The organism is Streptomyces sp. NBC_01314, assembly GCF_041435215.1.
GTDB lineage: Bacteria > Actinomycetota > Actinomycetes > Streptomycetales > Streptomycetaceae > Streptomyces.
Genome location: NZ_CP108394.1, coordinates 1,781,709 through 1,897,051, shown reverse-complemented (window position 1 = coordinate 1,897,051; position 115,343 = coordinate 1,781,709). Strand labels below are relative to the sequence as shown.

The following is a 115,343-nucleotide window of genomic DNA, read 5'->3' as shown; positions in this document are numbered from 1 at the left end:
GTCGGGCACGCCGGAGCACGTTTGCTGGCGGACCTCGCCGAAGCGACCGGGCTGACGGCGGCGTATTCCACCGTGCTCCGGCCGCTTCGGCCGCGCGGCACCGGCCACGACCCGGGCCGGATCGCCACCGATCTCGCAGTGATGCTCGCCGACGGCGGCGAGGCGATCGCGGATCTGGCCGTTCTGCGGGACCAGCGCGAGGTGTTCGGCCCGGTGGCCTCCACGCCGACGGCTTGGCGGCTGCTGGCCGCCGTCGACGAACGCATACTGGACCGCCTGCGGTCGGCCCGCGCCGCAGCCCGGGAAGTGGCCTGGCTACAGGCCGCCGAGACCCGCACCGCGATACCCGCAGTGAAGGCCGGCGGACGCGAACTGCCCGGCCTGGTCCTGGACCTCGACGCCACGCTGGTCACCTGCCACTCCGAGAAAGACCAGGCCGCACCCACTTACAAAGGCGGCTTCGGGTTCCACCCGTTGCTGTGTTTCCTGGCCAACACCGGCGAGGCGATGTCCGGGCTGCTGCGGCCTGGCAACGCCGGAGCCAACACCGCCGCCGATCACATCACCGTGCTCGACCAGGCCCTCGCGCAGATCCCCGACGCCCATCGGCACGGCACCGACATCCTGGTCCGCACCGACAGCGCGGGCAGTGCGAAGGCGTTCCTCACGCATCTCCGCGCCTTGCGTGACAAAGGCCTTCACCTGCGTTTCTCGGTCGGATACGCGGTCACCGCACCGGTCCGCCGCGCAATCCGCGCCCTGCCCGAACAGGTCTGGCACCCCGCCCTGGACCAGGACGGAACACTGCGTGCCGGCGCCGAGGTCGCCGAGCTGACCGGCATGGTCGACCTGAACGGCTACCCGGCCGGAACCCGCATCATCGTGCGCCGCGAACGCCCGCACCCCGGCGCCCAACTGTCCCTGTTCGACCAGGACGAGGGCCTGCGGCACCAGGTCTTCCTCACCGACACCCCGTACTCCGGCGGCGGCTCGGCCCAGTTCCTGGAGGTCCGCCACCGTGGACACGCCACCGTCGAGGACCACATCCGGTGCGGCAAGACCACCGGCTTCGGACGCTTCCCATCCCGCCTGTTCTCCGTCAACGCCGCCTGGCTCGAGCTCAGCCTCGCGGCCATCGACCTTCTGGCCTGGACCCGCGTCCTGCTGCTGGACGGCGAACTGGCCACCGCCGAACCCAAGAAACTCCGCTACCGGATCCTGCACGTCGCTGCCCGTCTCACCCGCGGCGGCCGTCGCCTCCATCTGCGGATCGCAGCAACCTGGCCCTGGCGACACCAACTCGCCGCCGCCTTCCACCGTCTGGCCGCCCTACCCCGCCCCGCCAACTGACCAGCCACCCCGGCCACCTACGACACGAAAGACCTTGGAGAACCCGACCACCGCGCCGGGTCCCCACCATGCCCACCGCCCGATACCGCCTCGATCAACCCCACAGCGCCACCTCGTCACCCCAAGCGAAACAGCGAGGCTAACTGCTCCTTTCGACTGGCGCCGGATCTCGGGCTGTGCCGGCACAGCCCTCTTCAGTATGCGGGTCCCCTCAGCTTCGGGACTGGCAAGGGAAGGCCGGGCACCGACTTCCAACTGCCCGAGCCGTTCGAGCGCGCGGTCCATCGCTGTACTTTGCTCTCCACACGCTTCCCCGCCGGGGCTCTGCCCCGCAGCTCACAGGGCCAGTCGATTCCAAGTGAGGCCAACGCTTGGGCCCGACCGTCCCGTTGTTGAGGCAGTATCCCGGTATGAACAACTGGAAGCGGTACGCGGTGATCGCCGGTTCGGTGCTTGTCATCGCTGCGATGGTGGTGGTGTGGTTCACCGTGGATCTGAATGCGGCGGGGCAAGTGGCCTCCATCATCGCCGCGTGCGCGGCGGTGATCGCTCTGGCTCGGGAACTTTCGCAGCGTGACGGGCAGCCAGCTGACGCCGTCGCACTGCAAACGGGCACGGCGTCAGCCCGATCGGGGGCGGATGTCAACAGCGGCATCACGGGCCCGGCGGACAGCCTGCATGGCGAGTTCCGGGTGGAGCGCACCGGGGACGCCTACGGCGACGGCGGCAACGTCAACACAGGCATCCGCCTGAGTTGACCCACACCCGACCAGCTGTCTATAGCAGCACCTGAACGGATGTCCATGCGCAGGGACAGGAACATGCTCAAGGTCTCGGACACCGGCAGCGCTCATGCCGAACCCAATGGCTGGGCGAACAGCGGCTACGTCGAAAACGTCACGATCGTAGTCAAGGAAGCCTTCCGACCGCAGTGGCCGCTGCTCGTGGGCTCTGTCCCGGTGCCCGCCTCCCGGTTCGAGCCTCGTGAGGCCTCGTCGAGTCTGCGCGAGTGGATCGACTCCGCCGACGCGACCCCCTCGACAATGGTCCTGTGCGGCATGGGGGGTGTGGGCAAGACGCAGGTGGCGGCCGAGTTCGCCGCGGACATGCTCGCGAAGACTCGCTCTCGGCACGTCGACTCAGCCTCCGTCAACACTGACACACAGCGGTCCGCCCCTGTTACTTCGCCACCGGCGCGGATGGATCTGGTCGTCTGGGTGACCGCCGATCGCATTGAGCACATCGTGGGCACCTACGCCCGTGCCTGGCGTGCCGTCACCGGTCTGAGTGCTTCGGGCGACGTGGATGACGAAGCTGCCCTCTTCCTCTCGTGGCTTGCCACAACGCCCCGAACCTGGCTAGTGGTTCTGGACGATGTGCCGGATGTGGGGGCATTGCGGGACTGGTGGCCGCCGCGCACGGCCAGCGGACGGTGCGTGGTGACCACCCGCAGCAAGGACGCCGCCTGGCACACCGAGCACCGTGCTCGCGTGGACGTCGGCTTGTACTCCCCGGCCACGTCAAGGCGTTACCTGCAAAGAGTCCTTAAGTTGCAGGGACGTGAGCAGGACGTCGCCGATCTTGACCGCCTCGCTGACGATCTCGGCCATCTGCCCCTTGCGCTTGCGCAGGCAGCCGCCTACCTCTGCGAGGATCGCTCTTTGACCGTTGCGCAGTACCGAGCTCTGCTCGCGGACCGCACCCTGCAGCTGGCCGACATTCTGCCTGACGACAGTAGCCTCCCGGACGCGCAGCAGCACACCGTGGCCGCTGCGTGGCACCTGTCGGTACAACGAGCGAACGAGCTCGCTCCCGCGGGCCTCGCGCGTCCGCTGCTCACGATGCTGTGCCTGCTGGACACCCACTCGGTTCCCATGGCGACGATCACTACGCCCGCCCTGGTCCAGTACCTCAATACGCAGCAGCCGAGCGGTCGACAACTGCCAGCCTCAGCCCATCACGCTCGACGGGCGTTACAGGTATTACGCCGACTCAGTCTCGTGAACCCGGCGCCCCGAGGAACGGACGAGCGGGACGATTTCGTCAGCATGCACCAGCTCATCCAGCGCGCTGTACGAGAAAGCGTCCAGCCCTCGGAATTGAACACCGCGGTCCGAGCGGCAGCCGACGCCCTTGAGGAGACGTGGCCGCCGGGCGTGGACTACACGGACACCGCCACCGGCCGCTCCCTGGTGTCCAGCGCGGAGCACCTTGTCGCGCATGACACGGCGGATGCGTTGTGGGATGCACAGGGGCCTCACCGCGTACTTACGCGGCTTGGCTTACAGTTGCAGGCCACCGGGCGCAGGGATCAGGGACTGCTGCACTACAGATCGATGCTGCGCACCGCGCGACGGCTACTGGGCGAAAATGCTCCGGAGACCCTGTTCCTACGCAGCGACATCGCAGGGTTGCAGGCCGAGGACGGCGAGGTGTCAGCGGCGGTGGAGGAGCTCCAAGCTGTGCTGGCCGCTCAACGCGGCCTTCTGGGCGACGAGCACGAGCATGTGCTGACCACTCTGAACAATCTGGCGCACTGGCGCGGCGTTGCATGGGATTATGAGGGGGCAGTCGCTGAGTACGACCGTCTCCTCGACACGCTGCAGCGACTGCCTACTCCGTCAGACGAGGACGTTCTCGTCACTCGGCGCAACCGCGCTCACTACATGACCCAATGCGGACGGGAAGCCGAAGCCCTGCCGGAACTGCGCACTGTCGTCGAGGGCACTATGCGAATCAGCGGCCCGCGTCATCCTCGCACCATGGTCGCCCGCAACGCTCTGGCCAGCTGCTTGGGCCGACTGGGGCACAACGAAGAAGCGATCGAAATCCTTACGCCTTTGCTGGCCGACCAGCTTGCGGTGCACGGAGAGCTCCACAGCGAGTCCCTGATCACCCGCGCAAACCTAGCCCAACAACGCGGCAAAGCGGGCCACCTCGACGAGGCCGTCACAGAACTCACCGAGCTCGTACCACTGTTCATCACTGTGTTCGGCCCCGACCAGGTACGCACGCTCACCTGCCGCTCTGTACTCGCCGAGTGGACCTGGCGAGCAGGCAAGAAGGAGAGCGCCCGCGCCCAGATGGAGAACGTGGCCGACCACGCGACACGACTTCTCGGCCTGTATCACCATGTCACCACAGACATACGCCAGATTCTGGCCTACTGGTCCGCAGACGCCGGAACCGCAGGATGACAGGCCACCCAGCTGTCGTCCGACGGTAGGGAGTTTGGATAGCTGGAACACACCCTGGGGTATTCATCCTCAGAAGGCCCGCCCCTACCCCAAACCACTTGCCGATCAAGGTGTGGATGACCAGCGGGCGGACCCTGTGGTCGGCGGACGGCGCCTACGCTCAACCTCCCGTATTGTCGCCGCATTCCTCGATCGCGCGATCGGCTGGCTGGCCGAATACTGCGCCTTGGGTCGCGACGGCCATGTGCAGGGCGGCGACGACCAGATCGGCGTCATGTCGGGCTCCCATCGCGTAGCCGAGCAGGCGGCGGGAGAACAGGTCGATGACCGTGGCCAGATACAGCTTCCCCTCGCCGGTTTCGATCTCCGTTATGTTCCCGCACCAGACCAGGTCGGGAGCCTCCGCGGTGAAGTCGCGGCGCACGAAGTCCGGACTCGCCGGCCGCTTGCCGGGGCGGGTCAGCCCGCGGCGTCTGTGAACTGTGCGGCCCGCCAGGCCGAGCTCGGCCGTGATCTTCGCGATGGTGTTCACCGAGACGCGCCAGCCCTTGCGGACCAGCATGATCCAGATCTTCGGTGAGCCGTAGGTGCCACCGGAGTCGGTGAACTCCTCCTGGACCGCCTGGACCGCCTGGACCAGCCGCAGGTGACGCGTCTGCCGCCCGGTGGGCTTGCGGGTGCGGTGCTTGTAGAACCACGACTCGCTCACGCCCAGCGCACGGCACGAGACGCGATGCGGGATGTTGTGCACGGTCCTGAAGTCGCTGATCACCCCGACCACTTGGGACGGGTCCGCCCCAGCTACTTCACCCACAGGACCATGCAGCGTTTGAGCACATCACGCTCCATGACCAGTTCCTTGTTGCCCCGTTGAGCTGGGCGTTCTCCCACCGCAGCCGCTCCAGCTCATCGCTCTCACCGGCCGGCGTGGTACCGGCCCGGCGGGCCCGGGAGACCCAGCTGGCCAGAGTGGTCTCGTTGATGCCAAGGTCCTTCGCGACCTCGGCGATCGGCTTGCCGGTCCCCGTCACGATCCGTACAGCCCCCTCACGGAACTCCGGATCGAACTTCCGTCGCTTCTCCGCCATAACTCCCAACTTCCCCTGCAGTTACGGTCTTCACGCTAGGAGGGGAGGGACAGCTCGCCCTCGGCGGAGCTGGGCAACATCCCTGACGACGGCAGGTGGCGGACCGTCGGCAGCACGGCCGGCGACCGCAACCGCCAACCGCCAACCGCCAACCGCCAACCGCCAGGAGCAGCAAGCCGGTGAAGTAACTACATACATTTCGCCGTCGCCAACCACTCTTGGCTCGCCTACAGGGAAGCCCTCAACGACGAGCGCCAGCCACCACCATGCCTTCGGGTGACGCGCGAACACCTCCTTCACCGGGTACACCAAGGTCCGCCCGCTTCTGCTGGCCGTCAGTGTTGCCGCTGCCCGAACCGACGTCCTCCCCGAAGCAACATTCAGGATTTAGGCATCCTGGCGCATCCGGACTGCACTCACGTAGGCATGCTTCACAGTGAGCCACGGGTGAGCGATCCGACGCCCTGTTCACCGTCGCCCGGATCGTTCGAGGGAGTGTCATGAATTAGGTGTGATCCTTCCCGAAGGAGTCATCTGATGAATGCGACGACAGGTCACCTGATTGAGGCCGTAGACCGCGTGTCGCTTGCCGTGGCCGACGGCAGTGTCCAGGGTGCCGACGTGAAGTCGATGCCGGTGTCTGAGAACGGTCTGTCCAGCGAATTGCTGGAGGAGCTGGCCGCGCTCGCGGCCGAGAAGGTCCATGGCGGCGAAGGGCTGCGGCTGATGGGCGAGGGCGGGCTGCTGCCCGAACTGGCCCAGCATCTGATGCAGGCCGCCCTGGAGGCCGAGATGGACGAGCACCTCGCCGCCGAGGCCGGCCGGGTCGGCGGGCGCGGGTCCCGCTCGGGCGGCAACATGCGCAACGGCTACCGGGCCAAGAAGGTCATGACGGAGGTCGGCGCCGTGACGGTGCAGGTCCCCAGAGACAGGCTGGGCACCTTCCGGCCCCGGCTGCTGCCCGTGCACGCCCGCCGCACCGGCGCGCTGGACGACCTGGTGCTCTCACTGACCGCGAAGGGCCTGACCTCCGGCGAGATCGTCTCCCACCTCGCCCAGACGTACGGGATGACGACCACGAAGGAGACCATCTCCACGATCACCGACAAGGCCCTGGAATCGATGGCGGAATGGCGCACCCGCCCGCTCGATCCGGTCTACCCTGTCGTCTTCATCGACGCCGTGCACGTCAAGATCAGGGACGGTCACGTCGCCAACCGGCCGGTCTACGTGGCCGTCGCGGTCACCGCGGACGGCTACCGCGAGATCCTCGGACTGTGGGCCGGCAACGGCGGCGAGGGCGCCAAGTACTGGCAGACCATCCTGACCGAGATCAAGAACAGAGGCGTCCGCGACGTGCTCATGCTGGTCTGCGACGGGCTGAGCGCCCTGCCCGACGCGGTGAACACCGTCTGGCCCCAGACCGTCGTGCAGACCTGCGTGGTCCACCTCATCCGCGCCAGCCTGCGCTACGCATCGCGCCGCGACTGGGCCGAGGTCGCCCGCGACCTCAAGCCCGTCTACACCGCCGTCAACGAGGAAGAGGCCCGGCAACGGCTCGCGGACTTCGACGCCACGTGGGGCAAGCGCTACCCCTCGATCGCCGGCACCTGGCAGCGGGCCTGGAGCGAGTTCGTACCCTTCCTCGGCCTGCCCGACGCCATCCGCCAGGTCGTCTACACCACCAACGCCATCGAGTCCCTCAACGCCCGCTACCGGCGCGCGGCCCAGGCCTGCGGGCACTTCCCCAACGAGCAGGCCGCCCTCAAACGCCTCTACCTCGCCACCCTCGCCCTCGACCCCACCGGCCGCGGCCGCCAGCGCTGGAACAACCGCTGGAAGTCCGCCCTCAACGAGTTCGACGTCCTCTTCGACGGCCGCCTTACCGCCGGACGAGTGTAGGCCGAACAGCCCACCCACCAACTCGTAGGCCAAACAGACGAATCACACCTAATTCCTGATAGACCCTCGTTCGAGGTAAGACCATGGACAACCGGGACCGCCGGAACCAGTGGCAACGGCATGAGCGTCCTTGCTATACCTGCGGAAAGGCTGGCCAGGGGGAAGGCGGGACGGCGTGACACGGCCGTGGAAGATCGTGCTGATCGTGGTCGGGGTGGCCTGCATCGCGGCGACGCCGATGGTGTGGTTGCTGAACGGGTCAGGGGCCGGGGAGCTGGTCGGGGCGTCGTTGCAGGTCGGCACCGGGGTCGCAGCGCTGGTGTGGGCGTGGTTGCAGCCCAGGCAGGGGGACTCGGCCACGGATACTGGCCAGGCGCAGGCGTCCGGTGGTGGGTCGGCGCACACCGGGATCCGCAGGCCCGGTGGGGCGGGCACGGGATCGGCGCGGGTGGAGCGAACAGGTGACGCGACGGCTGACGGGTCCGGCAGCAGTGCCAGTACCGGGATCGACTACAGCTAGCTCGGGGAGCGGGTTAATGGAGGACGAGAACGGGTCCGGCGACGCACGGCCGGGCGCCGAGGTGCGGGACAGCGGCGACGCCCGGGCGACGGACGGCGGCACCGCGATCACCGGTGTCAGCGCGGCGACGGCGGCTGACGGGCCCGGCTTCGTCTCGGTCAGAGCGACGGGGACGGCGTATGCCTCGCACGGTGGGGTGGCAATCACTGGGTACGTGTCGGGCGACGTCCGGGTGACGCTGCCGTCCCTACAGTCCCGCTCGGTGCAGGACTCCGTCCTGCCCGGCGAACGGCGCCCGCGACTGTTCGGGCGCGAGGCGGAGATCTCCGCCGGTCTCGACGTGCTGCGGCACGCGGACGGCGGCGGCCGGGCGGCGGTTGTGGTGACTGGGGCCCCTGGCATCGGGAAGAGCGACGTCGCCCTGCGCATGTGCCGGCTAGCTGCGGAGCACTACCCGGACGGCCAGTTCCACATCAATCTCGCGCTGTCGACCGGCCCCACGGACCTTGTGTCGTCGATACTCCACGCGCTCTTTCCACCCGAGCCTCCCCTGCCGGACCGCCGTGACCAGCAGCTGGCGCTGCTACGGACGGCGCTCGCCGACAAGCGCGTCCTGCTGCTCGTCGACGATATCGTCTCGGAGGAGGCGCTCCTTGAGATCCTCGCCGTCGACGGCCCGTTCGCGCTGGTGGGCACCAGCCGCGTCAAGCTCAGCGGGCTCAGCGGCATGGTCCGCCTCATCGACCTCGGTCCACTGCCGGCCGCGCCCAGCGAGGAGCTCGTACAGGCGGTCGCCGGTCCCGGCCGGCTGACCGGCGAGCAGACGGCCGCGCTGTCCGCGGCGTGCGCCGGTCACCCGCTCGCCCTGCACATCGCCGCGGCGCATCTGGCCCGCCGGCCCCGCGTGAACGCCGACCGCTACCTTTCCGAGATCACCAATCCCGACCGCAGCGTCAAGGCCCTCGTCGCCGGCCAGACCGCGCTGCAGCCTGTGTTCCAGCAGAGCTTCGACGCGCTCGAACGCGATCAGGCACAGGTCTTCTCCGCGCTCGGCGTCCTGCCGCACATGTCGTTCACCGTCGATGTCGTCGCAGCGGGCATCGCGCAGCCGCCGCTGGGTGAGGTCGACGACGACAACCTCGCGGACACGGCCGCGCTCCTCGACTCGCTGGTCGAGCTCAGCCTCATCGAGCAGCTCGACGACGACCGATTCGTGATGCACGAAATTCAGCACCGCTTCGCTCGGCTGACGTCCGCGCCGTGGTCGGGGACGCAACGGGCGAATGTCGTTCGTCACGCCTGTCTCGTCACAGCCGTCCGCGTGCGGTCGGCTACCGATGCGATCGGTTTCCTGGACGAGGAGGCGACCGTCCCTGCCGAGAGCAGTGCCGAAGCGCTGCGGTCGCTGGACGCGGACCGTCCCGGCGCGGTCGCCCTCGTTGAAACGGCCCGGCAGTACGAGGCCTGGGACCAACTACTGCTTCTCGCCTTCGCCCTCACCGAGCATCTGCGGGTTGCTAGCCACTGGAAGGAGCTGGACCGCGTCTACCAGTGCGTACAGGAGGCCGGGGAGCTGGCCGGACACGCCAACTGGACGGCCACCGCGCTGTACAACCGGGCTGTGGTTGCCGGGCACCTCGGCGAGAGCCAGGATGCGGTGGATCTGTACTACCGTTGCGCCGAAACGGCGCGCGCGGCCAACGATGCCGAGCATCTGTTCATGGCGCAGCTCGGCCTGGGGACGCTACTGATCAACCTGGGCCGGCCCCGCGATGCCATAGCGTACCTGCGAAGCGGACTGCACTACTGGCGGACCGTCGGGCATCATCAGGCACTCGCGCTCGCCTTAGGGAACCTGGGCCAGGCGTACATGGCGGTCGGACAGACCCGCCGGGCCGAGAATTACCTGCGCAACAGCCGTGACCTGAGCCGGAGCAGCGGCTTCGGCGAGATGCTCGCCACCCGGTCGATCGCCAGACTGCTGAGCAGTACGGGCCGAGTGGCGGAGGCAGCGGAGGAGTCCGTCCGGGACATCGAACGGGCACGGGCCATCGGCAGCCGGGAGTGGGAGGCGCGGGCGCTGATGGACCTCGCGGCGGTCCCGGCCAGCGCTCGGCCGGAGTCGGCTCCGGCCGAGCCGCTCGAGGCTGCCCTGTCCATCCATCAGGAGACGGGTGACGTGCAGGGCCAGGTCCGGGCGTTGTTCCGGCTCGGTGAGGATGCCGCGCACCATGCTGACCTCGACCGGGCCGCGACGTACCTCGCGGAGTGCGCCGAGCTCGCCATCGGAATCGGCGACCACCAGCATGCGGCGCGCGCCCTGACCTATCTCGCCGCGTACAGCGGCGGCATCGGGCACCACGACACGGCGGAGTCGCAGTTTGAGGTCGCGTCGGACATGGCCCAAGAGTCCGGCAGCCCAGTTCTTCAGGCAGATGTCCTGCAGAAGCGTGCCCAGTTGTTGTGGCACCGGGGGAGGATCACAGACGCCGTCCGCCTGCTGACCGAAGCAGAGCAGTCTCTCGCCGCCACTGACGAGAGTCGGGCACTCGCCCAGGTGCGGGCGGCCCTGGGCGAAGCTTTGGTCGTCTCGGGGCAGTGGCAGGACGGCGCCCGCATGCTGCGGTCTGTGGTCTCCGACTTCAGCGACGCCGCCTCCCCCAGCACCCGGGCCCGGGCGACGCGCGCCCTGGCCGTCCTCCACTCGCGACGCGGCCTGCACACCGAAGCCCTGTCCGCGATCATCAGGGCACTCGACGACTGCGAGCGGCACAACGACGTCGACGGTGTCCTGCACTGCCGGATGGCACTGGGCAACATCCATGCACGAGCAGGGCGGTGGGCCGAAGCCGCCGACCAGTACGAACAGACCGCGCGAGCCGCTGCCGAGCACAAAGATCTCCATGTCCTCCTGACCGCCCGCGCGCAGGCCACGACCTGCATGCTGCATACCGGCAACCGGGACGAAGCCCTCGCCCTGATGACCAAGAACATCCCGCTTGCTGAAAAGCTCGGCATGGACTCCGTGCTGACGTCCCTGCACACCAACCTCGGTACCTGCCACGCCAAGGCCGGTGACCACCACGCCGCGGCCGCGTCCTTCCGCACGGCCCTGCAGATCAGCGAACGTCTCGACGACGGCCCCCTGCGCGCCACCTGCCTGTTCAACCTGGCCCGCGCCGAGAAGGCCCTCCATGCCTCGGATGCCGCGCGTTCCCGCGCCCGGCAGGCCTTCGCACTCCACCAGGCGCTCGGCAACTGGCCGGAGGCGGGCGAGACCCTGGTCTTCCTGGGTGCACTCCACCACGACACGGACCCGGACAGCACCGTGCCCAGCATCGAGGAGCTCGTGGGCGGCGGTCCGGTCGACATGCGCGTCGTCGAATCACTCCGCGCCCGCGCCCTCCGGAACGGTCGCGACGACGCCGTGGTGCCGCCTGCTGCCCCGTCCCGGCTGCGCAGCGTGCGGATCTCCGACTCCGTGCAGCAGGCGCTGGCCGCATTCGACCTCGAGTCGCTCACGCTTCGGTTCGCCACCTCCAGGCAGTACTGCACTATGTGCAATCTGATCATCGACGAGTCCGGCGAGGCCGAACTCCTCTACCTCCGCCACCCGGACGTCCAACACCCGATGCTCCGGCTCGCGCACTCCCACTGCCACCTCTCCGACGTGATCGAACTCACCGGCCCGGCCCCCGATCGCTCCCCGGATCGCTTCGACGCCGAATGCATCCTCTTTGGCGGCGACCGCGCCGGCATCGTCCTCGACTGCCACGGCGGCTGGGGAGCGATCAACGGCAGCCGCCGCATCGAGGACGTCACCCTCCGGCTCTTCCTGGAGTCGGGCCTCACCAACCTGCGCACCCTGTACACCAATAACGGCGGCAAGCCCCTCGACCTCCGCGATCTGCCGCCCGTGCCGGAACGGGACCTTCAGGCCCGCCTGGTCGACCACAAAATCACTCTCAGCAACCCTCACGGCGACCTCCTGCCAGGGCTGCCGCTCAACTTCTTACCTCACTGGTACGAGCGGGCCCACCATGGCTCCCTGATCGTCATCGCCGGCCGAAACCTTCCAGGCATGGTGGCGGACGACCCCACGTACCTCCAGCGCGCCATCCTCCTTGGGCAGGCTGTGGGTGCAACCGTGCCGTTCGCGGTGGTGCGGCCACGCAGGAACGCGCCGTGTCCATGCATGATGCGGCGGGGGCGGAAGTTCAAGCACTGCTGCAGTGGGCGGGAGGGGACGGTGGTGTCGGTGAGCGGGAGGTGATGTGACCGCCCGGCCATGATTAACCTCGCTGTCCGTTGCGATCGGCGACCGCGGCGAGTTTGATGCCGACGTTCACTACGACCGGACGGTCTTTGTCCCGCACCCGCTAGCTGTCCCGCAGCGCCCGCTCCAACAGCGGGACTCCCGCGCCAGGTCACGCACCGGCAGATAGGCGTAGGTAAGGGTGTCGCGCGAGGACAACGTATAGCGATGATCCTCGCCCATGACTTTCTCGAACACTCCCAAGGCTTGACGGATGTACGCCATAGCCGAGAAGTAGAGTCCTTCGTACGCAAGGAAGGGGCCGGAAGCGGGACAAATTCCGGCGATACCGGCTTCGGCGCCGCCCTAGGCTTGGTCGACCGATGCGCCTATGTGGGCCATAAATCTTGCTACGCAGGCCGCGTTTCGGAGGTACGCAGTGCGTGAGGCAGCACGTTTCTCAAAATTGCTGATTGCCAGTTCACGGGACTCGGTGATGAGTTCTGGAGTGAGATGTCGATCGTCGGTGTCTGCGGTGCGTGCAACGCTCTGCACGAGGCACCTGGCTGTCCTGGGACCGGCCTATTCGTTGACGATTCCGGTGACGGCGCTGGAGCCGGGTCCGGCGGCCTCCGCGTCTCCCGTGTGCGCGACCTTCGACGGGCCGGGACGGCTACCGCCGGCGTTCCGAATTCCGGTGATCGCGCTGCTGCCGTCGCGGGCCGTCGCGTTGCCGGTGTCGCCCACGGAGGCAGTGAGGGACTCAAGGAGCGCGCGCAACTCTGCTGCAGTCCCGGACTGTTTGGTCCCTTCGAGGCGGTCCAGCAGAGCCTCGAACCGTCCGGCCCACAGCCCTTCCTGCCGCGCCCGCTCCGCGCTGGCTTCGCCTGACGGCGGGACCGTTAGCCTCGCTGTTTCGCTTGGGGTGACGAGGTGGCGCTGTGGGGTTGATCGAGGCGGTATCGGGCGGTGGGCATGGTGGGGACCCGGCGCGGTGGTCGGGTTCTCCAAGGTCTTTCGTGTCGTAGGTGGCCGGGGTGGCTGGTCAGTTGGCGGGGCGGGGTAGGGCGGCCAGACGGTGGAAGGCGGCGGCGAGTTGGTGTCGCCAGGGCCAGGTTGCTGCGATCCGCAGATGGAGGCGACGGCCGCCGCGGGTGAGACGGGCAGCGACGTGCAGGATCCGGTAGCGGAGTTTCTTGGGTTCGGCGGTGGCCAGTTCGCCGTCCAGCAGCAGGACGCGGGTCCAGGCCAGAAGGTCGATGGCCGCGAGGCTGAGCTCGAGCCAGGCGGCGTTGACGGAGAACAGGCGGGATGGGAAGCGTCCGAAGCCGGTGGTCTTGCCGCACCGGATGTGGTCCTCGACGGTGGCGTGTCCACGGTGGCGGACCTCCAGGAACTGGGCCGAGCCGCCGCCGGAGTACGGGGTGTCGGTGAGGAAGACCTGGTGCCGCAGGCCCTCGTCCTGGTCGAACAGGGACAGTTGGGCGCCGGGGTGCGGGCGTTCGCGGCGCACGATGATGCGGGTTCCGGCCGGGTAGCCGTTCAGGTCGACCATGCCGGTCAGCTCGGCGACCTCGGCGCCGGCACGCAGTGTTCCGTCCTGGTCCAGGGCGGGGTGCCAGACCTGTTCGGGCAGGGCGCGGATTGCGCGGCGGACCGGTGCGGTGACCGCGTATCCGACCGAGAAACGCAGGTGAAGGCCTTTGTCACGCAAGGCGCGGAGATGCGTGAGGAACGCCTTCGCACTGCCCGCGCTGTCGGTGCGGACCAGGATGTCGGTGCCGTGCCGATGGGCGTCGGGGATCTGCGCGAGGGCCTGGTCGAGCACGGTGATGTGATCGGCGGCGGTGTTGGCTCCGGCGTTGCCAGGCCGCAGCAGCCCGGACATCGCCTCGCCGGTGTTGGCCAGGAAACACAGCAACGGGTGGAACCCGAAGCCGCCTTTGTAAGTGGGTGCGGCCTGGTCTTTCTCGGAGTGGCAGGTGACCAGCGTGGCGTCGAGGTCCAGGACCAGGCCGGGCAGTTCGCGTCCGCCGGCCTTCACTGCGGGTATCGCGGTGCGGGTCTCGGCGGCCTGTAGCCAGGCCACTTCCCGGGCTGCGGCGCGGGCCGACCGCAGGCGGTCCAGTATGCGTTCGTCGACGGCGGCCAGCAGCCGCCAAGCCGTCGGCGTGGAGGCCACCGGGCCGAACACCTCGCGCTGGTCCCGCAGAACGGCCAGATCCGCGATCGCCTCGCCGCCGTCGGCGAGCATCACTGCGAGATCGGTGGCGATCCGGCCCGGGTCGTGGCCGGTGCCGCGCGGCCGAAGCGGCCGGAGCACGGTGGAATACGCCGCCGTCAGCCCGGTCGCTTCGGCGAGGTCCGCCAGCAAACGTGCTCCGGCGTGCCCGACCACCCCCGACCCGTCAGTGGACACCACAAGCCGGGGCCGCGAACCGATATCCTTCACGCAGAAAGTGCCTTCCTCTGGCGACGACAGAACCCCTAGACAAGGTCCATCGTCCCAGCTCAGGAAGGCACTTTTGCGTTTCTACCCAACCCTCAGCCGCACCCCAACCGAAACGGCGAGGTTAGGGCTTGCGCGGTGCGATCGAGCCGTACGAGCTCCGCCCTCACGCGTTCGGCGTCACCGCGGCCGACCAACTCCGCGGCACGACGCTGTGTCACGGGCCAGGCCGCGGTACCCACGGCCCGGACCACTGCCCGTCCGCCTTCTGTCGCCAGTGCCGTCAGCTCGTCAAACAGCATGCTCGCCCCCATTCGCGGCCAGACGCCGCAGGGACAACCTCTCACGACTCACCCGTGTACACATTCGGAATTGTCGAAGGTTCCGCGGTGACAGCGGCGAGGAGTGTGTGTGGCATCTCCGAACGGTCCCGCGAGTCCACGGCTTGCCTCGCCCATTGATCGTCCCCAGCACCGGATCCAGGCCTCCCGGCGGAGTCACATAGAGGGTGGGATTTTCAGGACGCAAGGAAGGTGAGCAACTGGACTAATCCGGCCACACTGATTGCGGCCACGGTGAAATCGGCGGCCACCTTGATCGCCCGGAACTTTCGGCGCGCGAGTGCGGTCAGAGCGGCCTCACGTTCTGGTAAATCGGAGCAGTTCACCGGGCGTCGCGGGTCGGATACCGACGAGGGCCTGCTTCCACTGCCTCCGCTGATGAACTCCTCACGTCAAACGAGCCCGTTGTCCTTCGGGATGTTGGGGCGCAGGGCCATCAGCCCCGATACCAGGGCTGCCCCGAGCAGCGTGCCCACCAGTGCCATAGCCGCGCTGAGCATGCGCGACGAGTTGACCGGTGTGGACAGTGCCGTCCCCGCCGTGATCGCAAGTAGTGCACCGGTGACTCCACTCAGTGCTGTTGCTTTCGTATTCGCACGCTGCACCTCGACGAACATCCTGTCTTCGCCACTTGGGGGCGCACCGGTTGTTGCCGAGACGTGCAGTGGGACGTTCTGCGGCTCTGCCTGCTCCCTTTCGTTGCCTTGCGGCTTGGAGTAGAAGTCTGGGCAGGCGGCTGGAGCGCAACTGCCCATCAGGTGGTACTCAGGTTGAACTCGTAGAGCCTGTGGGGTCGTGACGGTTCGTGATCCCTGCGGTACGACGGGATCGTGAGGTATGCGCAGAGGGGCGGGTATACGCCCGTCGAGCAGGAGAAGCGGGAACTGTTGAGGCTGGAGGCGGCCGAGCGGTTCGGGCGCGGTGATGAGGCCACGGTGATCGCGGCCGACCTGCGGGTCACGGAGCGCACGGTGCGGCGGTGGCGCAAGGTGTGGCGCGAGGGCGGGGTCGCGGCGCTGAAGTCGAAGGGGCCCGTGTCGCGGGAGCGGCTGTCGGTGCGGGAGTGGGACCGGCTGGAGGCGGAGCTGAAGCGGGGGCCTCTGGCCCACGGCTTCAGCGATGACCAGCGGTGGACGCTGGGCCGGATCAAGACCCTGATTGGCAGGCTGTTCCACAAGGGCTACACGATCCAGGGGGTGGCCAAACTGCTGAAACGGCACGGCTGGTCCTGCCAGGTCCCGGTGCGCCACGCGATCGAGCGCGACGAGGAAGCCATCGAGATGTGGAAGGACGAGGTGTGGCCGGAGTTAAAAGGACAGCGGCGGACCTGGGCGCCTACATCTGTTTCGAGGACGAGGCGGGCCAGGGGCTGAGGCCGCCGAAAGGCCGTACCTGGGCACCGCGCGGAGCACGCCCGGTGGTGCGGGTGCGGGGCCGGGGGAACGGCCGGGTCAACATCGCCGGCGCCGTCTGCTACCGGCCCGGCAGCCGCCCGCACTTCTTCTACCGGTTGCACGTCTACCACGGCCGCAAGGGTGAGCCGAAGACGTTCGCCTGGCACGAGTACCGTGACCTGATCATCACCGCCCACCAGCAGCTCAACGCCCCCCTGGTGTGGTGCTGGGACAACCTCAACGTCCACCTTGCCAAGGATCTCGCTGCCTTCGCCGAGGAACACGCGGACTGGTTACGGATCTTCCAGATGCCGTCCTACGCACCGGAGTTGAACCCCGCCGAAGGCGTGTGGTCGCTCCTCAAGCGCGCCATCGCCAACTTCGTCGCCCCCGACCTCAGCGGCCTCGTCCGCATCGTCAAACGCAAGCTGAAGAAGATCCAGTTCAGACCCCACCTGATCGACGGCTGCCTCGCCGGGACCGGACTGATCATCGAACCTTGGTGATCGCTCAGGCAGACACTACGAGTTCAACCTGAGTAGCGGTAGTTCGTTAAATCCGGAGATAGAGATCAATACCGTGTCCGGTGGTGACCGCGTCGATTAGGGCCTGGAGGTCGGGGGGTGGGTCCGTGTCCGTCCATGCTTGCCACCATCGGGTGAGGGTGATGGCGGGGGTGAGCCAGGAGCGGACCGAACGTAATGCCTTGGGCCAGCAGGGCAGTTGGGGTGGGTGGGGTTCGGTTGGTCCCCCTCTCTGGCCCCTCGTCGGGGCAGGGGTCCGGCGCGGTGGCATCCAGGGGTCCGGGTGGGGTGAACCACTGGTCCCAGCAGAAGGAGAAGGCGCAGTTGACCAGGGTCTGGTGGCGGCGGATGGCGCGGTCGGAGCGGACTTGGAAGTCGGCCCAGCCGAGTTCGTCCTTGATCTGCTTGTAGCTCTGCTCGATCCAGGGCCGCAGTCCGTAGAGTCGGACGATCTCGGCGAGGTCGGCGGGCGGGTGCGGGCCGGCGGCGTGGTGGGGTGCGTCGGGGTGGGGCAGGTTGGTGGCCAGATACCAGGTGGCCTTCTCCGGCAGGGCGGCCGGGTCGGTGGTGGCCACGACCAGACGGCAGGGCGAGTCGGGACCGTAGCCGCCCAGTCGGGCATCGGCGGCCCACCAAGTCTCGGTGTGCCCGTCGCGGAAGTGACGCTCCACGGGCGTCCAGTCGCCTGGATGTCTGGCATCGCGCCAGGTCAGGGCGTGCGCGGCCTCGATGGGGGTGTGCGGCTGGTCGGCCGGGGCCCAGGTGCCGCGGTGCGGCTTGAGCGCGACCACGTAGGCCAGGCCGGCCTCGCGCAGTGCGAGATACCAGTCGTCGCTGACGGAGTAGGCGCAGTCGGCGACCACCGCCCGGCAGGAAAAGCCCGCCTCCTTCCCGCGGGCCGCGAGGGCGGCGGCCAGCTGCGGTTTCGTGCGGAAGGCCGGGTCGGACCGGCCGCGGGGGAAGTGGTGGGCAGGGGTGTAGGGGTGCGTGTGCAGCGGGTAGTAGACGCGGCCGTCGGTCCATACCGTGGTCACCGTGACGATGCCGTTGTCGGTCTTGCCGTACCGGCCCAGCCACTGCCGGCCCACATTCGCGGTCGCGGTGCCGGCCTTGCGGTCCCCGGAGTCGTCGATCACGATGATCCCGCCGTCGTGCGGAGCGGTCGCCGGTTCCTTGCGCAGCAGTTCAAGCCTCCGGTCGTTGATCTGTTCGGCCTCCCAGGGCGACTCGGACAGGAAGAACTGCAGCCGCTGTACCCCTGGCTTCCCCGCACCGGCCACTGGCTCCGCCCCGGCCAGGCAGGTGATCGTCTTGTTCCGCTCTCGCGGCGCCAGCAGCCCGGTCAGATACTCGCGAAATCCTCGCCGCTGGGCCAGGCTGAAGAAGAGGTCGTCGAACTGGGCCGCGTAGTCCTCCAGCGGCCCCGGCGCAGGCGGACACGGACGGCGGGCAGTCATCTTTAGCCTCCGGCAAGGCAGTTGGCTCCTATGACCGGCCTACGACCAACTCGACCCGTCGTCAACCCACGCCACCGCCGGATTTAACGAACTACCGGTAGTGGTCGCGATCGATCGGTCACAGTCGGGAGCCCGACTTGGTTGAAACCACAGGGCTGCCCGGATCGTGTGCTCCACAGGCGCCGGTGGGGCATCAGTCAGTCGTAGGTCTACTCCGACCGTCTATTGTTCCGGGACCGGATGAAGCCCCGGGCTGCCGGGCGCGTTGAACGACTTCCAGGTCGACGCGGAGAGTGGCTCCGTGCTCGACGGAGCGCGTGCCTGGCGCATCGTCAGGTAAGTCAGCATCTGGTCAGCATCAGTTCCCGAACATCCTGAAAGGCTGTCCGAACAGGCACCTGGTCGGTGGCGTCACAACAGCCTAGTCGGCGCGGAAGCCAAGGCAGGGAGTCGTTTCCCCAGGAGAAGCGATGTTCCTCACAATCGTCGACTTCGACGCGTGCCCCTGTAGAGTGAAGACCGCCCTTGACCTGCACAAAGCTGGCAGGGAGCCGTCTTCCAGGAGTCCAAAGTGCTGCGTACTCTATTCAAGTCCAAGATCCACCGCGCCACCGTCACCCAGGCCGACCTGCACTACGTCGGGTCCGTGACCATCGACGCCGAACTGCTCGACGCCGCCGATCTGCTGCCGGGCGAGCTCGTGCACATCGTCGACGTCACCAACGGCGCCCGTCTGGAGACGTACGTCATCGAGGGCGAGCGTGGTTCGGGGGTCGTCGGGATCAACGGTGCCGCGGCCCACCTCGTCCATCCCGGGGACCTGGTGATCATCATCAGTTACGCTCAGGTCTCCGACGCAGAGGCCCGCGCCCTGGAGCCCAGGGTCGTGCACGTGGACGGCGACAACCGGATCGTGGCCCTGGGTTCGGACGCCTCCGAGCCGGTGCCGGGGTCGGACCAGCGGCGCAGCCCGCAGGCCGTCACCGTCTGAGATCGGGCGTGGCCGCCCGGCGTCCCCGATCCGCACGCGAGGAGTGCCATGAGCGACGTACAGATCCGTGACGACCGGGCGGCCGGCCGACTGGAGGCCTTCGCCGGTGACGAACTGGCCGGTCACATCCAGTACTTCGTCCTCGAAGCCCCACAGCGTGCGCTCGTCCCGGTCCATACGATCGTCGAGCCCGCGCACGAGGGAAAGGGTGTCGCGGGCTCATTGGCCCGGGAGTTGTACGGCATCGCCGCCCGCGAGGGCGTTGTCGTCGCGCCACTCTGCCCGTACGTCGTCAAGTGGGCCGAACGCCATCCCGAGGAGGCCCCGGCCGTCGATCCGGAGCTGCTGCGGGCCGCGAAGGACTGGCTCGTCGCCCACCCTGAGGGCTTCTGAGGGACTCGTCGGCTGGAGCGGTCACGGCGGCTCGGCCGACCGGGTGACTGGCCGTGCGGGTGACGGGTACCCGTGGCAGTGGTCCATGGACCGACGTACCCCATGGCTGGAGGACGCGATGACGTACCCCGACCGGGACCCCGTGCACCCGGGCCCCATCCCGGGCCCGGGCGGCCCTGAGCACCCGGATCCCTTCCCGCCGACCCCGCACCCCGACCCCGTTCCCACCCCCGTCCCCACGCCCACCCCTGTCCCCACCCCCGACCCCGTCCCCACCCCGGAGCCGGACCCGATCCCCAGCCCTCCGGGCCCGGAACCGGTCCCGGGCGAACCGAGGCCGGGCCCGCTGTCGTAGCGGTATCAGAGGCAGAAAAAGGCCCGGCATGGACTTCTCCATGCCGGGCCACATCAACCTGCCCGGGGGTGCGGAGCGCTCCGCACCCCCACCCCCTCAGGCGAGCTCAGGAGATCGCAGGCGACCTCAGGCCTCGATCTCGCCCCGGCCCTGCCCCCACAGCGTGTGGAACGACCCCTCCCGGTCCACCCTCCGGTACGTGTGCGCCCCGAAGAAGTCCCGCTGTCCCTGCGTGAGCGCCGCGGGCAACCGCTCCGCACGCAGCGCGTCGTAGTACGCCAGCGCCGCCGCGAACCCGGGCGTCGGCACACCCTGACGCGTCGCCGCCACCAGCACCTCGCGCCAGTCGTCCTGCGCCGCCGCGATCTCCTGGGCGAACGCGTCGTCGGAGAGCAGGCTCGGCAGGTCGGGCCGGGCGTCGTACGCGGCCCGGATCCGGTCGAGGAAGGCCGCGCGGATGATGCAGCCGCCCCGCCAGATCGACGCCACCTTGCCGAGGTCGATGTTCCAGTCGTACTCGTCGCGGGCCGCGTCGATCTCGTGGAAGCCCTGGGTGTACGACACGATCTTGGAGGCGTACAGCGCCTGCTCGACCCGGTCGGCGAACGCGCCCGCCTCGGCCGCGCTGAGCGGCGTGGCCTTGGGGCCGGCCAGCGAGCGGGAGGCGTCGCGCAGTGCGGCGTGGCCCGACAGGGAGCGCGCGAAGACGGCCTCGGCGATCCCGGAGACCGGGACGCCCAGGTCCAGCGCGATCTGGACGGTCCAGCGGCCGGTGCCCTTCTGCTCCGCCTGGTCGACGACCACGTCCACGAACGGCTTGCCGGTGGCGGCGTCCACGTGCGCCAGCACCTCGGCCGTGATCTCGATCAGATACGAGTCGAGCCGCCCGGTGTTCCAGGTGCGGAAGATCTCCGCGATCTGTGCGGGGGTGTATCCGGCCACATCGCGCAGCAGCTGGTACGCCTCGCCGATCAGCTGCATGTCGGCGTACTCGATGCCGTTGTGGACCATCTTCACGAAGTGCCCGGCGCCGTCCGGCCCCACGTGGGTGACGCACGGCGCGCCGTCGGAGGCCTTCGCGGAGATCTTCTCCAGCATCGGGCCGAGGGAGTCGTAGGACTCGACCGGGCCGCCCGGCATGATGCTCGGGCCGTTGAGCGCGCCCTCCTCGCCGCCGGAGATACCCGCGCCGACGAAGTGGATGCCCTGCTCGCGCAGCGCGGCCTCACGGCGGCGGGTGTCGGCGAAGTGCGCGTTGCCGCCGTCGATGATCATGTCGCCGGGCTCCAGGAGCGGCGCGAACTCCTCGATCACCGCGTCCGTCGGCCCGCCCGCCTTGACCATGACGACCAGGCGCCGGGGCCGCTCCAGCGCCTGCACGAAGTCCTTGGCGGTCTCGGCCGCGATGAAGTCGCCCTCGTGCCCGTGCTCCTTGATCAGCGCCTGGGTCTTCGCCGCGGAGCGGTTGTGGACGGCGACCGTGTAGCCGTTGCGGGCGAAGTTGCGGGCGAGGTTGCTCCCCATGACCGCGAGGCCGGTGACGCCGATCTGGGCTGAAGTGCTCATACGGTTGGCTCCTATGGATCCTGATATCGGTGGTGCCGTTCCTGCCCGCCAGTATTGTCCTTCCGGCCATCCTGACGTGCACCGGCCCCGTCCGCACTGCGCGGCCTGCCGGGCTTGAGTACGGGAAAAGGGCCCTACCTGCCTCAATAGGGCGCGCAACCCGATAGCTTGCGCGCCGTCCTTGCTCACTCGTGCGCCGTCCCTGGTCACCCGCGCGCCGGACGGAGGCACTTACGCGCCGGAGCAGGTCACTTACTCGCCACTCGGGGGACGGGAGCGGCTGGTTTTTCGTCTTGTCATGGCCGGTTCGCGGCACTTACTTTTGCGGCTCATGGCATATGCGAGGGGGCTTCTCCATGGCCGTACGCGGTCGGCACCGCCGGTACCAGCCGAACAGGATCAACCGCGCCTCACTCACCGTCACGGCGGGGGGCGCCGGGATGGCGCTTCCGCTGATCGGCACCGGGGTCGCGGAAGCGGCCGATGTCGAGACCTGGGACAAGGTCGCGGCCTGTGAGTCCACGAACGACTGGAACATCAACAGCGGGAACGGGTACTTCGGCGGTCTCCAGTTCAGCCAGTCCACATGGGAGGCCTTCGGCGGTACGGCCTACGCCGCCCGGGCGGACCTGGCCACCAAGGAACAGCAGATCGCGATCGCCGAGAAGGTCCTCGACGGGCAGGGCCCCGGGGCCTGGCCCTCGTGTTCGGCCCGCGCCGGCCTCACGATCGAGGACGTGAAACCCCAGACCACGCCGCAGTCACAGGCCGGCAAGGTCGAGATGTACACGGTGGTCCAGGGCGACACCCTCTCCGAGATCGCCGACTCCCGTGAGGTCAGGGGCGGTTGGCGCAAGCTCTACGAGACCAACCGCAGGACCATCGGCTCCGACCCGGATGTGATAGTCCCTGGCCAGCGGCTGAGTCTGAACTCGGCGGGTCAGAAGAAAGAGCCGCAGAAAGAGAAGCAGAAAGAGCAGAAGCAGGAAAAGAAGCAAGAAAAGAAGAAGGTCCAGAAGGAGCAGAAGGCCGACAAGCAGCAGACGTCCGAGAAGCGGCAGGAGTCGGCGTCCGTCGTCGCCCCGGTGAGCGCCTCCCTCGGCACGCCCTACCGGGCCTCGGGCTCCTCCTGGTCGAAGGGCTACCACACGGGCGTCGACTTCCCCGTGGCGACCGGCAGCTCCGTGAAGTCCGTGGCCGCCGGGGAGGTCGTCACCTCCGGCTGGGGCGGCTCCTTCGGCTACCAGGTGGTGATCCGGCACGCCGACGGCCGCTACACGCAGTACGCCCATCTGTCGGCGATCTCCGTGAAGGCGGGCCAGCACGTCGGTGCGGGCCAGCGCATCGGCCGCTCCGGCTCCACGGGCAACAGCTCGGGCCCGCATCTGCACTTCGAGGTGCGGACGGGGCCCGGCTTCGGCAGCGACATCGATCCGATCGCCTATCTGCGGGCGGGAGGGGTCCGGATCTGACGCGGTCCGGGAGGCCCGAACCGGGGCGGGAGGCCCGGTCCGGGCCTCCCGCTCAGGATTTCACGCGGTCGCGATGCCGGTCGAGGAGTGCCCTGGGCACATACAGCTCGTCGTCGAACGGCCGCAGCGGCAGGCCGGGCGCAGCGTCGTCCTCGTCCGCCGCACTCCTCCCCAGGAACGGGGCCGGTACGACCACGCGCTTGTCCAGGCCGATCGCGTCGTCGGCGTCCGGGACCTCCGCGGTTCGCCGCGGAAGGCCCGCGAGCAGCTCCTCAAGAGCCAGGGACTCCCGGTCGGCGGCCGTGACCGTGACGTCCACCTCGGTCCGCTCCGCCCGGACCTCGTCGCCGAGGCGCTCCGTGGTCAGCAGGATCAGACCACCCGCCGCGACGACGCCGCAGCCCAGCGCGAGGAGGGTGCCGGCCGTGCCGTAGCGGAACGTCTCGCCGAACATCGTGATGCCGACCGCGGCCGCCACCACCGGGTTCACCACGGTCAGGGTGGCGAGCGGGGCCGCGAGGCCGCCGCCCCGGTAGGCGGCCTGGGACAGCAGCAGACCGGCTGTGGCGAAGGCGCCTATGACCGCGAGGGTGGGCAGGTCGGAGAGCGCGACACCGTCCGTCCAGTCGACGGCGACCGTCTTCGTGAAGACCGAGGACATGCCGAACGCGACACCGGAGGCGACCGCCAGCAGGATGCTGCGCACCGCCGGGTGGCGGTGCGCCGCGCGGCCCGCCACCATCAGCGCCGCGACCGCGCCACCGCTGACCACGGCGACCACCACACGCTGGACGGTGTCGAGCGACTGCACGTCGGCCGCACCGACCAGCGAGAGCAGGCCCGCGAGACCCACCGTCGCCATGATCGCGCCCCGCCAGGCCGTCGCGCCCGCCCTGCGGCCCACGAAGAGCGCCGCCATGGGCAGGGCGAAGACGATGGTCAGCGCGCCCAGCGGCTGCACCAGGCTCAGCGGGCCGTAGGCCAGAGCCACCACGTGCAGCAGCCCGCCGAGGCCGTTCAGCCCGACGGCGGCCCACCACACCGGTCGGCGCAGCGGCGCGTAGGACGGGCCGGGGGACGACACCGCGACACGCTCCTGGACGATCGCCCCGCCCGCGTACGCCACGGCGGAGACGAACGACAACAGCATGGAGAACGCGAGGGCATTCATGAGCTGCTCCTCAGCGAGGCGCGGGGGCTCCGGGCCCGGCGCGGTGAACGCTCGGCTTTCATGGTGACCACGATGCCTCGCGAAAGTGTTCGCGTCGTCGTACCTGAGCACTCAATGAGTCCTACTGCCGTTGGAGTACGACGCGCCCACGGTCATCCCCAAGGTGGGCGACACGGAGTGCAGGCCCCCAGGTGAGCACACCTGCGGGCCCTGGTACTACTCGTCCTCGTGGACGACGACCCCGACCTCACCGCGCTCGCTGCCCTCGGCGGCTTCTTCGTACTACGCACGGGCCGACCGCCGCACGGCCCCCTGCCCACCCTCGCGGAGGCCTACGCGGCACGGGATGCCGATGTGAAAGGGGAGGTTTACGTGGATCCCGTAATTTTCCGTGTCCGGAAGGTCGCGCGGAGTGTACGGGCGCCCGAACCGCGCGTGGCCGCCTCCATCGCCCACCTCGGTCTCGCCGCCCGCATGTGGTCGGTGGCCCTCGGCGCGACCGCCCTGTACGGCCGCGTCCCCGACCTCGATCCGCGCCTCCTGCGCTGGGACGCGGACGCGAGCGCCCCGGACGAGCTGTGGCTGACCGAGGTGCGGAGCCTGCCCGCCGAGCGGATCGGCGAGGTCGTACGGGACGGCCATCTCGTCCCGCTGGCGGCGGCGCTCCGCGCTCAACTGCCCCTATCCGAGCGCCTGCTGTGGGGGAACGCGGCCTCCGCGCTCATGGGCGCCGTGCGCCAGATCGATCGCTGGGCGGCTGCCAACGGCCGTACCGAGGCGGCGGTTCGGGCCCGCGCGCTCGCCGCCGACCTGTTCGCGCACCCCGGCCTGGCGGGCACGCTCGACCCGGTGACACACCGCCGCCGCAGCTGCTGTCTCTATTACCGGCTCCCCGGCGGCGGCCTGTGCGGCGACTGCTGCTTCGACCGGCCGCCAGGCCCGCGACCCCTCGGCGGTCGCCGCCGCATCTGACCTCGGTTCCCGCCGCCTCGACCTCGGGAGCGCCGCCGCGCGAAAATCGTGGTCTTCCCCAACCGACCCTTCTGGGTGACCATGTGGGAACCAGCCGCTGAGACAGGGGGTTCCGGGTGCGAGTCGGCCTGCTGACCCGGGAGTATCCGCCCGACGTCTACGGTGGCGCGGGTGTCCATGTCGAGTTTCTCGCCCATGAGTTGAGGTCCCTCGTCGACCTGGACGTGCACTGCTGGGGCGAGGGGGCGGGCGGCGGTGTCGTACGCCACCGGCCCTGGTCCGCGCTCGACGGCGCCAACGACGCGCTGCGCACCTTCTCCGTGGACCTCTCCATCGCGGCCGGTCTCGAAGGCCGCGAACTGGTCCACTCGCACACCTGGTACGCCAACCTCGCCGGCCACTTCGGCAAGCTGCTGCACGGCATCCCGCATGTGATGACCGCCCACTCGCTGGAGCCGCTGCGCCCCTGGAAGGCCGAACAGCTGGGCGGCGGGTACGCCCTGTCCAGCTGGGCCGAGCGCACCGCCGTGGAGTCCGCCGACGCGGTGATCGCCGTGTCCGGCGCCATGCGTGACGACATCCTCGGCTGTTATCCCGCCCTGGACCCGGCGAAGCTCCACGTCGTGCACAACGGCATCGACACCTCCCTCTACACACCGGACCACGGCACGGACGTCCTCGACCGCATCGGCGTGGACACCGGCCGCCCGTACGTCCTGTTCGTCGGCCGCATCACCCGGCAGAAGGGCGTGCCCCACCTGCTGCGCGCCGTACGGGACATCGACCCGGCGGTGCAGGTGGTGCTCTGCGCGGGCGCGCCGGACACCCCGGAGATAGATCAGGAGTTCCGTGATCTCTTCGCGGAACTCAGCCGCGCGCGCGAGGGCCTGTTCTGGATCCCGCAGATGCTGCCGCGCCCGGATGTGATCCAGCTCCTCACGCACGCCGCCGTGTTCGTCTGTCCGTCGGTGTACGAGCCGCTGGGTATTGTCAACCTGGAGGCCATGGCCTGCGGCACGGCCGTGGTGGCCTCGCGGGTCGGCGGTATCCCGGAGGTCGTGGAGGACGGTGTCACGGGTCTCCTCGTGTCGACGGAGGACGGTTTCGAGGACCGGCTGGCCCGCGCCCTCGACTCGGTGCTCGCCGATCCCGGGGCGGCCGCCCGTATGGGCGAGGCCGGACGGGAGCGCGCGGTGCGGGAGTTCGGCTGGGACGCGGTCGCCCGGCGGACGGTCCGTCTTTACGAGGAAGTCCTCAAACGGGCGTAGTCAAGGATCAGGGTTCGGCACGAGCGGGCGTAGAGGGGCGGCGGGATGCGGCGGGGTGGACCTTCGGTGCTGGGAATCGTATTGGCGGGCGGGGAGGGCAAGAGGCTGATGCCCCTGACCGCCGACCGTGCGAAACCAGCGGTGACTTTCGGTGGAACGTATCGGTTGGTGGATTTCGTCCTTTCCAATCTCGTCAACGCGGACATTCTGCGCATCTGCGTGCTCACGCAGTACAAGTCGCACTCGCTGGACCGGCACATCACCACGACCTGGCGGATGTCGAGTCTGCTGGGCAACTACGTCACGCCGGTGCCGGCACAGCAGCGGCTGGGTCCGCGCTGGTACCTGGGCAGCGCGGACGCGCTCCTGCAGTCCCTGAACCTGGTGCACGACGAACAGCCGGAGTACGTCGCCGTGTTCGGCGCCGACCACGTCTACCGCATGGACCCCCGCCAGATGCTGACGCAGCACATCGAGGGCGGCGCGGGCGTGACGGTGGCCGGCATCCGGGTACCGCGCACGGAGTCGTCGTCCTTCGGCGTGATCACCCCCGGCTCCGACGGCCAGAGTGTGGAACGCTTCCTGGAGAAGCCGTCCGACCCGCCGGGCCTGGCCGACGACCCCGAATCCGTGTTCGCCTCGATGGGTAACTACATCTTCACCACCAAGGCCCTGGTGGAGGCGCTCCAGCGGGACGCCGAGGACGAGGACTCCATCCACGACATGGGCGGCTCGATCCTTCCCCAGCTCACCGACCGGGGCGAGGCGCAGCTGTACGACTTCAGCGCCAACCACGTGCCCGGCGAGACCACCCGCGACCAGGGCTACTGGCGGGACGTCGGCTCGCTCGACGCCTACTACGACGCCCATATGGACCTCATCGCCGAACGCCCCGCCTTCAACCTCTTCAACCGCAGCTGGCCCATCTACACCAGCTCCGGCCAGCTCTCCCCGGCGCGCTTCAACGCGGGCGGCATCGCCAGCGAGTCGATCATCAGTGCGGGCTGCCTGATACGCGGCCAGGTGACGAGGTCCATCCTTTCCCCGGGCGTCGTCGTCGACCCGGGCGCGGTCGTCCAGGGCTCGATCCTGCACGACAACGTCCACATCGGGCGGGGCGCGGTCGTCCGGGGTGCCGTGCTCGACAAGAACGTCCAGGTACCACCGGGTGCCACGATCGGAGTCAACCCCGAGCGGGACGCCGAGCTGTACACGGTCTCCAGGGGCGGAGTGATAGCCCTGGGGAAGGGCCAGCAGGTGCCTTAGTCCGTCAGGGTGACCCCCGTGAACACAGATGTCCCATGCGTCCCGCCTTCATCAGGAGGCGGGACGTAATCTGTTGTTAACTGTGCGTAGCTTGATCGTACTTGACCGTAATCGGCCAACAGCGATTGACTGCTGACTCCCCCTTCGTCGACGCGAGGCAAGCCATTGACTCCTGATCTGCTCGCCCCACTCGACCTGGCGTTCTGGAACATCGAGTCCGCCGAACACCCCATGCATCTGGCCGCCCTCGGCGTCTTCACGGCGGACTCGCCCACCGCGGGAGCCCACGCCGCCGAGCTGCTCGCCACGCGGGCCGCCGGGGTGCCGGGGCTGCGGATGCGGATCCGGGACGTATGGCGCCCGGACGTACGGCTGCCGCTGGCGTTCGGCGGCGCGACCCGGGAGCCCGTCACCGACTTCGAGCCCTTCGACCACGTACGGCTGCACGCGCCGACCGCCGACTTCCACGAGGTGGCCGGGCGGCTGATGGAACGCCCGCTGGAGCGCGGCCGACCGCCCTGGGAGGCGCATGTGCTGCCGGGGGAGGACGGCGCCTCCTTCGCCGTCCTGTTCAAGTTCCACCACGCCCTGGCCGACGGACTCCGGGCGCTGACGCTCGCCGCCGCCGTCATGGACCCCATCGACATGCCCGCGCCCCGGCCGCGCCCCGCGGAGCCGCCGCGCGGCCTCCTCGACGAGGTGCGCAAGCTGCCCGGCCTGCTCCGGGGCACCCTGTCCGACCTCGGCCGCGCCCTCGACATCGGCGCCTCCGTCGCCCGCACCACGCTCGACGCGACACTCGGCGCCCGCTCGTCCGCCGCGCTGACCTCCGAGGCCAGCGGGACCCGCCGTACCGCCGGGGTGCTCGTGGACCTCGACGACGTGCACCGGATCCGCAAGACCGTCGGCGGCACCGTCAACGACGTCCTGATCGCCGTGGTGGCGGGGGCGCTGCGGCGTTGGCTGGACGAGCGGGGGGACGGCAGCGAGGGGGTCGCGCCCCGAGCCCTGATCCCCGTCTCCAGGCGCCGGCCGCGCACGGCGCACCCGCAGGGCAACAGGCTCTCCGGGTACCTGATGAAACTGCCCGTGGACGACCCGGACCCGCTCAGGCGGCTGCGTACGGTGCGCACGGCGATGGACCGCAACAAGGACGCCGGGCCCAACCGGGGCGCCGGTGCGGTCGCCCTCCTCGCGGATCATGTGCTGCCCCTCGGCCACCGGCTCGGCGGGCCCCTCGTCAGCCAGGCCGCCCGCCTCTGGTTCGACATCCTCGTCACCAGCGTCCCCCTCCCCAGCCTCGGCCTCCGGCTCGGCGGCTGCCCGCTCGCGGAGATCTATCCCCTGGCCCCGCTCGCCCACGGCCAGTCCCTCGCGGTCGCCGTCTCGACGTACCGGGGGAGCGTCCACTACGGCCTCGTCGCCGACGCGGAGGCCGTGCCGGATCTGGAGGTGCTGGGCAAGGCGGTGACCCGGGAGGTCGAGGAACTACTGGCGGCGTGTGAGGCGTGACACCCGGGCGGTGAGCGCGGGGTTCCTTGCCCCCGCCGCCCCTATCCGTCCCATCCTCGGGGCTCCGCCCCGGACCCCGTTCGCGCGGTTCCCCGCGCCCCTGAAGGGGCGCGGGGAACCGCGCGACAAGCCACACCCGCCCGCACGCGAACAACCCACCTGAGCGGGGTCCGAGGGGCGGCAGCCCCTGGGGTCGGGACGGGTAGGGGCGGCGGGGGCGAGACCTGGGTTTTGGAGACCGGGGCCGTCGCTACGTACAATTCCGCGTTCGGTGGCGGACGCGGTCGGCGAGCCGCGGGTGATCAGGGAAGCGGCAGCGCGATGACGGTGACAGAGGACGGCCCGGCGACCACGGACGAGGTCGTGCACGGCCCGGGCATCGACCCGGACCGGCTCGCCGTGTGCCTCAGCGTGCTCGACGAGCTGGACAAGCTGGACGTCGACCACCCCGACGCGATCGCGGTGCGCAGGGCGACGGCAGGTGTCTACCGCACGGTGAAGCAGCGCCGCCGCCAGGACCGCCGGGCCGCCAAGACCGCGCACGACAAGGCGGTCACGGAGTCCACGGCCACCGGTTCCGCCCAGCGGATCGACGACGAGACCGAGGGCATCCTGCCGTCGTCCGTGACCGCGGAGGGGAAGATCGCGGGGATACTCCAGCGCCCCCGTTCCTGCTACACCTGCAAGACGCGGTACGTCGAGGTCGACTACTTCTACCACCAGCTCTGCGCCGACTGCGCCCGCCTGAACCGCGGCAAGCGCGACGCCCGCGCCGACCTCACCGGCAAGCGCGCCCTCCTCACCGGCGGACGCGCCAAGATCGGCATGTACATCGCCCTGCGGCTGCTGCGCGACGGCGCGCACACCACGATCACCACGCGTTTCCCGAAGGACGCCATCCGCCGCTTCAAGGCCATGGACGACTCGGCGGACTGGATGCACCGCCTGGAGGTCGTCGGCACCGACCTGCGCGACCCGGCCCAGGTCGTCGCCCTCGCCGACCAGGTCGCCCAGTCGGGCCCCCTCGACATCCTCATCAACAACGCGACCCAGACCGTACGCCGCCTGCCCTCCGCCTACGCCGCCCTGGTCGAGGGGGAGAGCACCCCGCTGCCCGCCGGCGAGCTGCCCGCGTACCACGTCATCGGCGCCTTCAACTCCGGTGCGGTGGACGGCTCGACCGGGCTGACCGCACTGCCCGTGGGCGTCAGCGGCCTCGACGCACAGCAGGTCGCCGATCTCGCCCTGGTCGCGGGCAACGCCAGCGTCGCCCGACACCTCGACGGCACCGCCATCGACGCGGGCGGCCTCGTCCCCGACGTGGTCGACAGCAACACCTGGGTGCAGACCATCGAACAGATCTCCCCGGTGGAGCTCCTCGAGACCCAGCTGTGCAACTACACGGCGCCCTTCATCCTGATCAGCAAGCTCCGCCCGGCCATGGCCGAGGCCGCCAGGAAGGCGACCAGCGGGCGCGCGTACGTCGTGAACGTCTCGGCGATGGAAGGCGTCTTCGGCCGCGGCTACAAGGGCGCGGGCCACCCGAACACGAACGCAGCCAAGGCCGCGATGAACATGGTCACCCGGACCAGCGCCCAGGAGATGTTCCAGGCCGACGGCATCCTCATGACCTCGGTCGACACCGGCTGGATCACCGACGAGCGCCCCCACTTCGACAAGCTGCGCCTCGCCGACGAGGGCTTCCACGCCCCGCTCGACCTCGTCGACGGCGCGGCCCGCGTGTACGACCCCGTCGTGCTCGGCGAGCAGGGTGAGGACCTGTACGGCGTCTTCCTGAAGGACTACGCGCCCGGCAAGTGGTGAGACGACGCCCCGGCCCGGCCGGGCCGGGGCGCCCCCTCGGTCCGGTGCGCCCGGTCCGCCACCAGTTCCAGCACGGTGCGCCAGTCCTCCAGGACCCCGGCGTTCACCCCGGCCGACCGGCCCGCCTCATCCGCCTGGCGTAGCGTCAGCACGTCCTCGACGAGACCGGCGTCCACCCAGCCGCCCGCATGCAGTCGTACGAGGTGGTCGGGGCCGAGGGCGTGCAGGCGTACGAGATGTGCGACCCGGTCGCCGAGCAGCGGCCGGACCGCGTCGGCGGCCAGGTCCCCGTCGTCGGCCGGGTCCGCGTGGCTCGTGTCGTCACCCGGTCGGAGCAACTGCCCGAGGGTATGGACCAGGCCGGCCACCTGGAGCTCCTTGTCGGCGGGCCGTCCCCGGCGCAGCAGCGCGGCGGTCCGCAGCGCGTGTTCGTGCGGATCGGAGCAGGTCCCCGGAGCGCGGGCCGGACCGTCCCGGCGGCGGTCCGGCACCCTGTCGCCGCCCCGGCGGGCATGCAGCAGATCCATCAGCTCATCGACGCTGCGCGGTTCCATCCGCCGGTCCTCCCGAGTCCGCCCGCGAGAAATGCCGTTGCGACACATGAGCAGATCATGGTCGGCTTGCGATCCGGCCAACGGGACCTGAACTACGCGCCGAGGCCAGCGATCCGATGGGTCGTCGGGCTGGTGCGGGGTTCGAGTACTGAGCCGAACGGGTGATGAGAAAAGCTACCGAATGGGTCAAATTGCCCTAGTGTAAGGCCTGCTGGGCGCTGAACGACTCAAGACAGTTACCTCGTGTTTTCAGCCCCATAGAGCGGCCGCCCGCTCATCTGGTTACTCTGTACCGGACGGACAGCCTGAAATGGGTCCCACCCGCACCCACGGTCCGTCCCGGGACAAGCCGGTCACCACGGCCTGCTCTCACATCCAGGTAATCCGGCGCCACCGCGTCCGAACTGACATCGACTCAGACCCGAGCGGACGTCAGGCGCACAGCGGCAGGCTGGGCCGACGTCCCGAGGGTGACCCGACACATAAGGAGTGCGCGGTGACACCAGAGAACGCGAATGGCGATCAACGCCCCAAGGAACGCACCGAGGGCGGCGGCCGGTCGAAGAAGGAACTCGGCAGCCTGGACGTGTGGGCCAGGTCCGCCCCGATCCGACTGGCGGGCTACGAGGACGACCTCGCCGAGCCCCACATCCTGCCCAGCGTGGACTGACCGGCAGGATCTCGCGATCGCCGTCTGCATGGGCGTGCCGGACTCACGCCCATGCAGACCGGAGAAGCCCGTACATCGCGCACACGGCGCCCTGACACGGCTGTGCGGACAAGACCGTGCGGACAAGACCGTGCGGACACGGCTGTTCGGACAGGGGCTGTCACGGGGCGTTGTTCGCGCGCGGCTGGGCCGTGTCGGGGGACTAGCCGATCGGTGCCGTCCGCCGCCACGGGTTCAGTTCCTCCAACCGGCCCGCGACCTCCAGGAGTTCGAGCTCCGAACCCGGGCGGCCCACCAGCTGCACCGCGCAGGGCGCGCCCGACGGCAGCGTGCCGAACGGCACCGACATCGCCGGCCAGCCCGTGAGGTTCCACGGCGGGGTCAGCGGCGAGTAGTTGGTGTTCACCAGCAGATTGCGCAGCCACCCCCGCTCGTGCCAGTTCGCGGCGGTGGGCCCGCGCCGGGCGAGCGCCGGAGTGAGCAGCACGTCGTGCTCGGCGAAGAACGGCTCCAGGCGTCGGCGCAGCCGCTCCCGGCGGTCGCCCGCGCGAACCCCCTTCACGAAGCGCCGCCCCACGGCCGCGTGCACCCGCGTGCGCCGGGTGAGCAGCTTCGGATCGAGGCCCTCGGCGTCCACCGCGGTGCCCGCCGTCCAGTGCGCCAGCGAGGTCGTGCCCAGCCAGACGGGATACGCCGGGTCGGCCGGCCGGACCCGCAGCCCGGCCCCGGCCAGCAGTTCGGCCGCCCGGCGCGCGGCATCGGCGTACGGGCGGGTGACGGTCACCCCTACCAGGGGGCTGCGCACGGACAGGGCGATGCTCGGGGAGGACGGGGCCGTCCCGGACGGCCGTCCGGTGTCCGTGCCCGCCAGTATCCCGAACATCAGCCGGGCGTCCTCGACGGTCGTGGCGAGCGGGCCGTTCTCGGACATGCCGAACCAGTCGCCGTGCCCGATGTCCGCAGGGATCACACCGAAGCCCGGCTTGAGGCCGAGCAGACCGCAGTTGGCGGCCGGTATGCGCAGCGAGCCCATCCCGTCGTTGCCGAGGGCCAGCGGCACCAGTCCGGCGGCCACCGCGGCAGCGCTGCCGCCCGACGAGCCGCCCGTGGTGCGCGAGGTGTCCCACGGGTTGCGGGCGGTGCCGTGCACGCCGTCCGTGGTGCCGAAGACACACAGCTCGGGCACGTTCGTGAGCCCCACGACCACCGCGCCGGCCGCCCGCAGCCGGGCCACCGTCACATGGTCGTCCTCGGCCGGTGTGTCCGGGGTCGCGGCGGACCCGTTCCGGGTGGACTCGCCCCGCACGGCGAGGTTGTCCTTGATCGCCACCGGCACGCCCGCCAGGGGCAGTTCGGCCAGATCGGCCCGGCCGGCCACCACGTCGGCCTCCGCCAGGGCCGCCTCCGCCCGGACCTTGCGGAACGCCCCGAGCCGCCCGTCCAACGTCTCGATCCGCGCCAGATGCTCGGCCACCACCTCGCGCGGTGTGACCCGCTTCTCCCGCACGGCGGCGGATATCTCGGCGGCGGTCCGGCCGACCCAGCTGGTCACGGGAGCTCCCTGGCGGTGTCGTGCGCGTCGGTGTCGTACGCGGCGGAGAGGCGTACTCGTGAGTAGTGATCGAGTACGGGAGCACTGTGCCTTGCGGCACGGCCCCGCGTCGAGAGTCCGCCGTGAAGAAGTCCGTCCGTGGCCCCGCTACGACTTCCGCGCGGTCGACGGGGCCAGCCGCGTCGGCGGCATGAACTCCCGTACGTACGTCCGCTCCCAGCACGCCCCGGTCTCCCGCAGCTCGCGCCAGGTCGTGTAGCGGTAGCGGAAGAGGCGGGCGCGGACGAACCGGGGCGGCTCGTCGGCGGGGAAGGGGGAGCGGCGGAGCAGGCGGAGGGTGTCGCGGTCGTTCTCCAGGAGCCGTTCCATCAGGGCGCCGAACCAGGAGCCGGCGTACGCGGGGGAGAGCGCGGCGAACCACATCAGCCAGTCGAGCCGCAGATGGTACGGGGCGAACTGGCGCGGCCAGTGCCCCGGATCGCCGGGCTTGCCCTTGAACTCGTACTCCCGCCACCGCGAGTCCTCGCGCGGCGTGTCGTCCGCCGTACCCTCGACCACCACCTCGTACCGCACCCGGCTGACGCTGCCGAACGCCCCGTAGGTGTTGACCAGGTGCAGCGGGTCGAAGGAGCGGTTCATCACCTGGCGGCGGGAGATCATGTTGCGGACCGGGTGGTAGCTGAGCCACAGGATCAGCGCGGCGACGGCGAGCACGACGACCGTGTACCAGAGCGGCGCGTCCGGGGTGTCCGGCGCCGTCGTCCCGAGGTCGACCGCGGACAGGGCCAGCACGATCGTGATCCAGTTCAGCCAGGAGAAGTTGCCCGACAGGACCAGCCACAGCTGGGTCAGGATCATCAGTGAGGCGGCGACCGTCGCGACCGGTTGCGGGGCGAAGAGCAGGAACGGGACCACGAGCTGGGTGACGTGGTTGGCGGCCGCCTCGACCCGGTGGAACGGCTTCGGGAGGTGGTGGAAGAACCAGCTGAACGGACCGGGCATGGGCTGGGTCTCGTGGTGGTGGTAGAGACAGGTCAGGTTCCGCCAGCACGCATCGCCGCGCATCTTGATCAGCCCGGCGCCGAATTCGACCCGGAACAGCACCCAGCGCAGCAGGAACAGTACGAGGACCGGCGGCGCCACCTCGTCGTTGCCCAGGAAGACGGCCAGGAAGCCGACCTCCAGGAGCAGGGACTCCCAGCCGAACGAGTACCAGGTCTGGCCGACGTTCACGATCGACAGGTACATCGCCCAGGGCACGAGCCACAGCACCATGCCCGCCCAGAGAGGCAGCAGGGAGTCCAGCCCCGCGACGAGCGCCGCCGACACCGCACAGCCCGCCCAGGCCCACGTCGCGAAGAATCGGTCCGAGTAGTGGCGGTGGAACACGCTCGGCGCCCGCCGGAACGGCACCCGCTCCACGAAACGGGGCACCGGCAGCATCCCGCGCTCCCCGATCAGCGCGCGGAACTGCAGGGCCGCTCCCAGAAAAGCGACCACGTAGACGGCGGCCAGAGCCCGCTGGAAGAGCAGCCGGCCGAGCCAGTAGTCGGGTGCGGTGAACCAGTCCACGCTACCGACGATAGTGAGCGGATCGACGCCGGGTCGATACCGGTCCCCCCACTCGAAAAATCGGGCAAATACTGTCAAAGTGTCCCCATGGTTGATCGGGGAGCGAGCGACTCGGACGTCCCGGACGACTGGCTCGCCCACCCGGATTCGGTCCTTGCGCTCAACCTCATGGGTACCTTCGACTGGGACCTCGACGCCGGCGCGTTCCACATGGACGCCACCGCACACGAGATCTTCGACATGCGCCCGGACGAGTACGACGGCAAACCCGAGAGTCTGGCGCCGCGGGTGCCCCCGATGGAGGGCCGCAGACTCGACACCCTCGTCTCGCAGGCACTCAAGGACGGCAGCGAGAACTACGGCGCCTACTTCCGCATCCGGCTGCGTGACGGCACCCTGCGCTGGACCCACACCCAGGGCTACATCCGCCGCGACGGGACGGGCCGCCCGTACCGCGTCATCGGCATCGTCCGCGACGCCACCCGGGAGCTGCGCGAGATCCGCTCCCGCACCGAGCGGGCCGCGCACGACGAGGCACGCCGCAAGCAGACCAACGTCGTCCAGATCATCACGGCCGCCCTGGCCCACGCCCGGACCGTCCAGGACGTGATCGACGTCCTGGACGACACCGACGGCCTCACCCACCTCGGCGCCGCCAGCCTGGTCATGGGCCTGGTGGAGGCCGGACGGATCAGGATGGTCGCCGCCGGCCCCGAGGACAGCTACGTCCCCGGCACCCGGGTCACCCGCCTCGACGTGAAGTACCCGATGAACGAGGTCGTACGGCATCTCGTACCGCACTTCATCGAGTCGCCCGAGGAGTTCGCCGAGTCGTATCCGCTGCTGTGGCCGCACATCACCGACCTCAAGATCACCTCGGCCGCCTATCTCCCGCTGATCGTGCAGGCCCGCCCGATCGGCGCGATGGGACTGCTCTACAGCGACCGGCGCGGCTTCACGCGGGAGGAGCGCGACGTCCTCGTCGCACTCGGCAGCAGCATCGCCCAGAGCCTGCAGCGGGCGATGTTCTACGAGCAGGAGAAGGACCTCGCCGAGGGCCTCCAGCAGGCCATGCTGCCCCGGTCCATCCCCAGCTTTCCGGGCGCCGACATCGCCGTCCGCTACCGGGCCGCCTCCTTCGGGGGCTCGCTCGGCCGGGACATCGGCGGCGACTGGTACGACCTCATCCCGCTGCCCGGCGGACGTGTCGGCGCGGTCATCGGCGACGTCCAGGGCCATGACACGCACGCGGCGGCCGTCATGGGCCAGCTCCGTATCGTCCTGAAGGCCTACGCCACCGAGGGCCACACCCCGGCCACCGTGATGGCCCGCGCCTCCGCCTTCCTCCACGAACTCGACACCGACCGCTTCGCGACCGCCCTGTACGCGGAGGTCGACCTGGCCACCGGAGTGGTCCAGGTGGTCCGGGCCGGCCACATCGACCCCCTGATCCGGCACACCGACGGCACCTGCCACCGGGTGACCGTGGAAGGAGGGCTGCCGCTCGGGCTGTCCGCCGAGTTCGGCGGCCTGGAGTACCCGGTGACCGCCGTCGAGCTGGACCCCGGCCAGACGCTGCTGCTGTGCACCGACGGCCTCATCGAGGAGCCGGGCGCCGACCTCGACGACGGCATGCGGACCCTGAGGGCGCTGATCGCCACCGGGCCGGACGATGTCGACGATCTCGCCGACCGGCTCATCGACGTGGCGGAGGAACGGGGCGGCGACGACGACGTGGCCCTGCTCCTGCTGCGGCGCCGCAGCAGGAGCGCCGAGCAGCCCGGTGGGCGGCTCCAGCAGCACGTCGGGCCCGGCGACCCGGAGGCGCTCACCGAGGCCCGGCACATGATCGGCGCGGCCGTCCGCACCTGGGGTGCGCGGGACCGGTCCGACGAGATCGAGCTCGTCGCCGACGAGCTGATCACCAACGCGCTCATGCACACGGAGGGCTCCGCGATCGTCACGCTGCGGGCGCTGGCCGGATCCGACCGGCGGCTGCGGGTCGAGGTGGAGGACTCCTCCAGCGCGTTGCCGCGGCGGCGGGAAGCGGGGGAGGCGGGAGTGTCGGGGCGGGGGTTGCTGCTCGTCGACCGGCTGACGGATGTGTGGGGGGTGGAGGCGCGGGGTGGGGGGAAGTGCGTGTGGTGCGAGTTCGTGCTGCCGGGCGCGTGAACCGTTTGTGCGGCCAGGAGTTCGGGAGGTGCGTTCGTGGGCGGCCGCGGGGGGCGTACCTGGTTCCTCGCGTGACCTCGCGCACCCGCGCCCTCCTCCTCACCTCATGGCACCCTTGACGTATGCCTGAATTGCCCGAAGTCGAAGCGCTCCGGGACTTCCTGGTCGGGAGCCTCGTCGGACATGAAGTCGTTCGTGTGCTGCCTGTGGCGATCAGTGTGCTGAAGACGTACGACCCGCCGGTCACCGCGTTCGAGGGGCGGGAGATCACGGGCGTACGGCGGTTCGGGAAGTTTCTCGACATCGAGGCCGACGGTGGTGAGCTGCACCTCGTGACCCATCTGGCCCGTGCCGGGTGGCTGCACTGGAAGGACCGGCTGCCGGAGGGTCCGCCGCGGCCCGGCGGCAAGAGCCCGCTGGCGCTGCGGGTCGCACTGGAGACCGGCGAGGGCTTCGACCTCACCGAGGCGGGGATGCAGAAGCGGCTGGCGGTGTACGTCGTACGGGACCCGGCGGAGGTCCCCGGCGTCGCCCGGCTCGGTCCGGACCCCCTCGCCGACGAGTTCGACGTGACCCGGTTCGCCGGGCTGCTGGCGGGTGAACGGCGGCAGATCAAGGGTGCGCTGCGGGACCAGAGCCTGATCGCGGGGATCGGGAACGCGTACAGCGACGAGATCCTGCACGCCGCGAGGATGTCGCCCTTCAAGCTGGCCGCGTCGCTGAAGCCGGAGGAGACCCGGCATCTCTACGGGGCGCTGCGCACCACGCTCACCGAGGCCGTGGAGCGCTCCCGGGGGCTGGCGGCCGGGCGGCTGAAGGCGGAGAAGAAGAGCGGGCTCCGTGTGCACGGCCGGACCGGAGAACTCTGCCCGGTGTGCGGTGACACCGTCCGAGAGGTCTCCTTCAGCGATTCCTCGCTGCAGTACTGCCCGACCTGCCAGACGGGCGGCAAACCCCTCGCCGACCGACGCCTGTCACGGTTGCTGAAGTAGCGCCGCCGTGAGGTCGCGGGGCCCTCCAAGTGGCCCGGAACCGAGTCCCGCCATGATCCGCAACCATTGAAGGTACGGACCAATCAGGAGGCGGAATCGGTGGCGGAATGGTGGCGGATCCGGCGAACCGATCCGGCGGACCGATTCAGCGCCAGGCCGGGGCCTTGAGGGTCGCCAGAAGCTCGCCCTCCTGGCTGCGCACCTCGAAGTGGCTGATGTCCTCGCGCTGCATCGCGGTGCCGCCCATCATCTCGGAGGCCTTGTCGGCGCCCTCGGGAGACTTCCAGTTGGCGGCCGTCTCCTCGGAGCCGTCCTTGCCGATCACGACGAGCCGACAGGCGTGGGCGCCGTCCGCTTCCTTGACCCTCAGCTCGATGTCGCTGCCCCAGATCCGGTCCTGAACCTTGACCTCGGCCCACACGCCCGTCTTGGCGTCGGTGGCCGCGACGGTGTTCGATGCCTCGCCCGGACCTGCGAGAACGGCCACGGCAGGGCCGCCCACGGCGATGACCACGGAGGCCGCCAGCGCGAACAGCCAGCGCCTGCGCTTCGCCCGGTGGCGGGCGGTCACCTCGTCGAGCAGCCGTCCGAGCATCCGGGGGCCGGGGGCCGCGAAGGGGTGCACGGCGCGCGGTGTCGCGTTGCGGTACAGCATCAGCTGCCGGGCAGCCGGACGGAACTCGGTGACCTGTACCGCGCACTCAGGGCAGCCGCGGACATGGTCCTCGAAGTGGAACGAATCCACCTCGTCCAGCACGCCCAGCGCGTACGCGCCGACGTCGTGATGACGATCTTGGGACCACATGGCAATTCCTCGGGCCGGTGTGCGGTGGGGGTTGCTTCCTGCCCCCACCGGTACGGACCAGACCGGCGAATCACTCAAGCCCCACGACCAATGCCAACCAAAAGATTCGGAGCCCTCCGCCGCGCGGATTGGTCCAGGACCGAAAATCTTGGTTCACCGAGGCCGCGACAGCCGGACGGCCGTCACCTGAACACGGGGTGTCGGCGCTAGAAGAGATGGATCGCCAAGTGCCCCAGCGGCAGACCGAGCCGCCAGGCCGGCGTCCAGACCTTTGGGCCGTCGTCCTCGCCGAGGACCGCGCCGCCACCCGGCACCGCGTCCAGGTCGGGTGCGAGCAGCTCCGTGTCCTCCAGCCAGCGCCATGCCGCGGTGGCCAGCTCCAGGTCCGGTGACGGGCCGCCCGTCTCCAGCGCCTCGGTGGTGAAGTACGCCATGCGCTCGCACACCCAGTCCTGCCACGGCTGGTCGTACGCCGTCAGCGACAGCCAGGTCTCCAGCTGGGTCACGACCCGGATGCCGGAGAGCTCACCGCCCGCGTCCGCGAGGAAGATGGTCAGCGCCAGGGCGTCCCGCCCCGCGCGGAACTCGAAGGACGTCGGCGGCATCAGGTCGCCCGTCCGCAGCAGCTCCTCCGCGATGTACTCGGCATAGAACCACGCCATCGGGACGGACAGTTCGCCGCCGCCGGCGCCGTCCGTGCTCTCTTGACCTCTGTGCAGCATCCCTTCCTGCCTTCCTCCGGTGCGTGCGCGTCGCCCGACCCCGGGCCTGGAGACCAGGCTCCGGCCCCCATCCGGAACACGGATAGAAGACAGCTGATTGCTCAACCGGGGTCCTCAGCAAGGCGCTTTACGGAGGTTTGACTCGGCCATGGGTTTCACCGCAGGTCGGCCGCGTATCCGGGAAGCACCCGGCGCAGGGCGCGCAGCGCGTAGTACGCGCGGGACTTCACCGTACCGGGCGGGATCCCGAGGGCCTCCGCGGCTTCCGCCACACTCGCCCCCTGGAAGTACACCTGCACCAGTACTTCGCGGTGCTCGGGAGTGAGTGTCTTCACAGCTTCCCGCACATCGAGGCTCGCCACCGACCTTTCGGCGTGATCGGCCATCACACGGGCGTTCTCCAGCACCGCGTCCCCCACCTCGGCGGGGCGCGCCTGCCGGGCCCGCCGCGCGTCTATGGCGAGCCGCCGCCCGACGGTGAGCAGCCAGGGGCGTACGGAGTCGAAGTCGTCGGCGCGCAGCGCCTCGGGGTGTTGCCAGGCGCGCACGAAGGTCTCCTGCACCAGGTCCTCGGCGCGATGGCGGTCCCCGTCGGAGAGCCGCAGCAGCAGGGCGAAGAGGGGGCGGCCGTGTTCGCGCTGGAGCTCGGCCAGCTCGTGTTCGGCGGTCGTCCCTCTGGTGATCGTGGTTCCGGCCGTCATGGCCGTATGGGAACGCGGGGCGCTGCGCGTGGACAGGGGCCGGTCACGGGTGTGCGGCGGGCGGTCGAACCTGTCGGCGAACGGTGCGACGAACGGTCTGCCGCCGTGCGGGCCCACAGTGCGCCGGTGCGCCGGTGTGCCTACTTGACTGGTATGTACCTCTGTATGGTGATTCATGCCGACTAGTACTGAAGTTCGACCAGGTTACCCGGATGCGGGTGGCGTTCGGATACGACTTCGGGCCGATGCTCGCGGGTGTGCAACCCGTGGTGTCCGAGGCCGATCTGGCGATCTGTCATGGAGACGGTTGACGGAGCCGGACGGCGGCTGCGGGCGACCACGGCGGCTACCCGGTGTTCACGTCACCGCCGCACGCGACCGCATCCGGGACGTCGTCCTCCGCCGGGGCGCGGCGCAGGACGGGCCGGTCGTGGGACGGTAGCCGCCGTGCGCGCTCCCCAGGGCCGCCCTCGACCCCGCGGGAGCTACGGCACCACCGTCACCGGCCAGCGGCCCGCCTTCACCAGGCGCAGGGCCACCGAGCCGACGATGCGGTGGCCGGCCTGCTGGGAGGCGCCCACCACGACCGCGTCCGCCTTGAGCTTCTCCGCCGCCGTCACCAGGCCGTTGTACGGGTCGCCGCGGAAGGTGTGGAACTCCCAGCGCACCTCGAAGACGCCCTTGACCTGCTCGGCGGCCTCCCGGATCTCCGCGACCAGCTGCTCGGCGATCTCGTCGGTCGTCCCCGCCACGGGCACGCCGAGCGCCGCACCGGCCGCCAGCAGGGGCTGCACGTACACGATCGCGAGCAGCGCGTGCTGGCGGCGGGCCAGGCCGACGGCGTACGACACCGCCCGCAGGGAGGTGTCGGAGCCGTCCAGCCCGACGAGGACGACCTTGGGCCCGTCGGTGCCCCGTTCGAACCGGTGTGCTTGCTGATCGGTCACGTTCGCGAGGCTATCCGAGCACCCGGGCTCCGGCGTGCGCCGGGCGTCCGTCGTGGGCGCCCGGCGCGGACCACTACTCCCTTCAGGTGTTTCCATGCCGCCGCACCGGTGTCGTGGTGGTGCGCCGTCCCCGCCTTGGTCGACTCATGAGTCATGACGAAGGATCAGATGTTCACGCGTCGCCACCTGTTGACGGGCGTCGCCGCCCTCCTGGGCGCGGCCGGCACGGCGGGCACAGCCGCTCTGCTCGTCGGCGACGGAGCCTCCGGTCCGGCACCGACCGGCTCTCCCGGCCCGGCGGCGGGCCCGGGAGACCGCCCGGCGCTCAAGCCCTCCTCCTACCGTCTCCGCCCTCTCACCGGGTACGGGCCGCCCACCCGGCCCCGCACCCTCGTCCCGCCCGCCGTCCGGCGCGAGCCGTTCATGCGGGTGGACGGGCGAGGCCGCAGCATGGTGCTGACCTTCGACGACGGCCCCGACCCCCGCTACACCCCGGACATCCTGCGCACCCTCCGTGGCCACGACGTCCGGGCGATGTTCTTCGTGTGCGGCGAGATGGCGGTCCAGCACCAGGACCTGCTGCGGGAGATGGCCGACGACGGCCATGTCGTCGGCAACCACACCTGGTCCCATCCGCGGCTCACCACCATCTCCCGGGCCAGGGTCCATTCCGAGATGGCCCGCACCAGCGAGATCATCGAGAAGGCGTACGGCGAACCGCCGCTGTGGTTCCGCGCCCCGTTCGGAGCCTGGAACCGGGCCGTGTTCCGGTTCGGAGCCGAACTCGGCATGGAGCCGCTGGGCTGGACCCTGGACACCCTCGACTGGCGGACGCCCGGCGCGCACACCATCACCGAGCGCGTGGAGGACGGAGCGGGCCCCGGCGTCGTCGTGCTCTCCCACGACGCGGGCGGCGACCGCTCGCAGAGCGTACGGGCGCTGCGCGACTACCTGCCCGGCCTGCTGGACTCCGGCTATCGCATCACCGTGCCCCGGCGGAAATACGTCTGACGGGATTCCCGGGATTACGCCCGCCCGGCCGGGGAACGCTCAGCGAACCTCGACCAGGCGGGCGAACACGACGACGTTTCCGTCGTAACCGTTCTGCTTGGAGAACCCGCCTCCGCAGGTGATGACCCGCAATTCGGGAATTCCGCTGTTCCCGTAGACCCGGTCGCCCGGGAAGTTGTTCTTCGCGAAGACCTCGATGCCGTAGATCTCGAACACGGCGGTCTTTCTGTCCGCGCGCAGGATCTCGACCTTGCCGCCCTTCTTCAGCGCTCCGAGCCCGTAGAACACGGCGGGGCCCTGATTGTTGTCGACGTGGCCGACGACGACGGCCGTGCCCTTCTCGCCGGGGGAGACCGCGCCGGTGAACCAGCCCGCGAGGTTCGGATCCCGGGCCGGCGGCGCGTCCACCCAACCCTGTGTGTCCAGCCCGACGGGCATGGCCGGCGCGTCGACCCGGATCGAGGGGATCCGCACCCGGTCGACCATGGCGTACGGCAGCGGGTCGGGGACGTTGCCGAAGGTGCCGTGCGGCGTGCTGCGGCTGTCGGCGGCCGCCGCGGACGCGGGCTGCGGCGGGCCCACGTCGAACTCTCCCGAGCCGTTCCGGATCAGAGCGAGACCGGTCAGCAGAACAAGCGCTATCACGCCCCACGGAGCGCGCTTCTTCCGCCGCTCCTCCCATTCGGCCTCGGCCGGTCCGGACGAAGACATTCGCCATCCCCTCTCGACCCGGCCGTCGCCGTGTCCGTCGCGCATACGGAAAAGCTAAGCGTGCCGCACGGCGAATGCGACGGGGCAGGGTGCGAACGGGTGGCGGTGAGGGGGAGTCCTGCGCCATCCGAGTCGCCGCCCGGAGGAATTTTCTGACGGTCCGTGACCTGCGGCGATATCCGATCATGCGGAGATATCCCGGCGTGTCCCCTCACCAGGACGGACCATCGCCGAAATGCGGCCTCGCGCAGGGCATCTGAGGGTCTTTCTGGGAGGCGTTTTCTCGCCGATCGACCGGGGACGGGACCCGGGGCGTCTTCCGCGGAGGATCACATGCGTACTACTCGTGTCCTGGCGGCCTCGGCCGCCGCGGTCGCTCTGGTCGGCGTCGCCGCGCCGACGGCCGGCGCCTGGGACCAGCCGAGCTCGGTCACGGCCGCCCCCAATGCCATCGCCCCCGGCGGGCAGCTCGTTCTCAGCGTCAGCGGCGGTGACGCGTGCGCGATCGCCGGCAGCACCATCAGCTCGAACGCCTTCCCCACCACCAACCTCACCTCCATGGGCGGCACGACCGCCACCGCCACGGTGCGGGTCAACGCCGCCGCCAGCCCCGGCTCGTACAGCGTCACCACCAAGTGTGAGGGCAAGCGCAAGACGTTCACCGGCGTCTTCACCGTCATCGGCGGTGTCCGCGGCGGTCTCGGCGGCGGCAGCTCCACCGGGGTGACGTCGACCGACATCGCGATCGGCGGCGGACTGGTGACGGCCGCGGTCGTCGGCGGTGGTGTGTTCTGGATGCGCCGCCGCGCGGAGAACAAGATCTGAGTCCGGGAACATTTTGGTACGCCGCCCAGCCCTTCTTGGTACGCCGCACAGCCCTTTGCCCCGGAACCCGTGAGGGTCCGGGGCGAAGGGCTGTGCGGCGGTGCGGCCAGAAACGGCGGTCAGGTGTGGCTGGAGTCCTCGGTGCGGCGGCGCGACCAGCGCCAGGCCGCGACCAGCGAACCCGCGACGAGCGCGGCGCCGAGGCCGATCTCGTGGAGGTCGAAGCCCGCGAGGGTGCCGCCGGCCCCGGCGTGGGAGCCCCGGGTGGGGAGGTGGGTGGGGTGATGCGTGGGGTGGGAGGAAGCGATGGTGAGATCGGTTTGCCCGCTCTCGTTGCCGCACTGGAACGACACCTCGTACACCGTGCCGGGTCTGGCGTCCCAGTCGACGGTCGCCGTGGCCGAGGACTGGCCCCGGGGGATGGTGACGGTGTCGAAGACGCCCGAGGAGACGGTCGTCCTGTGATGGCAGCCGTTGACGCGCAGGATCACCTGACCGCCGGCGGCGATGGTCGAGGGCGCGACGCCGAAGCCGAACGACGTGATGTCGCCGGCCCGTGCCGCGTGCGCGGTGGGAGCGGTGAGCGAGAGGGCGGTCACGCCCAGCAGAGCGGCCGAAGCGACGCGTATCGCGCGCATGGTGAGCCTCCGGGTCTCCGAGGAGCCTGCCGCGGACCGATTCCGCCTGCGCATGAAATGCACCTCGACAACCGAAACGCTAAGAAGGCGCGCCCGGTGGCGCGATCGCAGTCGCGCGAATGGGGCAAGCGTGTGCTCCGCACAGGGGAACGGCATACGTACGGCCGGGGAACGGGCGCTGCGTGGCGCTCGTCCCCCGGCCGCGCGACCGGGCTTGAAGGACCGTCACCCGCCCGCGTTCGGGAACAGGGTCAGGAACGGGTCCGCCGTGGCCGAGAGGCCCCGGCTGTAGGGCGCGTCGAAGTCCCAGACGAGGAACAGCAGGAACGCGATGAGGGCGGAGAACAGACCGGCGAGGATCAGCTCGCGCGGTGTACGCCGGATCTGCAGGGCGAACACCATGCCGACCGTCACGACGGCGCCGATGATCAGGCCGAACCACACCACGCCGGGCATCGTCTCGCCGGAGGCGTCCGCGCGGCTGCCGCGCGCGGCGTCGGCCGTGGAGACCTGGTCGAGCAGTGGCTGGTAGGTCTGCGCCTCGAAGTCGCTGCGCGGCTCGTAGTCGGTGACGTCGTGGCGGACGGTCTCGAAGAGTTCGGTGCCGCGCTCGGTCACCTCGCCCTTCTCGGCCATGACCTTCCACTCGGTGGAGACGACGTGATCGACGTAGGCGTCGATGTCGCCGCGGATACGGTCGCGCACGTCCTCGGGGTACACCCGCACCCGCTCACTGATCTCGTGCAGGGCCTGCGCCTCCGTCTGGACCTGGTCCTGGGCGACGCTGCGGGCCTCCCAGACACCGGCGATGGCCAGGCCCAGCACGATGGCGTACACCACGCCGATCATCATGGTGATGTACTCGATGACGTCCGGGGTCTCGGACGGGTCCTCGTCCGCGGGTGCGGCGTGATGCCGTACTACGGCCACGATGAGGACGACCAGACAGGCCGCCCCCATCGCGAGGGTGAGAACAAGCCATTCCGACAAGAGGTTCCTCCAGGGGTCAGCGCGGACGCAGGGCGGCGGCGGCGAACACCGCGGGCACGGTGACGAGCAGGGCCAGCGAGACGAGGGACGGACCGGAGAGCTTGGCCGCCGAGTGCGACGGCGCCCGGTGCGGCGGATAACTCACCGGGGTCGGCGAGACCTCGGGGCGGGCGCTCGGCTCGCGTTTCGGCTTCGGGGTGGGGGCCGGGCGGGAGACGGGCCGGGGCGCCTCGGTGACGGGCGGCGGCGGTGGTGGCGGTGGCGCGGGCCTCGGGGGCGGGGTGGGGGGCGGCTTCGGAGCGGGCGGGGGGTCCGGAGTCGGATCCGGGGTGGGTGTGGGCTTCGGTGTCGGAGTGGGTGGAGGGTCCGGGGTGGGCGTCGGCTCCGGTGGGCACCACGGCGTAGGGGTCGGCGAGGGGGTCGGTGTGGGCGTGGGGGTCGGCGGCACCGGCTCGCAGGACTCGGTGCCCCCGATCGCCACGGCGACCGCGCCGCCGCCGTCCGGGCCGACGTCGGCGTACGCGCAGGCGTCGGCGACCGCCGTGCCGCTCGGTGCTCCGGTGAGGAGCCAGGTCAGTGCGAGCAGGGCCGACAGCCGTAGGGCGAGAGCGGATCGGGTCCGCTGGGGTCCTTGCACGTCGGAGATCATCCGTGCTCGTGCGCCCGCGCACGCGGGAGCCCGTACGGATTGCTCCAAAAGAGGGAAGAACGGGCCCCGAAGGTTTGACTGCGGGTGCCTCACGCTGACTCTTCGTTCGATGCCTCCGCAGGCTGACGCCGCGAACCGCGCCACAGGCTCCGGAAAGAAATTCGCGCAGCGTTGAACACATCAGCCACTCCAGCCCGTACTTAGGGCCAGCAAGCGGCGCACTAGGGCGCTGCAAACACCCACCGGATATACGGGGAGTTGGAATGAAGACCTCCTGGCGGAGCGCCTCACTCGTGGCGACAGCTGCGGCTGTACTGGTGCTGACGACGGCGTGCGGTCAGGAACAGGGGTCGACGTCCTCACAGAACGTGGGCGCGGCTTCCACCCCGACGCTCGGTGCCGGCACCATCGCGGGCACCGGAACCGGTACGGCCGGCGCCGGCGCGGCCGGTTCCGGTACCTCGGACCAGGCCCAGTCCACCACGGCGGCCTCAGCGGGTCAGCTGACCGTGTGGAACAGCGACGAGTACGGCAAGGTCCTCACGGACAGCGCCGGTCGCACCCTGTACCGCTTCGACAAGGACTCTTTCGAGCCGCCGAAGACGACCTGTGAGGGCGAGTGCGCCACCACCTGGCCGCCGGTGCCCGCCTCTGGCGCCACCGCCGCCGAGGGTGTCGACAAGGCCCTGCTCGGCGAGGTCAGCCGTCCCGACGGCACCAAGCAGCTGACGGTCGCCGGCTGGCCCATGTACTACTTCGCCAAGGACACCAAGGCCGGTGACATCAAGGGCCAGGGCCTCAAGGGCGCATGGTTCGCCTCGGCCCCCAACGGCAAGAAGGCCTCCACCACGGGCGGTTCCGGCGGTGGCACGGGCGGTACGGGCGGCACCGGTGGCGAGGCGGTCGAGCAGGCCGGCCTGACCACCCGCAACGACGCCAAGCTCGGCGAGATCGTCGTCGACAAGAACGGCATGACGGTCTACCGGTTCCTCAAGGACACCCAGTGGCCGATGTCGACCAAGTGCACCGGCGCCTGCCTCGACAAGTGGCCCGTCGTCGCCCCGGTCGACAAGAACGACACCAAGGGCATCCTGCTGAAGGGCTACACGGTCTTCGACCGTCCCGACGGATTCAAGCAGCAGACCATCAACTGCATCCCGCTCTACACCTTCGCCAACGACAAGTCCCCCGGTGACACCAACGGCCAGGGTGTCGGCGGTACCTGGTTCGCCATCAACGGCGACGGAGAGCCGATCGGCGCGCAGAAGTAAGGATCACCTTCCCCAGGGTGGGTCGCCTCGCCACTCAGAAAACCGCACGCGGAAGGGAGTGGACGAGAGAAGAGTGCCGGACGCACCACATCCGCGCGGCCGATCCAGGTCCGCCCCCTCCGCACCGCACGGAGGGGGCGGACCGCTTGGCATGCCCGGACACCGCCGAACAGGGGTGTCCGGGCACGGTGTTGCCGGGGCGGCGGCAACGTTCGGCCCCGAACAGGCATGGTCGGGGCGACGGTTGGGCATGTGCCATCGGCAGTGGACTTGAACGGACGGTCAATTTCCGTTTTCACTCGCTCCTTCGGCGGGCGATCAGTAGCCTCAGCTCGAACACCGGATCGCCTACGCCACACCGACGCGTTGGAGAACACAGATGGAGCGTCCCGCCTGGGCGCCGTGGAGCATCGACATCTCGATGCCGTCCGTGGCGCGCATGCACGACTACTACCTGGGCGGTTCGCGCAACTTCGAGGTCGACCGGGAAGCGGCCCGCAGAGCCATGGAGTTCGTGCCGGGCCTGCCCAAGATCATGCAGGCGAACCGGGCGTTCACGCGCCGCGCCGTGCGCTATGCGGCCGACTCGGGCATCACCCAGTTCCTGGACGTCGGATCCGGGATCCCCACCTTCGGAAACGTGCACGACACCGCCCAGCACGCCAGCCCCGGCGCGCGGGTCGTCCACGTCGACCACGACCCGGTCGCCGTAGCACACAGCCAGGCGATTCTGGAGGGGAACGACGACGCGGACGTGGTCGCGGCCGACCTCCGCAAGCCCCTCGACATCCTCACGAGCCCCCACGTCGAGCGACTGATCGACCTGAACCGGCCGGTCGCCCTGCTTCTGGTTGCCATACTGCACTTCGTGGAGGACACGGACGACCCGTACGGAGCGGTGGCCGAGCTGCGTGACGCGCTCGCGCCCGGCAGCTTACTCATCGTCTCGCATGCCTCATACGAGGGAATTCCGCTCCCCCGGGAGCGGACCGAGGGCGCGGTGGACGTGTACAAGGACATTCGCAATCCGCTGATCATGCGCTCTCGCGGTGAGATCGCGCGGTTCTTCGAGGGGTACGACATGGTGGAACCCGGACTGGTGCCGACGGCGAAGTGGCGGCCCGACACGGCTCCCGAGGACGAGGATCCGTACGCCTTCTCAGGGTTCGCCGGCGTGGGGACCAAGGCGTGAGGGCGGAGCCGGACGGGCCGGAGGACAGACTCCGCCGGTTCGCGACGATCTGGAGCCGCGCGGTCTTCCCCGTCACCTCCACGTCGCTGACCCGCCCCGAGTTCGAGGTACAACTGCTGCCGCTGGCCCGCAGGCTGAGCGAGGCGCTGCGGGCCAGGACGTACGACGCCGAGGCGGGCAAGGCCGTCGGAGCCGCCCTCGTCGAGGCGCACTGCACCGAACCCGAGGCGCTCGGCCAGACCCTGGACTGTGTCGACGCCTATCTGGTGCTCTACTGCGGCGGCGACGGACCCCAGGAGGATCTGCGGGCCCGTGCCGCGCGGCTGCAGTCCGCGATGGCCGCCGGCTTCGCCGAGGCGCTGCGGCAGCGGACGCTGGCCGAGCAGGAGGCGATCGCCCGCGCGGCGCTGGAGGCCCAGGGAGCGGTCGCCCTGGCGCTGCACGCGACCGAGGCCCGGTTCCGCGCGGTGTTCGAGGGCGCCGCCATAGGCATCGGCATCGCCGACCTCGAAGGCAACATCCTCCAGGTCAACGGGGCTCTGCTGCGCATGTTCGGGGTCACCGAGCAGTCGATGCGCGGGCGCCGCGTCCCCCAGTGGAAGCACACCGAGGACGCGCCCCAGGTGTGGCGCCTCTACGAGGAGCTGGTCCGCGGCGACCGCGAGCACTACCACACCGAAAAGGCGTTCCACCGACCTGACGGCACGGTCCTGTGGACCAACCTGACGGTGTCCCTGCTGCGTGACGCCGACGGCCGGCCCCAGTACCAGCTGGCCCTCATGGAGGACACCACCGAGCGTCGGCTGCTCAACCTCCGCCTCCGCTACGAGGCCACCCACGACGCGCTCACCGGACTGCCCAACCGCACCCTGTTCTTCGAGCGCCTGGAGAAGGCCCTCGCGGCGGGCGACGGCCAGCGCTTCGGCCTCTGCTACCTCGACCTCGACGGCTTCAAGACCATCAACGACAGCCTCGGACACGCGGCCGGCGACCGGCTGCTCGTCGAGGTCGCCGACCGGCTGCAGTCCTGCGCGACCGCGCCCGGCGAGATGGTCGCCCGGCTCGGCGGCGACGAGTTCGTGGCGCTGACCACCGGTACCGACACCGAACGCGAGGTCGACGAACTCGCCGACCGCATCATGAACGCGCTGGTCACCCCGGTCCGCATCGAAGGCCGGGAACTGCTGGTCCGCGGCAGCATCGGCATCGTCGAGGGCCCGGCGGGGGAGCGCGGCCCGGCGGAGGTACTGCGCAGCGCCGACATCACGATGTACCGGGCCAAGTCGGCGGGCGGCAACCGCTACGAGATGGCCGACGCCGAGGCCGACGCCCGCGCCATCACCCGGCACGGGCTCACCACCGCGCTGCCCGCCGCGCTGGACCGGGGCGAGTTCTTCATCGAGTACCAGCCGCTGGTCCACCTGGGCGACGGGACTGTGCGCGGCGCCGAGGCCCTGGTCCGCTGGCTGCACCCGCAACACGGCGTCCTCGGCCCCGACCGCTTCATCCCGCTCGCCGAGCGCACCGGCCTGATCGTGCCGCTGGGCCGCTGGGTCCTGGAGCAGTCGGTACGCCAGGCCCGCGCGTGGCAGGAACGGTACGGCGGAACAGGAGCGACGGGTCCGCTGCGCGTCAACGTCAACCTCTCCCCGTGCCAGCTGACCCACCCCGGGCTGGTCCAGGACACGGTGGACATCCTGGAGCGCGCCGGACTCCAACCGGACGCCCTCTGCCTGGAGGTCACCGAGTCCGCCCTGATCGGCGCCGACGACGACCTGCTCAAACCCCTGCGCAGGCTCTCCGAGATGGGCGTCGACATCGCCCTCGACGACTTCGGCACCGGCTACTCCAACCTCGCCAACCTCCGCCGACTGCCGGTCCGGGTCCTGAAGCTGGACCGGTCCTTCACCCAGAGCATGCAGCAGTTCCCCGCCGACCCCGTCGACCTGAAGATCGTCGAGGGCATCGTCTCCCTCGCCCACAGCCTCGACCTCGCGGTCACCGTCGAGGGCGTCGAAACCGGCGCCCAGGCCGAACAGTTGCGGATTCTGGGCTGCGACACGGCCCAGGGCTGGTACTACGCCCGCCCGGGCCCGCCCGAGCGGCTGCACGAACTGGCGCTGGTGGACGCGGCGGGATAGGGGGTTGTCTTCAGCCGCCGGGGCGTGCAGCGCGCCCTTGAGGGGCGCGGGGCCGTATCGATGTGCGGCTCCGCCGCCTGGGCGCGATCAGCCACAGTGAACCCGCAGACCGAAGCGGCGCTCGGGCCAACGGCGCGATCGGGACCGACAAGCACACGCTCACCGTTCGACCAACATCCGCTGCAACTCCCTCGCGGCCCTCGGCGGAGCCACATCGCTGCGGTGGGCCAGGGCGATCGTGCGGTGCAGGCCGGGCCGGGCCAGCGGGGTGACCCGCAGGCCCCGGCCGGAGCGGGTGGCGACCATCCGGGGGACGACGGCGACGCCGAGGCCCGCCCGGACGAAGCCAAGCACCGCGTCCATCTCGCCGCCCTCCACCGCGAAGTCCGGCTCGAACCCGGCGGAGCGGCATGCGGCCACTGTGAGTTCCCGCAGGTCGTAGCCGTGGCGGAACATCACCAGACGCTCGCCCTCCAGGTCGAGGACGCGGACGGTACGACGGCCGTTGCCGGGCCTCGGCGCGTCCGGCGAGGAGACCACGACCAGATCCTCACGCAGCAGCTCCACCGTGGTCAGAGCGGGGGAGGGCGTGGGGAGGGGCAGGACGACCAGGGCCAGGTCGAGAGCGCCCCGGGCCAGCAGGCGGACCAGGTCGTGGGAGCCGCCCTCCTCGATCAGCAGCCGGATGCCGGGGTAGCGGTCGTGGAAGGCGCGCAGCACGTCGGGCAGCAGCCCCGTGCACAGGCTCGGGGTCGCGCCGAGCCGGACCCGGCCCCGGCGCAGCTGGACCAGCTCCTGCACCTCGTGCCGGGCGGTGTCCGTGTCGGCGAGGATGCGCCGGGCCAGCGGCAGCAGCGCCTCACCGGCATCCGTGAGGGTGATGTTGCCGCGTGCCCGCTGGAAGAGGTCCGCCCCCAACTCCCGTTCCAGCGCCTTGATCTGCTGCGAGAGCGACGGCTGCGCCACGTGGACCAGCTCGGCGGCCCGGGTGAAATGTCTGGTCTCCGCCACTGCCACAAAGTACTGGAGCTGCTGGAACTGCATGCCTCCACGATACGAGACGATAGTTTCCGGCTATCGAATCAAGCTGTTTCATGTCTTGGACCGATGGGGTGACGCGGTTCTAGCGTCATGGGCATGGCTCTGGCAACGCGGACGGAACGGGCGGAACAGCGGGAACGGCCGGAACGAAAACCGTCTCTGGCGCGCTCGGTGTGGGACAGCTCCCTCGGCAAGAAGACGGTGATGGCCGTCAGCGGACTGATAATGCTGGCGTACCTGGTCGTCCACATGCTCGGCAACCTCAAGATCTTCTTCGGCTCCGACGAGTTCAACGGCTACGCGCACTGGCTGCGCACCCTCGGCGAGCCCTTCCTGCACCACGAGTGGGCCCTGTGGATCGTCCGCGTGGTCCTCGTCGCCGCGGTCGTCGCCCACGCCACAGCCGCCTACCAGCTCAGCCGCCGCGACATCAAAGCCCGGCCGGACAAGTACGTCCACAGGAAGCGCGGGGCGAGCTACGCGACCCGCACCATGCGCTGGGGCGGCGTCATCCTCGGCCTGTTCATCGTCTGGCACCTCCTCGACCTGACGACCGGCACCGTCCACCCGGGCGGTTTCGAGGCCGGCCACCCGTACCAGAACGTGATCGACACCTTCTCCACCTGGTACGGCAACGCCGTCTACATCGTCGCGGTGCTCGCGCTCGGTCTGCACGTCCGGCACGGCTTCTGGAGCGCCGCCCAGACCCTCGGCGCCGGCAGCCGCACCCGCGACCGCGCCCTGAAGACCACCGCGAACGTCCTCGCCCTGGTGCTGACCCTGGGCTTCGTCTCCGTACCCGTCGCCGTCATGACCGGAGTGGTGAACTGACATGGCTACGTCCTCCGAGTACGCGGACTACGTGACCGGCGACCCCGTCGCCGACGGCAAGGCGCCCGAGGGCCCGGTCGGTGAGCGCTGGGACAGGCGCCGCTTCGAGGCGAAGCTGGTCAACCCCGCCAACCGCCGCAAGCACACCGTCATCGTCGTCGGCACGGGCCTCGCCGGCGGCTCGGCCGGTGCCACGCTCGCCGAACAGGGCTACCACGTCGTCCAGTTCTGCTACCAGGACTCCCCGCGCCGCGCCCACTCGATCGCCGCGCAGGGCGGCATCAACGCCGCGAAGAACTACCGCAACGACGGCGACTCCGTCCACCGGCTGTTCTACGACACCGTCAAGGGCGGCGACTTCCGGGCGCGTGAGTCGAACGTCCACCGGCTCGCGCAGATCTCCGTCGAGATCATCGACCAGTGCGTCGCGCAGGGTGTGCCCTTCGCCCGGGAGTACGGCGGTCTGCTCGACACCCGCTCCTTCGGCGGCGTCCAGGTGTCGCGGACGTTCTACGCCCGGGGTCAGACGGGGCAGCAACTCCTGCTGGGCGCCTATCAGGCGCTGTCGCGACAGATCGCGGCCGGGAACGTGGAGATGCATCCGCGCACCGAGATGCTCGACCTGATCGTGATCGACGGGCGGGCGCGCGGGATCGTGGCGCGTGACCTGATCACCGGGAAGATCGACACCTACTTCGCCGATGCCGTGGTGCTGGCGAGCGGCGGGTACGGGAACGTCTTCTACCTGTCGACCAACGCCATGAACTCGAACGCGACCGCCGTGTGGCGGGCGCATCGGCGGGGCGCCCTGTTCGCGAACCCGTGCTTCACGCAGATCCATCCGACGTGCGTTCCGCGCACCGGCGACCATCAGTCCAAGCTGACACTGATGAGCGAGTCGCTGCGGAACGACGGGCGGATCTGGGTGCCGAAGGCACGGGGCGACCAGCGGCCGGCGAACCAGATCCCCGAGGACGAGCGCGACTACTACCTGGAGCGGATCTACCCGTCCTTCGGCAACCTCGTCCCGCGTGACATCGCCTCCCGCGCCGCGAAGAACGTCTGCGACGAGGGCAGGGGCGTCGGGCCCGGCGGGCAGGGCGTCTACCTGGACTTCGCGGACGCCGTCGCGCGGCTGGGCCGCAAGGCCGTCGAGGCCAGGTACGGCAACCTCTTCGACATGTACCAGCGGATCACCGACGAGGATCCGTACGAGGTGCCGATGCGGATCTACCCGGCCGTCCACTACACCATGGGCGGGCTGTGGGTGGACTACGACCTCCAGACCACCGTCCCCGGGCTGTTCGCGATCGGCGAGGCCAACTTCTCCGACCACGGGGCCAACCGGCTCGGCGCCTCGGCGCTGATGCAGGGCCTCGCCGACGGCTACTTCGTCCTGCCGGCCACCATCAACGACTACCTCGCCCGGCATCCGAAGCAGGACGGGATCGGCCCCGAACACCCCGCCGTCCAGGAGGTGCTGGCCGCAACCGAGGACCGGCTGAACCTGCTGCTCGCCGTGGACGGCGACCGTACGCCCGACTCCTTCCACCGTGAACTCGGTGAGCTGATGTGGGAGTTCTGCGGCATGGCCCGCACCGACAGCGGCCTGCGGAAGGCCCTGGAGCGGATTCCGCAGATCCGCGAGGAGTTCTGGCGCCGGATCAAGGTCCCGGGGACGGGCGAGGAGTTCAACCAGTCCCTGGAGAAGGCCAACCGGATCATCGACTACCTCGAACTCGCCGAGCTGATGTGCCTCGACGCGCTGCACCGCGGCGAGTCGTGCGGCGGTCACTTCCGTGAGGAGTCCCAGACGGCCGACGGCGAGGCGGAGCGCCGCGACGAGGAGTTCTCGTACGCCGCCGCCTGGGAGTTCACCGGCACCGGCGCGGCCCCCGTGCTGCACAAGGAAGACCTTGTCTTCGAGTACGTCCACCCCACCCAGCGGAGCTACGCATGAAGCTCACCCTGCGCGTATGGCGGCAGCGGACCGCCGACGCCGACGGCGCCATGTCCACGTACGAGGTGGACGACATCTCGCCCGACATGTCCTTCCTGGAGATGCTCGACACGCTCAACGAGGAACTCATCCTGCGCGGTGACGACCCGGTGGCCTTCGACCACGACTGCCGCGAGGGGATCTGCGGGGCGTGTTCACTGGTCATCAACGGGGACGCGCACGGGCCGGAGCGGACGACGACCTGTCAGCTGCACATGCGGTCCTTCTCGGACGGAGACACGATCGATGTGGAGCCGTGGAGGGCGTCGGCGTTTCCGGTGATCAAGGACCTGGTCGTGGACCGGACGGCGTTCGACCGGATCATCCAGGCCGGGGGGTACATCACCGCGCCCACGGGAGCCGCGCCGGAGGCGCATGCCACGGCCGTACCGAAGCCGGACGCGGACTTCGCGTTCGAACACGCGGAATGCATCGGATGCGGGGCGTGTGTGGCCGCGTGTCCCAACGGGGCGGCGATGCTGTTCACCTCGGCCAAGATCAACCATCTGAACGTGCTGCCGCAGGGGGCGCCCGAGCGGGAGACGCGGGTGCTGGACATGGTGGAGCAGATGGACGAGGAGGGGTTCGGCGGGTGCACGCTGGCGGGGGAGTGCGCCACGGCCTGCCCCAAGGGGATTCCGTTGGTGTCCATCACCGGCATGAACAAGGAGTGGCTGCGGGCCGCTCGGAAGGCCGGGAAGCGGTAGCGCCGTAGGTGGCCTGTCGTCTCCGGGCTGCGGGTTTGTTGTGGCTGTTCGCGCAGTTCCCCGCGCCCCTTTGGGGCGCGCTGTAGCGGGCCCCTGGTCACATGTGAACGTTCGCCGAACCGTGCGGGCGGGCGGGGCCGGGTGTGGTGCTCATTCCCGGTCCCGCCAAGGTTTCACGGTCAGTGCCTCGTCGATCAGGGCGTGGAGTTCCTCATCCTGGAGGACCGCCCGGTAGTCGGCACGCGGCGAGAGGCGGTGGTCCTGGTCCCGGAGGAGGCGCAGGGCCGCTTCGATGGCGGGGGTGAGTGTGCGGAAGCGGATGAGTGTGCGCAGTGCTTTGCCGAACGGGCCGTACCACTGGCCACCGGCCGCGAACGCCAGGATCTCCTCCTCCAGGGTCGGCAGGGCGGACCCGGGGTCGCCTGTGATCGACCACAGGGCGATCGCCGCCTCCATCCTGATCCAGCCCTGGGGGGCGGTCAGGGCGTGGCGTACCCGGTCCGTGTACGGTGCGGCCTCGGCGCCGAAGGCGGTGAGGTGGCCGACCATGCCGCTGCGGGGCTCCTCACCTTCGGCCGACAGGGTTTCGCCGACGGCCCGCAGCGCCTCTGCCGGGTCGTCGGCGCCGCCGATACGCCAGAGGGCCCAGTACAGCCACGGGTGATTGTTCGGAGGTTCGAGGGACATGCACTCGCGCAGGACGGGCGCGGCGGAGGCGGCGGCCGGGCCCATGGCCGCCAGGGCGTCGACGGCGTCGTGCCGGCGGACGCGGTCGGTCGCGTGGGCCGTGATCTCCGGCAGGGCCGGTAGCGCGTCCGTCTCCCAGGCCTTGAGGGTCGCCAGGAAGTCGGACGTGAGGGCGCCGTGCGCGTCGGGGTCGGTCAGGTCGCGGCGGAGTTCCTCGCGTATCGACGGCAGGAGGGTTTCCGCGTGGGCGCGGAGCGGGGTCAGGACGTCCGCGATCTCGGGGCGGCGGGGTTCGCCGACGGAGTAGCCGCGGCTGTACTGCTCGCGGAACGGTGCGCAGAGCCGGTCGACCAGGCCGGGCAGGGCCCGGGGATCGTCCATCCGGGTCAGCGCCCAGCAGGCGTGTTCGCCGACGGCGCCCTCCAGGAATTCCACCTCGGCCGAGTCGTCGAGCAGAGCGGCCAGTTGATCGGCGTACGCGGTGGCCCGGGAGCCCAGGATGCCGAGGAGGTGGGCCGCCCTGACGCGTACCGAGGGGTCCGGGTGATGCAGCGCACCGCCCGCGAGCGCCAGCACCGCGGGTTCCACGGACCGGCGGGAGACCAGCAGCAGGAGGCAGCGGTCCAGCACGGCCCGCAGCAGATCGGCGTCCTCGCCCGGGCGCACCGCCGAGGACAGCCGGGTCAGGAACATCAGCTGCTGGGCGGGTGTGTCGTCGTACAGGGCGGCCGTCAGGTACGCGACGCCCTCGCGGTCGGAGGGGTACTCGTTGTCCTGTTCGTACCAGACGGTCTCCCAACGCGAGCGCGCGGTGGGGTCGGTGAGCGCCTCCAGCAGCAGGTCCAGCTCGCGGACCGGCACCTCGGTGTCCAGATGCGCGTAGACCTTCACGGCCGCGGCCCGCAGAACGGGGTCGGGGTCCTCCAGCGACGCGTCCAGGACGGCACGGGTCTCGGTGACCGTCGTGGTCTCGGCGCCGGGGGCCGCCGCGAGACGGCCCAGCGCGAACAGCACCGGCAGCCGGACCGAGAGGTCCCGCTCGGTCCGCCAGCGCTCCAGGAGCCGACCGGGGCCGTCCGCCAGCGCGATGGCCGCCCGGCGTACCGCCGGATCGGGGTCGGCGAGCAGGGGCTGTACCGCCCGGTGGGCGTGGCGCCAGGCCTCGGGCCAGTCCGGGTCGACCAGCTCGGGCGTCCTCTCCGGCGCCCGGGACAGGACCGCGAGCAGTTCCGCGAGGGTCGCGCGTGCGCCCGTCCGGGGATCGGCGGCGAGCGCGACGACGAACGGCAGGGCGGCCGTGGCGACCGAGGGGACGCCGTACACCTGTGTCCCCAGGTTGTCGAAGAGCGGCCAGCAGTCGTCCTCGGTCGACTCCGGCCCCTTGCGGAACAACAGGCGCAGCACCCGGCGCACTTCCTTGGGCGAGACCTTCGGATCCACCCACTCCAGCCGGTCCCACGGCACCGCGTCCAGTGCCTCCGCCGACAGCTCCGCCACCCGTACACCCCGTTCGTCGATCAGTCCGTCAAGGAGACGTTCATGGCGGCGGAGACGAGGGTGGCCCGTTGGTGCCAGCCGTTCCAGGTGCGCCGCGAATGAGCGTGCACCGCCGGCCGCAGGCCATCGTCACACACTCTGCACAGACCGTAGCCATCCACGATCCGCGGTGGTCTACTGAGTGTCGTGTCCCCTATGGGCGATCAGCGGGAAACCCTGATAGAGCGTGCCTTCATGGCAGCGGCCGGGTCGGCGGTCGTCCTTGCCTACTGGGTTTTCTGGGACTGGCCGTGGCAGATGTTGCTGTTCCTTGCCGCCGTCTTGGCCCTGACCGGCGTTTGGATCACCGCCGCCTCTAAGGCCGACGCACAGCGCGACGCACAGCGGCGGGAGAACAGCCGCTGGGTCTTGACGGCCTGGGCGGACCGTAACGGGTGGAGTTGCGGAGCCGACTTGGCGGCGTTCACCACCAACAGCGCCGAACCCACCCATGAGGAGCGCCGGGAACTGCTGGCGAGCCCGCTTTTCCGCGGCGAACTGTTCGCCGTGGGCCGCCGGGACGGCGTCGAGGTGGGCATCGTCTGCTCGACCGAGGATGCGGGCGAGATAGGGACCGCGTGGTTGACGGCGGTCTTGGTCCGCCTGCCCGAGGAGCGGCCGTCGGCACGGTTGAGCGCCCGGGAGATACGCGGACTGGGCCTGCCGGTGAGCGTGGAGTCGGTGAAGTCGGTTGGCCGGGAGTTGTGTGTGAGGTACAGGGGCTGGCCGGGAAAGTGGACGCCGTTGGACGAACAGGTCGACGCGGCCGTTCACCTAGCGGGAAGCCTGGGGGACGCCTGACCTGATGGGGCCGGGTCAGAAGCGCGAGCACCCGGCCGCCACGTCGTCACCTCGAGCAAGTACGTCCTCCGCAGGAGTTGGAAGGTGCCCCGCACCGTGGTCACGTGCGGCCGGCTTCCGTCGGACCGCCGGTCCGATCGTGGAGAAGGGTCCGCCAGTAAGCTGACGGACCCTGCCCAGCCGCGAACAACTGGGCCGCCTGCAACCGAATGTGCTCACGAAACGCCTGCCGCTCCGCGGTCAGCCCGCCCCCTTGCGGATACCTCGTACAACCGGCCTACCGCCGAAACCACGACGTCAGTTCCGCCGCCGGGTTCCCACCGATGCCCGTGACGGAGACCGGGGCCGGCCCGCGACCGGGGATCAGCCGAGGCCCGCGAGCCGGGACAGCCTTCGGTAGGAGTCCAGCAGGGCCCCGCGGTCGTACGTGCTCGTCGTGACCAGGACCTCCTGGGCGCCCGTCTCCTTGATCACCGACTCCAGTTCGTGCGCGACCTGTTCCTCGGTGCCGTACACATGACCGGTCAGCCCGGACTCGTAGAAGCCCCGCTCCTTGGCCGTCATCGTCCGCCGCTCGACCTCCTCCGCCGGGGCGAGCGGCGGGAACGTGCCGTGGGTGCGGGAGTACGCCATGGCCCACGCCTCCGGGAGGAGGACGCGGTGGGCGTGTTCCGGGGTGTCGGCGACGGCGATCGTGCCGGAGACGACGACGTACGGCTCCTCGGCCCAGGCGGACGGGCGGAACCCGGCGCGGTAGCGGTCGATGCCCTGCCGCATCCTGTCGCGGTCGCGGAGGTCGCCGATCACCATCGGCAGGCCCGCCCGCGCGGCGATGTCGGCGCCCTCGCCCATCGCGAGCACGAACGGGGGGACGGCCAGGCCCTCCGGGGGGCGCGCGTGCACCCCGGTCGAGGATGTGCCTCGGAACCAGCCGAGCAGCTCGTCGAGCTGCCCCGCGAAGTCGGCGGTGTCGGCGGCGTCCTTGTCCCGGCCCAGTGCGCGGCGTACGCCGTCCGTGAAGCCGACGGAACGGCCGAGCCCCATGTCGATCCGCCCCGGGAACAGCGACTCCAGCACGCCGAACTGCTCGGCCACCACCAGCGGGCGGTGGTTGGGCAGCATCACCCCGCCGGTGCCCACCCGGATGGTGTGCGTGGCCGCGGCGACGGCTGCCGCCAGCACGGTGGGGGCGGAACCGGCTACGCCGGGTACGCCGTGGTGTTCCGAGACCCAGAAGCGGTGGAAGCCGAGGCGCTCCGCGTGCTGGGCCAGTCGCACGGTGTCCCGCAGGGCCTCGGGGGCGTCGTGGCCCTCGCGGACGCGGGAGCGGTCGAGGACGGAGAAGCGGGTGGAGGCGAGTACGGAGGTCACATGGGGTTCAACGTTGTGGGCGCGGGAGGATTCCCGCGCGTTGGCGACAGTCGCCATCGGGGTCCGGGTCGGCTGCGGGCCGCGGGTGCGTCGTGGTTGCTCGCGCAGTTCCCCGCGCCCCTGGAATGCGGGGGCTGCGCCCCCTGCATTCCTTCTTTGCCGCTCACGCGCCGAGCCGCGCCCGGAAGGATCCGGGCGCGGCTCGGTCTGGGTGTTGCTGGGGCTCGGTGTTACTTGCGGCCGATGGTGATGCCCTTCGTGTCCGCGGCCGTCTTGTTCTCGTAGACGACCGTGCCGGTGGACTTCTTCCAGATCTTGATCTTGAAGGTGTCCGGGCCGTCGGTGGCGGTGACGCGGAAGAGGTAGCCGCCCTTGCCGTTGACCGTGCCGTAGCCCTGGTAGACGGCCTTGGAGCCGGTGACCACGAGCCAGTCGGAGCTGGTGGAGCGGAACTTCAGCTTGGCCCCGGCGAAGTCGAGCGAGGCCTTCCCGGACGGCGTGGTGTCGCTCTTGCCGTACTTGGCGGTGAAGGAGAATTCCGCCTTGCCGGTCAGCTTCGGGCCTGCCGGGAACGCCCCGGCGGGTGAGGTGAAGCTGCTGTCACCGGTCGCGGAACCGGCGGTCCGGTCGTAGACGACCAGCTCGGGGATCGTGGTGCTCGCCGAGGCGCCGTCGTCGTCGGTGACGGTGATCACCGGGGCGAAGATGCCGGCCGTGCGGTAGGTGTGCTCGGCCTTGCAACTGCCGGCCGTGACCTTGCCGGCCGTCGGCTTGCCGCCGTCCTTCCAGTCGATCTCGCAGGTGTGCCCGTCGCGGGTGCCCGGGTCGGTGAACTTGACCCTGACCCTGGTGACCTTGCCCGTCTCCGAGGTCTTCCGGCTGGTCACCGAGGTGATCTCCGGGGCCGCGTTGGTGACGGTGACGGTGGCCGAGTCGGTGCTGCGACCGCCCGTCAGGGTGACCTCGTAGGTGCCGTTGTCGGTGCAGGTGATCGTGGTCTTCGCGGACTTGGCGTCGGCGAAGGTGCAGGGTGCGCCCTTCTCGGCCGTCCACTTGGCGGTACCCGCACCCGAGACCGTGCCGTTCAGCCCGATCTTGGCGCCTTCCTTGCCCGTGGCGTCCGCGCCGGCCCGGGCGATGGTGACCGGGTCGATGCTCTCCAGGGTGGGGGCGACCTTCTTCAGCAGGCCGTCGGCGTCGAACTCCAGCTTGTCGATGGTGGTTTCGCGGTGGGTGCCGTCGCCGCCGGGGATGGCGAAGCGGTGGTAGGCGATGTACCAGTCGTCGGTGCCCGGGACGTGGACCACGGAGTGGTGGCCGGGGCCCTTGATGCCGAGCGAGAGGTCCTTCTCCAGGATCACGCCCTGCTTGGTCCAGGGACCGGTGGGCGAGGAGCCGGTGGCGTAGGCGACCTGGTAGTTCTCGTCACGTGTGTCGTTCTCCGACCACATGAAGTAATAGGTGCCCTTGCGCTTGATGACGAAGGTGCCCTCGTTGTAGCCGCTGGGGGTGATGTTGGTGACCTTCGAGGAGTCGAAGGAGACCATGTCGTCGTTGAGCGGGACGACATACGCTCGGCCGTTGCCCCAGTAGAGGTACGTCTTGCCGTCGTCGTCGGTGAAGACCGCCGGGTCGATCATCTGGCCCGCGCGGTCACCGACCTTCAGCAGCGGCTTGCCCAGGGCGTCCTTGAACGGGCCGGTGGGCGAGTCGGAGACCGCGACACCGATGTTCGCGTCGGCGCAGAAGTAGAAGTAGTACTTGCCGTTCTTCTCCTCCATCGCCGGCGCCCAGGCCCTGCTGTCCGCCCAGGAGACGTCCGGACCGAGGTCCAGGATGACGCCGTGGTCGGTCCAGTTGACCAGGTCCTTGGAGCTGTACGCCTTGAACTTCGTGCCGCTCCAGCCCTCGAAGCCGTCGGTGGTCGGGTAGATGTAGAAGGTGTCACCGAAGCGGACGATGTTCGGGTCCGCGTTGAGGCCGGGCAGGACCGGGCTCTTCAGCTCCCGTGCCGACACCGTCCAGGTGCGCTTCTTCCCGTCCGAACCGGTGACCTCGTACTTCACCGGCTTGCTGAAGTTCTGCACGCTGCCGGAGGCGGGGCTGATCGTCGCGCCGTGGGCGAGGGTGAACTCCGGTGCCAGCTTGGTGAGATCCGTGCCCGGCTTCATCGGCAGGGTGATGCGGCTGCCGGCGTCGTCGATGATCGCGTCGGTCTTCTGCGCCGGGTGGGTCACCTTGGCGATGCCCGTGGTGTTGCCGCTGATCTCCAGGACCTCGGCGGCCGTCAGGGCCCGGTTGTAGATCCGGAAGTCGTCGACCTCACCGGCGAAGTACGGGTCGGGGGAGTACATGGACCGGCCGATGTAGCCGCTGTAGTCCTTGTCCGCGTCGTACAGCTCGGACGGCTTGACGACCACGTCGGTGGCACGGGACACCTCGATGCCGTCCACGTAGAGGACAGCCGTCTTGGCGTCGCCGTCGATGGTGACGGTGACGTGCTGCCACTCGTCGACGGTGAGCCGGGCGCCCGACAGCTTCTTCTCCGCGCCCCAACTCGCTGCCGTGATGGCCGAGTAGAGGGAAGAGGAGCCGTTCGACGGGCTGACGAACAGGTACTTGTTGCTGTCCGGGCCGAGGCCGAACAGCCACTGCCAGTTGTCGCCGCCCTTCCACTTCGCGTACGTGGAGACGGTGACGCTGTCGGCGTTCTTCAGCACGCCGCCCGGGATCTTCACGTACGGCGAGCTGGAGCCGCTGTTGCCGCCGGACATCTTGAACGAGCCGCCGTCGACGCCGGTCCCGAAGTCGGGCGTACGGACGTAGGTGCCGTGGTAGCCGTGACCGCTGGAGTCACGGGTGATGCTGCCGCCGGTCTCGTCGAAGCCGTAGTGCAGGAGGAGGTCGGCCGGGACGTCCGGGCCCTCGGCGGAGACCGTGACCTCGGCGGTGACCTCGATCGCCGCGTCGCCCGGCAGGTCGCCCTTCACCGTGAAGGTGCCGGCCTGCGCGTACTGCGAGGCGTTCACGTCCTCCCAGGTGACGGCGACGGGCCGCTTGGCGCCGTCGGCGAACTCCGCGATGACGGTGGCCGGCAGGACCGGGGCGTCACCGATGCGCGTCTCGACCTTCGTGTCCTCGACGCTGGTGACGATCTGGTCCGGCTGGTAGGTCTGCAGCAGCCGGTCGTACTCGGCCTGGGTGACCGGGAGGACGGTGCCGTGCCGGGGCTTGGACGGCAGGTCGTAGTCGGCGGACGGGGTCCAGACACCGGAGGCCAGGTCCGTCGTCTCGAAGGGGATGTAGCCGCGACCGCCGAACTCGTCGAGGAACGCGTACCACTTGTCCTCGGTGTTCGACTTGAACACCAACGGCCCCTCGGCCGCGCTCATCTCCCCCTTGCCGATGCCCTCGGCGACGGCGGTCCAGGAGAGGTCGCGCAGCGAGTCGCTCTTCTCCTCGAAGATGAACTTGCTGTTGGGCGTGGAGGAGGAGTTGTTCCGCTCGTCCTTGGAGAGGCGGAAGTACTCGCCGTCGTGCTGGATGACCGTGGAGTCGATGACCGAGTAGCCGCGGTCGACCCACACCTTGGGCTCGCTGAAGGTGTAGAAGTCACGGGTCGTCGCGTACATCATGCGGTTGTACGTGTCGCCGGAGTGGGCCTCGTTGTCGTACAGCTTCGACGCCCAGAAGACGACGTACTCGCCGAGCTGCTCGTCGTAGTACGCCTCGGGGGCCCAGGTGTTGCCGGCCGAGTCGGGGGAGACCTTGACCAGGCGCTGGTTGGTCCAGTTCACCAGGTCGGTGGACTCCCAGACCATGATGGACTTGCTGCCGGTGCGCTGGGAGGCGTCCCAGTCGCCGTTGCCGTAGATCCTGAGGTCGGTGGCGATCTGGTAGAACTTGTCGCCCTCGGGGGAGCGGATGATGAACGGGTCGCGCAGGCCCTTCTCGCCGAGCGTGGACGTCAGGACGGGCTTGCCGTCGTTCAGCTCCCGCCACTTCAGCGGGTCGTTGCCCTTGCTGAGAGCCGAGTACAGCTGCTCGCCGTCCGAGGTGCCCTCACCGGTGAAGTAGCTGAACATGTAGCCCTTGAGGGCCTGCTTCTTGGGCAGTTCCGGCACCTTCGCGGTGAAGGCGCGGGTGGTCTTCGCGTCGCCCTTGGTGACGGTCGCGGTCAGCTCGACCGTGGTGGCGCCGTCGCCGTGCGCGGGACGGTGGACCTGGCCCTCGGCGGAGACGACGTCCGTGTTCGCGGAGGCCCAGGAGATCTCGGTGCCGAAGTCGCCGTCGGCCGGGAGCGTGAGGTTGCCCCGGGCGTCGTCGAGGTTGTGCACGGTCAGCGCCTCGGCGGCCTGCTTGACGGCCGTCGTGTCGTCGAAGGTGGGGAGGACCGTGACCTCGAAGGTCTTGGTGGCGCTCACCGAACCCTTCTTCAGGGTCGCCGTCAGCGTGGCGTGGCCGTTCGGCTCACCGGCGGCGGGGCGGGTCACCGCGCCGGAGTCCGAGACCACGGTGGTGTTGTCGCTCTTCCAGCTGATCGAAGAGCCCCCGGCCGTGCCGGTCTTCGGCAGGTCCAGGTCGGTGGTCACCGCGCTGGTGTCGCCCAGGGTGAGGGCCGCCTTGTCGGCGGCGAGGCCCTCCTCGGCGATGGGGAGCGAGAGCTGCTCGACCTCGGAGCCGGCGAGGGCGCGGCTGTAGACCCGGAAGTCACGGATCTTGCCCTTGAAGAGCTTGTCGCTGGTGTAGACCGACTTGCCCACGTAGTTGGCGGTCGTGGTGCCCGAGCCTATGGAGCCCGGGGTGGTGGTGACCGACGTGTTGCGGCCGACCTCCACGCCGTCCTCGTACAGCACGGCTGTGCTGCCGGTCTGGGTGTAGGTGAGCTGCTTCCACACCGAGCGGCTCAGGTTGTGCGAGTCGGAGGGCCGGGTGTTCTGCTCGGTCGACCAGTTGCCCGAAGCGATGGCCGTGCGCAGTGAGTTGCCGGTGGCGAAGAGATAGCCGTTGCCCGCGCCGCTGGTGGTGTTTCCGAAGCCGTAGATGAAGTACGGACCGGTCTGCGACTCGTCCATCAGTACGTCCATGGAGACGCTGATCGAGTTCATGCCCTTCATGACGTCGTTCGGCACCTTGATGTAGGTGTCCGAACCGTTGAAGCCGAGGCCCTGGCCGTTGCCCGTCCAGCCGGCGGTGCCGTTCACCGTGCCGTCACGGCCGTTGCCGGAGGCGTCGACGGCCGTGGTGCCGGAGGTGGCGTCGAGCTTGTACCAGAGGGCCAGACCGTCAGTGAGGTCGGCGTCGTCCGCGGCGGCCGAAGTGACGGGCCCGGCGAGGCCCAGGAGAAGTGACGCGGCGGTCAGTCCGGCGAGCGGACCCGCCCAGCGTCTCGCGCGGCCGCGCAGACGTGCAATGTACGTCATATCGAGTTATCCCTGCTGAGAGCACGGCTGATGAAGGGGTGGCGAAGGCAAGGGGAAGGCAAGGAGGAAGGGGGTCGAGAAGGGGCGGGAGCCCTCGCCCCGGGCTTCCCGCTGTTTCGACCGTGTGACGTCGTGTTGCGAGAGTGTCAATCGGCGTGTGGTGAGGCGTCAAGAGCTTTCGAACAATGTCCGGCAGGTCGAACGCAAAGGCCCCGTTCTCCGTGGAGAACGGGGCCTTTGCGCGCTGTGTCTACTTGACGGGGCGTATCAGTTCCCAGGTGTCGACCGCGAAGTCCAGCTTCATGCCGTGCCGTTCGTAGAGGGCGAGGGCGCCGGTGCTGTTGTCCGTGTCGACGCCGAGGCCGATGCGGTCGCGGCCCAGTGCCGCGTAGTGACCGAAGGTGTGGCCGAGCAGCAGGCTGCCGAGGCCGCGGCCGCGGGCCTCGCGCAGGACGCCGAGGGCGGTGATCCAGGCCATGGAGGAACGGTTGTTGCGCGACTGCAGGGCCGCGACGTCACCGAGACCGTCGACGTGCGCGATCCAGATCAGCGACCAGTCGACCCGCTCGGCGTCGATGTCGTCCAGCCACTGCTCGTACGTGCGCGGCTGGAAGTCGAAGTGGTCGGCGAAGGCCGTCTGCAGCAGGGCGTGGGCCCGCCTGCGGTCCGGCTCGGCGGTACAGGTGCGCAGGGTGACACCGGGCGGGGGCGTCGGCAGCGGCTCGGCGGGGGACAGGGGGCGGGCCATGACGTTGTAACGGCGGACCGTGCGCCAGCCGCGCCCGCGCAAAGCGTCCAGGTCCATCGTGGGCGCGATGTTGAGGTGCATGTGCACCACGGCCCGGTCCGCCCCGTTGGCCGCCGCGCGCTCCGTCGCCCGGGCCTCCATCAGGTCGAACAGGTGCAGGGCGCCGAGCGGTTGGTCCGGCAGCGTGTAGTGGTCCATGTCGATGCGCTCGCCGCCGGACTCGTCCCACTGCAGCCCGTACGCCAGCAGCCGGTCCCCGTCGAACAGCAGCCAGGAGTCACGCTCCAGGTCCGCATCCGGATGCCTCAGATCGGCCTGCACCTCGCCCAGCTCGGTCTCGGCGCGGCCGACCTCCAGCACGTCGATCTCGTTGAGCAGCGCGCACACCGCCTCCGCGTCGTCGAGCGTCGCCGGGCGCACGGTCAGGCCGGGCGGCAGCGGGGTGGTGTGCGTCGTCGTCATGGGGCCACTGTCGGGGGACGGGGGTGGGGTCCGCAACGGGATTTCGGGGGCGTGGGTGCGGCGGGGCGGGGTGCGCGGGCACCCGGTGGCCTCGGCCGGGCGGGGGACGGGGGCGCGTACCGACGCTGACAGGGGGCCGCCGCGCTCACCTTCCCCCTACCCTCCCCCCACTGTCGGCTTCGCCCGAGCGGGAGGCGCCCCGATCGCCCCATTGCTCCATCGCCCCAGCGGCACGATGGCCCGCAGCCGTGTGGGCGGAGGAGCTGCGTGGGCGTGTGGGCTGAGCGGGCGTGTGGGCTCCCCAAGGCGTGTGGGCGTGCGGGCTTCCTGGGCGGGGGCGCGCCGGCCTTCCCGGGCAGGGGGCCTCGGAGGGGCGAAGCCCTCTTGAGGGGCGCGGGGAACTGCGCGATCAGCCACGTACCCACGCGCAGCCGTCGAACCACCCCGCACCCCCGAGTCACCGGGCGCCTCTCACACCGCCACCGGCAACCCCCGCGTCCGGAAGACCCGCTGGTCCGCGTCGACCGCGAAGATCTCGCAGCCCTCCCGGGACGCGGCCCACTCGATGCCCTCCGTGCCCATCGCGAAGGCCGCCGTGGCCGTCGCGTCGGCCTCGGTGAGGGAAGGGGCCACGACCGTGAGGCTCAGCAGGCCCGTCGCGGGGCGGCCCGTGCGGCCGTCGAGGATGTGGTCGCCGCGCTCGTAGCGGGCGGAGGTGGCGACCGCCCCGTCCGTGAGGGACAGGACCGTGCACAGGCGGTCGGCCCGCTCGGGGTGCCGTACGCCCACCCGCCACGGACCACCGGTCGCGGCCACGTCACCACCCGCGTTGAGGCACAGTTTCGGCGCGCCGAGGTCCGTCAGCAGCTGGGCGGCCCGCTGCACGGCCCACCCCTTCACCATCGCGCAGGGATCGAGCCCACGCCCCGGCAGCCGTACGTCGAACGCGCCTCCCGTCGCCACCCGGTACTCCTCGCAGAGGGCCAGCACCTCGGCCAGGTCCGGGCTGACCTCGTCCGGTGCCAGCTCACCCCGGTCCAGCCGCGATACCTCGCTGTCGGCGCGGAACGGGCTGAACCGGGCGTCGACCTGGCGCAGCCAGTCGAACGCCGGCTCCGTGGCCTCGGCGGTCAGCGCCCCGTTCCCGCCGTCGTTCCCGCCGTCGTTCCCGACGCCGTTCCCGCCGTCCTCGACGAGCAGCGAGATCGGGAAGCCCATGATGTGTTCGACGCGGCGCACCGGATCAGGCCTTCGCGTCGATCGCGGCCTGGAGGGACTCCCGGTAGCCGTCGCTGGTGATGGTGGCGCCGGAGACCGTGTCGATGTCGGCGCTCTGCGCCGCCAGGGTCTCCTTGATGAGTACCGGGACGGCCGCCTCGGTCTGCGGGTGGTTCGGCTGCTTCAGCATCTCCACGACGGTGATCTTGTCGCCCTCGAAGGTCACCTGGACCTGGACGTCACCCTTGGAGGTGCCGACCGTCGAGCCCGCCACGGTCCGGCTCGCGCTCTCCTGCGACGTTTCCGAGTTCTCCGCGTTCTCCGCGTTCTCCGCGTTCCCCGCGGCGGACTCGGCGGACTCTGCGGCAGAGGAGGAGGCCGACTTGTCGTTCTCGTCGATCGTGGCCTGGAGGGACTCCCGGTAGCCGTCGCTGGTGAGGGTGGCGCCCGAGACCGTGTCGATGTCGGCGCTCTGCGCTTCGAGGGTCTCCTCGATCAGCACCGGGACGGCCGCCTCGGTCTGCGGATGGTCCGGCTGCTGGAGCATCTTGACGGCGGTGATCTTCTCGCCCCGGAAGGTCGCCTGGACCTGGACGGGGCCTTTCTCGGTGTCGACCGTCGTGCCCGTGACGACGTTGGAGCCCGCCGCGCCGGACGCGGAGGCCGACGGCGTCGACTCGGCGGTCGTCGTCGTGGACGTCGTGTCGGTGGAAGGGGCGTATCGCCAGACGGGGACCAGCGCGGCGGCGCTCAGGACCAGGGCGGGTATGACTCGTTTCACAGTGCTTTCCTCGTGTCCCGGTGTCCCTCAGCCGGCCAGGCTGAAGCGTTCGAAGTGGATCTGCGGCTTGGGCACGTCCAGCTCGCGCAGGCTGCCCAGGACCGCGTTCATCATCGGCGGCGGCCCGCACAGGAACACATCCCGGTCGGTGATGTCCGGCACCATGCGCCGCAACTCGCGCGGCGCCAGCAGGTCGGGGTTGGCGGGGCCGGAGACCAGGTGCAGCTCGGCGCCCTTGTCGAAGGCGAGCTGCTGGAGCTCGTTGTAGAGGACGGCGTCCTGCTGCGCGGCCACCCGGTAGATGACCACGGCGTGCCCCTCGATCTCCTCCAGCAGGGCCCGGATGGGGGTGACACCGACGCCACCGGCGATGAGCACGGACTCCGGCCGGGTGCGGTGCATCGCGGTGAAGGCGCCGTACGGGCCCTCGGCGAAGACGCGGGTGCCGACCTTCACGTGCCGCAGGGCGGCGGAGCCCGCGCCGGCCGCCTTCGCGGTCAGCCGCAGCTGCGTGCCGTCGGGCGCGGCCGACAGCGAGAACGGGTTGGCCTGCCACCAGCGGTCCCGGGTCAGGAAGCGCCACAGGAAGAACTGGCCGGCCCGCGCGGGCATCCGGTCCAGGTCACGACCGCTCATGTAGATCGAGACGACGTTGTCGGCCTCGGGGACGACCGCCGTGACGCGGAGCTGGTGGCGCCAGTTGCGCCACAGCGGCAGCACCAGCCGGCCCACGAACACCGAACCCAGGGCCACTCCCCACAGCACGTACCAGTACGCCGTCGCGGTCTCGGACGAGGCGAACGACGTACCCGCCGCGACCTGGTGCGTGAAGGCCAGCACCACCGCGACGTAGGTGTACAGGTGGATGAAGTGCCAGGTCTCGTAGGCCAGCCTGCGCCGGGCGAAACGGGCCGAGACGACACCGATCGCGATGATGATGCCGAGCGCGACGATCGCGCGCAGCACGCCCTCGACGGTCTCGGCGAGGTCGACCAGCTGGCTGAGCGGGTCCATGTCCGAGGACTGGGCGTAGCCGAAGCTGATGAACACGACGTGCGCGACCAGCAGCCACAGCACCGAGAACCCGGTCCAGCGGTGCCAGGAGGTCAGCCGGTCCATGCCGATCCGCCGGTCGAACCACGGCAGTCGGGCCACCAGCAACAGCTGAACGGCCATCAGGAGCGCGCCGAACAGGCCGGTCAGGCGGCCCAGCACGATGAGGGCGTTCGAGGCGAAGCCGGCCTGCACGAAGAAGAAGGTCACCACCGCCACGTTCGCCGCCAGCACCGTGTACAGACCGGTGCGGGCGACCACTTTGGGGCGCGCTCCCGAGCGGCTGACCGCCGCGGGGGGTTGTTGGAGTGTGGTCACGGGGAGAGCTCCTTGATCGGGTGGGGGATACGAGCTTCGCCGTTGAGTGCTGTCGTTTTCCTGTCGGACAACTTTCAAGTTTTTATCGATCTGCTGCCAACCCGTGAGCGGCTATGGCGCGATGCGATCGGTAGCGCACTATGAGGACGTGGAAAAAGTGCGACTTCTCGTAGTGGACGACGACCCGCCGATCGCTGACCTGGTGGCGACCGTCGCCCGCTACGAGGGCTGGGACGCGGTGACGGCGCACTCCGGTGAGGAGGCGCTCAGGCAGGCGGCCGCGTTCCATCCCGACATCGTGGTCCTGGACCTGATGCTGCCGGGCGTGGACGGCTTCGGCGTGCTCGACCGGCTGCGCCAGTCCGGCACGATGGTGCCCGTGGTGTTCCTGACCGCCCGTGACGGCGTCGCCGACCGGGTCGCCGGCCTCACCCGCGGCGGCGACGACTACCTGGTCAAGCCCTTCGCCGTGGAGGAGTTGATGGCCCGGCTGCGCACCGTGCTGCGCCGCAGCGCCGGGCCCGCCTTCCAGCGGTCCGTGCTCCAGGTCGCGGACCTGACGATGGACGAGGACACCCGCGAGGTCCGCCGCGGCGACAGACTCCTCACCCTCACCCCCACCGAGTACGAGGTCCTGCGCTATCTCATGCGCAAGTCCCCGACCGTCCTCACCAAGGCGCAGATCCTCGACCACGTCTGGGAGTACGGCTTCGGGGGCCGCTCCAACGTCGTCGAGCTGGTCGTCAGCCGGCTGCGCCGCAAGCTCGAAGACACCGGTGAACCCCTCATCCACACCGTCCGGGGATTCGGCTACGTGCTGCGACAGGCCACCGAGTGATCGCCCGCCTCAGACAGAGCTACCGCGGTATGCGCCTCGGCACCCGGCTGGCCCTCGGCCTCGGCGCCCTGGCGCTCGTCGTCTTCGCCGTCGTCGGCAACGCCCTGACCATGTACATGCGCGACTACCTCTCCGCGCAGCTCAACGAGCAGCTGAAAATGGCCCAGATCGCCCAGTCCAAGAGCATCGCGGACTACGGCACGCTCCAGGGCAAGAAGTACTACCGCTGGTACTACGCGGTCTACGACACCTCGGGCGGCACCCCGGTGCTCCGCAAGCCCGAGGACCCCGCCGACGTCCCCAAGGACATCGACGACTTCACCCTCGTGGCCAAGGCGCTGACCGTCGAGGGCACCGAGGTCACCCGCACCGAGCACCTCAGGGGCCAGGGCCAGTACCGGCTGCGGGCCTGCGAGGTCGAGCCCGGAGTGGTCCTCGTCAGCGCCGCGCCCATGGACGACATCGACGACACCGTGACCCGGCTGATCACGGTCCAGGTCGTCACCTTCGCCCTCGCCCTGATGGCGCTCGTGGTGTTCGGCCGGGCCATGCTGCGGCGCGGTCTGAAACCGCTGAGCGACATGGCGCACACCGCCCGCGGCATCACCTCGCACGACCTGACGGACTCGGCGCGGCTGCCGGTCCGCCACGACAACCGCGACGGCGGCTTCGAGGTCGAGGAGCTGCGCACCGCCTTCAACACCATGCTGGAGCACATCGACGACGCGCTCGCCGTCCGCACCGAGGCCGAACAGCGGCTGCGCCGCTTCGTCGCCGACGCCTCGCACGAACTGCGCACGCCCCTGATGTCCGTACGCGGCTACGCCGACCTCTTCCAGTACGCCGCCGCCCACAGTCCCGAGGAACGCGACAAGCACCTGGCCCGGCTGCGCGCCGAGGCCGCCCGCATGGGCTACCTGCTGGACGACCTGCTGATGCTCGCCCGCCTCGACGCCGCCGACGTGGAGACCCCGCTGCGGCTGGAGGAGGCCGACCTGGTGCAGCTGGCGCTCCAGGCGGCGGACGCCTTCCGCGCGGGCCACCCCGGCCACCCGCTGACCGTGTCGACCGGCTCCGCCCCCGTACCGCTGCGCCTGGACCCCCTGCGCCTGCGCCAGGTCCTCGACAACCTCCTCACGAACGCCGCCGTGCACACCCCGCGCGGCACGAAGGTCCATCTGGAGGTGTCCTTCGAGTCCGACACCGCCGAGGTGCGGATCACCGACTCCGGCCCCGGCATCCCGGCCGACGACCAGGAGCGTGTCTTCGACCGTTTCTACCGTGTCGACAAGGCCCGCAGCCGCGACCGGGGCGGCAGCGGCCTGGGCCTCGCCGTCGCCCGCTCCCTGGTCCGTGCCCACGGCGGCACCATCATCCTGACCGGCGAACCTGGCACGACGACGTTCACGGTGCGCCTGCCGTTGGGCAGGAGCGGGGCGCCCGAGGGGTAGGGAGTGGGGGCGGCATGGCGGTGGTGGCCGGCCGGTCGACCCGGCCGCGGCACGAGGGGCGGGGGCAGGCGCGGAACGGGGTCGTGCCACCGGTCGCCGCAGCGGATCGGCCACTACGGGCAAGTACATCGGCAACGTCTTCCTGAAGCTCGGCCTGGCGACCAGCGACAGCGGCCACCGCAGGGTGCAGGCCGTGCTGGCCTACCTGAACAACAAGTAGCCCGGCCACGCACGGCGGCACGGCGAGGAGCCCGCCACCGGCGACAACCGGCGGGCGGGCCCCGCGCGCGTCAGACCGTGCCGTCCTGCCCGTCGAAGGTCACGACCACCTTCTCCGCCGCCCCCGGCGTCAGCGCCAGCTCGAAGGCCCGGTCCACCTCGGCGGCGGGCACCCGGTGACTGATGAGCTTGGCGAAGCGCTCGTGGTGCTCGACGATCTCGGGGGTGACCTCGAAGATCTCGGTGGGGTAGCCCTGGGAGGCGATCAGGGTCAACTCGCTGCGGAGCATGCCGCCGAGGTCGATCTCCGAGCCCTTCTTCTGCACGGCGACCATGACGAGCTTCGCGCCCCACTTGGCCGAGCCCACCACGGTGTTGAACACGGCAGGAACACCTGCCGCGTCGATGAAGATGTCCGTGCCGGGCCGGGGCTGGCCGAGCGCGTTGGCGGCCTGGCCGTGCAACTCGGTCAGCCGTGCGGCGACATCCTCCCGGGCGGAGTCGATGACGGCGTCCGCGCCCACGGCCAGTGCCTTCTCCAGCCGGGAGGGGATGACGTCGGCGACGACCACGTGCCGTACACCGCGCAGCTTCAGCCAGATCGCCGCGCCGAGACCGATGGGCCCCGCACCGAAGACGACGACCTTGTCGTCCGGCCCCGCCTCGGAACGGTTGACGCAGTGCCGGGCCACGGCCATGGGCTCGTTGAGGGAGGCGATGTCGAAGGGCACGGTGTCGGGGAAGACGGCCACGCCCTTGCCGACCTCGGCGTTCTCGATCAGCAGGTACTCACTCATCCCGCCGTACCTGCCACCGCAGCCGATGATGCCGGTCGGCGCGTCCTGTGGGTTGACGACCACCCGGTCCCCGACGGCGAGTCCGGTGACCTCGGCGCCGACCTCGACGACCTCACCGGCCGGCTCGTGGCCGAGCGGCACCGGCACCATCTCACCGCCCTGGTGACCACGGGCGGGCATGCCTCCCATGTGCAGGAAGGTGACGTCGGTGCCGCAGATGCCGCAGGCGCGGACGCGGACGAGCACGTCCTTGGGACCGGGCACGGGGCGCTCGACGTCCACGACCTCGACCTTGCCGACACCAGCGGTCCGGACGGACTTCATCGTCGCCATGGGGAGACTCGCTTTCTGGAAGAACCTGGAAGAACTGGGGGAGGGGTGGGCATGCGGAGAGAGGTGTTGCCGGTCGGGCCCGGCCCCGGACGGATTCCGGGAACCATGACCCGACCGGGGTCAGTCGTCGGCCTGGGCCGTCAGACGGCGGCCCAGGCGTCGTCCACCGGCAGGACCACGCCGTTGACGAAGGCGGCGGCGTCGGAGGCGAGGAAGAGGATCGCGTCGGCCTGCTCCTCGGCCGTGCCGAGCCGGCCGATGTTGGCGCGGATCAGCCCGCCGATGACCGCGGGCCCGTGGGCCTGCTGGTCGGCGTCGACCTGGATGTTGGTCATCGTGGGCCCGGGGGCTATCGCGTTGGCCCGGATGCCCTGCTTGCGGTACATCACCGACAGGCTCTTCACCAGGCCGACGACACCGTGCTTCGACGCGGTGTAGGCGGCACCGGCCGCGCTGCCGCGCAGTCCGGCCTCGGAGGCGGTGAAGACGATCGCGCCGCGCTCCGCCTTCAGCATGTGCGGCAGGGCGGCCCGGGTGAGCAGGAACGGCGCGGTCAGGTTGACCCGGATGACCCGCTCCCACTCGGCGTCGGCGACGTCCGCGAGGGCCGACATCCGGTCCATGATCCCTGCGTTGTTCACCAGGGCGTCCAGGCCGCCGAAGGCCTCCACGGCACGCGTGACGACCTCGTCCACGACCGCCTGGTCGCTGAGGTCGCCGACGACCGCGACAGCGGTGCCGCCGGCCGTCTCGATCGCCTTGATGGTCTCCTCGGCGGTCTCCTGGTCGAGGTCGGCGACCAGGACCTTCGCGCCCGCCGCGGCGAACTTCAGGGCCGCGGCCCGGCCGATGCCGGAACCGGCACCCGTGACGACGACACTGCGGCCGTCGAGACCGTTACTGCTCATGAACTGTTCCTCTTTCGTCGGGTGGGCCGGTCGCCGGGCGGAGGATGTCCGCCAGGACCGGCCCACGATCAGTGGTCCGGTGGCTCATGGGTGCGCCCCGAGGGAGTGCAGGACCGCGTCGGCCATGCCGCGCTCACCTCATCGGCGCGGCCTGTCTTCCGTCTGGGTTGGTCCCGTGCGGGGGCGGGGGCGGGCGGTGCGGTGTTCGTTCGGCCGGGGGAGGTGATCGGCTGCCCGGCTCGTCTTGCTTGAGTTAGGCAAGCGTATATGACTTACTTGAGTCAAGCAATCGAGGCGATTGAATTGCTTGAGTTAGGCAACGAGGAGAGTAGGGTGATGTCCATGTCCCCATCGCCGCCGACGGCCGGTCCCACTTCCCCGGAAGTGATCGAGATCGAACGGGCTCTGGCACGGATCACCTATCTGAGTACCAGTGTCCGCCGGCACGAGCGGCTGATGGCCCTCGCCGGAGTACCGCTGGACCGGGCTGCCGTGGCACTGCTCCGACAGGTCGCCGACTCCGAGCCGTTGCGCCCGGGGGAGCTGGCGGGCCGACTCGATGTCGAGGCCTCCCATGTCACCCGCCAGGTACAGCAGTTGGAGAAGTCCGGCTACGTCACCCGCGTCGCCGATCCCGGCAACCGCCGCGCCCTGCGCGTCCGCCTCACCCCCGGCGGCCAACAGGCCATCGACCGCATCCGCGAAGCCGGCGCGGTCGGCATGCGTCTGGCCCTCGCCGACTGGCCCCCCGACCACATCCGCCAACTCGCCACGCTCTTCCAGCGGATGGCCGAGGTGTTCCGCACCCACGCCCTGGACGAGAAACAGGGCCGTGGCGAGCGCCCCCCGGATGCCGCCGGCTGAGGGCGAGGCAGGGCCGAAGGGGCAAGTCCCGGCTTCGGCCGTCCCGTTGGGAGGGGCGCGGAACGGGTGGGGGCGGGGCGCAAGGAGGAGGTCGCCGTCGAGCAGGTGCTCATGGAGCGAACCGGGGGACGAGGAGTGCGGAGGCGCGAGTGGGAGGCGAGGGGCGCGGAGTGCGAATCGCGGCGGACCCGGAGAACCCGAACCCGCCACGACGGCGAGAAGCCGCCCCGGGGCGGAAGGGGCCATGCCGGTGCGTGGCGGCCCGTCGCGCACGGCGGCCCGGAGGACGGTTCCCCGCCCACCCCCGAGCAATAGGCCACCAAACCGACGGGCTCTCCGCACCGGCATGGTCCCGACCCACACCCCGGGCCACGCGCGCCCCAACAGGGGCGCGGGGAACCGCGAGAACAACCACACGCCACACGCATCCGCATCCGCATCCGCCACAACGAAAAGAGCCCTACGCGAATGGCCTTGACCATGTACGGCAGTGCCAGCGAAAAACCGTCGCTCCCCCGGGGTGCGGGCCAGCACGTCCTGGTCGTGGTGCACGATCCGGACACCGCCGAATTACTCTCCACCACGCTGGAGTTGGCGGGATACCGCATTCACACGACGGAGTCGGGAACGGACGCGGTGGCACGCCTCACCGAGCAGCGCTTCGACCTGGTCGTGCTCGACCTGGCACTGCCGGACCTGGAGGACCTGGGGAGGGAGCGCCGCCCCGTGGCCCACCGCCCACCCGTGCTGTTCCTGACGCAGTACGACTCCCTCGGCAAGCTTGTCCCGGAAGTCGGCCTCGGAGAGCAGGACTACGTCACCAAGCCCTTCCGCATCGCCGAGGTCCTGGCCCGCGCCCAGGTCCTGCTGCGCGGCCGAAATCCCGTCCGGCGGGACAGCGAACTGTCGTACGGCGACCTGGTCCTGGACGACCCCGCCTGTCAGGCCCTGCGCGCGGGCCGGGCGTTGAACCTCACCCCGGCGGAGTACCGGCTGCTGCGCTACCTCTTGGTCAACGCCCACAAGGTGCTGTCGAAGGAGCAGATCGGCCGCTACGTGTGGGGCGACTTCCACGGCGACAACGCCATCGAGCAGTTGGTCTCCCGCCTCCGCCGCAAGGTGGACCGCGAGGTCCCCCCGTTGATCCACACCCGCCGGGGCTTCGGCTACTGGCTCGGCAGATCCGGTGACCAGGAATACTGAGCGTAGTTTCCGTGGGCACTCCGAGAAGCAAATATGTCCGGAACGCATCGGAGCGCGTGGCCCCCGTGAGGCTGCCGGAAGGGTGGCGCCAGACTGCTCTGGCGCCACCCGTCTCCGTCTCCGCAGCCCTGGCCCCGGACATTCCATGGACAGCAACTCATGCCCGGTGGAAGCTGGTTGTGGCCGAATCTTCGCCCCACGCGACTGGCCATCACGCCCCGGACTGTGATCCGGGTCACGTCAGCTTTCTGTCAGGTGACTGACCGGCAGCCGTCAGACCGATCTGTTTGCATGTGCTCATCGAGGCCCTCGAAGCATCCCCCGGCGCTCCCCCCGGAGCCCCCACCACCGAGGAGAGACCATGGCCGACACACTGACCGACGCCGCGTCCGGCACGAGCGGACAGTGCCCCGAGTACCCGATGCCCAGGGCGACGGGCTGCCCGCTCGCACCGCCGCCCGCCGCGGCGGAGCTGCGCGGCGGTGACCAGCCGATCACCAAGGTGCGGATCTGGAACGGCAGCACCCCGTGGCTGATCACCCGCCACGCCGACCAGCGGACCCTGCTCACGGACCCGCGCGTCAGCAACGACGACCACGAGCCGGACTTCCCCCATGTCAACGCCCACCGGGCGGCCATCGCCCCGCACACCCCGAAGCTCATCACCAACACGGACGCGCCCGAGCACACCCGGCTGCGCCGCTCGGTCAACGCGCCGTTCCTGGTGAAGCGGATCGAGGCGATGCGCCCGGCCGTGCAGAAGATCGTCGACGACCTGATCGACGCCATGCTGGCCGGCCCCAACCCGGCCGACCTGCTGACCGCTCTGGCCCTGCCCGTTCCGTCGCTGGTCATCGCCGAGCTGCTCGGAGTGCCGTACAGGGACCACGAGTTCTTCCAGGAGAACAGCAACCGTGTCCTCGACAGCTCCCTCTCGCCGGAGGAGGCGGGCCTGGCCGGCCGTGCTCTGGGCCAGTACCTGGACACGCTGTTCCGGGAGAAGCTCGCCGAGCCGGCCGACGACGTGCTGTCGGAGATGGCCGGCCGGGTCAAGAGCGGCGAGATGGCGCACGAAGAGGCCGTCAACATGGGCGTCGCCATGCTGATCGCCGGGCACGAGACCACCGCCACGATGATCAGCCTCGGGACCCTCGCCCTGTTCGAGCACCCCGACCAGCTCGCGGTGTTGCGCGAGACCGACGACCCGAAGGTCATCAACGGCGCCGTCGACGAACTGCTGCGCTACCTCTCCATCGTCCAGACGGGCCTGCGCCGCGTGGCCAAGGACGACATCGAGATCGGCGGCCAGGTCATCCGCAAGGGCGACGGCATCCTCTTCGACCTCCAGACCGCCAACTGGGACCCGAACGCATTCCCCGAGGCCGAGCGACTGGACCTGAGCCGCCCCGCCCGCCAGCACAACGCGTTCGGATACGGCCCCCACCAGTGCCTGGGCCAGAACCTGGCCCGTCTGGAGCTCCAGGTCGTCTACGGCACGCTCTACAAGCGCATCCCCACCCTGAGCCCCGCCGCCCCGGTCGAACAGTTGGCGTTCAACCACACCGGGACCGCGTACGGCGTGAAGTGCCTGCCCGTGACCTGGTGACACCCCCACAAGTACCGAGAACTGAGGAGCAACCCATGCGTGTGGAACTCGACGAGCCCAAGTGTGTGGCCTCCGGCCAGTGTGTGATGGCCTCTCCCGAGGTGTTCGACCAGCGGGACGACGACGGCGTCGCGATCCTGCTGGAGGAGCACCCCGCCGACGACCTCATGGACGGCGTACGGGAGGCCATCGCGGTCTGCCCCGCCGCCGCGATCCGACTGGTGGACCAGTGAGGCGGATCCTCGTCGTGGGCGCCTCGGCCGCCGGACTCGCGGCGGCCGAGACGCTGCGCCGCGAGGGCTACGACGGCACGCTCACCCTCGTCGGCGACGAACCCCACGCCCCGTACGACCGGCCCCCGCTGTCCAAGCAGCTCCTCGCGGCGGAGTGGGACACCGACCGGCTGACCCTGCGCACCCCGGCCCACCTCGACGGGCTCGACCTGGACCTGCGTCTCGGGGTCGCCGCGACCGGTCTCGACCTGAGAGAACGTCAGGTGCGGCTCGCCGACGGCGATTCGGTGCCGTACGACGGGCTGGTCATCGCCACCGGCGTACGGCCGCGGCGGCTGCCCGGTGAGGGCGCGCATGTGCTGCGTACGCTGGGCGACGCCCTGTCACTGCGGGAGCGGCTGACACCGGGGACGCGGCTGGTCGTGGTCGGAGCCGGGTTCCTCGGCGCGGAGGCCGCGGCCGTCGCCTGGCGGCTCGGTGCGAAGGTCACTCTTCTCGAACCGGCGCCGGTGCCGCTGGCGCACGCGGTCGGCGGGCAGGTCGGCGCGGTGCTGTCCCGGGCCCATCTCGAACACGGGGTGGACCTGCGTACCGGCGTCACCGTCACCGAAGTCACCGCGGGCGGGGTGCGGCTCGCGGACGGCGGGACGGTCGAGGCCGACGAGGTGCTGGTCGCCGTCGGTTCGCTGCCCAACACCGAGTGGCTGGCGGACAGCGGCCTTGCTGTCGGCGACGGCGTGCTGTGCGACGAGTACTGCGAGGCTGCCTGGGGGTCCCCCCGGCCGGAGGCTGGGGGAGTATACGCGGCCGGTGATGTCGCCCGCTGGTACAACCCGCTGTTCGGCACCTCGATGCGCGTCGAGCACCGTACGAACGCCGGCGAGCAGGGCATGGCGGTCGCCCGCAACCTGCTCGGGCGCGAGGCGCGCAAGCCGTTCGCGCCGGTGCCGTACTTCTGGTCCGACCAGTACGACATGAAGGTTCAGGCCTACGGCCATCTGCGCGGCCACGACGAGGTCGCCGTCGTCGACGGGGACCTGGCCGAACGCCGGTTCGTGGCTGTCTACCGCACCGGCGACCGGATCACCGGCGCCCTCGCGGTCGGTATGCCGCCCAAGGCGATCCGGCAGTGGCGGCAGGCCATCGCGTCGGGTGCGCTGTGGCACGAGGCGATATCCGACGACACAGCGACTGTGCGGGAGTCGGCCGACCATGATGGAACAGCGACCCGACCGGTCGCGTGACATGGCCACCGCCACCGCCACCCACCGGCGGCATGGGCGTGGCGGTTCGGCCTGACACCACGGCGCGGCACTGCAGCGCACCACCGCACCACCTGCAACTCCGCGCCACCCACAACTCCGCACCAACCACAACTGCACATCTCCACAACAGACGTATCAGGACCGCAGAGAGGACACCGATGTCCACCCCCCACACTCCGCCCGGCCCCATGTCCCCCGACCCGCAGGAGCTGGGCTTCGATCCCGAAGCGCTCCGCGCCCGGTACCGGGCCGAGCGTGAACGCCGGATCCGGCCGGACGGCGGCGCGCAGTACCAGCGCATCGCCGGTGAGTTCGTCTCCTACGACGACGACCCCTACGCCGACCAGGAGTTCACCCGCGAACCGCTGCACGACCGGGTCGAGGCGGTCGTCGTCGGTGGCGGCTTCGGCGGCCTGCTGGCCGCGGCCCGGCTGCGGCAGGCGGGCGTCGAGTCGATCCGGGTGATCGAGAAGGGCGGCGACTTCGGCGGCACCTGGTACTGGAACCGCTATCCCGGCATCCACTGCGACATCGAGTCGTACATCTATCTGCCGCTGCTCGAAGAGCTGGGCTACGTCCCGAAGTGGAAGTACGCGCCGGGCGAGGAGATCCGGCAGCACACCCGGGCCATCGGCCGCCACTTCGACCTCTACCGGGACGCGGCCTTCCGGACCGTCGCCACCGAACTGCGCTGGGACGAGACCGAGTTGGAGTGGACCGTCTCCACCGACCGCGGCGACAGCATCCGCGCCCGCTATGTCGTCGTCTCCAGCGGCACGCTCAGCCAGCCCAAACTCCCCGGCATCCCCGGCATCGAGACCTTCAAGGGCCACACCTTCCACACCAGCCGCTGGGACTACGACTACACCGGCGGCGACGCGAACGGCGGCCTCACCGGGCTCGCCGACAAGCGGGTGGCCGTCATCGGCACCGGCGCCACCGCCATCCAGGTCGTCCCTCACCTCGGGGCCGACGCGGCGCACGTGTACGTCTTCCAGCGCACCCCTTCGACGGTCGACGTACGCGGCAACGGGCCCACCGACCCGGAGTGGGCGAAGACGCTCACCCCCGGCTGGCAGCGGCAGCGTATGGACAACTTCCTCAAGACCGTCACCGGCGTCCGGGCCGGCACGGACCTGGTGAACGACGGCTGGACCAGCAGCGCCCGCCTCCAGGAGAAGCTCATCCCGACCGACGCCTACGCGGACGTACCGGCCGCCGAGCGCGAACGGGCATACGAAATCGCCGACTTCCAGAAGATGAACGAGCTGCGCGACCGCGTGGCGACGATCGTCGAGGACCCGGAGACCGCCGACAAGCTGAAGCCCTGGTACCGCTACATGTGCAAGCGGCCCACCTTCAGCGACCACTACCTGCAGACCTTCAACCGGCCCAACGTCACCCTCGTGGACACGGCCGACACCCACGGCGTCGAGCGGATCACCGACAAGGCCGTCGTGGTCGGCGGGATCGAGTACGAGGTGGACTGCGTCATCTTCGCCACCGGCTTCGAGGTCGGTGTCTCGGGGCTGCTCTCCGGGCGGCTCCCGGCGTACGGCCGGGACGGCGTCGGTCTGCTGGAGACCTGGATGACGGCCGGCCCGAAGACCCTCCACGGCTTCTACAGCCACGGATTCCCCAACCTCTTCCAGCTCGGCCCCATGCAGAACGCCAGCGCCGTCAACTACGTCCACATCCTCGACCAGCAGTCGCTCCACGTCGGCGAGGTCGTCGCCGAGGCCCGCAGGCGCCGCGCCCGGTACGTCGAGCCGACCGCCGAGGCAGAGGCCGCCTGGGTCGCCACGATCCGCGAGAAGGCCGCCGACCTCCACGGGTTCCAGGCGGAGTGCACCCCCGGCTACTACAACAACGAGGGCCGGCCCAGGAAGCGCAGCGAGTCGTACGGCGACGGACCGGTCGCCTTCCACGAACTGCTCCGCCACTGGCGCTCCGACGGCGGCATGGACGACGTGCTCGTCGGCGCCGAGTGAGAAGGGCGGGAGAGGACATGACCGCTGAGACGACCGCCTCGGAAGAGGGCACGGCGGCCCGGTCCAACCGGTACGACGAGACCGGCGAACTCCGTACCAGCAGCACCCGTTGGCAGGCACGGCGCCTCAACCCGCCCAACCCGCTGTGGGGTTCGAACGGGGTCGCGTTCGGCCCCGACGGGCGGCTGTACGTGGCGCAGTTCCTCGCCGGGCAGATCAGCGCCGTCGACCCGGCGTCCGGGGACGTCGACGTCGTCGTCCCGATGGACAGCCCGGTGCAGTCGCCGGACGACCTCGCCTTCGGCGCCGACGGCTCGATGTACATAACCGACCTGGTGCCGGGCCGGGTGTGGCGGCGGAGCCCGGCGGGGGAGTACAGCCTCGTCACCGACGACGTGACCAACCCCAACGGCATCACGTGTATCGGGGACCGGCTCTTCATCAACGAGATGAAGCCCGACGGCCGTCTGATGGAGCTGTTCCCGGACGGCGGCGACCCGGTGGTGCTCACCGCCGGCCTGGCCCTCGGCAACGCGATGCAGCGCGGCCCGGACGGCCACATCTACTACCCGCACATGATCACCGGGCAGGTCTGGCGCATCCCGCCGGACGGCGGGACGCCCGAGGTGGTCGCCGAGGACGTGCACGAGCCGGTCGCGGTCCGCTTCGACCAGGGTGGTGTCCTGCACGTCGTCTCCCGGGGCGTCGAGGGCATCGTCACCCGCATCGACCTGCACGGCGGCGGTACCCGCACGCTCGTCACCAGCGGTCTGAAGGGCCTGGACAACGCGGCGTTCGACGCCGAGAACCGCATGTTCGTCTCCAGCTTCGCCAGCGGCGGCGTCACCGAGCTGCTGCCCGACGGCCGCATCCGCGAGATCGTGCGCCGCGGCCTCGACGGCCCCTACGGCGTGACGATCGACCTCGGCGGTACGGTCTACGCCGCCGACCACTACCGGCTGGCGAGCCCGGCGGCCACCGACGAGGGCGAGCCGGTCGGCGCGTCTTTGGAGGCGGGGCCCGGAGGTGTGCGGACCCACCTCCTGATGCCGTTCGCCCACGGCATCACCTCCGACGGCCAACTGCTGCACTACACCTCGCAGTTCGGCATGGTGCAGACGTACGACACCGTGAGCGGGGCGGTCCGGGAGCGGGCACGGGGGCTGAACCGGCCCATCGGCATCGCGGTCGGAACGGACGGCTCGCTCGTGGTGGCCGAGACGGGCGCGGGCCGGGTCGTGGCCATCGGGGACGAGGACGACTCCGGCTCCGGCTCCGATTCCGACTCCGATTCCGGCTCCGGATCCGGGACCGGATCTGTGACCGTGCTCGCCGACGGCCTCGACCGGCCCACGGACGTGGCCTTCGACGCGGAGGGCCGCCTCTACGTCAGCGAGGAACGGCTCGGGACGGTGCTCCGCATCGAGGCGGACGGCAGGACGGCCCTCGTCGCGGACGGGCTCGGCGCCCCCCAGGGGCTGGCGGTCCTGGGCGAGGAGCTGTTCGTGGTGGAGACCGGGCAGCGCAGGCTTCGCGCGCTCTCCCTCACCACGGGGGAGAGCCGGATCGACGCGGAGGACCTGCCGGTCGGGCCGCCCCCGGGTGTCGTCCCCCGCACCGAACCGGCCCTGTTCGCGGACATCATGCCCGGCATGGCCCGCCGTTTCGCGGGCCTCGCGGCCGCCCCGGACGGGACCCTCCTCCTGTCGGCCAACGGCGAGGGCACCGTGCTGCGGCTGACGCCGAGGGCGGGGGCTCAGTCGGAGCGGTAGAGCTCCGACAGCAGTTCGATGGCGGTCGGGGTGGCGGAATGCGGGTCGTCCCGCCACCAGACGAGCCGCACGGCGATCGGCTCGGCGTCGCGGACCGGCCGGTAGACGACACCGGGCCGCCGGTACTGGTTGGCGGTGGACTCCGGGGTCACCCCGATGGCGCGGCCCGTCGCGATCGTGGTCAGCCACTCGTCGACGTCGCGCGACGTCTCGGTCGCCGGACGGGAGCCGGGCGGCCACAGGTCGGTCGTGGTCGTGCCGGTCCGGCGGTCGACCAGCAGGGTGTGCCCGCTCAGGTCGGCGAGCCGCACCGACCGGCGGCGGGCCAGCGGATCGTCGCTCGCCATCGCGCACAGCCGACGTTCCAGCCCGACGATCGCCGAGTCGAACCGGCGGTCGCCCACCGCCCGCCGGACCACCGCGAGATCGCAGGAGCCCTCCGCCAGCCCGGCCGTCGGCGAGTTGGCCCGCACGAACTGCAGATCCGTCGCCGGATGCGCGCCACGCCAGCGGCGCTGGAACGTCAGCGTGTGCCGGCCGAACACCGACCAGGCGTACCCGATCCGCAGTCGCATCTGGCCCGAGGTCGCGTCCCGCACCAGGTCGTCCACCTCGCCGAGCACCCGCCGCGCGTGCGCCACCACCCGCAGGCCGGTCGGTGTGGGCGTCACCTCGCGGGAGGTCCGCCGCAACAGCCGTACGCCCAGGGTCCGTTCGAGCGAGGCCAGGGTGCGGGACACCGCCGCCTGGGAGACGCCGAGCGCGATGGCCGCGTCGGTGAAGGTGCCCTCCTCGACGATCGCGAGGAGACAGCGCAAATGTCGCAGCTCCACATCCCTGACGGCCGGGTCCGGGTCGTCGCCCCGCTGCTGCCGCGTCCCATCCATGACTCCAGCGTATAGATCGGGACACGGATGCATTTTGGGCATCGGTCGTCCGGGCGCACGATCGACTCATGGACACCGTCGCGGCCTCCGCCCCCGCCTCCTCCGGTACGGTCCCCGCATCCCCCGCCCCCACCCCGGCCTCGGCAACGGTTCAGGCCCCCGCTTCCGGGGCGGGTGGGGAGCGCCTGGCCGGGGTCCTCACCATGCTGGGCTGCGGGGTGTCCAACCAGGTCGGGGCCGCGCTGGGTTCGCTGGCCTTCCCGGTGCTCGGGCCGGCCGGGGTCGTCGCGATCCGGCAGTACGTCGCCGCGATCGTCCTCGTGGCCGTCGGGCGGCCCCGGCTGCGGTCCTTCACCGCGCGGCAGTGGCGGCCCGTGGTGCTGCTGGCGCTGGTGTTCGGGACGATGAACCTGTCGCTGTACACGGCCATCGACCGCATCGGTCTCGGGCTCGCGGTGACCCTGGAGTTCCTCGGCCCGCTCGCCATCGCCCTGGCCGGCTCGCGCCGCCGGGTGGACGCGTGCTGCGCGCTGATCGCCGCCCTCGGCGTGATCACCCTGATGCGTCCGCGGCCCTCCGCCGACTACCTCGGCATGGGCCTCGGTCTCCTCGCCGCCGTCTGCTGGGCGTCGTACATCCTCCTCAACCGCACGGTCGGCCGCCGGATCCCCGGCGCGCAGGGTTCCGCGGCCGCCGCCGGGCTCTCCGCCCTGGCCTTCCTGCCGGTCGGCGTCATCGTGGTCGTCCGCCAGCCGCCCACCGCCGGCGCCGTCGGCTACGCGATCGCCGCCGGGGTCCTCGCCTCGGCCGTGCCGTACCTCGCGGACGTGTTCACCCTGCGCCGCGTGCCGGCCCAGGTCTTCGGGCTCTTCATGAGCGTCAACCCCGTCCTGGCCGCCCTGGCCGGCTGGATCATGCTCGGGCAGGGCCTCGGCCGGGTGGAGTGGGCGGCGATCGGCGCGGTGGTGGCGGCGAACGCGCTGAGCATGTGCGTGCCCCGCCAGTGACGCAGGGGTACGCCGCCAGTGACGCAGGCGTGCCGCGCCACTGACGCACCCGGACCCGGCCGGTCCACCCCGAGCGTCCACCACGGTCCGGAGCACCCCTCAGCCGTGATCCTGCCGGGTGCGCGTCACCCGGGAACAGTGCGAACTCAGTGAGAACAAAATTGTTGACAATTCTGTTGGCCTGGATTTACGTTCGAAAGGCACTCACTCAGGGAGGGCGCAATGCAGGAGGAAGCCCGTCCGGGCACCGGAGAGCAGGCCAAACAGCTTGCGTTGGCGAAGCTGCGGCAGGCGATCCTGCACGGCGAGATGGCACCGGCCCAGCGGCTGGTGGAGAACGAACTCGCCGAGCAGTTCGGTGTGACACGGGCCAGCATCCGCGCGGCACTGATCGATCTTGAGGCCGAAGGGCTGGTCGAGCGGATCCGTAACCGGGGCTCGCGGGTGCGGGTGGTGAGCGTGGAGGAAGCGGTCGCCATCAGCGAGTGCCGCATGGCCCTGGAGGGGCTGTGCGCGGCGAAGGCGGCCACCGTGGCCACCGACGACGAGCTGGCCGAACTGGCCGACATCGGCACGGCGATGACCAAGGCCGTGGCCGACGGCGAGCCGGTGACGTACTCCGAGCTGAACCAGCGACTGCACGCCCGCATCCGGGAGATCTCCGGTCAGCAGGTGGCGGTGGAGCTGCTGGAACGGCTCAACGCCCAGCTGGTGCGCCACCGTTTCCGGCTCGCGCTGCGGCCGGGACGGCCCCAGCACTCCCTGGGCGAACACCTGGCCATGATCGAGACGATCACGGCGAGGGACCCGCGAGCGGCCGAGGAGGCCGTCCGCGCCCACCTCACGAGTGTGATCACCGCGCTGCGTGAATAGCCGCGCCGCGCACGACGCTCCGGCCTGTCCGGTCCGTCCACCACGGCGAGTGAGCCGAAGGGGCGCGCCTGTGCGGGGAGTCGATGGGGCGCCTCCCGCCCGAGCGAAGTCGAGAGTGGGGGAGCGCAAAGGCCCGAAGGGTCGAGCGTGATCGGGCTCCCGACACGGGCTCCGGCGCCCCGAAGGTGAACCGAGTCTCAAAAGGGAGTGAGCCGACACATGACCGACGGCACGGCACCCGCCGCCGCCCCACCACGATCGACACTCGTCATCACCGCGCACGCGGGGGACTTCGTGTGGCGGGCCGGCGGCGCCATGGCCCTGGCGGCCTCGCGCGGCGAGAAGGTCACCGTCGCCTGCCTGACCTTCGGTGAGCGCGGCGAGTCCGCGAAGGCCTGGCGCGAGGGCCGGCAGCTCGACGAGATCAAGGCGATCCGCCGGGCGGAGGCCGAGAAGGCCGCCGCCGTCCTCGGCGCCGGGATCGTCTTCTTCGACGCCGGCGACTACCCGCTGCTCGGCACCCCCGAACTCACCGACCGGCTGGTCGCCGTCTACCGCGCGGCCCAGCCGGACGTCGTCCTCACCCACCCGCTGGAGGACCCCTACAACGGGGACCACCCGGCCGCCGCCCGCATGGCCCTGGACGCCCGGGTGCTCGCGCAGGCCATCGGCTACCCCTCCGAGGGCGAGATCATCGGTGCCCCGCCCGTGTTCTTCTTCGAGCCGCACCAGCCCGAGATGTGCGGCTTCAAGCCCGAGGTCCTCCTCGACATCACCGAGGTCTGGGAGACCAAGCGCAAGGCCATGGAGTGCCTGGGCGCCCAGCGGCACCTGTGGGACTACTACACCGACCTCGCCGTACGCCGTGGCGTCCAGCTCAAGCGCAACGCGGGCCCCAACCTGGGCCTCGCCCACCGGACCATGGCCGAGGCGTACATGCGCCCCTACCCGCAGGTCACGGGGGTGCTGGACTGATGGGCGGCGTGATCGTCACCAACCCGCCGAAGGCGGACGCCGAGGCCGTCGAGGCGATCGGCCGGTACGGCGTCGCCACCGTCCACGAGGCGATGGGCCGCACAGGCCTGCTCGGCACCCGCCTCCGCCCCGTCCAGCAGGACACCCGGATCGTCGGCACCGCCGTCACGGTCCTCTCCTGGCCCGGCGACAACCTCATGATCCACGCCGCCGTCGAGCAGTGCGGCGAGGGTGACATCCTCGTCGTCACCACCACCTCGCCGTCCACCGACGGCATGTTCGGCGAGCTGTTCGCCACCGCGCTCAGGCGGCGGGGCGTACGAGGCCTGGTCATCGACGCGGGCATCCGCGACACCGCCGAACTGCGCGCGATGGACTTCCCCGCCTGGGCCGCCGCCGTCAGTGCACAGGGCACCGTCAAGGCCACCGGCGGTTCCGTCAACGTCCCCGTGGTCATCGGCGGTGAGATCGTCCGCCCCGGTGACGTGATTCTCGCCGACGACGACGGCGTGGTCGTCGTCCCCCGCGAGCGGGCCCGGCGTACGGCCGAGGCCTCCGAGGCCCGCGAGCGGAAGGAGGCCGCCTCCCGTGCAGCCTTCCGAGACGGCCAACTCGGCCTGGACCGCTACGGGTTGAGGGAGACCCTCGTCCGGCTCGGGGTGACCTACCGGTCCTACGAGGAGTACGCGGACGAGGGCGCGGACTCGTGAGGTCGTACGCGACGGACGCCGGCGAGCGCGGCCGAGCCGTGCGGCCGCACAGGGCGCACGGCGGCGAGAAGGCCCGGCCGTGACCGGGTGGTGGTCCGAAGGGATCCGCTGCATGCTCATGCGCGGCGGCACCTCCAAGGGCGCCTACTTCCTCGCCGCGGACCTGCCCGCCGAGCCGGCCGACCGAGACGACCTGCTGCTGCGGGTCATGGGCAGCCCCGACCCGCGCCAGATCGACGGCCTGGGCGGGGCCCACCCCCTGACCAGCAAGGTGGCCGTGGTGTCCGTGTCGGCCGATCCCGAGGCCGACGTCGACTACCTGTTCCTCCAGATCGGCGTCGAAAGTCCGGAGGTGAGCGACCGTCAGAACTGCGGCAACCTGCTCGCCGGAGTCGGTCCGTTCGCCGTCGAACGCGGGCTGGTGAGCGTCGGCGGGCCGGAGACGTCCGTACGGATCCGCATGCTGAACAGCGGTGACCTCGCCGTTGCCACCTTTCCCACCCCCGGCGGCCGGATCGCGGTCACCGGGGTTGCCGGGATCTCGGGTGTGCCGGGGACGGCCGCGCCGGTGATGATCGAGTTCCCGCCGAGCGGCACCCCGCTGCTGCCCACCGGGAACGCCCGTGACGTCATCGCCGGCACCGAGGTCACCTGCGTGGACAACGGCATGCCGACCGTCCTGATCCCCGCCGGCGCGCTGAAGGTCACCGGCCACGAGATCCCCAAGGACCTGGAGGAGGATCTCGCGCTCGCCTACCGGCTGCGCGAGATCAGGCTGGCGGCGGGCCCACTGATGGGCCTCGGCGACGTCGAGCACACCACCGTGCCCAAGCTCAGCCTGCTCGCCCCGCCGCAGCACGACGGCGCGGTCGCCACCCGCACCTTCATCCCGGTGCGCTGTCACACCTCGATCGGCGTACTCGGCGCCGCGAGTGTGGCCGCCGGGCTGCGGGTGAAGGGCGGAGTCGGCGACGGCACGGCCCGACTCCCGCCCGCCGGTGACCGGTTGCGCATCGAACACCCCACCGGCTTCCTCGACATCGAGACCCACGTGGCGTACGGCCCCGACGGGGGCCCCTCGGTGAGCCGCACCGCCGTCGTCCGCACCGCCCGCAAGATCTTCGACGGCTCGGTCTTCCCCCGGCCCGCCGACCCCTCCTTCCTCACCTAAGGAGTCACCGATGGCCCCGCCGCTCGGCGACATCGCCCACCTCGGCCATGTCGAACTGCTCACCCCCGACCTCGACCGCAGCCTCTGGTTCTTCACCGAGATCCTCGGCCTCACCGAGAACGGCCGCTCCGGCGGCTCGGTCTACCTGCGGACCTGGGACGACTACGAACACCACAGCCTCACCCTCACCGCCCACTCCACCAACGGCATCCGCCGCACCGCCCTGCGGGCGTCCAGCGAGGAGGCCCTGGGACGCCGGGTCAAGGAGCTGGAGAACACCGGGCGCGCGGGCCGCTGGGTCGAGGACGAACCCGGCATCGGCCCGCTCTACGTCACCACCGACCCCGACGGCCACGAGGTCGCCCTGTACTGGGAGAGCGAGTGGTACGAGGCACCGGCCGACCTCAGGCCGGGGCTGAAGAACCAGCCCCAGGCCAAACCGGGCCACGGCGTCGGCGTACGCCGCCTCGACCACGTCAACTTCCTCGCCGCCGACGTCGGGGCCAACGCCGCCTTCACCCGCGACGTGCTCGGCGCCCGCGCCACCGAACAGATCGTCCTCGACACGGGCAAGGTCGCCGCCCAGTGGCTGACCTTCACCAACAAGTCGTACGACGTCGTCCACACCGAGGACTGGACCGGCTCGCGCGGCCGTCTGCACCACATCGCGTTCGCCACCGACACCCGCGAGGACATCCTGCGGGCCGCCGATCTCTGCCTCGACCAGGGCGTGTTCATCGAGACCGGGCCGCACAAGCACGCCATCCAGCAGACGTTCTTCCTGTACGTCTACGAGCCGGGCGGCAACCGTGTCGAGCTGTGCAACCCGCTCACCCGGCTCGTCCTCGCCCCCGACTGGCCGCTCGTCACCTGGACCCGGGCGGAGCGCGCCAAGGGCCAGGCGTGGGGTCTGAAGACCATCGAGTCCTTCCACACGCACGGCACACCGCCGGTCGACTGAGGGGACACGCTGCGGACCGGACGCGGCTCGACTGTCGCCAAGATCATTGACAGAATGTCGACCCTCCTGAACGGCTACCCAGCGTCCGGCTACGAGGTCTCCTCCCCGAACGCCCGCCGCACCTGCTCCGCGATCAGCGGGTACACCTCGCGGGCCCTGGCGTCGTCCCTGGTGTCGTAGCCGTGGTCGGCGCCGGTGACGTCGTGGTGGCCGACGAGCGATCCGGCCCTGCGGAGCCGGTCGGCGTAGGCCACGCCCTCGGCCTTGAGGAGGTCGTGCTCGGCGGTGACGACGAAGGCCGGCGCGATGCCCTTCAAGTCGGCGGTGTCCGAGGGATGCGCGGGCGAGGCCAGACGGTCGCCCCGCTGCTTCGGATCCGGGATGTACGCGCTGTCGAAGACGTCCGCCATCCACGGGCGCAGCATCGGCCTGGCGATCGCGGCCCGCTTGTCGCGGGCGGCGGTGGCGAGGTCGAGGGGCGCATAGTGCAGGACCTGGAGGGCGATCGACGGGCCACCCTCCTCCAGCGCCTGGCGGGCCACCGCCGCCGCGAGGCCGCCGCCCGCGCTCTGGCCGCCCACGGAGAGCCGCTCGCCGTCCCAGCCGTGCGCGCCTCCGTGCCCGGCGACCCACCGGACGACCTCGAAGGCCTGCCGGGGCGGCGCGGGGAACGGGTGTTGCGGGGCGACCACGTAGTCCACGTTGAGCACGGCGACACCCGCCTCGGCGGCCAGGCACCGGCACAGCGGGTCGTCCAGCTCGATCTGCGGCATGACGTAGCCGCCGCCGTGGAAGTTGACGTGGACCGGCGGGGGAGGGGCGTTCTCGGTGCCGACGGGCAGATACAGCACGGCGCGGGCGGGGCCGAACGAGGTCGGTATCGTCAACTCGCGGGTGGTGCGGGCGTATTCGGGGAGGCGGGCGAACCAGTGGGCCGTGGAACCCGGCCCACTGGCCCGGCGGCTCGCCACTGCCAGGAGACGCTGCATCGCCTTGGCCGCGAGGGCGGCCACCGCCGGGCGGGCGAGAAGGGACATGGGGGCTCCGTTCGGTCGCGGGGGCTACCCGGGCGATGAACTTACTTGAGTCAGGCAACAAGATGGTAAAGTAGATCCCATGTCCCCCTCACCGCTACCCTCCGACCCCGCTTCCCCGGAAGTGATCGAGATCGAGCGAGCCCTCACTCGCATCACCTACCTCAGCACCCGGGCCCGGGCGCACGAGCGGCTGATGAGTCTGGCCGGGGTGCCGCTGGACCGTGCCGCGGTGGCCCTGCTCCGGCAGATCGCCGACTCCGAGCCGCTGCGCCCGGGGGAGCTGGCCAACCGCCTGGGTGTCGAGGCGTCCCACGTCACCCGTCAGGTCCAGCAGCTTCAGAAGACCGGCCACGTCACCCGTGTACCCGACCCGGACGACCGCCGCGCCCAGCGCATCGAACTGACGGCAGCCGGCAAGCAGGCCATAGGCCGCATCCGCGAAGCCGGTGTCCGCGGTATGCAGATGGCGCTGTCCGAGTGGTCGCCCGAGGAACTCCAGCAGCTCGCGGGACTCTTCCACAGGATGGTCGACGACTTCCTCGCCCACGCGAACGACCTCGTGGAGCAGGAGCAGGAGCAGGAGCAGGAGCCGGTGGGTGCGGCCCGGGTCGACTGAGCCCGGCGTTGTCTGTCCGCCGGTGGGTGGGGGCTGGTCACGCGGTTCCCCGCGCTCCTGAAGGACACGGCCCCTGCGGGCCGACAAGCACGGGACTCAGCCCCTGCCGGCCAGGGGCGAGGGGAAGCGCGGGACCAGCCCCCATCGGACCGCACCCGCCACATCCCCCCACCCCCGAAGCGCCCCGAACCTCACGCCGTATAGCCGAGCTGCTTCCGTATATACGGCGTCATCAGCGTCTTCGCCTTCGCGAGCGTGGACGTGCGGGCGCCGAGCACGGCCGTCTCGCCGCCCGGCACGGGCAGGAGCGTGAGCCCGTCGGCCGGACCGAGGGGCACGATCATAGGGATCCGCCGGATCGGCCGGTACAGGCGCGGCTCCTTGCGGTGCTTGCCCGAACTCCCCAGATAGGCGCGGATGTTGTGGGCGGCGATGTCCGCCTGGGCGAACGCGACGGGGGAGACCTTCAGCTCGCTGACGTCGTTCACGTCACCGACCGCGAACACGTCGCGCCGCCCGTCGACCCGCAGCATCCGGTCGACCTTGACGTGCCCGGCGGCGTTGAGCCAGTCCCCGTGCCCGGCCAGCCGCAGCCAGAGCGTGTTCGGCGTGGTGCCGTTGGCCCAGAAGGAGAGGTCGGCCTCGATGAGGTTGCCCCGCCCGTCCCGGTAGGTGCCGAAGTCGGGCCCGGGGGAGATGAACGAGTCGAGCCGTACCTGCACGTCGTGCGCCTCCAGCCAGGCCAGGGCCCGCCGTCCGGCCCACTTGCTGCCGGTGGAGCTGAGCAGTTCGGGCCCGGCGTGCGCGAGGGTGACCCGCGCGTCCGGCCGGGCCAGCCGGATCTCGGCGGAGAGTTCCACACCGCCCGGCCCGCCGCCGACGACCAGGACGTGCCCGGCGGCCGCCACGCTCTCCTGGTGCGCGGCGAACGTCTTGCCCGCCTCCTCGGTGGTGGTGCCCAGGAAACGGGCAGGCTCCGGATAGTCCGCGCCGGTGGCGATGACCACCACGTCGTACGGCAGCCGCTCACCCGTGGCGAGCTTCACCCGCCGCTCGGCGGTGTCGATGCCGACCGCCTTGTTCACCACGACACGGCCATGGCGCAGCAGCCGGTCGTACGGGATGAAGGGCGTCGTAGTCCATTTTTCGTGCACGCCCGCGCGCAGCGCGGCGATGCGATGGAAGAAGACTTCTTTGCGGTCCACGAGGGTGACCCGTCCGACCTCGTCCAGCTGCTTGGCGAGGCGGATGCCCCCGTATCCGCCGCCGATCACGATTATTTCACCGTCAGGCACGCCGATTCTCCTGTGCTGTGTGGGGGGAGAGATGACGAGCGTAACGTTTGAAACTTAAAGCTACGGGCGGAGTTCGTGGTTGTTGTGTGAAGCGACGACGGACGACACGAGTCATCTGCTGCCTAGGCTGGTGCCGTGACCGACAACGACCGGCCCCTCGCCGTATTCGACCTGGACAACACCCTCGCCGACACCGCGCACCGGCAGCGGTTCCTGGAGCGGAAGCCGCGCGACTGGGACGCGTTCTTCGCCGGCGCCCCGCACGATCCGCCGCTGGCCGAAGGGGTCGCGCTGGCGCGCGAGAGCGCGGAGGAGTGCGAGGTCGTGTATCTGACCGGCCGCCCCGAACGCTGCCGCCCCGACACCGTCGCCTGGCTCGCCGCGCACGGGCTGCCCGAGGGGCGGATCTGGATGCGCCGCGACAACGACCGCAGGCCCGCCCGCCGCACCAAGCTGGAGATACTCCGCCGGCTCGCCAGGACCCGCGAGATCCGCGTCCTCGTGGACGACGACGAGCTGGTCTGCGAGGACGCGGAGCGCGCGGGCTTCACGGTCGTACGGGCACGCTGGGCCGACGGCTCCAGTGTGCTGAAGGTGGCGCAGGAGCGGGAAGGGCGGACCTGAGCGCCCGCCGGAGCCGCTCGGTCAGTCGGTGTCGTCGTCCAGTCGGAAGCCGACCTTGAGGCCGACCTGGTAGTGCGCGATCTGCCCGTCCTCGATGTGCCCGCGGACCTGGGTCACCTCGAACCAGTCCAGGTTGCGCAGGGTCTGTGCGGCGCGGGAGACGCCGTTGCGGATGGCGTGGTCGACGCTCTCGCCCGAACTGCCGACGATCTCGGTGACCCGGTAAACGTGGTCGGTCATGCGGGTTCTCCTTGTCGCGTACTCCGCCGTGGCCGGTGCGCCACACGTCATTCCACGGTGCCTCAGACCATGCCACTTCGCGAGACGTCGGTTTTGATCGCCCCCGCCGCCCCTACCCGTTCCCATCCCCGGGGGCGCTGCCCCTTCGACCCCGAAGGGGTGCGTTGTCGGGTGCGGGTGGGTGGGGCTTCTCGCGCAGTTCCCCGCGCCCCTTCAGGGGCGCGGGGAACTGCGCGAGCAACAACGACGGACTCGCGGGCGGGGTGGGTAGGGGCGGCGGGGCGAAGAACCCGGCTACGCCACTCCACTCAGCGACAGCGCGAAGCGGCTCTCCTCATCCGTCCACCACTGCGTCAACTCAAGCGCGATGGAGGCCAGTTCGGACCACACGCCCTCTTTCCTGAACTCCGCGGACACCTCCGTCCGCAGTTCCTCCCGGCCGCGAAGTCGACCGCGAGGTCGAGCGCCGGGATCTTCACGGTCTGGTCCCTACGGGACCGCAGCCGCATCTCGATCCACTCGCACTCGGCGTTCCAGAGGGCGACATGGTCGAAGGCGTCGGCGTCGAAGTCCGCTCCCAGCTCCCGGTCGACCACGTTCAGCACGTTCTTGTCGAACGCGGCTTATGAGGGGGTGGACATGTCCGCGTGCGTGTGCGGCTTCGCGGCATCAGCGATCATCACGAAGTGGGGGTGCGGACTCGTACGGCGACCTGGCCGTGGGGGAGCGGTCACACGGTGGGCAGTTCTTGGAGCGCGTCACGCCCCAGTACCGCGGACGCGGCGACGACGCCGCCCACGATGGCGCCGCTGACTCCGGCTGCCACGACGTCCTGCCCGCTGAGGAACAGGTTGGGCACCGGCGTTCTGGTGCCCAGGGTACGGTCGGCGAACCGCTGTGGAGTGTGCGCGAGGGACATGAAGTCGCCGTGCCGGCGCCCCAGGAAGTGGTTGAAGCTCAGGGGGGTGGCCAGCTCCAGGTGGTCGATCTTTCCGGTGAGTTGCGGGCAGAAGCGCAGCACCTGCTCCAGGAGTTCGGCGCTCAGGCGTTCCTTGAGCTGCTCGTACTCGGCCCCGCGGTTCATCCAGGCGGTGTCGGCGTAGGGCTCGAACAGGGACCAGGCGGTCAGGCCGCAGATGTCGATGGTGGCCCGGCCCGGATGACGTGTCTCCCATTGCGGGTCCTTCGCCGAGGGGAAGGAGAGGAAGTACAACGGCATGGGGCGGCTTTGCGGATCGGCTTCGTAGGCGGCGACCTGGGCGTCGATGTCGGGGCCGGTGTGTGCCCAGATGTTGCCGGGGTCAAGGCCCAGTGAGGAGGCGGATTCCTTGAGGCCGATGTTCAGGACGACCCAGGTGAGTGAGGGCCCGATGGCCCGGCAACTGTCGGCGAGGCCCGCGGTGTCGGCCTCCTTCGGCAGCAGCCGCGTCATGGTGTTCAGCGCGCCGGCGTTGCTGATCACCACCGGGGCCAGGAACTTCCGGCCGTCGGCCATGGACACCCCGCGGGCCTCGCCGGTTTCCGACAGCAGTACCGAACCCACCTCGGCCGCCACCAGGACCGCGCCGCCCTCCTCACGGATCACGTCGCAGATCGTCTCCGCCAGCCGGCCCGATCCGCCCACCGGGAAGTTGGCGCCGTCGATGTAATGCCGGATCAGCATGGCGTGCATACCGAAGGACGCACGGCCCGGGTCCATGCAGTAGTCGCCGTAGTGCCCGCACAGCACCGCCCTGAGCTCCTCGTCGTCGGTGAGCTCGGAGAGGACCTCCGTCACCGTGCGGTCGGAGAAGCTCCGGAAGGGGCCGCACAGGTCGTCGTAGAGGGCGTCGCCGTCCGGCTGCGGCAGACTGCGCTGCGCGAAGAAGGGGCTCGCGGCCCGGTTCGCCTCGAAGACAAGATCGACGTACCGGTCGATGGCCTCGGCCTCGGCCGGGAAGTACTCCTTCATCCGCTCCTTGAACCGCGTGGCCCCCGAGGGGTACTCGTACGTGCGGTCGCCGATGACGATCTTGTTGTAGACGTCCGGCATACGCTCCCACTCGAGCTTTCCGCCGCTGATGTGGTCGAAGATCCTGCGCAGGCCGGCGTTGGGCCGGTGCACTTCGCCCATGTAGTGCAGACCGGCGTCCCATTCGTAGCCGGCCCGTTTGAAGACCTGGGTGGCACCGCCGGCGGTGCTGTGCTTCTCCAGCACCAGGACACGTTTTCCCGTACGGGCCAGGAACGCGGCCGCAGTCAGCCCTCCGATCCCGGATCCGATGACGATCGCGTCCCAGGAATCCGCGACCGCACTTCGTCGATAGCTCTCACCGGCAGTCACCAGTCATCACTCCTTCGTATCTGACTTCGGTAGACCGAAGTCAGAGTAGGAGGCGATTACGCTGACGGCAAGACGGGCGAGCGGAGAAGACATGACTGAGGCACTCGAGCCACCCGGCACTGCCCACGCGGCACCCCTGCCGTGGGACAGGGATGCCTGGGATCTGGAGCCGGACTCGATCGCACTGGCGCTGCGGGTGCTGACTCCGCAGACAGCGGGCATGATCATGCGTGAGGCGTTTTTCGGCACCCGGCGATTCGACGACTTCCTGACCCGCGTGGGCGTGAGCTCCGGAGTGCTCGCGGCCCGCCTGCGCGACCTGGTCTCGGAAGGTCTTCTGGAGAAGCGCCCCTATCAGGAGCCGGGTTCACGCGTGCGTGAGGAGTACCGGCTCACAGACAAGGGCCGCGGCCTCGTCCCCGCCCTGGTGGCCCTGATCGACTGGGCCGACCACTGGCTCGTCGGGCCCGAGGGGTCCACCGTCACAGTGCGTCACCGTGACTGCGACGCTCCCGTAAGGACGGGGCTGATCTGCGCCGCCGGTCACGAGGTCGGTGCCACCCGGGACCTGGTGGCCGCGCCGGGCCCCGCCGCCAGGCCCGCCGGGGTGGAGGCGGCAGCGTCGGGCAGCGGTTGACCGCTGTTCAGCCGGGAGCCTGTGGTCGGGGTGATGCCAGGCCCGGCCGGCCGCTGCATGCGGTCCGCCGGACCCGGCCGAAATTCGCACGACCGCCAACCCGCCCGGCCCCGCTGCGGGGAAAGCGGCACGCCGTTGTCCCTGATCGAGCGGGGAGGGCTTCCCCGGAAGGACCTCAGCCGCTCGGGGGAGGGAGGGGTTGTCCGGGCGGCCGGCCGCCTTCGCGGGCTACCGCGTCGCGCGCACGTGGGCAACGACGCAACCTGTCCAGTGAGTTGGTTGCGGAGAAACCCCATCGGTACGCCACGTCGGCAAAGTGGTCTGCCGTGCTCCCGGACCGGTGAGTTCCTGGTGCGCCTTGACCGGCCGCCGCTCAGAAACACAGCCCTGAGCGGCGGCCGGCAGCGAACCCAAGCCGGAGTACTAGGCGGCCGGCCGCTGGAACTGCTGGTTGGTGCCGGTGCCGCAGGTCCACTGGATGAGGCGGGCGCCGTTGACGGTGGACGCGTTGTTCACGTCGAGGCACTTGCCGCTGTGCCGGGCCATGAGGCGGTAGTAGCCGTTGCCCTGGTCCTGGAACTGGAACTGCTGGTTGGTGCCGGTGCCACAGCGGTACTGGTTGACGAAGGCGCCGTCGGCGGTGGAGTTGTTCGCGACGTCGAGGCACTTGCCGCTGTGCTGGGCGAGGACGCGGACGTATCCGTCACCCGCGTCCTGCAGCCGCCACTGCTGGTTGAGGCCGGCGATGCAGGTGTACTGGACGGCGACCGCATTGTCGGCGGCCGAGTTGTCGGAGATGTCGAGGCACTTGCCGCTGTGCCGGGCGACCAGGTTGTAGTAGGGGCCGCCGCCCACGCCGCTGACCGTGCCGGCGCTGGTGTCGATGGAGATCTGCGGGTACCACGGCAGGTTCATGGTTGTTTTGGTGGGGAAGGTCAGCGGGAGCCAGACGTACTGCGAGTCGTTGACCGTGCCGTCCATGGAGTTGCCCCAGCGGTCGCCCATGTAGAGGTACGAGGTGCCCGAAGTGCCCTGGACGGGCAGGACGAACGTGGTCTGTGAGCCGTAGCCGGTGGCGTCGCCGATGTCGCTCATGGCGGTCCAGGGCCCGGCGATGCTGGTGGCGGTGGCGTACCTCTGCTGGTTGGGCTTCCAGCCGCTGTTGCCGGAGGTCAGCATGAAGTAGACGCCGTTGCGCTTGAACAGCGCGGGGGCCTCCCGGAAGGTGCCGGCCCAGGGGTTCGCGGTCAGGCTGTCGTAGCCGGTGTAGTCGGCGGTGAGCTTCCAGATCTGCAGGTCGGCGTTGCCGGCGGCCGAGGTGATTTGGTAAGCGGTGCCGTCGTCGTCCTTGAACAGGGTCATGTCGCGGGACGTGGTGCCGGTCGGGGGCCGGAAGCTTCCCTGCCAGGTGTAGGCGCCGTCGATGGTGTCGGAGACGGCGACGGCGGCGCGAGCCTGGTTGTAGTCGCTGCCGTTCTCCTTGTGCATCCACAGGACGTACTTGCCGGTGGTGCTGTTGAAGATGACCTTGGGGCGCTCGATGTTGGCGACGGCCAGTTCGGGGTTGCTGGCCTGGGTCAGGACGTTGTTCCTGAACTCCCACGTCTTCAGATCGGTCGAGCGGTAGGCGGAGACGGCCTTGAAGGTGTTGTCGGCGTTGCGGTTCTCGCCGAACCAGTAGTAGTAGGTGCCGACCTTGATCACCCCGCCGCCGTGGGCGTGCACCACGGCTCCCGTGGTGTCGGTGAACTGCGTCGCGTTGGTGACGGTGACCTGGGCGGCCTGGGCGGGGGATCCGGTGATGAGCAGTGCGGACATACTCACGGCGGCGGCTAGCATGAAGGTGAAGGCGCGTCTGAGCATCAGTTTCCTTCGGGAAGAGGTGAAGGGCCGGCCGGGAGGCGAGGTCCGGTACCGGCGGTGAATAGCGCGGGGCGCATGCCGCACAACGGTCGCGTCCGCAAAGGGCGGGCTGGGCCGGATCGCTCACGTGCGCGATCGGCAGATGGCCGGCCGGACCGTGGCGAGAACGTGACGGACCATGTCGGCACGGTCCGAATTGTTGGATTGTGTGCGGCTCCGTCGGAGGACGCTAGAGGTGCACGTCGCACTTCGTCAATGATCCGGACGGGATCGGCGGGCCGGCCGGCGGGGAAGACGGGTCTGAAAGACGGCACGACCTCCGCGGCCTGGGTGGCCGACCATACATCCTAGGTTTGCGTGCTGACGGCTTTCGGCCAATCGAACGTCATGCCGTGACTAGGTATTTTGCCCCATCCTCTGGACATGTCTGGGTTTCATGCTCGTTAATACATCCGATGTCCATGGCCGGGCGAGGTGCACGCTTCCAGCGGCTCCCCTGCACCCGCCACCTCCGGGTGAACGTCCCTTCGATTCGGCCCGGATGCCGAGCCCCAGCACGGCCGTGCCGTCCTGCGGACCAATGAGGAGAGATCCAGTTGTCAGAACCGATCACTCGACGAAGAGTGCTTGCCGGCATCGCGGCCATGACGGTCGCCGCCGCTATCACTCCGACACTGGCGATACCCGCCCACGCTGCCACCACCGGTGAGCCGTTGCCGCTCCCGCCCCTGCGCATCCCCAAGATCGACATGGGTGTCGAGCAGCAGTCCAACGAGAAGATCCAGTGGATGCAGGATGCCAAGCTCGGCATGTTCATTCACTGGGGTCCCTACTCCGGCCCGGCCAAGGGCGAGTGGTACATGGAGAACGCCGCCGTCACGCCGGAGAACTACAAGAAGTACGTCACCGACGCCACGAGTGAGCAGTTCACCGGCAGCGCCTACGACCCCGCCGACTGGGCCCAACTGGCCAAGGACATGGGCGCGAAGTACACGGTGCTCACGGCCCGCCACCACGACGGCTTCGCCCTGTGGCCGTCCACCCATGCCAACGCCTGGCACGCGGGGCAGGCGCCGCTGCAGACGGACTTCGTCGGCCAGTACGTGACGGCCGTGCGCGATGCCGGGCTGAAGGTGGGTCTGTACTTCTCGCCGCTGAGCTGGCGCTACCCGGGCTACTACGACGTCCGCGGCACCAACTGCCTGACCAACAAGTGGGGCTATGTCACCGATCCCGCACACAAGGAGAACGCGCGGATCATGAAGGACGAGGTGTACCAGCAGGTCAAGGAGCTGCTCACGCAGTACGGCAAGATCGATGACATCTGGTGGGACGGCGGCTGGCTGGGCCAGCAGGGCTCCGACAGGGACGCCGCGTTCTTCTGGGAGCCCGGCCAGTTCCGCGACACCGCCAACGAGTGGCCGGTGGACTCCGCCTCCGGCGACACCGACGCCGCCACCGGCAAGCCGCTGGGCCTGACCGGCCTGGTGCGCAAGCACCAGCCGGACGCGGTCACCACCCTGCGCTCCGGCTGGATCGGCGACTTCGCCAGCGAGGAAGGCCCCTCCGTCCCGACCGGTGCGATCCGCACCGGCAAGGTGGCGGAGAAGTGCTTCACCATCGGCGGAGCCTGGGGCTACAAGGCCGGCACCAGCGTGATGGGCTTCGGCACGGCCATGAACCTCCTGGTCAACTCCTGGGTGCGGAACATCACTTGCCTGGTCAACATCGGCCCGGACCGCACCGGAGCCGTGCCCACCGCCCAGGCGGACCTGGTGCGCAGGATCGGTTCCTTCATGACCACCTGCGGCGAGGCCGTGTACGGCACCACCGGCGGCCCCTGGCAGCCTCTCGACGGCAAGTACGGCTACACGTACAAGGACAGCACCTTCTACGTGCACATGCTGTCCGGTTACAGCGGCACCTCGTTCACCACCCCGTCCATCGGGGACGCGAACGTGACCCGGGTCTTCGACGTGGCCTCGGGCACCGACCTGTCGTACTCCGTCAGCTCGGACGGCAAGGTGACGATCACCGGGATCAACCGCACCCGCATCCCCGAGGACAGCGTGGTCGGCGTGACCCTGGACCGGACGGTGCAGCCGGCCGACATCGCCGTGGGCAAGACCGCCACCGCCAGCAGCGCGGAGACATCCAAGGGCAACACCGCGGCCAAGGCCGTCGACGGCTCCACCGCCACCCGCTGGTGCGCCAACAACGGCAACACCGGGAACTGGCTGAAGGTCGACCTGGGAGCGACCAAGTCCCTCACCGGCGCCCGTATCGCCTGGGAGCTGGACGGCACCAACTACCGGTACCGCGTCGAGGGCTCCGCCGACAACACCACCTGGACCACCCTCGTCGACCGCACCGACACCACCAGCACCAGCCAGGTGCAGACCATGGTGCTCAGTGCCGATGCCCGCTACGTACGGGTGACGGTCACCGGCCTGCCCACCGGGGTATGGGCGTCCATCCGCAGCCTGGAGCTCTACGACCGGCCCTTCACCGCGGACCTGGGCACCTACAAGCTGGTGAACCGCAAGAGCGGCAAGGTGTTGGACGTCAGCGGTGCCTCCAGCGCCGACGGCGCCGGCATCATCCAGTGGCCCTCGACCGGCGGCACCAACCAGCAGTGGAAACTGCTGCCGAACAGCGACGGCTCGTACCGGCTGTCCAACGTCCGCAGCGGCAAACTCCTGGAGTGCCCGAGCGGTTCCGCGCAGGGGACACAGCTCGACCAGTCGGCCGACGCCGGAACCAGCAACCAGTGGTGGAAGCTGGTCGCCGCGACCAGCGGCTACTACCGGCTAGTCAACGTCGGCAACGGGCGGTGCGCCGACGTCAAGGACGCCTCCACGGCGGACGGCGCCCAGGTCATCCAGTGGCCCTCGACCAGTGGGTCCAACCAGGAATGGCAGCTCATCGCCCTGTAGCCGTCCTGTGAACGGCGTCCAGTGAGGGGCCGGTGCCGCACCGCGGCACCGGCCCCTCACCTCGGGGGACCGCTTCCTGTTCCCCCGCCCCACCTCGCGGTCCCGGCCCGGAGTCGGCGCGACCAGGCGCGTACGTCCCCGCACCTGGGGTGGTCACCCTCCCCGCCCGATACGCAATGGAGCCACCGCCATGGGCCTGTCCGATCTTCCGCTCGACCGCAGACAATTCCTGACAACCGCCGCTCTGGCGGCCGGAGCCGTCGCGCTGCCCGGCATGCTGGCCGGCAAGGCGACCGCCGCCGTGCCGCCCCAGGTCACCCTCCCCGACCGGGGCATCTACGACACAGGGACCGCGTCCTCGTGGACCGACGGTTTCGTGACCGGAAACGGTGAGTACGGAGCGATCCTCTACGGGGCGCCCACCCTGGAGAAGATCGTCGTCAACCACCACCGGTTCGTCATGCCCAACGGCACCCGCGACACACTGCCACCGGTGATCGCGGACCGCCTGGAGTCCGTACGGGACAAGGCGCTGGCCGGGGACTACTCCGGGGCGCAGACCAGCTTCGCCTCCGGCTGGAGCCTGCGCTGGACGCAGACCTACCACCCGGGCTACGAACTGCGGCTGAGCACGCCCGGTATGACCACTACGAACGACTACGCCCGGATCACCGACTTCCGCACCGGGGAGGTCACCCACACCTGGACCGACCAGTACGGCACCTGGAAGCGCCACGCCTTCGCCTCCCGCGCCGACCAGGTCATCGTCCATGAACTGCTGCCCGCGAGCGGGCGGACCGTCGACACGACCCTGAGCGTCGCCACAGCACTCGAAGGCGTCCCGACCAGTGTCAGCTTCGCCACGACGGCCACCGTCAGCGGCGCCGACGGCTATCTGAACCTGCGCGGTACCTACCCCTCGGGGCAGGGGGCGTACGGCTACGAGGGCGTCACGCGGGTCGTCGTCACCGGTGCGAACGCCTCGGTCACCGCCAGCGGCTCCACCCTGGTCGTGGCCCGCGCCACCAAGGTGCTGCTGCTGACCAAACTGGGCCGCTACGACACCTCCACCGGCTGGAACTCCCAGCCGCTGCACACCGAACTGGCCGCGCTCAGCGCGGACTACGCCACGCTGCTGTCCCGCCACGGCGCGCTGCACTCGGCGATGTACGACCGTTCCCGCCTTGACCTGAACGTCTCCGCCGCCGACCGTCAACTGTCCACCGGTGAACTGATCAGCCGGCAGAACAGCAACAGGGCCGTCATCGACCTGGCTCTGCTGGAGCGGCTCTACGACTCCGGCCGCTACTTCCTCGTCAGCTCCAGCGGCGTACTGCCACCCCGGCTGACCGGCATCTGGACCGGCACCTGGAACGGTGCCTGGGCGGACGACTTCACCACCGACGCCAACGTCAACTTCCAGGTCGCCGGCGGCAACACCCTCGACCTCACCGACGCCATGCAGGGCTACTTCGACCTGATCCTCGGACAACTCGACGACTGGCGTACCAACGCCAAGAACCTGTACGGAACCCGTGGCATCCACGCGCCCATCCACACCGACGGCGAGCACGGCCACATGCTCCACTTCAGCGGCAGTTTCGCCGGGCAGACATGGATCGGCGGCGCCGACTGGCTGCTCTACCCGCTGCTGGAGTACTACCAGGTCACCGGCGACAGCGACTTCCTGCAGAACAAGCTGGCCCCGGCCCTGATGGAACTGGCCCTGTTCTACGAGGACTTCCTCACCCGCACCGATTCGAACGGCAAGGTCGTCTTCGTGCCGTGCTTCTCCGTTGAGAACAAGCCCGGCAACAGCAACCAGTACCTGTCCATCAACGCCACCGGCGAGATCGCCGCCGGCCGGCACGCCCTCCAGGCCGCCATCGAGGCTGCGAACACCCTGGGCGTCGAGCAGGGCAGCGGACAGGGCGTGGCACGCTGGACGGCGCTGCTGGCCAAGCTTCCCGACTACCGGGTCAACAGCGACGGGGCGCTGGCCGAATGGGCGTGGCCGAGCCTGACCGACCACTACAACAACAACCACGCCCAGCACATGTACGGCGCCTGGCCGCTGCACGAGATCAACCCCGAGGACAAGCCCGACCTGGTCCTGAACGCCCGCAAGGCCCTGGACCTGCGCGGTGACGAGACGCAGGCCGCACATGGTGCCATCCACCGGGCCTTCGCCCGCGCCCGACTCAAGGACGGCCCCGGCGTCTACACCAACATGAAGAAGATCATCGGCAACGACATGCTGTTCAAGTCGCTGATGACCGCACACAACCCCAACCTGACGACGTACAACGCCGACGCCGCCAACGCCCTGCCCGCCATGATCTCCGAGGCGCTGATCTACAGCCGGCCCGGCATCCTCGAACTGCTCCCCGCTCTGCCCGACCAGTTCTCCAAGGGCACCATCAAGGGCGTGCGGGGCCGCAACCGGATCCTGGTCGAGAGCCTGAGCTGGGACACCGCGGCCCGTACCGCCACGGTCGTCCTCACCTCGGCCGTCACCCAGGACATCACCCTGATCTCCCGCCGCGGTATGACCTCGGTGACCACCACCGCGACGGTCGCCACCTCCTCCCTCGGCAGCCACGCCCGGGTCGTGTCACTCACCGCCGACACCAGAACGACCATCACCGTCGGTCTGCTCACCGGCACCTTCCGCCTGGTCAACCGCAGAAGCGGCAAGGTGCTCGACATCAAGGACGCATCGACCGCCGACGGGGCCTCGGTCATCATGTGGCCGTGGACCGGGGGCACCAACCAGCAGTGGCGGTTCCTGCCGAACCACGACGGATCCTTCCGCCTGGTGTGCGCCAAGAGCGGCAAGCTGCTCGAAAGCCCCGGCGGCTCGACCACCCAGGGACAGGCGCTCGGCCAGCGGACGGACACCGCGGAGGCCCACCAGTGGTGGAGACTCGTCCCGGCCGCGACCAGTGGGTACTACCGCCTCGTCAACGTCAGATCCGGGATGTCCGCCGACGCGGAGAACGGCGCCACGGCAGACGGCACCCGGATCATCCAGTGGCCCGCCAACGGCGGTTCCAACCAGGACTGGCAGATCGTCCCTCTGTGAGCCGACTACCGGGGTCAGGCGGCTGCCGCATTCGGGGCCGGCGGGTTTGGAAGAGGGTCCCCAGGCCCAGCAGGGGCGCGCTTCTCGGCGAGGGGCACCAGGTCGTGCGGGCCGTTCTTCTCGACAGGGGCAGCGTGTCACGGGTGCCGTTGGGCAGCACGAACCGGTGGTGGTCGCGGATGATCTCCTCCAGCGTGGGCGCCGCAGATCGCTCCGTACTCGCCGTTGCCGGTGACGAAACCGTCGGTCCACGAGGAGGCGGTCACCGTGTCATAGACGCCCCGGTCGGGGAGAGGCGAGCTGCGGCGGTACCGCGTCGGCCCCCTTGGCGGACAGCACTTCGGGCAGTGCGACGGGCTCCGGCCGTCAGAGCGACGGCGGTGAGGAAACGTCTGCGGTCGAGCGGAAGTCCGGACAGGCCCGTGGTGCTGACTCCAAGAGGAATGACGCGCGTGAGCACCGAGCCTCTGTCCGCTCTGGCGAGAGAAGACCGCACGTTCCTGTCGCCGCCCGGGCTCGCCGCGACGGCGACGTGCGGGCGGAGGCGTACCGGGCCGCCGCGGCGGCCCGGTACGCTTCTGGGCCGGACGGTCCCGCCGACCTCCCGCGCCAGATCGTCCACCGGCTCACTCCGGTGGCGCGGATCGCGGCGGTCAGTTCTTCGGGCACCTCGCGTGTGCCGCCTCGTATTCCTCGACACGGTCGGCGCGGACCCTGGTGTGCAGGGCGATCCTCACGACGGCTCCTTGGGCGGCGGAGGAACGGGCGTGCCGGCGGGTATCAGTCCTTCGGTGCGCAGGTCGTCCCAGACGGCGGCGGGCACGGGCCGCCGCAGCAGCGCGACGGTGTCGTGCACCTCATCGGCGGAGCGGGCTCCTGTCAGTACGCTCGCGACGGCCGGATGGCCGAACGGGAAGCGCAGGGCGGCGGCACGCAGCGGGACCCCGTGGCATTCGGTGACGGCCTTCAGCCGCAGCGCCCGGGCCAGGACGGGTTCCGGGACGGGTGCGTAGTCGTACGTGGCGCCCGGCCGCGGGTCGGTCAGAAGCCCCGAGTTGAAGACCCCGCCGATGAGCACACTCCTGCCCCGGGCGCCGGCCTCGGGCAGTACCTCGGCGAGGCCCTCCTGGCCCAGCAGGGTGTAGCGGCCGGCCAGCAGGACGACGTCGACATCCGTTTCGCGCAGGAAGCGGGCGAGCAGGGGGGTCTGGTTCATGCCGACGCCGATGGCCCCGACGACGCCTTCGGCACGCAGCCGCTCCAGCGCCGGATACGCCTCATCGAGAGCCTGCTCGGCGTGGTCGTCGGGGTCGTGCAGGAGGGCGATGTCGACGCGGTCCAGGCCGAGCCGCTGCAGGCTGGCCTCCAGGGAGCGCCGGACACCGTCGGCACTGAAGTCCCACACCCGGCGATGGGTCGCGGGAACGGCGAAGCCGCCCGCGAGGTCGTCGCCGTCGGTCTTCTGCGGCACCAGCAGCCGGCCGACCTTGGTGGAGACGGTGTACGCGTCCCGGGGGCGGCCGCGCAGCGCGGCACCGAGGCGTCTCTCGGACAGGCCGAGTCCGTAGTGCGGGGCGGTGTCGAAGGTGCGGATGCCCGCGTCCCAGGCGGCGTCCACCGTGGCGGCGGCGGCCTCGTCGGTGACCGGGTGGTACAGGTTGCCGATGCCCGCGGCGCCGAAGGCGAGTTCGGTGACCCGGACACCGCTGGTGCCCAGCGTCGTGGTTCTCATGAGGCTGTCGCCGGGCGGATCCGGAGGCCCTGCATGCCGCCGTCGACGGCGAGTGCGGTGCCGGTGACGCCGGCCGCGGCGGGACTGGCGAGGTACACGATGGCTGCCGCCACCTCGTCGGCGGTGACCAGGCGGCCCAGGGGCTGGCGGGCGTTGAGGGCGGCGCGTTCGGCGTCGGGGTCGTCGGCGGCGTCCAGCAATCGGCCGACCCAGGGGGTGTCGGCGGTGCCGGGGTTGACGCAGTTGACGCGGATGCCCTCGCGGACGTGGTCGGCGGCCATGGCCAGGGTCAGCGACAGCACGGCCCCCTTGGTGGCCGAGTACAGGGCGCGCTGCGGCAGACCGGCGGTGGCGGCGATGGAGCAGGTGTTGACCACGGCCGCGCTCGAGGAGCGGCGCAGATACGGCAGGGCGGCGCGGGTGGTGCGGACGATCCCGAGGACGTTGACGTCCAGGACGCGGTGCCATTGCTCGTCGGGGTTGTCCTCCACGGTGCCGGCCGCGCCGATACCCGCGTTGTTCACCAGGATGTCCAGGCCGCCGAGCTCGGCGGCAGCTGCCTGCACGGCGGTCCGTACCGACATGTCGTCCCTGACGTCGGCCTTGAAACCGAGCAACGGCGGCTGAAGCGCCGACGGGTCGAGGTCGATTACGGCGACCCGTGCGCCTTGCACGGCCAGCATCCGGGCCGTGGCCAGCCCGATACCGGCGGCGCCGCCGGTGACGAGGGCCCTGAGACCTGACGGCCCGGTCATGCGACCCGCTCCTGTCCGGCACGGTCGGCGGCCCAGAACGCACCGCTCGGATAGCGGAACTCGGTGATGGACTCGGCGTGCATGGTCGCGGAGAAGCCAGGTGCGAGGGGCGCCGCGTAGTGGCCGTCGTGGATCACCACGGGGTCGGTGAAGTGCTCGTGGAGGTGGTCGACGTACTCGATGACCCGGTTCTCGGTGGTGCCGGACAGGGCGAGGTAGTCGAACATCGACAGGTGCTGCACGAGCTCGCACAGCCCCACGCCGCCGGCGTGGGGACACACTGGTACGCCGAACTTGGCGGCCAGCAGCAGGATCGCCAGGTTTTCATTCACGCCGCCGACCCGGGCGGCGTCGATCTGCAGGACGTCGATGGCGTCGGCCTGCAGCAGCTGCTTGAAGATGATGCGGTTCTGCACGTGTTCGCCGGTGGCGACCTTCACAGGCGCGACACCCCGGCGCACGGTCGCGTGCCCGAGGATGTCGTCGGGGCTGGTGGGTTCCTCGATCCAGTACGGGGCGAAGGGGGCGAGCGCCTTGGTCCACTCGATCGCCTCGCCGACGTTCCAGCGCTGATTGGCGTCGATGGCGATCCGGATGCCGTCGCCGACGGCGGCTCGGGCGGTGCGCATCCGTCGGACGTCGTCCTGGAGGTCGGCGCCGACCTTCAACTTGATCTGGGTGAAGCCGTCGGCGACGGCCTGCTTGGCCAGCCGGGTGAGCTTGTCGTCGGAGTAGCCGAGCCAGCCCGGCGAGGTGGTGTAGCCGGGGTAGCCGCGTTCCAGCAGCACGGCCTCGCGCTCCGCCAGGCCGGCACGGCCTTCGGTGAGCAGACGGACGGCCTCGTCAGGTGTGAGGGCGTCGGCGATGTAGCGGAAGTCGACCTGGGACGCCAGCCACTCGGGTTCGGCGTGGGCGAGCAGCCGCCACAGCGGCTGCCCGGCGCGCTTGGCCGCCAGGTCCCACACGGCGTTGACCACCGCGCCGATCGCCATGTGCATCACGCCCTTCTCGGGACCGAGCCAGCGCAGCTGGCTGTCCCCGATCAGGTCCCGGTTGAGCGAGCCGGGGTCGGCGCACAGCTCGTCGGCGGAGCGCCCGAGCAGATGCGGGCGCAGGGCGTTGATCGCGGCGACCTGCACGTCGTTGCCGCGCCCGATGGTGAAGGTGAAGCCGTGGCCTTCGAGACCGTCGGCGGCGTCCGTGCGCAGCACCACGTAGGCGGCGGAGTAGTCGGGGTCCGGGTTCATCGCATCGGAGCCGTCCAGCTCACGTGAGGTGGGGAACCGGATGTCGTAGGTGTCGACCGCGACGATTCTGGCGGAGATTGCGGACAAGGGGGGCTGCCTTTCAGGCTTGGGCGAACGTCTGGCGCTGGCCGCCGAGTCCGTCGATGGCGAGTTCGACCGTGTCACCGGCGCGGAGGTAGGGGGTGCCGGGAAGACCGAGGGCCACACCCGCGGGCGTACCGGTGTTGATCACGTCACCGGGCTCCAGAACCATGTACTGACTCAGGTACGACACGATGTGTTCGACCGGGAAGATCATGTCGCGGGTGTGGCCCCGCTGTCGCTTCACACCGTTGACGCTCAGGTGCAGCGAGAGGTCCTGCGGGTCACTGACCTCGTCCGCGGTGACCAGCCACGGGCCGAGCGGGTTGAAGGTCTCGCAGGACTTGCCGAGGTTCCACTGCGAGGAGTACTCCAGCTGGAACTCACGTTCCGAGACGTCATGGCTGACGGCGTAGCCCGCGATCACGGACCGGGCGGCCTCCGGTCCGTCCAGGTATCGCGCACGGCGGCCTATGACGACCGCGAGTTCCACCTCCCAGTCGGTCTTCACGGAGCCGCGCGGGATCAGCACCTCGTCGTGCGGACCGACGACGGTCCCCGGGTCCTTCATGAAGATCACCGGACGCGGAGGTATCGCGGCGCCGGTCTCGGCCGCGTGGTCGCGGTAGTTCAGGCCGACGCAGACGACCTTGCCGGGACGGGCGACAGGCGCCCCGATCCGCAGACCGGCAGGGTCGAGCTCGGGCAACGACGTCTCCGCCACGGCGGCGCGCAGCCGCTCCAGTCCCCCGGAGCCCAGGAACGCGCCGTCGATGTCGGCGGTGACAGCAGATGCGTCGAGCAGCCGACCGTCCTCGGTACGGACGGCAGGCCGCTCCTTGCCGGGAGCGCCGAGTCGTAGCAGTTTCAACGGGAACAGCTCCCTTGCCTTGGGTTCGGTGGGTGACGACCGGCCGCGCCGGGCCGGTGGGGCCACCCCCGCGCCGGAGCCTGGAGGGCGGGGCGAGTGAGGAGACGCGGCCATGCGCCACAGTCATCGGATGTCTGGCGCATGGCGACTGTAGATGCCGGAACGGAGCATGGCAACGCAGTCCTCCGAGGAATGCCCTCCTTGCCATGCGTCAGAAAGGGAAACATCCCAACTTTTCCCGGCAGTGATCAATGGGAGGGCGGCACAGCCTCCGATGAATCCCCGATCCTCGCTCGGAACGCTCAACTGAATCGGAGTCCCGTGCAGAGCGTGCGCGGGGTGGTGGTCGAGGTGGACTCCGCGGTGTCGGGACCCTCGGCGCCCCGAGCGCACGGGGTCAAAGGCGTGCCGCGGCGGGGCGTTGTCGAATCGTAAGACGCCGTTCGCCGCTCCCGGCCGCAGATCGACTCGCAGAATATCCGCAGGTCAACGCCTTCAGGGAGGAGCTGGAACGACTTGCGGCCCCGCTTGGTCGCCACCGGGGAGCGAAGCCGCGCGAATCACCGGCGAAAGGCCCTTGTCAATATCGGCAACCTCGCCGTAACGTCCTCAGCGCCCGGTAGACATCGGATGAATCGGCGACTTCCTTGGATTCCGTCACCGCTTCGGGCACCAGCCTCACCCTCACCCCTCCCTTGAGAAGCGCGGTCCCGCTACGGCTCCTCGCGGATCCGCTCCTTCGGTGACCTTGCCCCTTCCCTCTCCCCCCGCGGGGAAGAAGTCGCCGCCTCGCCCCGTCGCCCTGCGGCTCCCTGCCCGGGCTTAAGGAGACAACACGGTCATGAAGCTCGCTCGTACTCGCTCCACCGCCGCAGTCGCCACCGCCGTCCTGGCGGTGCTGGCCCTCGCCACCGCCTGCAACCGGGAGAACACGGCCTCCACGCAGGCGTCAGGCGACAAGCCGGCCATCGGCATCGACCTGCCCCGTTCGGACTCCGACTTCTGGAACTCCTACGCGGACTACGTCAAGAAGGACATCGACAAGGACGGCATCAAGGCACTGCCGCTGAGCAACTCGCAGAACGACGTCACCAAGCTGGTCGCCAACGTCCAGGTCTTCGAGAACACGGGCGCCAAGGCCGTCGTCATGGCCCCGCAGGACACCGGCGCGATCGCCTCCACCCTCGACACCCTCGCGTCGAAGAAGATCCCCGTGGTCAGCGTCGACACCAGGCCCGACAAGGGTGACGTCTACATGGTCGTGCGCGCCGACAACAAGGCGTACGGCACCAAGGCCTGCGAGTTCCTCGGCAAGCAGCTCAAGGGCAAGGGCAAGGTGGCCGAGTTCCAGGGCGCCCTGGACTCCATCAACGGGCGCGACCGTTCCGAGGCGTTCGCCGCCTGCATGAAGGAGAAGTTCCCCAAGATCAAGGTCTTCGAGCTGCCCACCGACTGGAAGGGCGACGTCGCCTCGGCCAAGCTGCAGAGCCTGCTCGCCCAGCACCCCGACCTCAACGGCATCTACATGCAGGCGGGCGGCGTCTTCCTGCAGCCGACCCTGGCACTGCTGGAGCAGAAGGGCCTGCTCAAGCCGGCCGGTGAGAAGGGCCACATCAGCATCATCTCCAACGACGGAATCCCGCAGGAGTTCGACGCGATCCGCAAGGGCCAGATCGACGCGACCATCTCCCAGCCCGCCGACCTCTACGCCAAATACGCCCTCTTCTACGCACAGGCCGCGGCCGAGGGCAAGACGTTCAAGCCGGGCCCGACCGACCACGACTCCACGATCATCAAGCTCCCCAACGGCCTGGAGGACCAGCTGCCCGCGCCGCTGGTGACCAAGGACAACGTGGACGACAAGTCCCTGTGGGGAAACAACATCAGCCAGTGACCGATCGGCCGACGGCTGGGTGGAGGGACGGGCATGGTCCCGTCCCTCCACCTCGCTCGACACACCCTCCGTACTCGTACCCAAGGACGGTATCCACCATGGCGGACACCGCGACCGCCCCGGCGAACGGCACGGGCGGCCCGGCCCCGGTGGCCGAGGCGACCGGCATCAGTAAACGGTTCGGCGCCACCGTCGCGCTGCGCGACGCCCGTATCACCATCGCCCCGGGAGAGTCGCACGCGCTCGTCGGCCGCAACGGCGCGGGCAAGTCCACACTCGTGTCCATCCTCACCGGTCTCCAGCAGCCCGACACCGGATCGCTGCGCTTCGCGGGCGAAGCGGCACCCGTCCTCGGCGACACCGAAGCCTGGCGTTCCCGTGTCGCCTGCGTCTACCAGCGCTCCACGATCATCCAAGAGCTGAGCGTGGCGGAGAACCTCTTCCTGGACCGGCAGAGCCCCGCCGCGCTGAGGCCCATCCGCTGGAAGCAGCTGCGGCAGCGGGCCGGGCAACTGCTCGGCGAGTACGGGGTGGACATCGACCCCGCCGCCCGGGCCAGGGACCTCACCGTCGAACAACGGCAGTTCATCGAGATCGCGCGGGCCCTGTTCTTCGGCGCCCGGTTCATCATCCTCGACGAGCCGACCGCGAAGCTGGACGCCCGCGGAATAGGTCGCCTCTTCGACAAGCTCCGCGACCTTCAGCGGCAGGGCGTCGCCTTCCTCTTCATCTCCCACCATCTGCAGGAGGTCTACGACCTCTGCACCACGGTCACCGTCTACCGCGACGCGGCGCACATCCTGACCGCCCCCGTGGCCGAACTCGGCCACCAGGCACTGGTGGAAGCCATGACCGGTGAGAGGGCCGCCGGGGCGGCCGCGGTCGGCGCCACGCCCCCGCGGACCGACGCGGAGGAGCTGCTGACGATTGAGGGCCTGACCCTGTCCGACGCCTGCCGGGACCTGTCCCTGTCCGTGCGGGCGGGCGAAGTGGTGGGACTGGCCGGTGCCGCCGCCAGCGGAAACGTACAGCTCGGGGAGACCGTCGCCGGTCTGCACCGCCCCGACGCCGGCCGGATCTCGGTGGGCGGCCGCCAGGTCCGTACCGGCAGTGTGCCGGGGGCGCTCGCAGCGGGGGTCGGCCTGATCCCCGAGGACCGCCACCTCCAGGGCCTGGTCAACAACCGCAGTGTCGCGGAGAACGCGACCCTGACCGTCACCGACCAGCTGGGGCCGTTCGGCACCGTACTGCCCTCACGCACCAGGTCCTTCGCCCAGCGCATGATCCAGGACCTCGACATCAAGACCCCCGGTATGACGACCCCGGTCTCCGCCCTGTCCGGCGGCAACCAGCAGAAGGTCGTCGTCGCCCGCGCGCTGGCCACCGAACCCCAGGTCCTGGTGGCCATCCGGCCCACCAACGGAGTGGACGTCAAGTCCAAGGAGTTCCTCCTCGGCCGGATCCGCCAGGTCGCCGACGGCGGAAGGGCGGCCCTGATCGTCTCGGACGAGCTGGACGACCTCAAGGTGTGCGACCGGGTGATGGTCATGTTCCACGGACGCGTGGTCGCGGAGTTCGACCGCGGCTGGAAGGACGAACACCTGGTCGCCGCCATGGAAGGCGTCTCGGGAACGCCCGCCGCATCCCTCCCCGAACAGACCCATGAGCACGGAAGGTAGTCATGTCCGCCACCACAGATCTCACCGATCCCTCAGCGACCGTGGCGGAGAAGCAGCCCGCTGCGGCGACCGCATCCCGCCGCGGGCTCGACCTCGGAAGATTCCGTGACCTGTCGCTCGTCCCCGCCATCCTCGTGCTGGGCCTGATCGGCGTCATCGTCTCGCCGGCCTTCCTCACCGCCGACAACCTCATCGGAGTGGCCCAGCAGTCCACGGAGCTGAGCCTCCTGGTCCTCGCCACCGCACTGATCCTCATCTGCGGACGGATGGACCTGTCGCTGGAGTCCACGATCGGTGTGGCGCCCGTCATCGCCGTATGGCTGGTGCTCCCCACCTCCGGAGGACGCTTCACAGGGCTCGGGATGTTCCCCGAATGGACGGCCATACCGCTGTGCCTGCTCGTCGGAGCGCTGATCGGCGCCGTCAACGGCTTCCTCATCCTCAAGCTCCGCCTGAACGGCTTCATCGTCACCCTCGGCGGCCTCACCATGCTCCGCGGCCTTCAGGTGGCGCTGTCCGAGGGACAGTCCATCGTGGACCTGCCCTCGTCCTTCACCTACCTCGGCAGGGCGTCCTGGCTGGGCGTGCCGGCGGCCATCTGGATCTGCGCGCTGCTGTTTGCCCTCGGCGGTAGCGCACTGACCTGGCTGCGCCACGGCCGGGCGCTGTACGCGATCGGCGGCAATCCCGAGGCCGCCCGTACGGCCGGCATCCGCGTCAACCGGATCGTGTGGATCGTCCTCATCCTCGGCAGCGTCCTCGCCGCCTTCGCCGGCATCCTCTACAGCGGGCACTACGGCTCCGTCTCCGCGACCCAGGGCAGCGGCTGGATCTTCCAGGTCTTCGCCGCGACCGTCATCGGCGGGGTCAGCCTCAACGGCGGCAAGGGCTCGATCTTCGGCGCGCTCACCGGCGTCCTCACCCTGCAACTGGTCGTCAACGTCATGACGCTGGCGGGTGTACCCCCCCTGTGGAACCAGTTCCTCAACGGCGCGATCATCATCGTCGCGCTGATCATCTCCCGCTTCGCCTCCGGCGAGAAGCAGGAGTAGACACTCACGCGACGCGGCTCCGCGCGGACCCCGCCGAGTCCCTCGCGGAGCCGCTTCCTGTCCGACCGAGACGGAAAGTCAGCCCCATGGCGCTGCAGTCACCGGCGTGCTGGGCGCTCAGCTTGATCGTGGGTCGCACTCAACAGGGCTCGCCAGCGCGGTAGTTCGGTGAAAGGAACGACCAGGCACAGGACAGTCACCGTTACGGCGATCCACGTCCCCCACAGCGCCCACGCAGACGCTGCCGCCGCCACCAGATGGAGCACGACCAGCAAGATGGTGACGATGCCCGGCACCGCGACGGGCGCGTCTGCGCCGGGCCGGTCGCCCGGGGTGCTGAAGACGGCAGGCAGCCCGATCAGCAGCAGGACGGCGCCGATCGCCAGCGGGATGGAGTGCGACCACAGGGCCCAGGGGGTGCACACCCAAGCGGTCACCTCGCCGGCGAAGCGCATGCCGCCTCGGACGTAGTCGTGCCCCGGCCGTTGCGTCTTGGTCCTCATGGTGCTTACGGCGGCCTCCTGACCTCGATCGGCAAAGGGCGCCTCGGACAACGGCTCGGCCGGAGTCTTCCCGTTCACAGGTGGCTGTGGCGTGGACAGGGAGGGATCGGTGGCGGCCATGTCATCCTTCGGAGGCGTTTTCAGGAGGGTCGGCCTGGAAGCCGGCGATGAGGGTGTCGATGAGGAAGTGGAAACTCCGCGTGGCGTCGCGGGGCATCTGGAAGCTGTCGGCGCCCTCAAGGGTGACGAACCCGTGAAGTGCTGATCGCAGCGCCCGTGCGGAGTCGACTGTGCGCGCGTCGGGCAAGCCGAAACCGGCGAGGACGTCGAGCAGAACCTGCAGCGCCGCTTCGCTGACGCGGCGGTCCTCCTCGTCACCGGCCGCCGGAGCGGGGAGGGTGGCGGCGTAGCGGCCGGGATGCTCCAGGGCCCAGTGGCGGTAGCTGTCGGC

The 115,343-nt window shown here is 70.1% G+C and carries 92 protein-coding genes and 3 pseudogenes (2 of these 95 cut by a window edge); 52 read left to right on the top strand and 43 right to left on the bottom strand.

The window, feature by feature from the left end; all coding sequences use genetic code 11:
• The 3 genes from OG622_RS08410 to OG622_RS08400 all read left to right on the top strand — a co-directional run.
• Positions 1-1,350, top strand: partial view of an IS1380 family transposase gene (locus OG622_RS08410; RefSeq protein ID WP_371574203.1) — the 3' portion only. Its footprint begins 57 nt before the window's first position; only the last 1,350 of its 1,407 coding nucleotides appear in the window; its start codon lies off the left edge, out of view; it ends in the stop codon at positions 1,348-1,350.
• A 410-nt stretch (positions 1,351-1,760) separates the two neighbouring features.
• Entirely contained in the window at positions 1,761-2,108 is a 348-nt protein-coding gene (locus OG622_RS08405; protein WP_371574480.1) for a hypothetical protein, read from the top strand.
• A gap of 63 nt (positions 2,109-2,171) precedes the next feature.
• Positions 2,172-4,547 carry a tetratricopeptide repeat protein gene (locus tag OG622_RS08400; protein WP_371574478.1) on the top strand — a complete coding sequence of 792 codons (2,376 nt, stop codon included), beginning with the start codon at positions 2,172-2,174 and terminating at the stop codon, positions 4,545-4,547.
• A gap of 160 nt (positions 4,548-4,707) precedes the next feature.
• Here OG622_RS08400 and OG622_RS08395 read toward each other — a convergent pair whose 3' ends face one another.
• Positions 4,708-5,319 (bottom strand): DDE-type integrase/transposase/recombinase, encoded by a 612-nt coding sequence (locus tag OG622_RS08395; protein WP_371574476.1) that lies wholly within the window; start codon positions 5,317-5,319, stop codon positions 4,708-4,710.
• A gap of 34 nt (positions 5,320-5,353) precedes the next feature.
• Entirely contained in the window at positions 5,354-5,635 is a 282-nt protein-coding gene (locus OG622_RS08390) for a transposase (protein ID WP_371574474.1), read from the bottom strand.
• A gap of 630 nt (positions 5,636-6,265) precedes the next feature.
• Here OG622_RS08390 and OG622_RS08385 point away from each other — a divergent pair.
• The 3 genes from OG622_RS08385 to OG622_RS08375 all read left to right on the top strand — a co-directional run bounded on the left by OG622_RS08385 (position 6,266) and on the right by OG622_RS08375 (position 12,330).
• Positions 6,266-7,537: an IS256 family transposase gene (locus OG622_RS08385; protein ID WP_371583971.1), complete on the top strand. Its 1,272-nt coding sequence runs from the start codon at positions 6,266-6,268 to the stop codon at positions 7,535-7,537.
• A gap of 175 nt (positions 7,538-7,712) precedes the next feature.
• The gene (locus tag OG622_RS08380; protein WP_371574472.1) at positions 7,713-8,057 is read left to right on the top strand and encodes a hypothetical protein; all 345 of its coding nucleotides are present in this window, start codon (positions 7,713-7,715) and stop codon (positions 8,055-8,057) included.
• A gap of 16 nt (positions 8,058-8,073) precedes the next feature.
• Positions 8,074-12,330, top strand: a complete 4,257-nt coding sequence (locus OG622_RS08375) for a tetratricopeptide repeat protein (RefSeq protein ID WP_371574470.1) — start codon at positions 8,074-8,076, stop codon at positions 12,328-12,330.
• A 564-nt stretch (positions 12,331-12,894) separates the two neighbouring features.
• Here the strand turns inward: OG622_RS08375 and OG622_RS08370 are convergent.
• The 3 genes from OG622_RS08370 to OG622_RS08360 all read right to left on the bottom strand — a co-directional run bounded on the left by OG622_RS08370 (position 12,895) and on the right by OG622_RS08360 (position 15,719).
• A complete protein-coding gene (locus OG622_RS08370) occupies positions 12,895-13,059 on the bottom strand; it encodes a hypothetical protein (RefSeq protein ID WP_371574468.1) in 165 nt (54 codons plus the stop codon).
• A 298-nt stretch (positions 13,060-13,357) separates the two neighbouring features.
• On the bottom strand, positions 13,358-14,764 hold the full coding sequence (locus OG622_RS08365; RefSeq protein WP_371574203.1) for an IS1380 family transposase: 1,407 nt from the start codon (positions 14,762-14,764) through the stop codon (positions 13,358-13,360).
• A 730-nt stretch (positions 14,765-15,494) separates the two neighbouring features.
• Positions 15,495-15,719: a hypothetical protein gene (locus tag OG622_RS08360; protein ID WP_371574466.1), complete on the bottom strand. Its 225-nt coding sequence runs from the start codon at positions 15,717-15,719 to the stop codon at positions 15,495-15,497.
• A gap of 213 nt (positions 15,720-15,932) precedes the next feature.
• On the opposite strand from OG622_RS08360, the gene OG622_RS08355 reads away from it, so the two are divergent.
• On the top strand, positions 15,933-16,475 hold the full coding sequence (locus OG622_RS08355) for a winged helix-turn-helix domain-containing protein (protein ID WP_371572540.1): 543 nt from the start codon (positions 15,933-15,935) through the stop codon (positions 16,473-16,475).
• Complete coding sequence (locus OG622_RS08350) at positions 16,400-17,002, top strand: transposase (RefSeq protein ID WP_371572542.1); 603 nt, start codon at positions 16,400-16,402, stop codon at positions 17,000-17,002. Before OG622_RS08355 ends, OG622_RS08350 begins: the two co-directional genes overlap by 76 nt.
• Positions 17,003-17,067: 65 nt before the next feature.
• On the opposite strand, the gene OG622_RS08345 is transcribed toward OG622_RS08350, so the two are convergent.
• Positions 17,068-18,477 (bottom strand): IS701 family transposase, encoded by a 1,410-nt coding sequence (locus tag OG622_RS08345; RefSeq protein WP_371572538.1) that lies wholly within the window; start codon positions 18,475-18,477, stop codon positions 17,068-17,070.
• Positions 18,478-19,048: 571 nt separating this feature from the next.
• Between OG622_RS08345 and panD the strand changes: the two genes are divergently transcribed.
• Both panD and OG622_RS08335 read left to right on the top strand, forming a co-directional pair.
• Positions 19,049-19,468, top strand: coding sequence for an aspartate 1-decarboxylase (gene panD / locus OG622_RS08340; RefSeq protein ID WP_371574464.1), 420 nt, complete (start codon positions 19,049-19,051; stop codon positions 19,466-19,468).
• Between the two features lie 48 nt (positions 19,469-19,516).
• The gene (locus tag OG622_RS08335) at positions 19,517-19,861 is read left to right on the top strand and encodes a GNAT family N-acetyltransferase (protein WP_371574462.1); all 345 of its coding nucleotides are present in this window, start codon (positions 19,517-19,519) and stop codon (positions 19,859-19,861) included.
• 481 nt (positions 19,862-20,342) lie between these two features.
• On the opposite strand, the gene gndA is transcribed toward OG622_RS08335, so the two are convergent.
• On the bottom strand, positions 20,343-21,782 hold the full coding sequence (gene gndA / locus OG622_RS08330; protein WP_371574461.1) for an NADP-dependent phosphogluconate dehydrogenase: 1,440 nt from the start codon (positions 21,780-21,782) through the stop codon (positions 20,343-20,345).
• Positions 21,783-22,138: 356 nt separating this feature from the next.
• On the opposite strand from gndA, the gene OG622_RS08325 reads away from it, so the two are divergent.
• The gene (locus OG622_RS08325) at positions 22,139-23,254 is read left to right on the top strand and encodes a transglycosylase family protein (protein WP_371574459.1); all 1,116 of its coding nucleotides are present in this window, start codon (positions 22,139-22,141) and stop codon (positions 23,252-23,254) included.
• A gap of 52 nt (positions 23,255-23,306) precedes the next feature.
• Here the strand turns inward: OG622_RS08325 and OG622_RS08320 are convergent, their stop codons facing one another.
• Positions 23,307-24,425 carry a DMT family transporter gene (locus OG622_RS08320; RefSeq protein WP_371574457.1) on the bottom strand — a complete coding sequence of 373 codons (1,119 nt, stop codon included), beginning with the start codon at positions 24,423-24,425 and terminating at the stop codon, positions 23,307-23,309.
• Positions 24,426-24,653: 228 nt separating this feature from the next.
• Here OG622_RS08320 and OG622_RS08315 point away from each other — a divergent pair, with 228 nt between their 5' ends.
• The 5 genes from OG622_RS08315 (at position 24,654) to OG622_RS08295 (ending at position 31,267) form a co-directional block, all read left to right on the top strand.
• Positions 24,654-25,397 (top strand): (2Fe-2S)-binding protein, encoded by a 744-nt coding sequence (locus tag OG622_RS08315; RefSeq protein ID WP_371574455.1) that lies wholly within the window; start codon positions 24,654-24,656, stop codon positions 25,395-25,397.
• 116 nt (positions 25,398-25,513) lie between these two features.
• On the top strand, positions 25,514-26,665 hold the full coding sequence (gene glgA / locus OG622_RS08310) for a glycogen synthase (RefSeq protein WP_371574453.1): 1,152 nt from the start codon (positions 25,514-25,516) through the stop codon (positions 26,663-26,665).
• A gap of 45 nt (positions 26,666-26,710) precedes the next feature.
• Positions 26,711-27,931, top strand: a complete 1,221-nt coding sequence (glgC, locus tag OG622_RS08305; RefSeq protein ID WP_371574451.1) for a glucose-1-phosphate adenylyltransferase — start codon at positions 26,711-26,713, stop codon at positions 27,929-27,931.
• Positions 27,932-28,096: 165 nt separating this feature from the next.
• Positions 28,097-29,443: a wax ester/triacylglycerol synthase family O-acyltransferase gene (locus tag OG622_RS08300; RefSeq protein WP_371574450.1), complete on the top strand. Its 1,347-nt coding sequence runs from the start codon at positions 28,097-28,099 to the stop codon at positions 29,441-29,443.
• A 321-nt stretch (positions 29,444-29,764) separates the two neighbouring features.
• Positions 29,765-31,267: an SDR family NAD(P)-dependent oxidoreductase gene (locus OG622_RS08295; protein ID WP_371574448.1), complete on the top strand. Its 1,503-nt coding sequence runs from the start codon at positions 29,765-29,767 to the stop codon at positions 31,265-31,267.
• Here the strand turns inward: OG622_RS08295 and OG622_RS08290 are convergent.
• On the bottom strand, positions 31,246-31,821 hold the full coding sequence (locus OG622_RS08290) for a hypothetical protein (protein ID WP_371574447.1): 576 nt from the start codon (positions 31,819-31,821) through the stop codon (positions 31,246-31,248). The genes OG622_RS08295 and OG622_RS08290 overlap by 22 nt on opposite strands.
• 496 nt (positions 31,822-32,317) lie before the next feature.
• Here OG622_RS08290 and OG622_RS08285 point away from each other — a divergent pair, with 496 nt between their 5' ends.
• Positions 32,318-32,491 carry a hypothetical protein gene (locus OG622_RS08285; RefSeq protein ID WP_371574446.1) on the top strand — a complete coding sequence of 58 codons (174 nt, stop codon included), beginning with the start codon at positions 32,318-32,320 and terminating at the stop codon, positions 32,489-32,491.
• Positions 32,492-32,693: 202 nt separating this feature from the next.
• Here OG622_RS08285 and OG622_RS08280 read toward each other — a convergent pair whose 3' ends face one another.
• Positions 32,694-34,043, bottom strand: coding sequence for an amidase (locus tag OG622_RS08280; protein WP_371574444.1), 1,350 nt, complete (start codon positions 34,041-34,043; stop codon positions 32,694-32,696).
• Positions 34,044-34,190: 147 nt separating this feature from the next.
• Complete coding sequence (locus tag OG622_RS08275; protein ID WP_371574442.1) at positions 34,191-35,615, bottom strand: lipase maturation factor family protein; 1,425 nt, start codon at positions 35,613-35,615, stop codon at positions 34,191-34,193.
• Positions 35,616-35,702: 87 nt separating this feature from the next.
• On the opposite strand from OG622_RS08275, the gene OG622_RS08270 reads away from it, so the two are divergent.
• Together OG622_RS08270 and OG622_RS08265 are read left to right on the top strand one after the other, a co-directional pair.
• Positions 35,703-37,787, top strand: coding sequence for a SpoIIE family protein phosphatase (locus tag OG622_RS08270; RefSeq protein ID WP_371574441.1), 2,085 nt, complete (start codon positions 35,703-35,705; stop codon positions 37,785-37,787).
• Positions 37,788-37,909: 122 nt separating this feature from the next.
• Positions 37,910-38,779 (top strand): Fpg/Nei family DNA glycosylase, encoded by an 870-nt coding sequence (locus tag OG622_RS08265; protein WP_371574439.1) that lies wholly within the window; start codon positions 37,910-37,912, stop codon positions 38,777-38,779.
• 145 nt (positions 38,780-38,924) lie between these two features.
• Here the strand turns inward: OG622_RS08265 and OG622_RS08260 are convergent, their stop codons facing one another.
• From OG622_RS08260 to OG622_RS08245, 4 genes are all read right to left on the bottom strand, one after another.
• The gene (locus tag OG622_RS08260) at positions 38,925-39,584 is read right to left on the bottom strand and encodes a hypothetical protein (protein ID WP_371574437.1); all 660 of its coding nucleotides are present in this window, start codon (positions 39,582-39,584) and stop codon (positions 38,925-38,927) included.
• 206 nt (positions 39,585-39,790) lie between these two features.
• Positions 39,791-40,306 carry a hypothetical protein gene (locus OG622_RS08255; RefSeq protein ID WP_371574435.1) on the bottom strand — a complete coding sequence of 172 codons (516 nt, stop codon included), beginning with the start codon at positions 40,304-40,306 and terminating at the stop codon, positions 39,791-39,793.
• 155 nt (positions 40,307-40,461) lie between these two features.
• Positions 40,462-41,007, bottom strand: coding sequence for a sigma-70 family RNA polymerase sigma factor (locus OG622_RS08250; protein WP_371574433.1), 546 nt, complete (start codon positions 41,005-41,007; stop codon positions 40,462-40,464).
• A 485-nt stretch (positions 41,008-41,492) separates the two neighbouring features.
• Entirely contained in the window at positions 41,493-41,954 is a 462-nt protein-coding gene (locus OG622_RS08245; RefSeq protein WP_371574431.1) for a universal stress protein, read from the bottom strand.
• A 153-nt stretch (positions 41,955-42,107) separates the two neighbouring features.
• Between OG622_RS08245 and OG622_RS08240 the strand changes: the two genes are divergently transcribed.
• Positions 42,108-42,965 (top strand): polysaccharide deacetylase family protein, encoded by an 858-nt coding sequence (locus OG622_RS08240; RefSeq protein ID WP_371574430.1) that lies wholly within the window; start codon positions 42,108-42,110, stop codon positions 42,963-42,965.
• Positions 42,966-43,004: 39 nt separating this feature from the next.
• Here the strand turns inward: OG622_RS08240 and OG622_RS08235 are convergent, their stop codons facing one another.
• The gene (locus tag OG622_RS08235) at positions 43,005-43,676 is read right to left on the bottom strand and encodes a class F sortase (protein ID WP_371574428.1); all 672 of its coding nucleotides are present in this window, start codon (positions 43,674-43,676) and stop codon (positions 43,005-43,007) included.
• A gap of 333 nt (positions 43,677-44,009) precedes the next feature.
• On the opposite strand from OG622_RS08235, the gene OG622_RS08230 reads away from it, so the two are divergent.
• Entirely contained in the window at positions 44,010-44,501 is a 492-nt protein-coding gene (locus OG622_RS08230; RefSeq protein WP_371574427.1) for a hypothetical protein, read from the top strand.
• Between the two features lie 119 nt (positions 44,502-44,620).
• On the opposite strand, the gene OG622_RS08225 is transcribed toward OG622_RS08230, so the two are convergent.
• The 3 genes from OG622_RS08225 to OG622_RS08215 all read right to left on the bottom strand — a co-directional run bounded on the left by OG622_RS08225 (position 44,621) and on the right by OG622_RS08215 (position 46,766).
• Positions 44,621-45,139, bottom strand: coding sequence for a hypothetical protein (locus tag OG622_RS08225; protein ID WP_371574425.1), 519 nt, complete (start codon positions 45,137-45,139; stop codon positions 44,621-44,623).
• Positions 45,140-45,364: 225 nt separating this feature from the next.
• A complete protein-coding gene (locus OG622_RS08220; protein ID WP_371574423.1) occupies positions 45,365-46,129 on the bottom strand; it encodes a hypothetical protein in 765 nt (254 codons plus the stop codon).
• A gap of 16 nt (positions 46,130-46,145) precedes the next feature.
• Positions 46,146-46,766: a hypothetical protein gene (locus OG622_RS08215; RefSeq protein ID WP_371574421.1), complete on the bottom strand. Its 621-nt coding sequence runs from the start codon at positions 46,764-46,766 to the stop codon at positions 46,146-46,148.
• Between the two features lie 275 nt (positions 46,767-47,041).
• On the opposite strand from OG622_RS08215, the gene OG622_RS08210 reads away from it, so the two are divergent.
• The 3 genes from OG622_RS08210 to OG622_RS08200 all read left to right on the top strand — a co-directional run bounded on the left by OG622_RS08210 (position 47,042) and on the right by OG622_RS08200 (position 51,382).
• Positions 47,042-48,049, top strand: a complete 1,008-nt coding sequence (locus tag OG622_RS08210; protein ID WP_371574420.1) for an SCO0930 family lipoprotein — start codon at positions 47,042-47,044, stop codon at positions 48,047-48,049.
• Between the two features lie 379 nt (positions 48,050-48,428).
• On the top strand, positions 48,429-49,241 hold the full coding sequence (locus tag OG622_RS08205) for an SAM-dependent methyltransferase (protein ID WP_371574418.1): 813 nt from the start codon (positions 48,429-48,431) through the stop codon (positions 49,239-49,241).
• Complete coding sequence (locus tag OG622_RS08200) at positions 49,238-51,382, top strand: putative bifunctional diguanylate cyclase/phosphodiesterase (protein WP_371574416.1); 2,145 nt, start codon at positions 49,238-49,240, stop codon at positions 51,380-51,382. The genes OG622_RS08205 and OG622_RS08200 overlap by 4 nt, the downstream gene beginning before the upstream one ends.
• 159 nt (positions 51,383-51,541) lie before the next feature.
• On the opposite strand, the gene OG622_RS08195 is transcribed toward OG622_RS08200, so the two are convergent.
• Positions 51,542-52,426, bottom strand: a complete 885-nt coding sequence (locus OG622_RS08195; protein WP_371574414.1) for a LysR family transcriptional regulator — start codon at positions 52,424-52,426, stop codon at positions 51,542-51,544.
• A gap of 156 nt (positions 52,427-52,582) precedes the next feature.
• On the opposite strand from OG622_RS08195, the gene OG622_RS08190 reads away from it, so the two are divergent.
• Genes OG622_RS08190 through OG622_RS08180 form a run of 3 tightly spaced genes read left to right on the top strand, consistent with a single transcriptional unit; the run spans position 52,583 to position 55,960 of the window.
• Positions 52,583-53,254 carry a succinate dehydrogenase gene (locus OG622_RS08190; protein WP_371584033.1) on the top strand — a complete coding sequence of 224 codons (672 nt, stop codon included), beginning with the start codon at positions 52,583-52,585 and terminating at the stop codon, positions 53,252-53,254.
• Between the two features lies 1 nt (position 53,255).
• Entirely contained in the window at positions 53,256-55,214 is a 1,959-nt protein-coding gene (locus tag OG622_RS08185) for a fumarate reductase/succinate dehydrogenase flavoprotein subunit (RefSeq protein ID WP_371574412.1), read from the top strand.
• Positions 55,211-55,960, top strand: coding sequence for a succinate dehydrogenase/fumarate reductase iron-sulfur subunit (locus OG622_RS08180; protein WP_371574410.1), 750 nt, complete (start codon positions 55,211-55,213; stop codon positions 55,958-55,960). Before OG622_RS08185 ends, OG622_RS08180 begins: the two co-directional genes overlap by 4 nt.
• A gap of 150 nt (positions 55,961-56,110) precedes the next feature.
• On the opposite strand, the gene OG622_RS08175 is transcribed toward OG622_RS08180, so the two are convergent.
• Complete coding sequence (locus tag OG622_RS08175; RefSeq protein WP_371574408.1) at positions 56,111-58,144, bottom strand: hypothetical protein; 2,034 nt, start codon at positions 58,142-58,144, stop codon at positions 56,111-56,113.
• Between the two features lie 195 nt (positions 58,145-58,339).
• Here OG622_RS08175 and OG622_RS08170 point away from each other — a divergent pair, with 195 nt between their 5' ends.
• Positions 58,340-58,984 (top strand): hypothetical protein, encoded by a 645-nt coding sequence (locus OG622_RS08170; protein WP_371574407.1) that lies wholly within the window; start codon positions 58,340-58,342, stop codon positions 58,982-58,984.
• Positions 58,985-59,347: 363 nt separating this feature from the next.
• Here OG622_RS08170 and OG622_RS08165 read toward each other — a convergent pair whose 3' ends face one another.
• The 6 genes from OG622_RS08165 to OG622_RS08140 all read right to left on the bottom strand — a co-directional run bounded on the left by OG622_RS08165 (position 59,348) and on the right by OG622_RS08140 (position 70,358).
• The gene (locus tag OG622_RS08165) at positions 59,348-60,355 is read right to left on the bottom strand and encodes an LLM class flavin-dependent oxidoreductase (RefSeq protein WP_371584032.1); all 1,008 of its coding nucleotides are present in this window, start codon (positions 60,353-60,355) and stop codon (positions 59,348-59,350) included.
• Positions 60,356-60,585: 230 nt separating this feature from the next.
• Positions 60,586-65,778, bottom strand: coding sequence for a family 43 glycosylhydrolase (locus tag OG622_RS08160; protein WP_371574405.1), 5,193 nt, complete (start codon positions 65,776-65,778; stop codon positions 60,586-60,588).
• Between the two features lie 250 nt (positions 65,779-66,028).
• Complete coding sequence (locus OG622_RS08155) at positions 66,029-66,988, bottom strand: GNAT family N-acetyltransferase (protein ID WP_371574403.1); 960 nt, start codon at positions 66,986-66,988, stop codon at positions 66,029-66,031.
• 471 nt (positions 66,989-67,459) lie between these two features.
• A complete protein-coding gene (locus tag OG622_RS08150) occupies positions 67,460-68,227 on the bottom strand; it encodes an FAD:protein FMN transferase (protein WP_371574401.1) in 768 nt (255 codons plus the stop codon).
• A gap of 4 nt (positions 68,228-68,231) precedes the next feature.
• Positions 68,232-68,987 (bottom strand): FMN-binding protein, encoded by a 756-nt coding sequence (locus OG622_RS08145; RefSeq protein ID WP_371574400.1) that lies wholly within the window; start codon positions 68,985-68,987, stop codon positions 68,232-68,234.
• A 27-nt stretch (positions 68,988-69,014) separates the two neighbouring features.
• Positions 69,015-70,358: a ferric reductase-like transmembrane domain-containing protein gene (locus tag OG622_RS08140; RefSeq protein WP_371574399.1), complete on the bottom strand. Its 1,344-nt coding sequence runs from the start codon at positions 70,356-70,358 to the stop codon at positions 69,015-69,017.
• A gap of 148 nt (positions 70,359-70,506) precedes the next feature.
• Here OG622_RS08140 and OG622_RS08135 point away from each other — a divergent pair, with 148 nt between their 5' ends.
• The 3 genes and pseudogenes from OG622_RS08135 to OG622_RS08125 all read left to right on the top strand — a co-directional run.
• Positions 70,507-71,196, top strand: coding sequence for a response regulator transcription factor (locus OG622_RS08135; protein ID WP_371574397.1), 690 nt, complete (start codon positions 70,507-70,509; stop codon positions 71,194-71,196).
• Entirely contained in the window at positions 71,193-72,647 is a 1,455-nt protein-coding gene (locus OG622_RS08130) for a sensor histidine kinase (RefSeq protein ID WP_371574395.1), read from the top strand. Before OG622_RS08135 ends, OG622_RS08130 begins: the two co-directional genes overlap by 4 nt.
• Positions 72,648-72,768: 121 nt before the next feature.
• A pseudogene (locus tag OG622_RS08125) lies at positions 72,769-72,867 on the top strand (DNA-binding response regulator); the annotation flags it as partial.
• 70 nt (positions 72,868-72,937) lie between these two features.
• On the opposite strand, the gene OG622_RS08120 reads toward OG622_RS08125, so the two are convergent.
• Complete coding sequence (locus OG622_RS08120; protein WP_371574394.1) at positions 72,938-73,996, bottom strand: zinc-binding dehydrogenase; 1,059 nt, start codon at positions 73,994-73,996, stop codon at positions 72,938-72,940.
• 140 nt (positions 73,997-74,136) lie between these two features.
• Positions 74,137-74,904, bottom strand: coding sequence for an SDR family NAD(P)-dependent oxidoreductase (locus tag OG622_RS08115; protein WP_371574391.1), 768 nt, complete (start codon positions 74,902-74,904; stop codon positions 74,137-74,139).
• A gap of 342 nt (positions 74,905-75,246) precedes the next feature.
• On the opposite strand from OG622_RS08115, the gene OG622_RS08110 reads away from it, so the two are divergent.
• The 7 genes from OG622_RS08110 (at position 75,247) to OG622_RS08080 (ending at position 83,838) form a co-directional block, all read left to right on the top strand.
• Positions 75,247-75,768 (top strand): MarR family winged helix-turn-helix transcriptional regulator, encoded by a 522-nt coding sequence (locus OG622_RS08110; RefSeq protein WP_371584031.1) that lies wholly within the window; start codon positions 75,247-75,249, stop codon positions 75,766-75,768.
• Positions 75,769-76,248: 480 nt separating this feature from the next.
• Complete coding sequence (locus OG622_RS08105; protein ID WP_371584030.1) at positions 76,249-76,971, top strand: response regulator transcription factor; 723 nt, start codon at positions 76,249-76,251, stop codon at positions 76,969-76,971.
• A 361-nt stretch (positions 76,972-77,332) separates the two neighbouring features.
• Positions 77,333-78,577 (top strand): cytochrome P450, encoded by a 1,245-nt coding sequence (locus OG622_RS08100; RefSeq protein ID WP_371574390.1) that lies wholly within the window; start codon positions 77,333-77,335, stop codon positions 78,575-78,577.
• Positions 78,578-78,612: 35 nt separating this feature from the next.
• Entirely contained in the window at positions 78,613-78,810 is a 198-nt protein-coding gene (locus OG622_RS08095; RefSeq protein ID WP_371574388.1) for a ferredoxin, read from the top strand.
• Positions 78,807-80,054 (top strand): NAD(P)/FAD-dependent oxidoreductase, encoded by a 1,248-nt coding sequence (locus OG622_RS08090; RefSeq protein ID WP_371574386.1) that lies wholly within the window; start codon positions 78,807-78,809, stop codon positions 80,052-80,054. Before OG622_RS08095 ends, OG622_RS08090 begins: the two co-directional genes overlap by 4 nt.
• A 179-nt stretch (positions 80,055-80,233) precedes the next feature.
• Positions 80,234-82,066, top strand: coding sequence for a flavin-containing monooxygenase (locus tag OG622_RS08085; RefSeq protein WP_371574385.1), 1,833 nt, complete (start codon positions 80,234-80,236; stop codon positions 82,064-82,066).
• Positions 82,067-82,083: 17 nt separating this feature from the next.
• On the top strand, positions 82,084-83,838 hold the full coding sequence (locus OG622_RS08080) for a hypothetical protein (RefSeq protein ID WP_371574384.1): 1,755 nt from the start codon (positions 82,084-82,086) through the stop codon (positions 83,836-83,838).
• On the opposite strand, the gene OG622_RS08075 is transcribed toward OG622_RS08080, so the two are convergent.
• Entirely contained in the window at positions 83,823-84,725 is a 903-nt protein-coding gene (locus OG622_RS08075) for a LysR family transcriptional regulator (RefSeq protein ID WP_371574383.1), read from the bottom strand. The two genes, OG622_RS08080 and OG622_RS08075, sit on opposite strands and share 16 nt — an antisense overlap.
• 68 nt (positions 84,726-84,793) lie before the next feature.
• On the opposite strand from OG622_RS08075, the gene OG622_RS08070 reads away from it, so the two are divergent.
• From OG622_RS08070 to OG622_RS08045, 6 genes are all read left to right on the top strand, one after another.
• The gene (locus tag OG622_RS08070) at positions 84,794-85,732 is read left to right on the top strand and encodes a DMT family transporter (RefSeq protein WP_371574381.1); all 939 of its coding nucleotides are present in this window, start codon (positions 84,794-84,796) and stop codon (positions 85,730-85,732) included.
• A 222-nt stretch (positions 85,733-85,954) separates the two neighbouring features.
• A complete protein-coding gene (locus OG622_RS08065; protein WP_371574380.1) occupies positions 85,955-86,605 on the top strand; it encodes a GntR family transcriptional regulator in 651 nt (216 codons plus the stop codon).
• Between the two features lie 219 nt (positions 86,606-86,824).
• Positions 86,825-87,580, top strand: coding sequence for a PIG-L deacetylase family protein (locus tag OG622_RS08060; RefSeq protein ID WP_371574378.1), 756 nt, complete (start codon positions 86,825-86,827; stop codon positions 87,578-87,580).
• Positions 87,580-88,290, top strand: a complete 711-nt coding sequence (locus OG622_RS08055; RefSeq protein ID WP_371574376.1) for a 4-carboxy-4-hydroxy-2-oxoadipate aldolase/oxaloacetate decarboxylase — start codon at positions 87,580-87,582, stop codon at positions 88,288-88,290. Before OG622_RS08060 ends, OG622_RS08055 begins: the two co-directional genes overlap by 1 nt.
• A 112-nt stretch (positions 88,291-88,402) precedes the next feature.
• Positions 88,403-89,461 (top strand): 4-oxalomesaconate tautomerase, encoded by a 1,059-nt coding sequence (locus OG622_RS08050; RefSeq protein ID WP_371574374.1) that lies wholly within the window; start codon positions 88,403-88,405, stop codon positions 89,459-89,461.
• A gap of 10 nt (positions 89,462-89,471) precedes the next feature.
• Positions 89,472-90,422 carry a catechol 2,3-dioxygenase gene (locus OG622_RS08045; protein ID WP_371574372.1) on the top strand — a complete coding sequence of 317 codons (951 nt, stop codon included), beginning with the start codon at positions 89,472-89,474 and terminating at the stop codon, positions 90,420-90,422.
• Positions 90,423-90,511: 89 nt separating this feature from the next.
• On the opposite strand, the gene OG622_RS08040 is transcribed toward OG622_RS08045, so the two are convergent.
• Positions 90,512-91,459 (bottom strand): alpha/beta hydrolase fold domain-containing protein, encoded by a 948-nt coding sequence (locus OG622_RS08040; protein ID WP_371574370.1) that lies wholly within the window; start codon positions 91,457-91,459, stop codon positions 90,512-90,514.
• A gap of 79 nt (positions 91,460-91,538) precedes the next feature.
• Between OG622_RS08040 and OG622_RS08035 the strand changes: the two genes are divergently transcribed.
• A complete protein-coding gene (locus OG622_RS08035) occupies positions 91,539-92,075 on the top strand; it encodes a MarR family winged helix-turn-helix transcriptional regulator (protein WP_371574368.1) in 537 nt (178 codons plus the stop codon).
• Between the two features lie 191 nt (positions 92,076-92,266).
• Here OG622_RS08035 and OG622_RS08030 read toward each other — a convergent pair whose 3' ends face one another.
• Positions 92,267-93,370, bottom strand: coding sequence for an FAD-dependent oxidoreductase (locus OG622_RS08030; protein WP_371574366.1), 1,104 nt, complete (start codon positions 93,368-93,370; stop codon positions 92,267-92,269).
• A gap of 135 nt (positions 93,371-93,505) precedes the next feature.
• Here OG622_RS08030 and OG622_RS08025 point away from each other — a divergent pair, with 135 nt between their 5' ends.
• The gene (locus OG622_RS08025) at positions 93,506-93,994 is read left to right on the top strand and encodes a hypothetical protein (protein WP_371574364.1); all 489 of its coding nucleotides are present in this window, start codon (positions 93,506-93,508) and stop codon (positions 93,992-93,994) included.
• Positions 93,995-94,015: 21 nt separating this feature from the next.
• Here the strand turns inward: OG622_RS08025 and OG622_RS08020 are convergent, their stop codons facing one another.
• The 3 genes and pseudogenes from OG622_RS08020 to OG622_RS08010 form a co-directional block, all read right to left on the bottom strand.
• Complete coding sequence (locus OG622_RS08020) at positions 94,016-94,234, bottom strand: dodecin (RefSeq protein WP_371574363.1); 219 nt, start codon at positions 94,232-94,234, stop codon at positions 94,016-94,018.
• Between the two features lie 294 nt (positions 94,235-94,528).
• A pseudogene (locus tag OG622_RS08015) lies at positions 94,529-94,830 on the bottom strand (L-histidine N(alpha)-methyltransferase).
• A 134-nt stretch (positions 94,831-94,964) separates the two neighbouring features.
• Positions 94,965-96,557, bottom strand: a complete 1,593-nt coding sequence (locus OG622_RS08010) for a phytoene desaturase family protein (RefSeq protein WP_371574362.1) — start codon at positions 96,555-96,557, stop codon at positions 94,965-94,967.
• Positions 96,558-96,648: 91 nt separating this feature from the next.
• Here OG622_RS08010 and OG622_RS08005 point away from each other — a divergent pair, with 91 nt between their 5' ends.
• The gene (locus tag OG622_RS08005) at positions 96,649-97,194 is read left to right on the top strand and encodes a winged helix-turn-helix transcriptional regulator (protein WP_371574360.1); all 546 of its coding nucleotides are present in this window, start codon (positions 96,649-96,651) and stop codon (positions 97,192-97,194) included.
• Positions 97,195-97,617: 423 nt separating this feature from the next.
• On the opposite strand, the gene OG622_RS08000 is transcribed toward OG622_RS08005, so the two are convergent.
• Positions 97,618-99,057: an RICIN domain-containing protein gene (locus tag OG622_RS08000; protein ID WP_371574358.1), complete on the bottom strand. Its 1,440-nt coding sequence runs from the start codon at positions 99,055-99,057 to the stop codon at positions 97,618-97,620.
• A gap of 596 nt (positions 99,058-99,653) precedes the next feature.
• On the opposite strand from OG622_RS08000, the gene OG622_RS07995 reads away from it, so the two are divergent.
• Both OG622_RS07995 and OG622_RS07990 read left to right on the top strand, forming a co-directional pair.
• A complete protein-coding gene (locus OG622_RS07995) occupies positions 99,654-101,993 on the top strand; it encodes an alpha-L-fucosidase (RefSeq protein ID WP_371574357.1) in 2,340 nt (779 codons plus the stop codon).
• Positions 101,994-102,183: 190 nt separating this feature from the next.
• The gene (locus tag OG622_RS07990) at positions 102,184-105,078 is read left to right on the top strand and encodes a glycoside hydrolase N-terminal domain-containing protein (protein ID WP_371574355.1); all 2,895 of its coding nucleotides are present in this window, start codon (positions 102,184-102,186) and stop codon (positions 105,076-105,078) included.
• Between the two features lie 543 nt (positions 105,079-105,621).
• Here the strand turns inward: OG622_RS07990 and OG622_RS07985 are convergent.
• The 5 genes and pseudogenes from OG622_RS07985 to OG622_RS07965 form a co-directional block, all read right to left on the bottom strand.
• A pseudogene (locus tag OG622_RS07985) lies at positions 105,622-105,815 on the bottom strand (L-rhamnose mutarotase); the annotation flags it as partial.
• Positions 105,812-106,810: an aldo/keto reductase gene (locus tag OG622_RS07980; RefSeq protein WP_371574353.1), complete on the bottom strand. Its 999-nt coding sequence runs from the start codon at positions 106,808-106,810 to the stop codon at positions 105,812-105,814. The gene OG622_RS07980 and the pseudogene OG622_RS07985, both read right to left, overlap by 4 nt.
• Positions 106,807-107,565: an SDR family NAD(P)-dependent oxidoreductase gene (locus OG622_RS07975; RefSeq protein WP_371574351.1), complete on the bottom strand. Its 759-nt coding sequence runs from the start codon at positions 107,563-107,565 to the stop codon at positions 106,807-106,809. Before OG622_RS07975 ends, OG622_RS07980 begins: the two co-directional genes overlap by 4 nt.
• Positions 107,562-108,899, bottom strand: coding sequence for an L-fuconate dehydratase (locus OG622_RS07970; RefSeq protein ID WP_371574349.1), 1,338 nt, complete (start codon positions 108,897-108,899; stop codon positions 107,562-107,564). The genes OG622_RS07975 and OG622_RS07970 overlap by 4 nt, the downstream gene beginning before the upstream one ends.
• Before the next feature lie 13 nt (positions 108,900-108,912).
• The gene (locus OG622_RS07965) at positions 108,913-109,764 is read right to left on the bottom strand and encodes a fumarylacetoacetate hydrolase family protein (RefSeq protein WP_371574348.1); all 852 of its coding nucleotides are present in this window, start codon (positions 109,762-109,764) and stop codon (positions 108,913-108,915) included.
• 841 nt (positions 109,765-110,605) lie between these two features.
• On the opposite strand from OG622_RS07965, the gene OG622_RS07960 reads away from it, so the two are divergent.
• The 3 genes from OG622_RS07960 to OG622_RS07950 all read left to right on the top strand — a co-directional run bounded on the left by OG622_RS07960 (position 110,606) and on the right by OG622_RS07950 (position 114,389).
• The gene (locus OG622_RS07960; RefSeq protein WP_371574346.1) at positions 110,606-111,658 is read left to right on the top strand and encodes a sugar ABC transporter substrate-binding protein; all 1,053 of its coding nucleotides are present in this window, start codon (positions 110,606-110,608) and stop codon (positions 111,656-111,658) included.
• A 98-nt stretch (positions 111,659-111,756) separates the two neighbouring features.
• The gene (locus tag OG622_RS07955; protein WP_371574345.1) at positions 111,757-113,337 is read left to right on the top strand and encodes a sugar ABC transporter ATP-binding protein; all 1,581 of its coding nucleotides are present in this window, start codon (positions 111,757-111,759) and stop codon (positions 113,335-113,337) included.
• Between the two features lie 2 nt (positions 113,338-113,339).
• Positions 113,340-114,389, top strand: a complete 1,050-nt coding sequence (locus tag OG622_RS07950; protein ID WP_371574344.1) for an ABC transporter permease — start codon at positions 113,340-113,342, stop codon at positions 114,387-114,389.
• A gap of 98 nt (positions 114,390-114,487) precedes the next feature.
• Here the strand turns inward: OG622_RS07950 and OG622_RS07945 are convergent, their stop codons facing one another.
• Positions 114,488-115,012, bottom strand: a complete 525-nt coding sequence (locus OG622_RS07945; RefSeq protein ID WP_371574343.1) for a hypothetical protein — start codon at positions 115,010-115,012, stop codon at positions 114,488-114,490.
• Between the two features lies 1 nt (position 115,013).
• Positions 115,014-115,343, bottom strand: partial view of a WHG domain-containing protein gene (locus tag OG622_RS07940; RefSeq protein ID WP_371574341.1) — the 3' portion only. It continues 255 nt past the right edge of the window; only the last 330 of its 585 coding nucleotides appear in the window; its start codon lies off the right edge, out of view; the stop codon is at positions 115,014-115,016.

Excerpts from the sequence above, each read along its gene's own strand:
- OG622_RS08035 (WP_371574368.1), top strand. The coding sequence starts at position 91,539 with ATGTCCCCCTCACCGCTACCCTCCGACCCCGCTTCCCCGGAAGTGATC.
- OG622_RS08255 (WP_371574435.1), bottom strand. The coding sequence starts at position 40,306 with ATGCTGCACAGAGGTCAAGAGAGCACGGACGGCGCCGGCGGCGGCGAA.
- OG622_RS08155 (WP_371574403.1), bottom strand. The coding sequence starts at position 66,988 with ATGACGACGACGCACACCACCCCGCTGCCGCCCGGCCTGACCGTGCGC.
- OG622_RS08295 (WP_371574448.1), top strand. The coding sequence starts at position 29,765 with ATGACGGTGACAGAGGACGGCCCGGCGACCACGGACGAGGTCGTGCAC.
- OG622_RS08400 (WP_371574478.1), top strand. The coding sequence starts at position 2,172 with ATGCTCAAGGTCTCGGACACCGGCAGCGCTCATGCCGAACCCAATGGC.
- OG622_RS08205 (WP_371574418.1), top strand. The coding sequence starts at position 48,429 with ATGGAGCGTCCCGCCTGGGCGCCGTGGAGCATCGACATCTCGATGCCG.
- OG622_RS08230 (WP_371574427.1), top strand. The coding sequence starts at position 44,010 with ATGCGTACTACTCGTGTCCTGGCGGCCTCGGCCGCCGCGGTCGCTCTG.
- OG622_RS08390 (WP_371574474.1), bottom strand. The coding sequence starts at position 5,635 with ATGGCGGAGAAGCGACGGAAGTTCGATCCGGAGTTCCGTGAGGGGGCT.
- OG622_RS08260 (WP_371574437.1), bottom strand. The coding sequence starts at position 39,584 with ATGTGGTCCCAAGATCGTCATCACGACGTCGGCGCGTACGCGCTGGGC.
- OG622_RS07950 (WP_371574344.1), top strand. The coding sequence starts at position 113,340 with ATGTCCGCCACCACAGATCTCACCGATCCCTCAGCGACCGTGGCGGAG.
- OG622_RS08085 (WP_371574385.1), top strand. The coding sequence starts at position 80,234 with ATGTCCACCCCCCACACTCCGCCCGGCCCCATGTCCCCCGACCCGCAG.
- OG622_RS08065 (WP_371574380.1), top strand. The coding sequence starts at position 85,955 with ATGCAGGAGGAAGCCCGTCCGGGCACCGGAGAGCAGGCCAAACAGCTT.
- OG622_RS08185 (WP_371574412.1), top strand. The coding sequence starts at position 53,256 with ATGGCTACGTCCTCCGAGTACGCGGACTACGTGACCGGCGACCCCGTC.
- OG622_RS08115 (WP_371574391.1), bottom strand. The coding sequence starts at position 74,904 with ATGAGCAGTAACGGTCTCGACGGCCGCAGTGTCGTCGTCACGGGTGCC.
- OG622_RS08320 (WP_371574457.1), bottom strand. The coding sequence starts at position 24,425 with ATGAATGCCCTCGCGTTCTCCATGCTGTTGTCGTTCGTCTCCGCCGTG.
- OG622_RS08290 (WP_371574447.1), bottom strand. The coding sequence starts at position 31,821 with ATGGAACCGCGCAGCGTCGATGAGCTGATGGATCTGCTGCATGCCCGC.
- OG622_RS08405 (WP_371574480.1), top strand. The coding sequence starts at position 1,761 with ATGAACAACTGGAAGCGGTACGCGGTGATCGCCGGTTCGGTGCTTGTC.
- OG622_RS08195 (WP_371574414.1), bottom strand. The coding sequence starts at position 52,426 with ATGCAGTTCCAGCAGCTCCAGTACTTTGTGGCAGTGGCGGAGACCAGA.
- OG622_RS08005 (WP_371574360.1), top strand. The coding sequence starts at position 96,649 with ATGACTGAGGCACTCGAGCCACCCGGCACTGCCCACGCGGCACCCCTG.
- OG622_RS08250 (WP_371574433.1), bottom strand. The coding sequence starts at position 41,007 with ATGACGGCCGGAACCACGATCACCAGAGGGACGACCGCCGAACACGAG.
- OG622_RS07960 (WP_371574346.1), top strand. The coding sequence starts at position 110,606 with ATGAAGCTCGCTCGTACTCGCTCCACCGCCGCAGTCGCCACCGCCGTC.
- OG622_RS08160 (WP_371574405.1), bottom strand. The coding sequence starts at position 65,778 with ATGACGTACATTGCACGTCTGCGCGGCCGCGCGAGACGCTGGGCGGGT.
- OG622_RS08055 (WP_371574376.1), top strand. The coding sequence starts at position 87,580 with ATGGGCGGCGTGATCGTCACCAACCCGCCGAAGGCGGACGCCGAGGCC.
- OG622_RS08100 (WP_371574390.1), top strand. The coding sequence starts at position 77,333 with ATGGCCGACACACTGACCGACGCCGCGTCCGGCACGAGCGGACAGTGC.
- OG622_RS07990 (WP_371574355.1), top strand. The coding sequence starts at position 102,184 with ATGGGCCTGTCCGATCTTCCGCTCGACCGCAGACAATTCCTGACAACC.
- OG622_RS08360 (WP_371574466.1), bottom strand. The coding sequence starts at position 15,719 with ATGTTCGTCGAGGTGCAGCGTGCGAATACGAAAGCAACAGCACTGAGT.
- OG622_RS08335 (WP_371574462.1), top strand. The coding sequence starts at position 19,517 with ATGAGCGACGTACAGATCCGTGACGACCGGGCGGCCGGCCGACTGGAG.
- OG622_RS08060 (WP_371574378.1), top strand. The coding sequence starts at position 86,825 with ATGACCGACGGCACGGCACCCGCCGCCGCCCCACCACGATCGACACTC.
- OG622_RS08120 (WP_371574394.1), bottom strand. The coding sequence starts at position 73,996 with ATGGCGACGATGAAGTCCGTCCGGACCGCTGGTGTCGGCAAGGTCGAG.
- OG622_RS07955 (WP_371574345.1), top strand. The coding sequence starts at position 111,757 with ATGGCGGACACCGCGACCGCCCCGGCGAACGGCACGGGCGGCCCGGCC.
- OG622_RS08385 (WP_371583971.1), top strand. The coding sequence starts at position 6,266 with ATGCCGGTGTCTGAGAACGGTCTGTCCAGCGAATTGCTGGAGGAGCTG.
- OG622_RS08170 (WP_371574407.1), top strand. The coding sequence starts at position 58,340 with ATGGGCGATCAGCGGGAAACCCTGATAGAGCGTGCCTTCATGGCAGCG.
- OG622_RS08180 (WP_371574410.1), top strand. The coding sequence starts at position 55,211 with ATGAAGCTCACCCTGCGCGTATGGCGGCAGCGGACCGCCGACGCCGAC.
- glgC (WP_371574451.1), top strand. The coding sequence starts at position 26,711 with ATGCGGCGGGGTGGACCTTCGGTGCTGGGAATCGTATTGGCGGGCGGG.
- OG622_RS07980 (WP_371574353.1), bottom strand. The coding sequence starts at position 106,810 with ATGAGAACCACGACGCTGGGCACCAGCGGTGTCCGGGTCACCGAACTC.
- OG622_RS07945 (WP_371574343.1), bottom strand. The coding sequence starts at position 115,012 with ATGGCCGCCACCGATCCCTCCCTGTCCACGCCACAGCCACCTGTGAAC.
- OG622_RS08020 (WP_371574363.1), bottom strand. The coding sequence starts at position 94,234 with ATGACCGACCACGTTTACCGGGTCACCGAGATCGTCGGCAGTTCGGGC.
- OG622_RS08070 (WP_371574381.1), top strand. The coding sequence starts at position 84,794 with ATGGACACCGTCGCGGCCTCCGCCCCCGCCTCCTCCGGTACGGTCCCC.
- OG622_RS08270 (WP_371574441.1), top strand. The coding sequence starts at position 35,703 with ATGGTTGATCGGGGAGCGAGCGACTCGGACGTCCCGGACGACTGGCTC.
- OG622_RS08050 (WP_371574374.1), top strand. The coding sequence starts at position 88,403 with ATGCTCATGCGCGGCGGCACCTCCAAGGGCGCCTACTTCCTCGCCGCG.
- OG622_RS08225 (WP_371574425.1), bottom strand. The coding sequence starts at position 45,139 with ATGCGCGCGATACGCGTCGCTTCGGCCGCTCTGCTGGGCGTGACCGCC.
- OG622_RS08080 (WP_371574384.1), top strand. The coding sequence starts at position 82,084 with ATGACCGCTGAGACGACCGCCTCGGAAGAGGGCACGGCGGCCCGGTCC.
- OG622_RS08040 (WP_371574370.1), bottom strand. The coding sequence starts at position 91,459 with ATGTCCCTTCTCGCCCGCCCGGCGGTGGCCGCCCTCGCGGCCAAGGCG.
- OG622_RS08210 (WP_371574420.1), top strand. The coding sequence starts at position 47,042 with ATGAAGACCTCCTGGCGGAGCGCCTCACTCGTGGCGACAGCTGCGGCT.
- OG622_RS08110 (WP_371584031.1), top strand. The coding sequence starts at position 75,247 with ATGTCCCCATCGCCGCCGACGGCCGGTCCCACTTCCCCGGAAGTGATC.
- gndA (WP_371574461.1), bottom strand. The coding sequence starts at position 21,782 with ATGAGCACTTCAGCCCAGATCGGCGTCACCGGCCTCGCGGTCATGGGG.
- OG622_RS08240 (WP_371574430.1), top strand. The coding sequence starts at position 42,108 with ATGACGAAGGATCAGATGTTCACGCGTCGCCACCTGTTGACGGGCGTC.
- OG622_RS07975 (WP_371574351.1), bottom strand. The coding sequence starts at position 107,565 with ATGACCGGGCCGTCAGGTCTCAGGGCCCTCGTCACCGGCGGCGCCGCC.
- OG622_RS08000 (WP_371574358.1), bottom strand. The coding sequence starts at position 99,057 with ATGCTCAGACGCGCCTTCACCTTCATGCTAGCCGCCGCCGTGAGTATG.
- OG622_RS08105 (WP_371584030.1), top strand. The coding sequence starts at position 76,249 with ATGTACGGCAGTGCCAGCGAAAAACCGTCGCTCCCCCGGGGTGCGGGC.
- OG622_RS08325 (WP_371574459.1), top strand. The coding sequence starts at position 22,139 with ATGGCCGTACGCGGTCGGCACCGCCGGTACCAGCCGAACAGGATCAAC.
- OG622_RS08045 (WP_371574372.1), top strand. The coding sequence starts at position 89,472 with ATGGCCCCGCCGCTCGGCGACATCGCCCACCTCGGCCATGTCGAACTG.
- OG622_RS08095 (WP_371574388.1), top strand. The coding sequence starts at position 78,613 with ATGCGTGTGGAACTCGACGAGCCCAAGTGTGTGGCCTCCGGCCAGTGT.
- OG622_RS08375 (WP_371574470.1), top strand. The coding sequence starts at position 8,074 with ATGGAGGACGAGAACGGGTCCGGCGACGCACGGCCGGGCGCCGAGGTG.
- OG622_RS08235 (WP_371574428.1), bottom strand. The coding sequence starts at position 43,676 with ATGTCTTCGTCCGGACCGGCCGAGGCCGAATGGGAGGAGCGGCGGAAG.
- OG622_RS08075 (WP_371574383.1), bottom strand. The coding sequence starts at position 84,725 with ATGGATGGGACGCGGCAGCAGCGGGGCGACGACCCGGACCCGGCCGTC.
- OG622_RS08345 (WP_371572538.1), bottom strand. The coding sequence starts at position 18,477 with ATGACTGCCCGCCGTCCGTGTCCGCCTGCGCCGGGGCCGCTGGAGGAC.
- OG622_RS08265 (WP_371574439.1), top strand. The coding sequence starts at position 37,910 with ATGCCTGAATTGCCCGAAGTCGAAGCGCTCCGGGACTTCCTGGTCGGG.